Below are 107,107 nucleotides of genomic sequence, written 5' to 3'. Positions count from 1 at the left end.
CTCGGTAGTGGTGAGCGCCCCCACGGGCTCCGGTAAGACCCTGGTGGGTGAGTACGCCATCTACCGAGCTCTGGCCCATGGCCAGAAAGTTTTTTACACCACGCCGCTGAAGGCCCTCTCTAATCAGAAACTGCGCGATTTCCGGGAGCAGTTTGGTGCCGACAAGGTGGGGCTGCTCACCGGTGATATGAGCCTCAACCGGGAGGCCCAGGTGGTGGTGATGACCACCGAGATCTTCCGCAACATGCTCTACGCGGAAGCCGATGCGGGAGACGACCCGCTGGAGGGCGTGGAGGCGGTGGTGCTCGATGAGTGCCACTACATGAACGATTCCCAGCGCGGCACCGTCTGGGAGGAGTCGATCATTCACTGCCCGCTGCCGATTCAGTTGGTGGCCCTTTCGGCAACGGTGGCCAATGCCGGCCAGCTCACCGACTGGATCGAGAGAGTGCATGGGCCAACCCAGCTGGTGCTCAGTGATCACCGGCCGGTGCCGCTGGCCTTCAGCTTTTGCAGTGCCAAGGGACTGCACCCCCTGCTCAACGACGAGGGCACCGGGCTCCATCCCAACTGCAAGGTGTGGCGCGCCCCCAAGGGCAGTAATCGCAAGGGTCCGAAAACACCAAAGCCGCCCCAGCCCGAAGCTCCACCCCTCGGATTTGTGGTGGCCCAGATGGCGGAGCGCGACATGCTGCCGGCCATCTACTTCATCTTCAGTCGCCGCGGTTGCGATAAGGGCGTCAAGGAGCTGGGCAAGGCCGCCCTGGTGACGCCTGCTGAACAGGCGCGCATCAAGGCCCGCCTTGATTTGTTTATGGCAACTACCCCCGAGGCGGTGCGGGAAGGCGGCCACGCCGAGGCCCTGCTGCGGGGCATCGCCGCCCACCATGCCGGCGTGCTGCCGGCCTGGAAGGAGCTGATCGAGGAGCTGTTCCAGCAGGGGCTGATCAAGGTGGTGTTTGCCACCGAAACCCTGGCGGCCGGCATCAACATGCCGGCGCGCACCACGGTGATTTCGGCGCTGAGCAAGCGCACCGAGCGAGGTCACCGCCCTTTGATGGGCAGTGAGTTTTTGCAGATGGCGGGCCGGGCCGGCCGGCGCGGCCTTGATACCCAGGGTTACGTGGTGACCGTGCAGAGCCGCTTTGAAGGCGTGCGGGAGGCGGGCCAGCTCGCTACTGCGCCGGCAGATCCGCTGGTCAGCCAGTTCATGCCCAGCTACGGCATGGTGCTCAACCTGTTGCAGCGCTACGACCTGGCTAAGGCCAAGGAGCTGGTTGAACGCAGTTTCGGCCGCTACCTGGCCACCCTCGATTTAGTCGAGGACGAGGCCCGCATCGGCCAGTTGATGCAGCAGCTCGAAGGCCTGGAGGATGGCTCCGGCGAGGTGCCCTGGGACGACTTCGAGGACTACGAAAAGCAGAGAGCTCACCTGCGCGAAGAGAGGCGCATCCTGCGGATCCTCCAGCAACAGGCCGAGGAAACCGTCGCCCATGAGCTCACCTTGGCGCTGCAATTCGCCAGTGAGGGTACTTTGGTGAGTCTCAAGGCGCCCCAGCTACGCGGCCGGGTAACGCCGGCGGTGATTGTGGAGAAGGTGAAAGGGCCGGGGCAGTTTCCTTTGCTCAAGTGCCTCACCGACGAGAACCTTTGGCTCTTGCTGCCCTGCCACGGGGTGGTGAGTCTCCATGCCGAGCTCAGTTGCCTGCAGGTGAGCCAGGTGGATCCCCCCGAGTTGCGCCAGCTCGGCGAGTTGCGCCACGGCGATCAGGCCAGCGGTGGCCTGGCCCTTGCCGTTGCCCACATGGCCAGTCGCCACGACATGGCCACGCCCCAGTACGACCTGGCGGGGGAGGTGCAGGACCAGGCCCAGCAGGTGCATCAGCTGGAGGAAAGCCTGGAGCTGCATCCGGCCCACCGCTGGGGCGACCGCCGCCAGCTCAAGAAGCACCGCCGCCGCATGGAGGAGTTGCAGCTGGAGATCGAGGAGCGCCAGCAGCTGCTGCACTTCCGCTCTAATCGCCACTGGGATACCTTCCTGGCCCTTATTGAGGTGTTGCGCTTTTTCGGTGCTTTGGCTGGAGCTGATGGCCTGGAGCCGACCGAAGTGGGCCGCACCGTGGCCGCCCTCCGCGGCGACAACGAGCTGTGGCTGGGACTGTCGCTGATGAGCGGCCACCTCGATGAGCTCGATCCGCCCCAGCTGGCGGCGGTGTTTGAAGCCATCTCCACCGAAGTCAACCGGCCCGATCTGTGGTGCGGCTACCCGCCACCACCGGCCGCGGAGGAGGCCCTGCATGATCTGCGCGGCCTGCGCCGCGAGCTGGAGCGTCAGCAGGAGCACGCCAAGGTCAACTTCCCGCTTTGGTGGGAGCCCGAGTTGATGGGCCTGGTGCACGCCTGGGCTAAAGGTGCCAGCTGGAGCGACATGATTGCCAACACCTCCCTCGACGAGGGTGATGTGGTGCGGATCCTGCGCCGCACCGTGGATTTGCTGGCCCAGGTGCCCTACTGCGAGGCGATCAGCGAGCAGCTGCGCAGCAAGGCCCGCGCTGCCCTCAAATCGATCAATCGCTTCCCGGTTTGCGAGATCGAGGATTTGGTGGCTAGTGGCAACGGTCAGTTGGATCCTGCGATCGAGCGCCCCCAGCCTTGAGGTTGGTGGGCCGTAACCCGTGATCAATCCCGCCCGCATTCGCATCATTGCCGTCGGCAAGGTGCGCAAGGGCTGGGTGGGCGAAGGGGTAGAGACTTATCGCAAGCGGCTCCCGGGCCTGGAGATCGTGGAGCTGAGGGACGGCGGCATGGCCCGCGAGGCGGAGGCCATATCCGCTGAGCTGCGCGGCGGCGAGCAGTTGGTGGCCCTGTGCGAGGAGGGCCAGAGCTACGACTCGTTGGCCTTCGCCAAGGCGCTTGAAGGTTCTGGCTCGGAGCGGCTGGCGTTTGTGATCGGTGGGGCCGATGGTCTCGACCCGGCGCTCAAGGGGCGGGCCCACTGGCGCCTGAGCCTCTCACCGATGACCTTCCCCCACGAGCTGGCGCGGCTGCTGCTGTTGGAGCAGCTTTACCGGGCCAGCTCGATTCAGCAGGGCGGGCCGTATCACCGCGCCGGCGCTTGACTGGGGTGGTGCTTACGCCCCGCGATGACCACGATTGATAGCCGCTACGAGGGAGCCCTGCGCTGCCACTCCAGCCACGGTCCTTCGGGCTGCGAGCTCGAGACCGATGCACCCATCGACAACCAGGGCAAGGGGGAGCGTTTCTCGCCCACCGATCTGGTGGCCACGGCCCTGAGCACCTGCATCCTGACGATCCTAGGGATCGTTGCTGAGCGCCACGGCTGGCCGCTGCAGGGGGCCAGCGCTCGGATTGAAAAAACCATGACCCCCGAGGCGCCACGGCGCATTGCCCTGCTGGAGGTGTGGATCAGCTTGCCGGCGGGTCTCAGCGAGGAGCAGCGGGCCGTGCTTCACCGGGCAGGAGAGACCTGCCCGGTGAAGCTGAGCCTGGAGGGTGCTGTGCCAATGCGGCTGCACTGGGCCTGAACTGCCTGCAGCTCAAATCCTTAGCTAAATCCCCAGTCGCTGCCAGATCACGCCCAGGTTGGCCTGGTGCAGATCAGTGCTGAAACACTCAGCCAGGTGCTGAGCGCTGAGCTTGCTGGTCACCTCTGCATCGGCTTCAAGGTTGGCGCGGAAGTTGCCGCCATCTTTGTTCCAGGCGCTGTGGGCGTTGCGCTGCACAATCCGGTAAGCGTCTTCGCGGTTGATGCCGGCTTCCACCAAGGCCAGCAGCACTCGCTGGCTGAACACCACTCCGCCGTAAACGTTCATGTTGCGGGCCATGTTGTCTGGGTAGACCCCTAGGCCCTTCACTACCTCGGTCATCTCCCGCAGCATGAAGTGCAGGGTGGCGGAGCAGTCGGGCAGCATCATCCGCTCCACCGAGCTGTGGCTGATGTCGCGCTCGTGCCAGAGGGCGCAGTTTTCCAGGGCCGCCACCACATAGCTGCGCAGCACTCGGGCCAGGCCACTGATCCGCTCGCTGCGGATCGGGTTGCGCTTGTGGGGCATGGCCGAGCTGCCCTTCTGCCCCTTGGCGAAATTTTCCTCCACCTCGAGCACGTCGGTGCGCTGCAGGTTGCGGATCTCGGTGGAGAAGCGCTCCAGTGCCGCGCCCACTAGGGCAAGGGTCTGCACGTATTCGGCGTGGCGATCGCGGGCGATCACCTGGGTGCTGGCGGTATCTGGCTCCAGGCCAAGCTTGGCGCAGGCGATCGCCTCCACCTGGGGGTCGGTGTTGGCGTAGGTGCCCATGGCGCCGCTGATCTGGCCCACGCTCACGACCCGCTCGAGCCGCTCGAGGCGCTCGCGGTTGCGTTCCACTTCCGCCAGCCAGCCGGCCACCTTGAAGCCGAAGCTGATCGGCTCGCCGTGGATGGCATGGCTGCGGCCGATCATCACCGTGCCCTTGTGCTGGCTGGCTAGAGCCCTAAGTGCATCGGCCAATTGGTCGAGCTCAGCGCGCAGTAGGGCCACCGAAGCTTTCATCTGCAGGGCCAGGCCTGTGTCGAGCACATCTGAACTGGTCATGCCCACGTGGATGTAGCGGCCCGCATCCCCCACGTGCTCATTGACATTGGTGAGGAAGGCGATCACGTCGTGGCGAACCTCGGCCTCGATCTCGAGGATCCGCTCTACCGAAAATCTGGCCTTCGCCTTAATCGTCGTAACCGCCTCAGCAGGCACTCGCCCTAACTCACAATTGGCCTCGGTGGCAGCGATCTCGACATCGAGCCAGCTTTGGAACTTGGCCTGCTCGCTCCATAGGGCGCCCATCTCGGGCAGGGTGTAACGCTCGATCAAGGCCGCGCCTGGCTCACTGCCAGACCAATGTATGGGTGCGCCCCTGCTGACCCCTCAGGCAGCCCTCCTTAGGCAGCGGTAGTCAGGCGTTGGTGCTCCACCTCCCACTGCACCAGGCTTCCCCAGGCCTGCTGCCGCACCCAGCAGCGACCGCCGCGGCATTGGATCAGCTGGAAGGGGGGCAGGTCGGAGGGTTGATTGCGCAGTTTGACGAAGCTGCCGGGGTAGAGCAGTTCCAGCACATTGGCTGCAGCATTCGCGGTCCGGATTGAGGAGGCCATCGGTGCCGGATCAACTTCTGGGCGCCATCCTCTGCCGGGTTTTGGTGCGGAGGCAGAGATGCTTGGAATCTGTTCCGTTTGCGTTGTGGTTTGATCACAAAAGGTGGAGCGCCATGGCTCGCAAGCAACGACTGGATTTGGAGCTCGTGGCCCGCGGCCTGGCGGCTAGTCGTCAGCAGGCCCAACTGTTGATTAGGGCCGGGCGGGTGCGCCACGGCGACAAAGTGCTCGATAAACCAGGCACCGAGGTGTTGCCGGAGGCCGAGCTGCTGGTGCAGCAGCTTCCTCGCTATGTATCAAGGGGTGGCGAAAAGCTAGTCAGGGCCCTTGAGGCTTTCCCCATCGCCGTGCAGGGGCGCGTTTGCCTTGATGGTGGCATCTCCACTGGTGGCTTCAGCGATTGTCTGCTTCAGCACGGGGCCTGCCGGATTTATGGAATTGATGTGGGCTACGGCCAGACGGCCTGGAGCTTGCGCAGTGATCCGCGAGTAGTGCTCAAGGAGCGCACCAACCTGCGTCACCTCACCCCGGATGCTCTTTACGGCCCCGAAGACCCCTGGCCCGATCTAGCGGTGGCCGATGTGTCGTTTATTGCCCTGGCCTTGGTGCTGCCTGCCCTGCTGGCGCTGCTGCAACCCCAAGCACCCGTGGATCTGCTGTTGCTTGTTAAACCCCAGTTTGAGGTGGGGAAGGGCCGGGTGGGCAAGGGCGGTGTGGTGCGTGATCCGGTTGCCCACTGCGATGCCATCGAAGGGGTGATCACCGCGGCCTCTGGCCTGGGCTTGGTGGCTTGCGGCCTGGTGGCATCACCAATCACTGGACCTGCCGGCAACCACGAATACCTGCTCTGGCTGCGGCGCTCCGATTGCGATGGGCAGGTCGGAATGGGGGATGTTGCAGAGGATGTTTTTGAGCCTGTTGAACAGCTTGTTGAATCAGCCCAAAGCGACCCGAAATTCCGCCCTGCGCCAATCAGCCCAGAGCAAATAAAGACCCTGGTAGCCAGCACGCTGACTCCCAGGGAATAAAAATCAAAAGGGGTGCTGGCGCTCAGATGGCGCCGCTGTCCCTATCACCGGTGCGGATTCGAACCACCGAATCAATCGTGCTCACGAAGATCTTGCCGTCGCCGATTTCGCCGGTGCGGGCCGCGTCTTGAACGGCGCTAACCACGGTGTCGACCTTGTCGTCATCGACAACGATCTCAAGTTTGAGCTTCTGGAGGAATTCGACAGTGAATTCAGAGCCGCGATAGCGCTCCACCTGGCCCTTTTGACGGCCAAAACCCCGCACTTCGCTCACGGTCATGCCCACGATCCCCGCATTGACTAGGGCGACCTTGACGTCCTCGAGCTTGAAGGGACGAATGATGGCCTCAATTTTTTTCATAGGAACAGCTCGGGCTAATTAGGAAGTCTCTCAGGAAATCCCTGCCGATGGTAGGGAGTAAAGCCATTACGCCCGAGCTTTGCGGGGGTCGTCGTAGCGATTGCTACCGGCTCGGGCAGCCGTTGGCTGCGGCCATTTTCCTTAAGATTACCCAGTGGCACTGGCCCTCTCCTTTTCCTTGCTCCGATGTCTTCCAGCCCCGCTTCTGCCAGCGAGTCCTCCCTCACCCAGACGCCCATGTATGGCGAGCGCGCCATCGCTGAAGCGGAGCTGATCTGTTTTGATAATCCCAGGCTTGGCCGTGCCTACGAGATTTCCATCGAGCTGCCGGAGTTCACCTGTAAGTGCCCATTTTCCGGGTACCCCGATTTTGCGGTGTTGCGCCTGATCTACCAGCCCGGCCCCCGGGTGGTGGAGCTCAAGGCGATCAAGCTCTACGTCAACAGCTACCGCGACCGCTCCATTTCCCATGAAGAGGTGACCAATCGCATTTTGGATGATCTGGTTGCCGCCACCGATCCCCAGTGGATGCAGCTGGAGGCCGACTTTCACCCCCGCGGCAACGTTCACACCGTGGTGCGCGTTAGCCATGGCACGCGGCTGGCTTGTTAGAGCTGGGCGAGCATCTGGGGCAGCTCGGCAGCGAAGCCGGTGAGATTGCGGTTGCAGAGGCCCGCAACGTGCAGCTGACCCGCTTGGCCGGCCGGCTGCTCAGCGATGGCCCAAAGCTGACGCGTAGCAAGCAAGCTGAGACCACCGCCGGCTAGGGCGATCGCAAATCCTGCATAAACCAGTGGAACCCCCGGATCACGCTTCAGCAGGATGCCACTGGCGGGGAGCACGCTTTCAACCCGTATCGGTAGCCCTTTCACTTCCACAGCTGCGCCGCCTGGGGCTAGGCGGGCTAAGGAGATTCCGTCGGCGCCGTAGATCTCCACAGGCCCTTGTTCGCTGCCCAAGCTGAGCAGCACCGGCTCGCTGCCATCGGGACGGGTGGGCAGCACGATTCCCCAAATCTGTTCGCCTAGTTGAGGAAAGCTCTGTAGCGGTAGCTCCAGTAGGGGGCTTTTGCCCAGTTGCAGGCTGATAGTGGCCAGGGCCCAGTCAGCTTGATAAAGGGTGACCCCCTGGAAGCGCAGGGGATGGTTAACGCTGATCTCAGCCTGCTTCAGCAGGCTGCCGCCGCTGCCATCGCCCTCCAAAATGCGCAACTGGGAGGTGAATTGCTCAGGTCGTCCGGCGGGATCGCGCTGGATTGAAAAGTGGTCGAGGGCGAGGGTGAGTTGGCTGCTGCCCCGGCTGTCCATCAGCTCCAGGCTGCGGCCGGGTGCGAGGTATTGCTCAGCCCGTTGCCCTCCAAGTGCCCCCCAGGCGGCTCCGAGCATCAGCACCACCATCCCGGCGTGCACCAGCAGGGGCCCGACCCGGCCCAGCAGCCCCTTGCGGGCGGCTAGGCGGTCGTCGTGGCGCTGAATTTGCCAGCCCTGGCGCTGCAGCAGTCCGGCCAGCTGATCGAGGCTCGCCTTGGGGGAGTTGGTGCTGAGGGTTTCGGCCACGCTCAGCTTGCTGAGCTGGCGGGGGGTGCTGTAGTCGATCCAGCGCAGGGCTGCCTGCAGGGCGGGCCACTGGCGGCGCCAGCTGCACAGCAGCAGGGCTAGGGCCAGCCAGGCCAGCAGCCCCAGGAACCAGCCACTGGAATACACATGGTCGAGCTGGAGGGCCAGCACCCCATCACCGTTCAGCAGTCCGAGCCAGGGCTGGGGGTCGTAGAGCCGGTGGTAGAGGTCAGCTGGTTCCCGCTGGGGGATGGCCGTGCCGACGCCACTGGTGACGGCAATCACCAGCAGCAGCACGATCGCTACCCGCAGATCGGAAATCCAGCCCACCAGCCGCAGCAAGGCTTTCATCGCCAGTTGGCCAAAAGGGTGAGGGCGCCGGTGGTCACCAGCACCACGCCGCTGATCGGTGGAACCCATTGGCCCAGACGCCTCAGGCTCAGCAAGCCCGGCAGGCTGGCGGCCGCCGTGCCCGCCAGCAGCAGCGGCACCACCTGACCCGCTCCAAAGCTGGTGAGCAGCAACATGCCGACCAGTGGTTTGCCGTTCTGGGCCATCCAGGCCAGCAGCACAGCCAGCACTGGAGTTGTGCATGGGGTTGCGGCCAATCCAAAAGCCAACCCTGCTGCCAAAGGAGCTAGGGGGGCTGGCACCCGGCGACGCCAGACTTCAGGATCGGGTCCGGCGGGCAGGGGCAGCTTCAGCAGGCCCAGCAGATTTAGGCCCATCAGCAGGGCGAGCACAGCCACCACCGTCGGAATCAGCCCGGGGATTTGGCCGTAGATCCGGCCCAGTAGGCCGCTAACCAGGCCCAGGAGCACCAGGGAGGCCACGATGCCGGCCGCAAAGCTGAGACTGCGCTGCCAGGGAGCCTGGCTGGGCTTAACGCCGGGCGTGCCGCCAAAACCAGCCAGATAGGCAAGGGTGACCGGCAAAAGCGACAGGGAGCAGGGCCCCAGGCTCGTGAGCAGGCCGCCAGCAAAGACAACCCCAACGGTGGTGGGGGTGGGGCTGGCCAGGGAGTGCTGCAGCAGCGTCTCGCTGCTGCGGGCCCAATCGGCCAGTTGGGGCCCAAAACTGATCATGGAATCAGCCTATCGGGCAGCTGCGGTGCGCCGGCGCCTGGGGGTAGGGGCAAGACCGCCTGCCTCCAGCGAGCAGCGGATCAGTAGGCCGCATATAAGCAGGCTGGCCATCAAGGAGTTGCCGCCATAGCTGATCAGTGGCAGTGGCAGGCCGGTGGTGGGCATGGCACCGCTGGCTACGGCGATATTGAGGATGGATTGGCCCACCAGCAAGGTGGTGCAGCCAATGGCGATCAGGCGCTGCTGGTTGCTGCGGCAGCTGAGGGCAACCCTCAGGCCCACAAAGCCAAACAGCAGCAAAAACAGCAGCAGTACCAGCGAGCCCACGAAGCCAAATTCCTCAGCAAACACCGCAAAAATAAAATCGGTGCTCTGGATCGGCAGGTATTGCAGCTTCTGGGTTGAAAGGCCAAACCCCTCGCCTAGGAAGCCTCCTGAGCCGATCGCCATCAAGCTCTGCACCAGTTGGTAGCCATCCCCCTGGGCATCCCGCCAGGGATCCAGGAAGGACACCACTCGCAAACGCTGGTATTCGTTGATCATGATGCTGGCGCTGCCAAGCAGCCCTCCCGCTCCGGCTGCGCCAAGCAGCATGGGCAGGGAAAGGCCCCCGGCCAGGGCCATCAGCCAGAGCAGCAGCCCTGATAGGGCGGCGGTGCTGAGGTTTGGTTGCTTGAGGATCAGCAGGATCAGGGCCCCAAATGCCCCTAGCCAGAGTAGTTTCTGGTCGTTGCCGATGCGCTTCCAGTGGGCAAACAGGGCAGCGCCCTGCAACACCACAAAAGGCTTGACCAATTCCGATGGCTGCAGCTGTACCGGTCCAAGCACCAGCCAGCGACTGGCGCCGTTGACAGTGCTGCCCATCACCAGGGTGGCTGCGACCAGAACGATCCCAACCCACAACCCCAGCGGAGCCAGGTGCAGCCAGCGTCGCAGGCTGGTGCGCAGGCCGAGCCAGAGCAGCCCCCAGCTGGCAGCCATCCAAACCAACTGGCGCTTGAGATAAAAGGCGCCGTCACCCATCTCCCTTTCAGCTACCCACCAACTAGCGGAGGTGAGCACCAGTAGTCCGATCACGCTCCAGAGCGCCACCATGCCCAGAAGCAATCTGGCCTCTGCTGGCCATTGGGACCAGGGCAACGGCAGCAGCGCCCCAGCCTTTGGAGATCCGCTGACTGCGTCGCGGTGGGGGGTGTGAGTTGCGGTGCGGGCCAAGGCTGGAATTGGGGAGTGGCAGGGGTAGGGCCATCGTCAACCCATTGAGCCGTGCCCGGGGGGGTGTTGTCGACCCCTGGCAACCAGAGTCAAACAATAAAAAAGCCCGGCATCTGCCGAGCTTGGGGAGAAACGAAAGGTACTGACTATCAGTTGCCCACGTTCTGTTGGCGACGCCCAGCGGCTAGTTCTACTTTGAGGATCTTGCCGCCCTGTTTCATGATCCGCTGCTGCTCAGCGAACCAGCTGTCGTAGGGCACCCATTTGGTGAAATAGGTGTTTTGAAGCTCACGCTGGGAGCGGCTCTTTTCCGGGCAAGGAATGCAAGCCGTGATCTTGAACAGACGCATGGAGATGATCCTCGGGTGTGCCGATGGCAGGGATCAGTTGCCCAGGCCGGAGCAGATGTAGTCGAAATAGACGGCCATTTCACGACCGGCATCAGGACCCACCAGTGCAGCGGTGGTTTCCTTCATGGCCTGGATTGATTGCACGGTGGCACCAATGGGTACACCCAGGGAGTTATAGGTCTCCTTGAGACCATTCAGTACCCGCTCATCGAGGATGGAGGTGTCCCCAGCCAGCATGGCGTAGGTGGCGTAACGAAGGTAGTAGTCCAGATCGCGGATGCAGGCTGCATAGCGACGGGTGGTGTACATGTTGCCGCCCGGACGGGTGACATCCGAATACAGCAGCGACTTGGCTACGGCCTCTCTGATGATCGCCGAACCATTGGCGCTGATGGTGGCAGCGGCGCGGACGCGCAGTTCACCACTGGTGAAGTACTGCTCCAGGCGGCCCATGGCGGAGTCGTCCAGGTACAGGCCCTGAACGTCGGCTTGGTTAATGACGTTTGTGATCGCGTCTTGCATGAATCCAGCTGTGGTGGCGGGGAGTAGTAAAAGAACGCTGCCTCAGGAGAGGGCGCCAATGACGTAGTCGAAGTAGAAGCCGGCTTCTTCAGCGTCAGAGCCGGTGAGTAGACCCATGGCGGCGTTCTTCATTTCCCGCACGGACTCAGCCATGGCATCGAGCGGAGTGCCGAGGGAGCGATACATCTCCTTTGCTCCGATGATGCCAACCTCTTCGATGGGGGTCACATCGCCGGCGATGATCCCGTAGGTCACCAAACGCAGGTAGTAGTCCATGTCGCGGAGACACGAAGCGGTCATCTCCTCGCCGTAGGCGTTGCCGCCGGGGGAAATCACGTCGGGACGCCGCTGGAACAGGGCGCCACCAGCGGTCTTGACGATGCGCTCGCGGCTTTCTCCGAGAACCTGGGCGACGCGGATACGACGTTGACCAGCGCCCACGAAGGACTTGATCTGGTCGAGTTCGCCAGGGCTGAGATAGCGGGCTTCCGCGTCCGCGTTGATGATCGAGTTGGAGACGATGCTCATGCAGTTCTGCCTCGAAACAAGCGGCCGCCTTGACGGAGACCGATATCCGGTGGGTAAGGGAAAGGATCGACTTGCGCCGATCGCCAAATCATTCTGCGGCAAAGCCCCTCGCTGCCCCCCTGGCGGTAACAGTTCTTCATGGCGTTTGCGGTTGAAAAACCCCTTGCAGCGCAATGGCTTTGGGCGCTATTGGTAATAGCGGCTTGGCGCAGCAATTATTCATCATTTTGCTTCGCTAATTGCTCCACTTGTTTCGGATTGCGGCTCAACTTTTGCGACAATTATTGTCTTGATCATAAAAAAGCCCCCGAAGTGTCTCCGGGAGGCTCGAATTCGCTGAAGCAGCGCGCAGGGGTGGCATGGGGTTGAGGCGTTGCTGGACCTAAGGGCCTACTTCCAGCGGCGAGTTGGGGCAGGTGCTTGGCGGATGCTGCCCGGCCCTGCGATGAAGTTGTCTTCGGGCCGAGATGCCGTCATGGTTTCCCCCCCTACGGTCTGAGCTGTCCAGCTCCCCACGACAATCTGCCGGCGCCCTGGCAGGTTGCGATTGGTTACATCTCCGGTAGTGCGTATGGTCTGGTCAACGGGCACATTTGGACGTTTGCCCTGGGTAAATTCATTTGCATATGCAGAGGCGTCGAAGGGGCGGTTGAGGCCGGGCACCTTGCGAGCATTGCGATCAGTAGCGGTGACAAATCGCTCGTAGGGAACTATATCTTCACCGTAGGTTTCGTTGTATTCGACGCTGTTCAGGATCCCATCGACGACGCCGTAGAAGCCGGTGCGAGCAGCGGTATCGAAGTAGGCGTCAATTTCCCATCGCCCGAAGGTTGGGCGACCTAGCAGCCGGCGATGTATAACCTCGATGGCCTTGGTGATGTAAAGGCCGCTCCAATAACGGCGGCGGAAGGCCTTGGAGCGGGCGACCTGGCGGATGAATTCCCGCAGGCTGATATCGCCGTTCTCGAGCTTGATTTCCTCAACCTTATTGCGCTCTCCGGCATAGCCAGCAGTGCCTAAAACTTGCACATAGACCGCATTAATAACGGCCTGGGTGCTGGCTTCAGTGCCACGGATGCTGGGTTGGCCGCCGCGGCGGGGCACGGAGCTGCCGCCGGTAGCAATCTGCTGTAGGCGTACAACCTTGGGCCCCACCCGGCGGGGCTGGGCCTTACGGAACTGGGCGCTGTCCATCTGGCCAGGCTGGGCTAAGCCATTGCCGATCAGGATGCGGCGGCTGTCGTAGCCGTAGGGCGCTGGCCGGGTGGCCACTGAGGCGGTGCCGGAAGGGAAAATCGCGCCGAAGTTGAGGGCCAGGGGATCGTTGCCGCCGCCGTAGACGTGCTGATCGGCGAAGGGTTGGCGATAGGACGCGTAGAGGGTGACGTATTGGGGTGCGCCTTCAAAAGGAGCGCTGAAGCGGAATAGCTTGCGGTTTGATCCCCAGCCGGCACTCTCCTGGGCTTCTTCACCGAGATCCCGCAGATAGGGCACGGTTTCCTCGCCGAACACCCGCGCGTATTCAAGGGTATTGATCAGGGAATCAACTAGGCCATTCAGGCCTTGGACGCTGACGATGTCGAAGTAGCGGGTGAATTCTTCACGGGAGCTGATGCCGCGACCGAGGAAGTGGCGGAAGGCCAGCTCAACCGCCCGGCTATTGGAGAAGCGGCCGAAAAACTGTTGGCGATATTCCTTGCTGTGGCCGAGGGAACGGATGAATTCCCGCATGGAAAGCTGGCCCTGGCGCACCTGGCTGGCTTCAACCGGGCAGGGCGTCTGGCTGTAGGCCTTGGCGATGTCCCGTTCAAAAACCTGGCGGTAGGCAGCCCGAATCACCTCGGCCTTTTGGGCACCACTTAGGCGCGGCCGCATGATGAAGCGCTGCTTGCCGTCTGCGGCTAGGGCATAGGTGGCAGGCAGTTGCAGGCCCTGACTTTCAGGGCTGCCCAGGCGCTGCCGGGTGCTTGGTGTGGCCACCTGCAGTTCGGCGAGCAGCACGTTGAAGTACTGGATCACCAGCTCGCGGGCCTGGGGATTGTCTTTGCAGAGGCCGGCGGCTGCGGCGCGCATTTCCTGCAGGGCCACATTGGTAGCCGCCAGGGAGCAGGCCTTCTCCAATATGTCGCGCAGGCCGCGGGTGTTCACGGCCAGGATGCTGGGGTCTCCTGCCACCAGGGCGTAGCCCACATAGCGGAGGAACCAGCCCATGTCGCGCAGCGACTTGCGCATCCGATCGGTGCCGTAACGGCCCACGGCAATCGGGCTGAAGCCGGTGGGCAGCACAACCCTTACATCAGCGTCGCCCCCTGAGCTTTCGAGCAAGCGAGTGATCAGGTTGCCGCCGGAGTTGCCGGTGCCCTGGGCGAAGGTCTGCACCGAACGCTGGAAGGCGGCCTGGTCAGCGGCCAAGGGGGTGGCGTCGCTGGACCCACCGCTGACGACGCTCAAGGGAGCATCTAGGTAGGAGAGGGGCGTGCCGCCGGAGAAGATCCGGTTGGCCGCCTTGGCCACGATGAAATCAGCGTTTTCTGAGATGCGGCGTGCAGCTTCTAAGCGCTGCTGGCCACTCTGGAAAAACGCCACCAAGGTTTCAAGCTCGCCGCCGTCGGGGAAGCGATCCTGTTGCTCCGCCTGACGGACGCTGGAGAGCGGCAGGGTGTCGTAGCGCTGGGGTGAAACCCTGGTGCTGCCGCTGCTGGCGGTCACGGTCATTGACGAGAGCGAACCGGGCTGGGCCACGTTACGGCGGGCCCTCGGGGCCTTTGCCCAGCCATGAACAAATGTTTGCAGCTTCGCTGGCTTGCTGATGCCAATTGACCCGTTTTGACTCGTTCTAGGGGCCGCTGGACGTGAAAAGCTCAGCCGGTTGCCGCTGATCCGTCCTTGCCTGCCAGTGATGCCGCCACGCCGATGGTGAGCGCCTTTTACGACCGTTTCCCCTACCCGGGAGACCCCCTTCAAGACGGCCCACCCCCTGGATACAACTGGCGCTGGTGCGTCGATAGCGCCTGGGCTGCTGCTACTGGAGCCCTAACGCCGCGCTCCGACCAAGGTGAACGGCCTTGGCGGATTCTCGACGCCGGCTGCGGCACCGGCGTCAGCACCGATTACCTCTGCCACCTCAACCCCGGTTCCTCGGTGCTGGCGGTAGATATCAGCGCCGGAGCGCTTGAGGTGGCACGGGAGCGCACCCGACGTTCAGGGGCTGCAAAAGCGGTGCGGGAGTTGCGTATCGAACAGCGCAGCCTGCTGGATCTGGCGGGGGAGGGACCCTTTGATTACATCAATTCCGTTGGCGTGCTGCACCACCTGCGCGAGCCAGAGGCTGGTTTGCAGTCATTGGCCGGATTGCTGCGGCCAGGCGGGCTACTGCATCTCTTTTTGTATGCGGATGGCGGCCGCTGGGAAATTCACCGCACCCAGCGGGCCTTGGCACGGCTGGCCGTCGGTTCAGGAGCGGAGGGGCTAAGGCTGGGTCGCCAGCTGCTGGCTGAGTTGCCTGAGGGAAACCGACTGCGCCAGCATCACGAGCGGCGCTGGATCGTCGACACGGCAGCCGATGCCAATTTTGCGGATATGTATCTGCACCCCCAAGAGACCAGCTACAACCTCGATCGTCTGCTGGCTTTTGTCGCCTCAGCCGGTTTGGAGTTTGCCGGGTTTTCCAATCCGGAGGTTTGGTCGCCCGCGCGCTTGCTTAGTGGTGAGCTGCTGGAGCGGGCCCAGGGCCTCAGTCAGCTTGAGCAGTGGAGCCTGGTGGAGGAGCTTGATCCTGATATCAGCCATTTCGAATTTTTTCTCAGCCATGGCGCGGTGAGGGCACCCGATTGGAGCGACGACGAAGTTTTGCTGGCAGCGCGGGGTGAAATCAACCGCTGCCTCTGGGGTTGGCCAGCCACTCGCTTGATGGGGCCAGACCTAATGCCCCTTGACGTCAGCGAGGAGGGGCTCGTTTTGATGGCTGCCGTTGAGAGCGCGCCGGCTGTGGCGATCGGCCAGCTGCCTTTGGATTGGCCTGCAGCGCAACGGCTTGCCGTGGCTCGCCAACTGCTGAATCAGAGGGTTTTGCTGCCGGTGCTCTGAAGGGGCGGGGATCAGTACCGTGATAGATTCCGCGCGCCTTTTCAGGGATTTGAGCGCGCTTGTCGGTATCTCTCCCCTGCCCCCTACTTCCCGACTCTGAACCCACCGTTTCAACGGCAGTTCAGGCTGGTGAGGTGGTCGAGCAGCTGGATGATGCCACCGGTGCATCAACCCTGCCAGCGCTAACCGCCGATGTCAGCAATGGCATGGATGGTTATTTCCGGCTCCAACGCCGGCTCTTGCTAGCAACCTTGCTGCTTTCGGCAGTGGCGGTGGCAGGAACAGCCGTTTTGGGCTCCATCCCCACGGCTTCTAGCCTGTTGGTGGGTGCTTTAGCTGGCCTTCTCTACCTGTGGCTGCTCAGCCGCAGTGTCACCAAGCTGGGAGAAAATGCCCGGCGGGTTAGCAAGGTTCAGCTGCTGGTGCCGGTCGTCCTGGTGCTGATCGCAGCCCGGACCCCCCAACTTTCGATCCTGCCGGCTCTTTTGGGCTTTCTGCTCTACAAGCCGGCCGTGATCCTTCAGGCAGTCTTCGACACCTGACCCCGTTTCCGTTCCGTCGCCCTGGCGACCCCGAACTCCCCTTCGCTGGCTCCGATGCCTCTCCTTCTCCCCTTTGCTGAACTGGAGGTTGGTAAACACCTCTACTGGCAACTTGGCAACCTCAAGATTCACGGCCAGGTCTTCCTGAGCTCCTGGGTGGTTATCGGTGCCTTGCTTGCCCTTGTAGTGGTTGGCACCCGCAAGCTTGAGCGTGATCCTCAAGGCACCCAGAACCTGCTGGAGTTCCTGTGGGATTACATACGCGATCTCTCCCGTGAACAGATTGGTGAGAAGGCTTACCGCGATTGGATGCCCTTCATCGGCACCCTTTTTCTGTTCATCTTTGTGAGCAACTGGGGCGGAGCTCTGGTGCCCTGGAAGCTGATCCACCTGCCTAGTGGCGAGCTTGGGGCACCAACGGCTGATATCAACACAACCATTGCTTTGGCTTTGTTGGTATCCCTTGCCTACTTCTATGCCGGCTTGAGCCGTAAGGGGCTGAGGTACTTCGAGTACTACGTGGAGCCGACACCGATCATGCTTCCATTCAAGATCGTTGAAGATTTCACCAAGCCCCTTTCCCTTTCCTTCCGTCTATTTGGCAACATCTTGGCGGATGAATTGGTAGTCGCAGTTCTGGCATTTCTGGTGCCCTTGATTGTGCCCCTGCCTGCAATGTTCCTGGGTCTTTTCACCAGTGCTATTCAGGCTCTGATTTTTGCCACCCTCGCTGCCTACTACATCGGCGAGGCGGTGCACGAAGAGCACCATTAGGAGCTCCTCTCCAGCTGCTCCGCTCCGGCGGTCTGCTAAATCTCCCTCGCGCAGGTCCGGAAGCATCCCGGGCCCATTCTTGAAAGGATGTCCTCAGCGCAGGGTTTTATTCCCGGTCCATAACGCGCCACAACCGCGACCCCAATCCCCCACTCCACCATGGATTCCATCACCTCCGCTGCGTCTGTTCTGGCCGCTGGTCTGGCTGTAGGCCTCGGTGCCATCGGCCCCGGCATCGGTCAGGGCACCGCAGCTGGCGGCGCCGTTGAAGGCATTGCACGTCAGCCTGAAGCCGAAGGCAAGATTCGCGGCACCTTGCTGCTGTCCCTGGCCTTCATGGAAGCGCTCACCATCTACGGCCTTGTGGTCGCCCTGGTGCTGTTGTTTGCCAACCCCTTCGCTGGTTGAGCGTTGTTGCGAGTGGAAGGAGGGCTGGGGCTTGTTGCTCCTGCCCTCCCAGGCTCATAAACCTCAATCCCGACCGATCGTTCCAGCGCCCTCGCCCAAATGACCAGCTGGCTTCTGCTCGCCGAAGCAGGTGTCCCTGAGGGAGGTCTTTTTGACCTCGATGCCACCCTGCCGCTGATGGCGGTTCAGGTTGTTCTCCTCACTTTCATTCTGAATTCGCTGTTCTTCCGCCCCGTAGGACGGGCCGTGGAGGAGCGTGAGAGCTTTATCTCCACTAGCCGCGCCGACGCCAAGCAGAAGCTGGCTCAAGCCGAGCGGCTGGAAGCCGATCTCAAGGAACAGCTCAAGGACGCGCGTCAGCAGTCCCAAAAGCTGATCCTCGAGGCCGAGCAGGAAATGGATCGTCTCTATCGCGATGCCCTTGCCGCGGCTACGGCCGATGCCAATGCTTCCCGGGAGCAGGCCCGCCGTGAGATTGATTCTCAGCGAGACCAGGCGATGGACCGACTTAATAAGGACGCCGACCAGCTCGGTGATCTGATCGTGACCCGCTTGCTGGCTGCCTCATGACTTTCCTGCTCCCCTCCTTGCTAGCAAGTCACGGCGGATTTGGTTTCAACCTCAATCCGTTTGAGACCAACATCATCAACTTGGCGATTGTGATCGCCGGCCTTTGGAAGTTTTTGCCAGGTTTCCTCGGCAGCATCCTGGAGCGCCGTCGTGCAGCCATCCTCAACGATCTGCAAGATGCTGAGCAGCGTCTTCTCGCAGCAACATCTTCGTTAGCTCAAGCCCAGCAGGATTTGTCTGCAGCACAACAAAAGGCTGAGCAGATTCGCGCTGATGGTTTGGCCCGGGCCCAATCTTTGCGCCTGGAGAGCGAAAAGCGCACGATCGATGAAATGGCTCGGCTTAAGCAGGGAGCCATGGCCGACTTGAATGCCGAAGCAGCTCGAGTCACCGACCAGTTGCGCCGAGAAGCCGCCAATCGGGCTATTGCCCAAGCACTTGCCACCCTCCCCGGCAAGCTCAATGCAGATGCCCAGGCCCGACTGATCGATCAGTCCATTTCAACCCTGGGTAAAGCCTGATGCCACTCCTCAACTCGATTGCAACCCCTTACGCCGAGGCGTTGCTGCAGGTAGCTGAATCTCGTAAGGAGACTGATGCTGTTGCCGAACAGGCCAAAGCACTTTTGGCCGTATTGAGTTCTAGCCCCGAGCTCAGGGCTGCTCTGGCGTCGCCAGTGCTTGAACCCGAAGCCAAGAAGGCTGCTTTGGCAAAGCTTTTCGACGATCAGGTCACCCCTGCGGTGCAAAACCTGCTCAAGCTCTTGGCCGACCGCCAACGCCTGCCCATGATGGAGGCTGTTTTGATGCGTTTCCTGGAGCTTTATCGGGAGCTGCGCAACATCACTTTGGCCAAGGTGACATCTGCTGCTGCCCTCAGCGAGGAGCAGCAGGCTGAGCTCAACCGCAAGGTTCAAGCGATTGCAGGCTCTAAATCGGTCGAGTTTGACCTCGTGGTTGACCCCTCCTTGATAGGAGGCTTCATCGTCAGCATGGGCTCCCAAGTCATTGACGCCAGCCTTTCTGGTCAGGTGCGCCGTCTCGGATTGGCGCTGGCCCAGGTGAGCTAGCTCCTCTGTCCGCCCAAGCTTCCGGAACCTTCTTGCTCCGGAAGCCCTCTCCCCGCTTCCCCGTCTTCCACTCCATCAGCCCCCCTGTGGGGACTTCCTCCCATGGTTTCCATCCGCCCCGACGAGATCAGCGCCATCCTCAAGCAGCAGATTGAGGACTACGACAAGTCGGTTTCGGTTAGCAACGTTGGCACCGTGCTGCAGATCGGCGATGGCATCGCCCGCGTGTATGGCCTGCAGCAGGTGATGGCCGGTGAACTGGTGCAGTTCGAGGACGGCACCGAAGGCATCGCTCTCAACCTCGAAGACGACAACGTCGGCGTGGTGTTGATGGGCGAAGGTCGCGGCATTCAGGAGGGCAGCACCGTCAAGGCAACCGGCAAGATCGCCGCCGTGCCCGTTGGCGACGCCATGCTTGGCCGGGTTGTGAATTCGCTGGGCCAGCCCATCGACGGCAAGGGTGATATCGCCACCACCGAAACCCGCCTAATCGAATCGATGGCGCCTGGCATCATCCAGCGCAAGTCGGTGCACGAGCCCATGCAAACGGGCATCACCGCCATCGACGCCATGATTCCGATCGGCCGGGGCCAGCGCGAGCTGATCATTGGCGACCGTCAGACTGGCAAAACAGCTATCGCAATCGATACGATCATCAACCAGAAGGGCGAAGACGTCGTCTGCGTTTATGTGGCCATTGGTCAGAAGGCCGCATCCGTAGCCAACGTGGTTGAAGTGCTGAGGGAGAAGGGAGCCCTCGATTACACCATTGTGGTAGCTGCGAGTGCTTCCGAGGCAGCAGCCCTTCAATACCTGGCTCCCTACACCGGCGCGGCCCTGGCCGAATCGTTCATGTACAAGGGCAAGGCGACCTTGGTTATTTACGACGACCTCACCAAGCAGGCCCAGGCTTATCGCCAGATGTCCCTGCTGCTGCGTCGCCCCCCCGGTCGTGAGGCTTACCCCGGCGACGTCTTCTATTGCCACAGCCGTTTGCTTGAGCGTGCCGCCAAACTCAGCGATGCGATGGGCAAGGGCTCGATGACCGCGCTGCCGATCATCGAAACTCAGGCCGGTGACGTATCCGCCTACATCCCTACCAACGTGATTTCGATCACCGATGGCCAGGTGTTCCTGAGTTCCGATCTGTTCAACTCCGGTCTACGCCCCGCCATCAACGTTGGTATTTCCGTGAGTCGGGTGGGCGGTGCTGCCCAGACCAAGGCGATCAAGAAGATTGCCGGTACCTTGAAGCTCGAGTTGGCTCAGTTCGATGAACTGGCTGCCTTCTCCCAGTTTGCCTCCGACCTCGATGCTGCAACCCAGCAGCAGCTCGGCAGGGGTAAGCGCCTGCGCGAGATTCTCAAGCAGCCCCAGTTCAGCCCCCTAATCCTGGCGGAGCAGGTGGCTGTGGTTTATGCCGGCGTCAAGGGCCTGCTGGATGAGGTGCCTGTGGAGTCCGTGGTTCAGTTCTGCCGCGAGCTGCGCGATTACCTCAAGAGCAACAAGGCCGAGTTCATCTCCAAGGTGCAGACCGAGAAGCAGCTCAGCGACGAAGCTGAAGCCATGCTCAAGGATGCCATCAACGAGGTGAAGTCGACCATGCTCGCCTCCGTTTGAGGAGGGGCATAACTAATGGCAAACCTCAAAGATATCCGCGACCGGATCGGTTCGGTCAAGAACACTCGCAAGATCACTGAGGCCATGCGCCTGGTGGCAGCCGCCAAGGTTCGCCGCGCCCAGGAGCAGGTGCTGCGCAGCCGTCCTTTTGCTGACCGGCTCGCCCGCGTGCTGGAAAATCTTCAGTCACGCATGCGCTTTGAAGATGCCGACGCTCCCTTGCTTGAGCAGCGCGAGGTTGGCACCATCACTCTGCTTGCCGTTACAGGTGATCGGGGATTGTGCGGTGGCTACAACGCCAACATCATCAAACGCACTGAACTGCGCACCGCTGAACTTGTTGGCCAGGGCTACAAGGTCGATCTGGTATTGATTGGTCGTAAGGCGATCACCTACTTCCAGAATCGCGCTAATCAGTACACGATTCGCGCCACCTTTACCGGTCTTGATCAGGTGCCCAAGGCCAGTGAGGCGATGGGTATCGCCAACGAAGTGCTGGCGGAGTTTCTCTCCGGTAGCACCGATCGTATTGAGATCATCTTCACCAAGTTTATCAACCTGGTGAGCTCCAAGCCCGTTATTCAGACCCTGCTACCTCTCGATCCCCAGGGAATTGCTATCCCTGAAGACGAGATCTTCCGCCTCACTACCCGGGACGGCCGCCTGGGGGTTGAAGTGGGTACGGCTGCCAACTTGCAGTCCAAGCTGCCCTCCGACATTGTCTTTGATCAGAGTCCTGATCAGCTGCTCAATGCCCTTCTGCCCCTTTATCTGGAAAACCAGCTTCTGCGTTCTCTGCAGGAAGCCGCAGCTTCGGAGTTGGCCAGTCGGATGACGGCAATGAACAACGCCAGTGATAATGCCAAGGCTCTAGCAAAGAGCCTCACGCTCGACTACAACAAGGCCCGCCAGGCCGCCATTACCCAGGAAATTCTGGAAGTGGTTGGCGGTTCTGCCGGTATGTCCTGAGTCTGGGGGGCTGGTTTGCAGATCGAGCCTCTGTTTCCGGTGGCTCTTGGCAGGGTGCAGCTATCGCCTGATCCCCTGGATACGGCACTGCAACTTCAGGCCCTGCACGAGCTGCGGGGCCATGCCAGCTCCAACCCCGATCCTGGCTGTGCCTGGACAGGTGACCTTAATGGTGTTTGGCAGTTGCAGCGTCAGCCGGCCTTTGCGCCACTGATTGCTGGCTTGACAGGCCATGCAGAAGCTTTTCTGCAGCAATTGGGTTTCGATCTCAGCCGAGTGGCCTTGCACCTGCAGCGCTGCTGGCCAGTGCTCAGCGAGGAGGGGCAGGTGGTAGGTCGCCACCACCACCCCAACGCTCATCTCAGCGCCATTTACTACCTCAATGGAGATGGCAGCGGCCGCAGTGGCTGTCTGCGCCTGTGGCCGCAGCGGCAGGTGAATGAACTGGTGCCTGGGATGGCGGTTGGCCACGAAGGTCCGTTGGCTGCATCACCTTGGAGCGCACCTTGGCTTGATGTGGCTCCCCAGGCAGGCCTGCTGCTGCTGTTTCCCAGCTGTCTGGATCACGCGGTGCTTCCCAACGAGGACCCGGATGATTTGCGCTGCTCCCTCAGCATTGATTTCGCCCTAACAGCCCCCGTGGCTAGGGATGGGTCCTCGCCACCGGAATATCTGGCGCCCCACCCCAGCCAGTGGCAGGAGCTTTGATCGCCGCGGCTGGTGCGGGTGGGCTGGAACAATGGCCTCTAGCTGCCCACTCCGGCACCCTCCTGTGACCGAAACCCAGACCTTCACAATCACCGCCGAGTTTCAAGGCACCCAACACACTTTTTCCTGCCGCAGCGACCAAACCGTGCTGTCTGCAGCCGAGGCCGCTGGGGTCCCCTTGCCCAGTTCTTGCTGTTCAGGGGTCTGCACCACTTGCGCGGCTCTGATCAGTGAGGGCAGCGTGCACCAGCCCGATGCCATGGGGGTCAAGGCGGATCTGCAACTAAAGGGCTATGCCCTGCTCTGCGTTTCCTTCCCCCAATCTGACCTGCGGCTCCAGGCGGGGATGGAGGACGCCCTCTACGAAGCCCAGTTCGGTAAATACCAGAAATGAGTGCGGCGGCGGTTCGCCTGCAGCCCATAACTCTGCAGTTCCGCCGTGCTCCAGGGCCTTTGTTGGCCCAGATCGAGGCCGCTTTGGCTCCGCACGGCCAACCGCTGCGCTGGGCGATCACCGCGGTGGAGCCTGGCCTGGCTGGATCTTGCCCATTGCTGACTCTTGAAGCGGTGGTGCTGGCATGACGACGAGCCGGCCTCTGCCTACCTTGCTGGTGATTCCCACCGGGATTGGATGTGAGCTGGGTGGTTATGCGGGTGATGGCCTGCCTGCCGCCCGCTTGCTGGCGGCCGCCAGTGGCTGCCTGATCACCCATCCCAACGTGATGAATGGGGCCTCGTTGTACTGGAGCGATTCCCGCATCCACTACGTGGAGGGCTCGGCTCTCGACCGCTTCGCTGCCGCTGGGATCGGCCTGCGGTCGGTGCGCCGGCAGCGGCTGGGGCTGTTGCTCGATGCCGGTATCGAGGCGGAGCTGCGCTGGCGTCATCTGCAGGTTGCCGAGGGCTGCCGGGCCAGCCTGGGTTTGGAGATCGGGCCGGTGGTCACCACCGATGCCCCCCTGGAGGTGAGCCTGTGTCTGGGGGGCAGTGGCGCCAGCTGGGGGCAACTAGGCCGCCCCGAGCTGCTGCTGCGCGCTGGCCACATGCTCAAGGCTGCCGGGGCTACGGCTATTGCGGTGGTAACTCGCTTCCCCGAGGACAACTCCAGCGAGGCCCTAGCGGCCTACCGCCAGGGCTCTGGTGTGGATGCTCTGGCCGGTGCCGAGGCGGTGATCAGCCATCTGCTCAGCCGCGAGCTGGGCTTGCCATGCGCCCATGCGCCGGCCCTCAGTCCCCTGCCGCTCGAGCCTGGTCTCGACCCCCGGGCGGCGGGGGAGGAATTGGGCTACACCTTTTTGGCCTGCGTGCTGGTGGGACTGAGCCGGGCGCCCGATCTGGTGCCGCTGGCGCCAGGGGTACCCGGCTCAGGACCCTTGCCCGCAACCGGGGCTGATCTGCTCCGCATCGAAGACGTGGGGGCTGTGGTGGCCCCGGCAGGAGCCCTGGGGGGGGCGGCTGTGCTGGCCTGTGCTGAGCGCGGCATCCCAGTGATCGCAGTGCACAACCCCTGCGTACTCAACGTGTCGGCGGCGGCCCTGGGCTTGGAGGTGCTCCCTGCGGAGAGCTATGCGGCGGCGGCTGGGTTGCTGGTCGCCCTGCGCGAGGGAATCAGCCCCTCTGCTCTGGTGCGCCCTTTGCAGCGGTTGAACACGATCAGCGCAGACAGGCCATCGGGTGCCGGGGAGTCACATCCAGGGCCCGGGCAACGCCGGGATGACACACCGCCCCATGCACCGTGTTGAGACCAGAGAGGAGTTCGGGTCGGTCGGTGACGGCTTCGACCAGGCCCCGCCCCGCCATTACGAGCATGTAGGGGAGGGTGACACTCACCAGCGCTTCGGTGGAGGTGAAGGGCACGGCCCCTGGCATGTTGCCGACGGCATAGTGCTGCACGCCGTGGAGCGTGTGCACCGGATCGGTGTGCGTGGTCTCGCGGCTGGTGGCAATGCAGCCCCCCTGGTCGATCGCCACATCCACCACCACGGAGCCGGGTTGCATTTGCTGCACCAGCGACTCCGCCACCAGGGTGGGGGCCCGGCCACCGGCGGTGAGCACGGCACCAATCAGTAGATCGGCACTGGGCACTAGGCGCTCGATCAGGCTGCTGCTGCTCACCAGGCTCACCAGCCGGCCGCGGCGGTGGGCCTCGAGGCTGCGTAGCCGCTCGGGTGAGCGATCCAGCAGGAATACCTCCGCATCCATGGCGGCGGCGATCCGGGCCGCATTCCAGCCCACACTGCCTGCACCCAGCACCACCACCCGCGCCGGCCGCACCCCGGTGCAGCCCCCCATCAGGATGCCGCGACCGCCGTGGGGGCGCTCCAGCAGATGGGCCCCCACCTGGGCTGCCAGCCGACCGGCGATTTCGCTCATCGGCGCCAGCAGGGGCAGGCTGCCGTCTTCGAGCTGCACGGTTTCGTAGGCCACGGCAGTGGTGCCCGCTTCCAGCAGGGCCCGGCCCACCTCCGGGTAGGCGGCCAGGTGCAGATAGGTGAACAGCACCAGATCGGAGCGCAGAAAGCCGAATTCCTCGGGCTGGGGCTCCTTGACTTTCACCACCAAATGGGCGCCCCAGGCTTCTGCGGCGCTCACCAGCCGGGCCCCGGCGGCGGCGAAGGCGGCATCGCTGAAGCCAGCCCCTAAACCCGCTCCCGCCTGGATGCGCACCTCCATGCCCTGGTTCACCAGATCGGCCACCCCGTCAGGGGTGAGGGCCACGCGCTGTTCATCGCGCTTGATCTCTGCGGGCACGCCGATGCTTGCCATCGGGGCCGTCAGGCTGGCGCCGCTGGAGCTGGGGGGTGCCATGGATGTGCTGCCGTTTGTGGTTCCAGGTTGGCTGCTGCTGGCGATTGGCGCCATGCTTGATTTAGCGGGCGGCGATCGGCATGCGCCAGCCGCTGCCGAAGGCCCGGCCGCCGATCTTGAGCAGGGGCGGTGCCTGGCGCCGCTTGAACTCGGCCCGGCGCAGCAGCTGCATCACCCGTTCGGCCAGCTCCGCTGGGGTGCCGCTGGCGATCAGCTGCTCCGTACTGGCCAAGTCCTCGATGTAGGCCTTCAAGATCGGGTCGAGCACGGCGTAGTCGGGCAGGGAATCGCTATCGAGCTGGTCGGGGCGCAGCTCGGCGCTGGGGGGTTTTTCGCGGATCGTCCGCCCCACCAGCTCGCCGTCGCCTGGCAGCCCCAGCTCACGCCGGCAGGGGCCGGCGGCGGCTGAATCGAGCCAGGCGCAGAGCTCAAACACGCTGCTTTTGTAGAGGTCACCGATTACGGCCAGGCCGCCGTTCATGTCGCCGTAGAGGGTGCAATAACCGACGGCCAGCTCGCTTTTGTTGCCGGTGGAGAGCAGCAGCTGGCCCTGCTGGTTGGCCACAGCCATCAGCAGGGTGCCGCGGATGCGCGACTGAAGGTTTTCGGCGCTCAGACCGCTGGGTGGGCCCGCCAGCACCGGTGTCAGGGTGGTGTCGAAGCTGGCCATCAGCGCTGCGATCTCAGCGGTGCGGCTGCCCAGGCCCAGGCGCCCAGCTAGGGCCTGGGCATCGCGTAGGGAGCCATCCGAGCTCCAGGGGGAGGGCATCATCAGGGCCTGCACCCGCTCACCCCCCAGGGCAGCGGCGGCGATCACGGCCACCAGGGCTGAATCGATGCCACCGCTTAGGCCGAGCAGGGCGCTGCTGAAGCCGCATTTGCGGGCGTAGTCGGCCACGCCCAGCACCAGGGCCCGAAACAACTGCTCGTTTTCAGTAGGCAAAGATGCCACTTGCAAAGACGCTGCTGGCCCCGCGCCGTTGACTTCCCAGCAGCTCACCTGCTCCTTGCAACTGGCCAGCTGGCTCACCACTGCGATGCCGGCAACTACTCCGCTGCCGGCATCTACTCCGCCGCTGGCATCCATCACGAAGCTGGCGCCGTCGAACACCAGCTCGTCGTTGCCGCCCACTTGATTGACGTAGACCACCGGGCAAGCGAGCCGGCTGGCGGCGCGGCGGGCCAGGCTCTGACGCAGGGCCACTTTGGCCTGGCCAAACGGTGATGCCGAGAGGTTGAGCAGCAGGTCGATGCGGCTTGAGAGCAGCTCGGCGACGGGATCGGCACCAGCCAGGCGGTGGCCCTGCAGCTCCTCCTCAACCCAGAGGTCTTCGCAGATCGTTAGCCCTAGGCGCCAGGTTCGGCCGCCCCGCTCAAGCTCCAGCACACTCGGCCCCGTGGCGGCGCAGAAGTAGCGCTGCTCGTCGAAGACGTCGTAGGTGGGTAGCAGCCGCTTACGGGCCACCACGCGCCAGCTGCCGGCCTCCACTAAGGCCACAGCGTTGAACAGGTTGGGCAACGGCGCCGCGCCTGATGGTTCGGCCATGCCCACCAGCACGGCCAGCTGGGGCAGCTCTTGGGCCAGGGACGCAGCCAGCTGGTTGAGCACGGCGCCTTGCTTCGCGATCAGGCTGGGGCGCAGCAGCAGGTCGCGCGGTGGGTAGCCCCAAAGGGACAGCTCGGGGGTGAGCATCAGGTCAGCCCCCTGGGAAGCTGCCTGACGGCTGGCCGCCAGAATCAGCTCACCGTTGCCCGCCAGGTCGCCAACTAGCGGATTTAGTTGGGCCAGGGCGAGGCGCATTAGGGGCGTTTGAGGGGCTGGCTGAGGCTCGGTTTGCCCAACCCGTAGAGATTGTGCTTGAGCAGTAGCGGCAACAGGGCCGCAGGCAGCTGGGCGAGGTCGGGGGTTTGGCGCACCGCCGAGCTGGCGGTGGCGGGAACCTGCAGGGGCAGGATCACCACCCGGCCCCCCAGCTGGGTGAGCGGCTCCAGTTGTTTGGGCTGCAGGGGCCAGCCGGCCCGGGGGGCGATTGCCAGCACGCAGGCCTTCAGCACGGCTTCGGCCTGTTTCCAGCTGGGGATCTGGGCAGCCAGATCACTGCCCACCACAAACACCAGCTCGCTGCCAGGCCACCGGGCCGCTGCCCGCTCCAGGGTGGTGATTGCCCAGGGGCTGCTGAGCTCCTGCCGGTGGCTCAGCCTCGGATCGCCGATTGCTGCCACCAGCTCGCCCAGCAGGGTGGACCGTTGCTCCAGGGGAGCGCCGTGGAGTTTTTGGGGGTTGTCGCTTGCCCAGGTGGCGACTTGGGGATAGAGCTGCACCAGGCCTTCCAGCAGGGCCAGGTGGCCGCGGGTCGGCGGGTCGGCGCTGGTGCCAAACAGGGCTACCGGCCCCTCTGCGGCTTTGTCGACCCCGTTGCTCATGGCAGCAGGGCCTGGAGGTTGGGGGACGGCTCGCTTCGCTCGCCCAGCCACAGGCGCACCTGGGGATCGGTGATAGCCAGGCGCCGCAGCAGGGCGCCGGGTTGGCCGCCCCGCTGGGCGCTCCGCAGTAGTTCGGCGGCGGCGAGCCGGCCCGTGAGCCGGGTGGTGTGCACGGCCAGGGCTGCCTGGGCCAGGGCTACCGGGGCGGCTGGCGCGAGGCTGAGGCCGCCGGTGAGCGGCGCCGCCACCAGCAGCAGTTGGCGTAGGGCTCCTAGGGCTAGCTGGATGCCGAGCTGGGCGGCGCCCAGCAGGGCGTTGTGGCCGGAGAGCCGCCTCAGCAGCTGGCGGGCGCCGGCGCCGTGCATCGGTAGGCCGTAGAGCTGGCAGAGCTGCAGCACCAGGGCGGTATCACAGGCCAGACCGCCGGCCAGATCCAGCAGCACCAGGGGGTTGGCGGCTACGCCTGTGGCCTTGAGGGCGGCGAAGCGGCCGATCAGGCTCTGGGCGGCCTGGCGGCTGGCCCCCAGGCGCCAGCGTTGCAGGGACTGGTGAAAGCGCTCCGCGCTGCCCAGGGCATTAAGGGCGAGCAACAGGCAGCCGTGTTGCTCGAGCAGCTGCAGCAGCGACTGCCGCAGCTGCTCCACCTGCGGAGCTTGAACAACGCTGCGCACCCGGCCATCGGCCAGTAGCTGGGGTTGGCGTGGCGCGGCGGCCACCGGGATCAGCTCCAGGTGCCGGGCCGCTGCCGGCAGCCGCCGCTTGATGCTGGCGATCAGCTCGGCCTGCTCGGCCTCGCTCCAGCAGTCGCAGCGGTTGAGCACCAGCATTACCGGCTTGCCGCTGGCCAGTAGCGGCGCCAGGGCGTCGTGCTCGACGCTGGTGAGGTCGCCATCGAGCACCAACAGCACCAGGTCTGAGCCGAGGGCTACTCGGGCCGCCAGTCGCGCCCTGGCGGCGGCGGCGATCTCATCGATGCCAGGGGTGTCCACCAGCTCCACCCGGCTGAGCCCCGCCATGGGTTGCGCCCAGGACTGGGCCTGCTGGTGGCGCGTACAGCCGTGGGCCACGTCGGTGGCAAAAGCCGCCTCTCCCAGCAAGGCGTTGAGCAGGCTCGACTTGCCCACCCCCACTCGGCCAAACACGGCCACCCGCAGACTGCGCTGCTGCAGGCGACCTAGCTGGCGATCCAGGGCCAGAAGCTGGCCGGCCAGCTGGCTTTGCTCGCGGCCGCTGAGCTGGAGCTGGCGGCGCCACTGGTCGAGCAGGGATTGGCAGCGCTCCGGGATGGCGGGCGCCTGATGGGGGCACGGTTCGGCGCACGGTTCGGGCCTCATGGCCGGATCCCTTCGCCCGCAGGTTGGGGACGGCGCCACCAGCCGGCCAGCACCGCCAGCACCGCTTCAGCGCCAATCACGCCCACGAAGCCGCCGAATTCGTCCACGACGACGCGAACGCCGCTGCTGTTGCGGCGGAAGCCCGTGAGCAACCGGTCGGCCCGGATCATTTCCGGCACGTAATCGACCGGCTCGCTTAGGGAGGCGGCAGTGCGATTGCCTTCGCCTTGGAGCAGGGCTGCCAAAAGTCGCTCCCGGCCGGCCACGCCCAGCACCTCATCCACCTCTTCGCCGAGCACCACCCACCATTCGGCGTTGTTCGCCAGTAAGTCTTCTCGCAACTTCTCCAGGCTGGTCGCCCCATCGAGGGTGGGAGCCGCCACCCGTGGTGTCATCAGATCGCGGGCGGTGAGATCGTTTAGCTGGAACACCTTGGCGATCATGGCCGCCTCATCGGCCTCGATTTGGCCCTTCTGGGAGCCCAGCCGAGCCAGCAGACGAATCTCTTCTTCGTCGGTACTGATCTCGTTTTCGGCGGTGATCGCCGGCAGTAGCCGCTCCAGCAGCAGCACTAGGGGCAACATCAGGCGGGCCACGATCGCCAGGGCAGGGGCGCTGGCCAGGGCCACCGGCAGGGCCAGGCGGCTGCCGAGGGCCTTGGGCAGGATTTCCCCCAGCAGGATCACCAGCACGGTGAGCCCTACGGAAAACAGGGGCAGGGCGACCCCCTCGATGCCCTGGCGTTTGAAGACGATGGCGGCGTAGCCGCCCAGCATCAAGCTGCCAAAAATGTTGAAGCCGTTATTGGCGATCACCAGCACCGACAGGGTGCGGCCCAGGCGCTGGCGCAGCTGCTCCAGGCGCCGCGCCCCGCGCACGGGCTTGCTGCGGGCGGCAAGTTCGTGCACCCGCACGGGGTTCACGGTGAGCAGAGCTGCCTCAACTCCAGAGCACAGGGCCGAACCTGCGATCACCAGCACCACCAGCAGCGCCAGGATGAGCAGGTCGTTCATTCCGCCATTTCGCCGCTCGCCATCTACCTATTAAATCGGCTCCGCCAGCGTCTGTCCCGCTGCCTGCTCCAAACTGGGCTTCTGCAGGGCCCGCAGGCCGCTTTTTCATGATCGATCCGTCGACCTTCGCCCAGCGGCGTCAGCGTTTCTTCGCACAGCTCGGGGAAGCTGCTGCCGTGATTCCGGCGGCAACCCTGGTGACCCATCACGCCGACTGCGAGTGGCCCTTCCGCCAAAACAGCGACTTCTGGTACCTCACTGGTTTTGATGAACCCGAGGCGGTGGCCCTGTTTTTGCCTCACCGGCCCGAGGGTGAGCGCTACGTGCTGTTTGTGCAGCCCCGCGAGGCCAGCGCCGAGGTTTGGAACGGTTTCCGTTGGGGTACTGAAGGCGCCGTGGCCGAGTTTGGCGCCGACCTGGCCCACCCGCGCAGCGAGCTAGAGCAGCGCCTGCCCGACTACCTCAGGGGCGCTGAGGGCATCGCCTTTCGCGTTGGCAAGAACCCGAAGGTGGAGCCGCTGGTGCTGGCGGCTTGGGCCGCTCAGCTCGACCGAGCCCCCCGCAGCGGCCGGGCCGCCCTGGGCCTGGTGGCCCCCTGTCCGCTCCTGCACGAGCTGCGGCTGCGCAAGGGCCCCGAGGAGCTGGAGCGCATGCGCGAGGCGGCGCGGATCTCGGCCGAGGCCCATGAGCTGGCTCGTCAGGTGGTGCGGCCTGGCCTCAATGAGCGGCAGGTGCAGGCCGTGATTGAGCAGCACTTCCTGGAGCAGGGTGCCCGTGGCCCGGCCTACGGCACGATCGTTGCCGGCGGCGATAACGCCTGCGTGTTGCACTACATCGCCAACAACGCCCCGCTGAACGACGGCGATCTCCTGTTGATCGATGCCGGTTGCTCCTTAGCCGACTACTACAACGGCGACATCACCCGCAGCTTTCCGATCAACGGACGCTTCAGTGGTGAGCAGCGCGCCCTATACGAGCTGGTGCTGGCGGCCCAGGAGGCGGCGGTGGATTCGGTGGCCCCGGGCTTCAGCGCTGAAGGGGTGCACGAGACCGCCCTGCGGGTGCTGGTGGCGGGCCTGCTGGACCTAGGGCTACTGGCGGGATCCCTCGATGGGGTGATCGAGCAGGGGGCCTACCGCCACCTCTACATGCACCGCACCGGCCACTGGCTTGGCCTTGATGTACACGATGTGGGGGCCTATCGCCTCGGTGAGCACCACGTGGAGCTGGAGCCGGGCATGGTGCTCACCGTGGAGCCGGGCCTCTACGTGAGCGATCGGCTGCCGGTGCCAGATGGCCAGCCGGAGATCGAAGCTCGCTGGAAGGGCATCGGCATTCGCATCGAAGACGATGTGGCGGTAACGGCCCATGGCCATGAAAATCTCACCGCCGCCGCCCTGAAGTCTCCGGCGGCGCTGGAGCGCTGAGGTTTAGGGCAGGGCATCAGCCCAGCTGCGGCAGGAGCGATTCCAGCAGGTTGGCCGTGCTGGGAATCACCACATCGGCGCCGGCCTCCCGCAGGCGCGCCTCGTAGGTGGCTCGCGCTTCGGGCTGCCTGTGCAGATGGGGTGGCGCTACCGCAAAGCTCAAGAAGCGCTGAGCTGGGCACTGGGCAGGGCACTGGGCGCGGGCGCGCTGCACGGTGAGCACATCGGCCACCGTGTCGCCCAGGTAAATCACCGGCGCTGCGCCAGCCCCCAGGCTCTCGCCAGCCAACTGGCTGGCTAGCTGCAGCAGGCCGGTGGGATCGGGCTTGTCTGGCGCATCGCCCATGGCGATCAAGGGCGGATTGGCGAGCCCCAGGCGGGTTTGCAGCACGTAACGGCAGGAGGGGGGCTCGGCGCCACTCACGAAGCCGTAGGCCAGGCCTGCAGCCTCCAGAGCGGCAAAAAAGGCTTGCTGCACCAGTAGGGGCTCGTCGCGGATGAAGCCCCGCCAATGGCCCGGATCGCCGGCGGGATCGCCGCCGAAATAGAAGCCTTCGAACACCGCCACCAGCTCCTCAAACGCCGGGAGCGGGGTATGGCCGGTGCGGCGCAGCAGCTCCATCGAGGCCTGCCAGTCGTTGTTCCAGCTTCCTTCGCTTTTAAGGCCGTCGATGGCGGCGGGCTCGGGACGCTGGCCATGGAAGTGGTGCACCGTTTCGACGATTGCCCGGCGGTAGCTGGCGCTCACATCGCGGATTACGCCATCGATGTCGAACAGCACGACGGCCCGGGGCGGAGAGGCGAACATGGGCATCAAGATTGGCTTTCAGGAACGGGCATCGCTTTCAAACTGGACGCTGGCTGCAGTGGTGGCCTCACTGCCGAATAGTTCAGTTGCCAGTGCCGGGCTGATCGTGAAGGTGTTCAGCCCTTCAGCGGCCAGGTGGCTGAGTTCGCTGGGCTGGCGCAAGCTGGCCACCAGCAGCCGCACGCTGGAGCCGAGCCCCGCAAGGCATCGCTGCATGGTGACCACTTCGGCTAGCCCATTACGCCCCTGATCCTGGATGCGGCCCAGGTAGGGGGCGATGTATGCGACTCCCAGGGCCGCGGCGATCAGCACCTGGTGGGGCTCGTAGCAGGCGGTGAAGGTGACGGCAATGCCGGCGCCAACCAGCTCCCGGGCAACCGCTGCTCCCTGCTTGGTCACCGGCAGCTTCACGGCGATGCGGCCGGGGGCCAGGGCCGCTAGTTCCTGGCCGCAGCGCAGCATGTCTGCCGTGGTGGCGCCCCATGCCTGCAGGTGGAGTTCGGCGATGCCATGGGCCAGGGCCGTGCGGCTGAGGGCTGCCAGGCTGTCGAGGGTGCAGGGCTGGGCAGCCCGGCGCAGCAGGGTGGGGTTGGTGGTTACGCCGTGAAATAGGCCGCTGGCCAGCCACTGCTGCCAGGCTTTGGGATCGGCCGAATCGAGGAACAGGCGCAGGGCCATAGCCGCAGGCGGGGGCCGAGGGCGGCCAGGCGGCTGGTAGGTTAGTTCTTTGCTCTGTTGCCTTGAGCACTGACCCCATGACAGCCTTCGAGAGCGCTCCTGACGCAGCAGTAACCGAATTGGCCGAAGTGGCCGCGGCTGCCGAAGACACCACCACCCAGGGGCGTCCGGTGATGCGTGGCGGCAGTGCGGCTCTGGCGACCGCCATCATTGATGAGGATGGCGTTCCCTCTGGCTATACCCCCAAGGCTGATGAAGGTCGTTTCCTGCTCAAGATCCTGTGGCTGCCTGACAACGTCGCCCTAGCGGTGGATCAGATTGTTGGCGGTGGTCCGAGCCCTCTTACTTCTTACTTCTTCTGGCCCCGGGAAGATGCCTGGGAAACCCTCAAGACCGAGCTCGAAGGCAAGAGCTGGATCACAGATAACGAGCGCGTTGAGGTGCTCAACAAGGCTACCGAGGTGATTAACTACTGGCAGGAAGAAGGAAAAGGCAAGAGCCTTGACGATGCCAAGCTTAAGTTCCCCGATGTTACTTTCTGCGGTACCGCCTGATCGTAGCTGAATTCTGAAGCTTAGTTTTTTGCCCGGATAAAAATTATATCCACAAGCACTCCGGGAGGAGTGCTTTTTTGTGCATCTTTATTATGCATTGTTTTTTGCTTATTGATGACATAGTCATAAAAAATCCGGAAGCCAACCCTGGGTAGGGGTTGAAATCCGGAATGAAATTCTTTGAAAACTTAGATTCTTTGGCAATCTAGATGCCTTGAAAATTAAACCGCCTTGCTGGCTTGAAAGCGGGCGCGAGATGCAGCCAGTGCTTGCTGGGCTTTGAGCTTGTCTGGGCTAGCTGGCTTGCCCTCAAATGCAGCTGCTGCCGATTGGGCAGCCTCAAAGGCAGCCTCTGCGGATGCAGCATTAATTGAGCTGCCCAGCTCAGCAGCATTCACCAAAACGGTGACCTCATCGGCCTCCACTTCAGCGAAACCACCCATCAGGGCGATCGTTGACCAAGCGCCGCCGGAGCGCAGACGCATTACACCTGTATCCAGGGCTGCCAGCATGGTGACGTGGCCAGGCAGGATGCCTACCTGCCCAGTGGTACTTGGCAGGATTACCTCTTCGGCGGTTCCATCAAAGACGCTCTGATCAGGGGCCAGAACGCGGAGGGTGAGACTCATGGGTAGGGGTCCTCAGGGAAAAGAGGGGATCAACCCTTGGCTTCAGCAAGAATCTTGGCAGCCTTGGCCCTCACCTGGTCGATGTTGCCCACCAGGTAGAAGGCAGCTTCAGGTAGGTCGTCTAGCTCGCCGGCCAGAATCATGTTGAAGCCCTTGATCGTGTCATCCAGCTTGACGTACTCACCCTTTTGACCGGTGAAGATCTCGGCCACGAAGAAGGGCTGGGAGAGAAACTTCTCGATCTTGCGGGCCCGGTCAACCGTGCGGCGGTCGTCCTCGGAGAGTTCGTCGAGACCAAGAATCGCAATGATGTCTTGGAGCTCTTTGTAGCGCTGCAGGGTGCTCTGCACAGAGCGGGCGGTGCGGTAGTGCTCATCACCCACCACGGCTGGCTGAAGCATGGTGCTGGTGGAATCCAGAGGATCCACGGCCGGGTAGATGCCTTTGGAAGCCAGGCCCCGGCTCAGCACCGTGGTGGCGTCTAGGTGGGCAAAGGTGGTGGCAGGTGCCGGGTCGGTGAGGTCGTCTGCAGGTACGTAGACAGCCTGGATCGAAGTGATCGAGCCTTCCAGGGTGGAGGTGATGCGCTCTTGCAGCATGCCCACGTCGGTGCCGAGGGTGGGCTGATAGCCCACAGCAGAGGGCATGCGGCCCAGCAGTGCCGATACTTCTGAGCCGGCCTGCACGAAACGGAAGATGTTGTCGACGAACAGCAAGACGTCTTGCTTGTTGGTGTCGCGGAAGTGCTCAGCCATGGTGAGTGCTGAGAGACCCACGCGCATGCGGGCACCAGGAGGCTCGTTCATCTGGCCGTAGCAGAGCGCCACCTTCGACTTTGAAAGGTCGTCGGGGTTGATCACACCCGATTCCTTGAATTCCTCGTAGAGGTCGTTGCCTTCCCGGGTGCGCTCGCCAACGCCAGCGAACACGGAAACGCCGCCGTGCTCCTTGGCGATGTTGTTGATTAGCTCTTGGATCAGCACGGTCTTGCCTACGCCGGCGCCGCCGAACAGGCCAACCTTGCCCCCTTGGCGGTAAGGAGCCAGCAGGTCGATCACCTTGATGCCGGTCTCAAAAACCTTGGGCTTGGTCTCCAGCTCAGTGAGGCTGGGGGCGGCGCGGTGGATCGAAGCGGTCACGCTGGTGGTTACGGGACCCTGCTCATCCACCGGCTCGCCGAGCACGTTGAAGATGCGGCCGAGGGTGGCCTCGCCCACGGGTACGCAAATTGGGGCGCCCGTATCAATAGCTTCCATGCCACGGACCAAGCCGTCGGTGGTGCTCATGGCCACAGCACGGACTCGGTGATCGCCCAGCAACTGTTGGACTTCAGCGGTAAGAGCGACTAGCTGACCGGCCGAATTTTTGGCTTCAATCCGAAGCGCGTTGTAAATCTTGGGCAGCTTGCCGGCCGGGAATTCAACGTCTAAAACCGGGCCAATCACCTGCCGGACGGTGCCTTTGGTGCCGGTGGCGGTAGCAGCTGCCATAGGTAAGGAAATCTTGGGGAAGCGCAGGGGGAATCAGCCCGCCTGAAGCGGCGCAACCTTACCACCGCGACAGGCGGTGGACCCTGTTCAGCATCTGTTCACCCTGGTGGTTCGGTCACCCGCACGGTTTGGGCCTGGGCACTGGAACTTGATTGGGCATAAGTTGGCACTCGTTGAGCTCGAGTGCTAAATCGCCCCTCAGGCCCACTCAAGTTCACTGTTCTGTGGCGTCTCAGGCGTCATGTCATTGCTCTCGCAATCCATCCATGGCTGCTGTTTCTCTCAGCGTCTCCACGGTTAAGCCCCTAGGAGATCGCATTTTTATCAAGGTTTCCGAATCGGAGGAGAAGACCGCCGGCGGCATCCTTCTGCCTGACACCGCCAAGGAAAAGCCCCAGGTGGGCGAGGTGGTGCAGATCGGCCCCGGCAAGCGCAACGACGACGGCAGCCGCCAGGCTCCTGAGGTCAGTGTTGGCGACAAGGTGCTCTACAGCAAGTACGCCGGTACCGACATCAAGCTCGGCAGCGACGAGTTTGTGCTGCTATCCGAGAAGGACATCCTCGCCATCGTCAACTGACGACTGGCCGATTACTGAATCCGACCTAACCCCATAAGGACATCGCCTTCCATGGCTAAGCGCATTATTTACAACGAGAACGCTCGCAGAGCTCTCGAAAGAGGTATCGACATTCTGGCTGAGGCCGTTGCTGTCACCCTTGGACCCAAGGGCCGCAACGTGGTGCTGGAGAAAAAGTTTGGTGCTCCCCAGATCATCAACGACGGCGTCACCATCGCCAAGGAAATTGAGCTCGAAGACCACATCGAGAACACCGGTGTTGCCCTGATCCGTCAGGCCGCCTCCAAAACCAACGATGCTGCCGGCGACGGCACCACCACCGCCACGGTTTTGGCCCATGCCATGGTCAAGGCAGGCCTGCGCAACGTGGCTGCGGGCGCCAATGCGATCACCCTCAAAAAGGGCATCGATAAGGCTTCCGATTTCCTCGTAGGCAAGATCAAGGAGCACGCCAAGCCGATCTCCGATTCCAGCGCCATCGCCCAAGTGGGCACCATCTCCGCCGGCAACGACGAAGAGGTAGGTCGCATGATCGCGGATGCGATGGACAAGGTCGGCAAGGAAGGTGTGATCTCCCTGGAAGAAGGGAAATCGATGACCACCGAGCTGGAGGTCACCGAAGGCATGCGCTTCGACAAGGGCTACATCTCGCCCTATTTCGCCACCGACACCGAGCGCATGGAAGCGGTGCTCGAAGAGCCCTACATCCTGCTCACCGATAAGAAGATTGGTCTGGTGCAGGACCTGGTGCCCGTGCTTGAGCAGATCGCCCGTACCGGCAAGCCCCTGCTGATCATTGCCGAGGACATCGAGAAGGAAGCCCTAGCCACCCTCGTTGTGAACCGCCTGCGCGGCGTGCTCAACGTGGCGGCAGTCAAGGCACCTGGTTTCGGTGATCGCCGCAAGGCCATGCTCGAGGACATCGCCGTTCTCACCAACGGTCAGCTGATCACCGAGGACGCCGGTCTCAAGCTTGAGAACGCCAAGTTGGAGATGCTGGGCACCGCCCGCCGCATCACCATCAACAAGGACACCACCACCATCGTGGCCGAAGGCAACGAGGTGGCAGTGAAGGCCCGCTGCGAGCAGATCCGCAAGCAGATGGACGAAACCGACTCCTCCTACGACAAGGAGAAGCTGCAGGAGCGTCTTGCCAAGCTGAGCGGCGGTGTGGCCGTAGTCAAGGTGGGTGCCGCCACCGAGACCGAGATGAAGGACAAGAAGCTGCGCCTGGAAGACGCCATCAACGCCACCAAGGCGGCTGTTGAAGAAGGCATCGTTCCTGGTGGTGGTACCACCTTGGCCCACCTGGCCCCCGCCCTCGAGGAGTGGGCTGCGGCCAACCTCTCTGGCGAGGAGCTGATCGGCGCCCACATCGTGGCCTCCGCTCTGACCGCGCCCTTGATGCGCATCGCTCAAAACGCTGGCGTCAATGGCGCTGTCGTGGCTGAGAACGTGCGCAATAAGCCCTTCAACGAGGGCTATAACGCCGCCACCGGCGAGTACGTCGACATGCTGGCTGCCGGTATCGTCGACCCCGCCAAGGTGACCCGCTCCGGTCTGCAAAATGCCGCCTCCATCGCCGGCATGGTGCTGACCACCGAGTGCATCGTGGCCGACATGCCAGACAAGAAAGATGCAGCTCCCGCCGGTGGCGGCATGGGCGGCGGCGACTTCGACTATTGACAGCGAGATGGGTGCCTTCAAGGCCCCACTCCTTCATCGTCAGCGAGGGCAGAAGGGTTTTCCTTCTGCCCTTTTTTTGTTCGTTTCCGTTCAGCCAAGCGGGCCCATCCATCCCGGCTGTATCGGTTGCCACCTTTAAAGGCTCTTTTGGTAGCGGTTGCTACTGGCTGCTGATCCGTTGGTCTTCAGGGTGACGCCTGGTTTTGGGTTAGCTGTGCCGCTTCTGTTTGCAACCGATCTGGCCCTTCGCACTGCCAACAATGGTTTTGTGCTGGTGAGTGCCGCCCTGGTGCTGATGATGACACCAGCCCTGGCCATCTTTTATGCGGGCTTTGTTCGCAGCCGCAACGTGCTTAACACCATGGTGATGAGCTTCACCGCCATGGCCCTGGTGAGTGTGCTCTGGGTGTTGTTCGGCTACAGCCTGGCCTTCTCTCCCGGCAGCGGTCCCCTAGCTCCGTTCATCGGCGGGTTGCAGTGGGCGGGGCTCAGCAATTGGTCGGCTCCCTATGGGGATGGGCAACTCAGTCACGGTGCCGTTGCCCTGTTCCAGGTCACTTTTGCGATCATCACTCCGGCGCTGATTTCAGGTGCGGTGGTGGAGCGGATGCATTTCCGCGCCTGGATGGTGTTTCTGCTGCTCTGGAGCACCTTCATCTACCTACCCCTGGCCCACATGGTGTGGGGTCCAGGTGGGTTCCTGGGCAGCTCCGGCCTCGGTGCCATCGACTTCGCCGGTGGCCTGGTGGTGGAACTGGCCTCGGGCGTGGCCGCCGCCGTTGCTGCCCTGGTGGTAGGCCGGCGTCGCAGTGGGGGCGTGGGCTATGCCGCCGCACCCCACAACGTGCCCTTCATCCTGTTTGGGGCGGGCCTGCTCTGGTTCGGCTGGTTTGGCTTCAATGGTGGTAGCGGCCTGGTGGCCGGCAATTTGGCCTCCCTTGCCTGCCTCACCACCAATACCGCTGCCGCTGCAGCTGCCCTGGGCTGGATGCTGCTGGAAACATGGCAGCGCGGCAAGCCCACTGCCGTGGGTGTGGCTACCGGCGCCGTGGCCGGCCTAGTGGCGATCACCCCAGCGGCTGGCTATGTGAGCCCTCTGGCGGCCGTGTTGATCGGCTTTGCGGCAGCACTGGTTTGCAGCTATGCCATGCAACTCAAGAACCGCTGGCGTCTCGATGACAGCCTCGATGTGCTGCCGGTGCATGGCGTGGCCGGGTTGCTCGGCACTCTGCTAACTGGAGTGTTCACGTTGAAAAGTCTCAATCCCGCTGGCGCCGATGGACTGCTAGTCGGCCAGCCAGGTCAGCTCTGGATTCAGCTCAAGGCCGCAGGATTCACAATCCTTTTTGTTGGAGTAGGCACGTATGTGATTCTTATACTGATTCGCCTGGTGATGCCCCTGCGTGTTAACGATATTCAGGAACAGCAGGGCCTCGATATCAATGCCCACGGCGAAGAGGCCTACAACGGCGAATACACCGGTTAACCGGGGATGAAATTGAGGGCAGCGCCGTTATTGCAGTAGCGCTTGCCACTGGGCTTAGGGCCGTCGTCAAACACGTGGCCCTGATGGCCGCCGCAGCGCCGGCAGTGGTATTCGGTGCGGGGCACGATCAACTTGAAGTCCACCTTGGTGGCGATCCCGTTGGGCAGTGGTTGCCAGAAGCTGGGCCAGCCGGTGCCGCTCTCGTATTTGGCCTTGGAGCTAAAGAGGGGCAGGGCGCAGCCAGCACAAACGAAAGTGCCTGGGCGTTTTTCGCTATTCAGGGGGCTGGAGAAGGGCCTTTCGGTGCCTTCCTGGCGCAGCACGTTGTAAGCGGCCGGGTTGAGACGTTTCTTCCAGCTGGCTTCGCTGAGCTGCCAGGCGGGATCCTGGGCCTTGGAAGCTGCTTCGGCGCGGGAGACGCCAGTGAAGAAGGCGCCCAGGCTTGATCCCAGGGCTACCAGCAGATTGCGTCGCGGCATTGGCGTCACAGACCTAACCGAGCCAGCCGGCGCTGAGCACAACGGCCAGGCCAAGAAAAATTGCTAGCAAGGTCCAGCTGATGCGGTTGAGGGTGGCTTCGGCGCTACGGGCACTAGTGAACATCGAACCGCCGCTAGCGGCCAGCCCGCCCATGCCATCGCCCTTGGGGCTATGTAGCAGCACGCTGATGATCAGCAGAACGCCACTGCCAATCCACACCCATGACAAAACTGAAGTGACCATGGGCCTCTTTGGATAGGGGCAGGTTAAACGCCCAGGGTCTGGGTGATGGGACTGGATGCGGCTGCGGTGCCAGTTGCCAGGATCAGTGATTCACCGCTCATGGTTGCGGGCTTGGGCAGGTGCAAGATCTCCAGCAGGGTCGGGGCGATGTCGGCTAAGCCGCCATGGTCACGCAGCGACACATTGGTGCCGTGGCCGGGCAGCTTGCGTTTCTCGCCCTCCACCAAAATCACGGGCACGGGGTTTGTGGTGTGAGCCGTCCAGGGGCGACCATCTGGGCCCTCCATCACTTCGGCATTGCCGTGGTCTGCGGTGATCAGCAGCGTGCCTCCCATGCGGTTGGTGGCCTCCATCAGCTTGCCTACGCAGGTGTCGACAGTGGTGATTGCTTCAGTGGTGGCTTTCATTTTGCCGGTGTGCCCCACCATGTCCGGATTGGCGTAATTGATTACTACCAACGAGTAAATGCCCTTTTTGATTGCGGCAATACAACTTTCAGTGAGCTCGCCGGCGGACATTTCCGGGGAAAGGTCGTAGGTAGCCACCCGGGGGGAGGGGACTAGGTGGCGATCTTCTCCAGGGAAAGCCTGCTCAATGCCCCCATTCATGAAATAGGTGACGTGAGGATATTTTTCGGTTTCAGCTGTGCGGAACTGGCGCAGCCCCGAGTTCGACACCACTTGGCCCAGTAAGCCATCGAGAGATTCGGGCGGAAAAGCCACCGCTACGGGCAAGCCCCTTTCGTATTGGGTGAAGGTGACCACATCCAGTTGGGCTTGGAGCTGCCGGGAGAAGTCGTCAAATTCCGGCAAAACCAGGGCGCGGATCAACTGGCGCACCCGGTCGGGCCGGAAGTTGAAACACACCAAAGCGTCTCCACTCTTGATCAATCCCTCCGCCAATCGCAACGGTTCGAGGAATTCGTCGCCGATCTCTAGGGCGTAGGAGGCGTGGATGGCGTTGACCGCGCTGAGCTCGGATATATCGCTTGGTTCGGTTAAGAGTCGATAGGCCTTTTCGGTGCGGTCCCAGCGGTTATCGCGATCCATGGCCCAGTAGCGGCCGCAGAGAGTGGCGATCCGCCCCACGCCGGCCCGACTGATCTGCTCTTGAACCTGGGTGACGAATCGGGGGGCACTGCTCGGGTCCGTGTCCCGGCCATCGGTGATCACGTGGATGCAGACATCCTTGAGACCGCGGCGCGCGGCCCATTGCAACAAACCCCCTAGGTGGGTGATGTGACTGTGAACGCCCCCATCGGAGCACAGGCCGATCAGGTGCAGGCAGCCGCCCTTGAGAAGTAGGCGGTCGGCTAAGGAATTGAGCGCAGGGTTGGCGGCCAGGCTGCCGTCCTTGACAGCTTGGCTGATCCGCACCAGCTCCTGGCGAATGATTCGACCGGAGCCGATTGTGAGATGGCCCACCTCAGAATTGCCCATCTGATGATCTGGCAGGCCGACAGCGGCGCCGCTGGCCTCAATCAGGGTGTGGGGATAGGCGTGCCAGAGGGCATCCATCACCGGGGTGCTGGCAGCACGTATGGCGTTGTGATCGGCTTCGTGGCTGTAACCCCAGCCATCCAAAATGGCGAGTACGACCGGGGCCACAGAGGATGAAGCCCTAGAGGCCGATGCTGGGCCTGGCACCAGGGTGGATTGCTGCTGGGAGGGAATAGTCGTCACCCGTCTCGCCTAGCGACGTTGAACCAACGCCTTCCAAAACCAACTTACAGTGCAAATGTGCTGCAATCCCAGCTGCTCCCCTCGGGGTCAGCCTTTGGTCACACAGCAAACCAGCCCTGGCCGACTTGCCGGATTCCCTAATGCATCGGCTCGAACTGCTATCGGCCTTGGATTTGGGCCGCACCCTTGATCGGCTTGCCTCCCAGGTGTTGGAAGGCGTCGCCGACAGCCGCTCCCTGGTGCTCCTCGGCATACCCACCCGTGGAGTGGCGTTGGCTGAGGTTTTGGCCTCCCGCTTGGCAGTCTTAGCCGGCCATCCGATCGACCAAGGCAGTGTCGATCCCACCTTTCATCGAGATGACCTGGAGCGAGTCGGCACCCGTCTGGGCCAGCCCACCGATTTGCCCGCGGCTCTGGATGGGCGCCAGGTGGTGTTGGTGGATGACGTGATCTTTACGGGGCGCACTGTGCGGGCGGCCCTTGAAGCCTTGCAAGCCTGGGGGCGGCCCAAGCGGGTCAGCTTGCTGGCCATGGTGGATCGCGGTCACCGGGAGTTGCCGATCCAGCCTGATTTCTGTGGAAAGCTAGTGCCCACCAGTCGCCAAGAATCAATCCAGCTCTGCCTGCAGGAGATCGATGGCGAGGAGGGGGTGTTCCTGCTGCGGCCGGAGCTCTAGCGAGAGTCAGGCAAGCGATAAGGCGGGAGCCAGCTCATCTGAGCGGAAATGGGCCCGAAATTTGCCGAAGGCAACCACCACCGGCAAGGTTGGGCTGATCACCCGGCCCTTCCACTCGTTGAGCACGGTGACCACCTCACCCTGTTGGCCTTTGAGATCGAAGGCGACCCCGCGGTGCTGGGGGTGGTGGTAGACGACCACGCTTTGGGAGACCTGAACCTGATCACCTGGCTGCATGGCTCCAGAGCTTCATCGCGCGGCCAATCCTGTCACGCGCCAATCACCGCTTGCTGGATCGGCTCTGACAGGCCGTCTCCGGCCCGGCCTCAACCACCTGTCCACCTAAGGACCGACAGGCCTCCTGGAACGCGGACCACTCGTCCATACCCTGGGAGATCCGTTGGCGCACCTGGGCATCGAGTTGGGCGGCGGGCACGGTGTGGGGCAGCTGGCCATGGGCGTCGTGTTCGCGCTCTTGCACTGACAAGCCTTCGATGCCCTTCTGTACCTTGGCTTGTAGGCCGCGGCTCTGGGTTTTCCACCAGGGATGGTCAATGCGGGTGAGGGCCTCGAGGGCCTCCCACCAGCGCTTTTGCTCTGTGAGGCCCTTGGCCCGCTCCAGCTGCAGCCGGTTGCGAGTCCAGTTTTCACTGAGTTTGTCGCCCAGGCTGTCGCCGTCAGCGCGGTGGTCATCGCCCATCACAGCGAGGATCTTCAGGGCTGCAGGTAGGTCGCCCTCCTGGAAGCGGGTCATGGCGCGCTGCTGCAGGTTTTGCTGCCACACCACCAGTCGCTTGCGGTCTGCTTCGCTGCCGGCAAGGGAGTTCACCAGTTGCAATTGCAACTGCAGAGCCTCGCCCCAGCGCTCCTGCTGCCAGATCTGGGCCGCTTTGCGGCGCCGGCAGCTGCCTTGTTCGGCAGGGGCCTGCCCCCCCAGCCAACGCAGGGCTTCGAGCTGTTCGCTGTAGCGCAGGCAGGCTTCTAAGTCGCCGCTCCTTGCTGCCTGCTCCAACCGTTGCGGCAGCTGCTGCTCCCACCAGTAGGTCGCCCCAATGCCGCAGGCCACAAGACCCAGGGTGAGACCCAGCCAGAAACGGGGCAGCCTGTGGCGGCGTAGGGCCAAGGCAAATACGGAAATATGAAACTTAGTTTTATGGACGCTGCGGCCAAGGTGCCGTCAGCGGAGGGCAGCGCTTGCGGCGTCCACTTGAGTTTGCCGCTAACTCTCAGCGCACCGGGCCCAGAAGTTGGGGGGCGCTGAGGCGACCACTGCGTAGGTCCGTGACCTCCAGCACCAGCTGGCCCTGGTCGTTGACAGAAAATGACAATCGCAGACAGTCCTCGCCAGGCTGTCCCGGCACGTCCAGGGCAAGGTCTGGGGGTTGCTCGCTCCAGGGCATCACTCGGGCTTGCCCCGCTGGTCGCGGACGCAGCACCGGTAGCCCGGCCTCAAACACCACCTCGCTGCGTCTTTCGTTGTCTGGTTCCCCCAGCACCAGCTCCAGGCTTCGCTGGTTGGGGCTGCTGCAGGCCAGCACGATTTCCAGCGGCCGCTCACTCGGCCAGGTTTGTCCCGCCACAAACAGCGGTTGCCAGTGATGGCGGCTGGAGCGCTGATCCCAGCAGCGCAGGCAAATTCCGTGGCGCAAAACATCCCGCACTCGCACCCCCGGGGTGAGGGCCAGGGCCCCCAGGGCTACGGCTTCCACCGGCCGGCTTTCCTGCAGGGGAATGCCGCCGCAGCGCTCCTGCAGCCATTGGCGGATCAGGGGCATGCGGCTGCTGCCACCAACCGGCAGCAGGGCGGTGATCTGGTTTGGGGCCAGTCCATCGCGGCGGGCTCCCGCCAACACGACCTCCAGCAGATCATCGAGTTGGGCCAGCAAGCCCCGCTCCACCAACAAGGCGTTTAAGCGGCTGCGACTCAGCCGCAGAGGTTGGGGAGGCAGGCCCGCTGGACTCCAAAACACCAGGGCCTCTTCGGCGCTGCTGAGCTGGCATTTGAGCGATTCAGCTGCCTCCAGCAGGGCCCCATCAAGGGTGGCTCCGGGGCAAAGGTGGGCTGCGATCCAGCGATCTATATCCCGGCCTCCCAGGGCTACCCCCGCCTTGCCGATCACCCGGGCACAGCGCAGGGCCTGGCGACTTGAACTCAGATCCCGGCCGGCGAAGCGCAGCAGCTGGGCCATGGGCGCCGGGCGACCCTCGCCACCCTCTAGGGCCACCAGGGACAGGTCGATGGTGCCGCCTCCCAGGTCCACCACCAGCACCGTGCTGCCGGCAGGTAATCCCGCACCGATGGCTGCGGCGGTGGGCTCGTCCACCAGGGCCAGCTCAGGCACCTCTAGCTCGCGGCATACCTCCTGCAGCCACTGGCGGTAGCGGGGGTAGCTGTCAATAGGAGCGGTCAGCACCAGCCGCTCGGGTGCAAGCCCTGGCGGCAGGGCGGCCCAGAGCTGCCTCAGCAGCAAGGCTCCCGCCTGTTCTGGCCGCAGTGGTAAGGCTGGGGGTGGTTGGGGCGCCGGGCAGGGGAGCGCGCCGATTTGTCGTTTGAAGTCCCGATGCAACTGGGGGCCATCGCTGTGGGCCAGGCCCGCCTCCAATACCTGGCGACCGATCAGGGGCCGTGGCATGGCTGGATCGCTGAGCCATAGCAGCGTTGGCACCGCAACCGGCTCGCTGGTGCTGTAAGGCGGCAGGGCCAGCAGCTTGGCCGCGGTGTCTGGCCCCTGGTAGGCCACCACCGTGGTGCTGCTGCCTAGATCAATCGCCAGCGTGCCCCGCATTACACCCTTCTAAACGGGGAATTGCCCCTGTTGACCTAGGTTGAGGAGATTGCAAGGGTGCCCATGCAGAGCGGTATTGACGTCAACCACAAGGAACTGGCCCAGCGGGCCGAGAGCCTGATCCGCCACACCAGCAACCGTTACCTCACCACGGTGAAGATTGCTTTTCGGGCTAAGCAGCGTCGTTTCGATGATTTCGATGGCCTGCTTGACGATTCGATGATCAAACCCGTGCAGCGGGCCATCATCGAAATGAGCGATGAGCAGGACCAGCCCGATTTGCTGCCCGGCTGATTCGGCGGATGCGTGTTCAAGAAGGTGAGGGGTGGAGGTGGCTGGAGGATTCAGCCCGCCACCCCTTTTCTTTTTTGATTGGTGGCCAGGGCTGGGCCTCTGAGCTCACAGCGGAGGAGGCCCGGGGGCTGGGTCAGGCTCTGGTGCAGTTGGTGCAAGAGCACCATGATCTGGCCAGTCAGTTGATGGCTGAAGAGTCGATCAGCATTGAGCTCGAGCGCGGCCCTTTGTGGATTGCCTTGGAAGGCGACCGCAACGCCTGGTCGCTGCGCTTTGTGCTCACGCCTGGCGCTGATTGCCGTGCCGTTGAGGGCAGCTGGCTACCCGGGCCTAGCGCGGCTTTGGTGGCGGCCCTGGCTCAGGGGGCTGGCGGCTAGCTGGGGCATGTGGGCAAGCCAGCACGGTTGCAGCTGAGACCCAGCGGCAGTTGAAGCTGTTCAGCACTGCTGATCATTGCCGTTTTCCCGCCCAGCCCCCAGATCACTCTTGGTTTTGCTCAGTTTTTCCCCAGGTCAGTTGTTCAGATGGGGCTTGCCCACTAGGGCCTGGGGAGAAGCTCGCTGCCAGAGCCTTTCCCCTTGACAGCGCTGGCCCCAGCCTCACCGCTTGGCCCAAAGGCGAGGGGGCCATGGCAAATGCTCTGGCAGAGCTCGGTTCTTAGCCTGGGAGGCTGGCCAGGGCAGCTTCGCCAGGCCATTTGACGGGCCCGGCCTGATGTGGAGAACTGGTGCCACACAAGGCCGTTGTCTCCCATGGATCTGCAGACTCCCGTCCGAGCTCAAGCTCCCGTGGAGGGGGAAGGCTTAACGGTGAGCTTTCGTGCAGAGGTGCCTGAGGCCTTACTCGCCTCGATGCGTGGCTTTATCGAGCAGCACCCCAATTGGGATCAATACCGGTTGTTTCAAGCTGCCCTGGCTGGTTTCCTGGTGCAGAACGGCCTTGGCGACCGGGAAGTCACCCGCTGCTACCTGGCAAATCTCTTTCCCGCCCAGGCGAGCTTCAGGCAGCAGTGAGCTGGCCCCGGTCCTCCTGGCCGAAGAGTTGCTGGTAGGCGGCCGTGAGGGTGCAGGCCGCCACTGGCAACGCCACCACCAGCCCGATGAGCAGCACCAGGAAGCCGGCCAGCACCATGGCCAGCAGCACCAGGGTTAGGCCGAGGGCTTGGAGCCAGTGGGGATCGGTGGCGGCCCGACCGCTGCGAAAGGCTGCCAGGGGGGTAAGCCCTCCGATTAGGGCCAGCGGCAGGCTCAGAATTTGATCGGCGCTCAAATAAATAACGGCTGCCAAACCCGCCACCAGCGGCAGGGGGGCTAACAGAGGTTGAATCATCGTGAGCAGCCAGGAGCTCGCCTGGGCCAGGCGCACTATCAGTGCCAGCACCACCAGGATCAGCACCACGGTTCCAAAGCAGCGCAACATCGCTCTGCCATCGACCCGGATCAGTGCTCCCAGCCTGGGTCGCCCCTGATTGAGAGCTAGTTGGGCCCCCCGCATCAACCCCACCACCAGCCAAAGCCCGGTAAGGGCATAGATGATCCAGGCAGCCGTCGCCAGGGTTATGGCGACGGGGTCGGGCTTGCCCAGCAGCGACAGCACCAGGCTGCTCTCGTAGCGATAAAGAAGCTGGGCAGCCAAATTGGCGCCGCCGCTCAGCAGGGTGAACCCCATCAGCACCCAGGGGCAGTGGCTGAAGGCAGCCCAGCCCCGCTCGACGGCGCTGCGGATGGCTAGGGGGGGCTTGGGGCTGATCCGGGCCAGCTGACTCATGGCGACTCAAGCAGCTCCAGCAGTCGCTTGGCACTGCTGGGCTCAACCGGCAGGATCGAAAGACGGTTGCCCCGCTTCACCACCCCCAGCTGCTCTGGGCTGAAGTTTTCCCGTAAGGCATCCAGGCTGAGCAGCTGCTGGAAGTGGCGTAAGTAGCGCAGCCTGCAACAGTCCCAGCGGGGCTTTTGCAGGCTTGCGGCGGGATCGAAATATTTGGAGTTGGGATCAAATTGGCTGGGGTCGACAATCTGGGTTTCAACCACCTCCATCAAGCCCACGATGCCCGGTGGTTTGGTATTGGAGTGGTAGAAAAAAGCCCGATCGCCAATTTGCATGCTCCGCATAAAGTTGCGGGCCTGGTAGTTGCGAATGCCGTCCCATAGGGTGCTGCCCTCCCGCTGCAAATGATCAATCCCGTAGACATCGGGCTCGCTTTTCATCAACCAATAGGCCATGGCCAGTTGCGTTCGCCTGGTGCGCGAATGTTAGGAGCTAGATAGCTGAACGCCCTTACAGCGACATCACCAGCTGGCGGAAATGATCACCCCGGGCCTCAAAATCGTTGTATTGGTCAAAGCTGGCGCAGGCAGGGGAAAGCAGCACAGCTAGGCAGCGATGGCTGCGGGCTAATTGGTCGGCCAGGGGTACGGCTTCAGTCAGGCTGACGCAGCAGTGCACAACTCCGCTGAAGCCTGCCTGGCTAAGTAGTTGATCAAACTCTGCCTGGGCAGCTCCGTAGAGCACCACCGCTGCGGCTTTCTGTTGCAAGGCTGCCAGCCAGCTATTGGGATTTCCCTGCTTTGATTCACCACCGGCCAGCACTACTAGCGGACCATCCAGGGCATGTAGCGCCACCTCGGCGGCGTCGTAGTTGGTGGCCTTGCTGTCGTTGTAGAAGCTGATGCCTTGCTGCTCGCGGATGCGCTCGAGCCGGTGGGGCACGCCGGTAAAGGAGCGGAAGGCTTGCTCCATCTGGGCGCCGCTCAAGCCGGCTTCGAGCCCGGCCGCAGCGGCCAGCAGCATGTTTTGGCGGTTGTGGGCGCCGGGCATGGCTAGGCAATCCGCAGCCATTAAAAGTTTGCCGGGGCCGGTCTCGCCGGGCTGGGGGGCTTGCCATACCTGGCCATCTTCGATCCAGAGACTGGGCTGGATCGTGGGTGGGAGGTCCTCCCGGCTGCCGGCGGTGACCCAGATTGCCCGCTGCAAGCCCGTGGCATGGGCGCGAAGGTCGGCGTCATCGGCATTGAGTATGGGCGCCGTGGAACGCTCCAACAGGCTGTGCTTGATGGCCCTGTAGGCCTCGATAGTGCCGTGGCGCTCGAGATGGTCTGGGGTCAAGGTGGTCCAAATTCCGACCCGTGGTGCAACTTGCGGGGCCGATTCGATCTGATAGCTGCTGAGCTCCATCACCAGCCAGTTGGGTTGGGGATCGCCGCGCTCCAGTCGCTCGAGCACCAGCTCTGCCCCGGAGAAGCCTACGTTGCCACCCATGGGGGCATCGAGCCCAGCGTGCTGAAGCAGGTGACTTACCAGGTGGGTAACGGTGGTTTTGCCATTTGTGCCGGTGATGCCGATCCAGGGCACGTCGCCACTGGCTTGGAAAGCCAGCTCCATTTCGCCTTTGGTGCTTACTCCTGACTTGCGCAGCTCCACCAGGGTGGGATGGTCCCAGCGGATTCCTGGACTTACCACCACGGTTGCGGTAGTAGGGCCAAGGGCGGCAAAGGCGTCGCCGTGGAGGGGCACGCCAAGCTGCACATCAATGCCTGCCTGGCGCAACTCGCCCGCTTTGGTTTCAAGTGCTGGGCTGGATTGGCTCTCAATCACCAGCACCGCATGGCCGAGATGGTTAAGCAGCCGAGCAGCACCAATCCCTGAGCGCGCAAGACCAACAACAACGGTCAGTTCCCTTGTTGCATCCAGCATCTCGAAACTTAGGGCTAATACTGAACTTTAAAATGGGCGATACTGGATTCGAACCAGTGACTCCTACCGTGTCAAGGTAGTGCTCTACCTCTGAGCTAATCGCCCCAGAAGCTTTGTCAGGTTACAGGTAGGCCTGATTCAGGTAATCCCTCAGCAGCGCACCAGCTCGATTCGCCAGCGCTCCCGCTTGGTTGCTGTGACCGTCTCAAGCTGCAGTTCGCCCCGGCCCTCAAGCTGCACCCGGTCTCCCTCCGTCAGCGCCCTGCTGGGACTGCTGACTGGCTGCCAGTTGAGTCTCACCCTGCCTTGGCGGATCAGCTCGGCCATGCGGTTGCGAGATAACCCGAATCCGGCAGAGGCCACCGCATCGAGGCGCAGGGAGGCTTCCACGGTTTGAAAGCGGCGGGGCAGGCGCGGCGCCGGAAGTTGCAACTCATGCAGGGGGCGGGCTTCCAGGGCCACCTCCACCGTGCGCACCACAGCGGTGCGGCCATCAAGGGCAGCAGCTTGAGCAGCCGTAAGAATTGCCTGGGCACCCCGGTCGCCTCGCAGCCAGAGATCGCCCAGCTCTCCCTCCGCAGCGCCGAGGGCTAGCAGGCCAGAGCGGAAGTCTTGTCGCTCAGCCGGGTCGAATAGGAAATTGCCGCCCAGCTCCAGGCCCATCAGGCCGGCGGCAACTTCATCGGCATCAATGGCTGCGTCGTAGCGCTGCAAAAGCAGACGCTGGCGTTCAGCTCCTGGGTAGCCCCCCCGGCTGGCCAGCTCCAGCTCGGCCAGCCCTGCCAGGTGCTCTTGGGCCTGCTCAAGCAACGCCCCATCAAGAAAGGGGGTCCACACCGGCTCCCAGGTGCGCAGGGCCTGGTCAGCGGCAGCGATCACGGCTTCAAGGTCCCTAGCCATCGCCCAGTCGCACCACCGCCAGGGGTTTGGCCTGCTGCAGGGAAATCCAGGGCATATCGACGCCGTTAGCTGTTTCGGCCAGCAGCAGCCAGTTGCCTTCTTCCACCCGGTTGCGCAGGCTGCGGATGCGGTCGTCCTCTTCGGAGCGCACGCTCGCGGCGGCTGCAAAGCTGCCCATCCAGCCCGAACCCATGCCGAGCAGGGCGCCGATCAGGTGCTGGCTCCAGGCACCCGCAAAGGCGAAGGTGTCGAGGTCGGTGATGTAGGTGAAGGTGAGGCCAGCCAAAAAGCCAAAGGGAATTAGCCAGCGCGCCATGCCCTGCTGGCGGGCCCGCCGTGCCACCGCAGGGTTTAGCCGGGCCACCTCGGCCATGGCCTGCTCTCCCTCGCCGATGGCCTCCAACTGCAGCAGCGGAGGCTGCAGCTCGGCCAGTCGATCCCGGAGCTGATGCAACCTTTTGCGGTCGTTCAGAACTACCACCACACTTGTGCCCACGCTGCGCCCTGCTCAGTGTTGTTGGGGCGATTCTCGCCGCTCACTACACTGCACGGCCGGCTCTCCGCTTCGCACCGCCGGGCATGACAAAGGTTCTCGTTTCGGATCCCATCGACCAGGCGGGGATCGACATCCTGTCCCAGGTGGCTCAGGTTGATGTGCGCACTGGCCTGCCCCCCGAGGAGCTCAAGGCGATCATCGGCGACTACGACGCCCTGATGATTCGCTCAGGCACCACGGTGACTGCCGAAATTATCGAAGCGGCCGACAAGCTGCGGATCATTGGCCGAGCCGGCGTCGGCGTCGACAACGTCGATGTGCCGGCGGCCACCAAGCGCGGTGTGCTTGTGGTGAACTCGCCGGAGGGCAACACCATCGCCGCCGCTGAGCAGGCCTTAGCCCTGATGCTGGCCCTGTCGCGCCACGTGCCCCATGCCCATGCCAGCACCATGGCCGGCGGCTGGGATCGCAAAAAATACGTGGGCAACGAGCTCTACAAGAAAAAGCTGGGCGTGGTGGGTCTCGGCAAGATCGGCTCCCACGTGGCCCGGGTGGCCAAGGCGATGGGCATGGACGTGATGGCCTACGACCCCTACGTATCTGCCGAGCGGGCCCAGCAAATGCAGGTCCGACTGCTGCCCCTGCCCGCCCTGTTTGCCGAAGCTGACTTCGTCAGCCTGCACCTGCCCCGCACCCCAGACACCGAGAACCTGGTGAACGCGGAGCTGCTCAAGACAATGAAATCGACGGCGCGGATCGTTAACTGCGCCCGCGGCGGCATCATTGACGAAGCGGCCCTCGCGGAGGCGGTTGAGAACGGCACCATCGGCGGCGCTGCCCTTGATGTGTACGCCAAAGAGCCCCTAGAGGCAGGTTCGCCCTTGCGGCAGGTGAAGGAGCGCCTAATCCTCACGCCCCATTTGGGTGCCTCCACCGAAGAGGCCCAGGAAAACGTCGCGATCGATGTGGCCGAGCAGATCCGCGACGTACTGCTTGGCCTGCCTGCTCGCAGCGCTGTGAATATCCCAGGCCTCAATGCCGAGGTGATGGAGCAGCTCAAGCCCCACCTGCAATTGGCCGAAACCCTGGGTCAGCTGCTGAGCCAGCTGGCTGGTGGCCCGATCAGTGAGCTCGAGGTGAGACTCCAGGGCGACTTCGCCGCCCACCCGGCCCAGCCCCTAGTGGTGGCGGCCCTCAAGGGTCTGCTTTCCACCGCCCTGGGCGACAGCATCAACTACGTGAACGCCAGCCTGGAGGCCAAGGAGCGTGGCATCCACGTGCTCGAAGTCAAGGATGACGCCAGTCGCGATTTCGCCGGTGGTTCGCTGCAGCTCAGCTGCCGCAATTCCCAGGCCAGCCACAGCGTTACTGGAGCTGTGTTCGCCGAAGGCGAGCTGCGCATCACCACCATCGATGAATTCCCGGTGAACGTGGCTCCAAGCCGCCACATGCTGTTCACTCGCCACCGGGACATGCCGGGGATCATCGGCCAGTTGGGCTCCCTGTTGGGCGAGCACAACGTCAACATCGCCTCTATGCAGGTGGGCCGCCGCATCGTGCGTGGTGACGCCGTGATGGTGCTCAGCCTCGATGACCCCATCCCCCCCAGCCTGCTGGTCTCGGTGCACGCCATCAATGGCATTCAGGAAGCCCACCCGGTAACCCTTTGATGGCTGCTGCCCCGGGCTGGTGGCGACTGGAGCTGGCCTCCCTGCCGGAGCTGGAGGAATCCCTGCTCTGGAAGCTCGCTGACCTGGGCATAGCTCGGGTTGCGGTTCAGCACCGCCCCGAAACCCCCAGCCAGCGGCAGCTGATTGCCTGGTTGCCTGCAATCGATTGGCCTGAGCTGGAGCGGCAACAGCTGGCTCTGGCTCTGGCGCCCCTGGCCGAGCCCTTCGGCTTGGCCCTGCCCCCGCTGCGGTGGAGTCAGCAGGCCGATGAAGACTGGAGCCTCAGCTGGAAGCAGCACTGGCAGGCCGATCCTGTGGGCAAGGGGCTGCTGATCCTGCCTGCGTGGCTGCCCTGTCCGCCCGAGCATGCCGAGAGGCGGCTAATTGCCATGGATCCGGGCAGTGCCTTCGGCACCGGCAGCCATCCCACCACCAGGCTGTGCCTGGAGGCCTTGGAGCTGCTGGCCGCCATGACGCAAGAGGGGCTGGCTGGCCTGCGGGTGGCCGACCTCGGCTGCGGTAGCGGCGTGCTGGGCCTGGCTGCCCTGCGGCTGGGCGCGGCCTCGGTGGCGGCTGTCGATACCGATTCGCTGGCGGTGCGAGCCACCACCGACAATGCCGCCCTCAACGGGCTCACGCCTCAAGTGCGGGTGCAACTGGGCTCGGTAGAAGCCCTGGCTGAGCTGCTCGAGGGCCAGCCGGCCGATCTTTTGCTGTGCAACATCCTCGCTCCGGTGATTCAGGCCCTTTGTCCAGCCTTCAACACCGTGCTGGCTGCCAACGGCGTGGGTCTGCTCAGTGGCCTGCTCGTTGACCAGGCTCCGGCGTTGCAGCTGGCCCTGCGGGACGAGGGCTGGCAGGCCGAACTCACGGCGGAACAAAGCCAGTGGGGCCTGATGACGATCCGGCGTGTCGCATAAGGCACGCTGATCTGTGCCTTCAATTTGATTGGCCTTCCAGCGTTCTGGCCGCCAAATCGACAGTTAGGGCGTCCGGCGGATGTATGAAGGGCGAGTCCTACAGGCCCGGCTTCCGGGTGCCTGTGAGCCCCAATCTTTTTCATGGCTTCCTACAAGGTCACCCTCATCAGCGAGAGCGAAGGCCTCAACAAGACCATCGAGGTTCCTGATGACCAGTACATCCTCGACGCTGCTGAAGAGCAGGGCGTTGATCTGCCCTACTCCTGCCGCGCTGGCGCTTGCTCCACCTGTGCAGGCAAGCTGACCTCCGGCACCGTCGATCAAAGCGACCAGAGCTTCCTCGACGACGACCAGATCGAAGCTGGTTTTGTGCTCACCTGCGTGGCCTACCCCACCAGCGACTGCACCATCAAGACCCACGCCGAAGAAGAGCTCTATTGAGCCCCAGATCAGCCTGCGCAGGCTCGGCAAATCCCGGACCTGCGCTTGAGCAATCTGAACTTCTCTGCCACCCTTAGGGGTGGCTTTTTGCTGTCATCCCCGAGCCGCAGTTCTGTGTCAGCCCAGGCACCCCCCTCCCGGGGCAACGTCGCAGCCCTGCTGGAGCCAGGGAGCGAGCACACCAGCCCCGGCGGCCACTACAGCTATCGGGTGCTGGGCCCCTGCTGCCGCCTGTTTGATCGCGAGGAGTTGCCCTGGCCCTGCTGTCGGTTGGCCTGGCATAGCAAGGAGCCAAGCTGGCGGCGCATCGGCCGGCGCTTTGTGCCGGATCTGGCCTCCCGCCGCTGCCCGTCCTATGCCGTTGAACTGCTGCAGCCCGGCGCCCGCCCCACCCGCACGGTGATCACCCTGTTCCCGATGCGGCTTGAATCCCAGTTGCAGGAGTGGTGGTACAGCAAGCAGCCCACCTCCCTAGACCTGGCCAACTGCAAGCCACCGCCTTTTACGGCCAATAAAAAAGCCGGTGCTATTGCACCGGCTGAACAGGGGGATTGAGGCTAGAAGTTGATCTGAGAATTAGAAGTAGATCTTGCCGCCGCCCCACTGGATGCCCTGAACCTTGGGGGCCACCAGGATGTAGCCAGCCATCAGGCGCAGGTCGTCGTCGTCGAGGTCGCGCATTTTCACGAAGATGTCGCTGCTGCGCATGCTGGGGTGCACGTCAGCAATGCTGTATTCCCCGTCGTAGGAGGTGGGGTCCTTCATGTAGTCCACCAGGGCCTCAACGCTGTCCCGCGACGGCGTCGCCAGGGCCAGAGTTTCAGGGTCGAGGCCCACGTTCTGATTGGTTTTGGTGATGCCACCGGCGTGGCACTCGCCGCAGCTGCTGTTAAACACCTTGCGACCGGCCTTGATCTCCTGCTCGCTGAAGGTCACCAGGGTGCCGTCTGGCGTGGCGGGCACGGTGAGCTGCTCTGTGGTCCAGGCGGCTGCCAGAGCCGGGCTGCCGAAGCCCATGAACAGCAGCAGGGCCAGCATGGTTCGAGCAAGAACGCGAACCGCCTTGCGGAGGGCAGCCGAGGGGAAGGAGGAGGCCATTGGAAAAAGCCGGCGGGTAGGCGGTAAAGACCGCATCGGAGACCTTGTATCACGGGGAAAGGGCCCTCCGCAGCCGATTAACGCGAACTGTTGCAGGGCTAGGCCGTGGCTGGTTCGGATGGGGTGATGTCGATGCTGAGGAAATCCTTGGCCACCAGGGTGTTGGGGAAGATGGATTGGGCTTCCGCTACCAGGTCGTCGGGGGTCATAGGATTGCCTGGCATGTAGCGAGGGCTCAGGTGGGTGAGCACCAGTTGCTTGACGCCGGCCTCCAGGGCGGTTTGGGCTGCCATCGTGCTGGTGGAGTGCTGGCGCTGGTAGGCAAGCTCCGCTTCGGCGTGGGAAAAGGTGGATTCGTGGATCAGTAGGTCAGCGCCGCGGGCCAGCTCCACCGCCGCTTCGCAGAACACGGTGTCGGTGCAATAAACAACGCTGGCCCCTGGGCGATCGGGGCCGCAAAGGCTGGAGCCATTGATGATCCGGCCGTCTTCAAGGCTGATGTCGCGCCCAGCCTTGAGCTCGGCGTAGATCGGCCCTGGCGGGATGCCGAGGGCCTTGGCTCGCTCCACGTCGAAGCGGCCAGCCCGCGGCTTCTGATCGACCCGGTAGGCGTAGGCAGGCACCCGGTGGGTCAGCGGAGTGCAGCGCACCGTGAGGTCGTCGTCATCGAGGAGCAGGGCACCGCTCTCGGCAGCGGATCGCACCCGGTGGGTGCGAAGGGGGTAGCTGATCCGGGTGGAGGAGGTGCGCAGCACCCCTTCGAGGTAGTCGCGCAGGGGATCGGGGCCGTAGAGGTCGATGCCTGTGCAGGTGCCCGCCAGGCCGAGGCTGGCCAGCAGGCCGGGCAGGCCAAATACATGGTCGCCGTGCATGTGGGTGACGAAAATCCGCCGCAGCTGGCTCACCCGCAGGTCGCTGCGCAGAAACTGGTGCTGGGTGCCCTCGCCGCAGTCGAACAACCACAGCTCGCTGCGCTGGGGCAGACGCAGCGCCACCGCCGAGACATTGCGGCCCCGGGTGGGCACACCGGAGCTGGTGCCTAAAAAGGTGACCTGCACGGTCGTGCTGCCTCTGGCGCATGTTGCCACGCCGGGCACAATGGGCCACCTGAGTCGGGAGAAGCAGCACCCGTGCCTGTAGCGCGCTTTTCCCTGGTGTCTTTGCTGGCAAGCGCCCTGGTGCTGACCGGTGCTGCTCCGGGAAAGCTGCGGGCCCAGCAGGCCAACCCGCAGGTGCGGGTGCTGTTGCTCGAAACGGCCAAGCTCACGCTGGCGGCCCCTCAGCAGCCCTTGGTGTTGCGGGCCGGTAGCCAGCGCTGGTCGCTGGCGCCGCTGGAGCCGGTGGTGTTGCAGCTGGCTGCCGGCAGCCTTGTGCTGGAACGCCCCGCCGGCGTGGAGCGACTGCCTGCAGTTAGAGAGCTCTGGCTGGAGCCGGCAGCCCAGTCCGCTGGAGCCCCGCTGAATTTGCAGTTCAGCCCCCAGGAAGGCGCCGATTTTCAGCTACAGCAGCGGGGCTATCGCGGCCGACTGCAGGTGCTTGTGGGTAGCTCATCCCTACAGGCCGTGAACCATGTGGCCCTTGAGGCCTACCTGCCCAGCGTGGTGGCCAGCGAGATGCCGGCGAGCTGGCCCCAGGCAGCCCTGCGCGCTCAGGCGGTGGCCGCCCGCACCTATGCCCTGCGTCAGCGCAAGCCAGCTGCCGCCTTTGACGTGAGCGCCACGGTTTCGAGCCAGGTTTATAAGGGTGTTGAGGCGGAAACCCCCTCAACCCGTCAGGCGGTTAGTAGCACCCGCGGCCAGGTGTTGATGTTTGGTCCCAGCTTGGCCAACGCTGTTTTTCACAGCAGCGCCGGTGGCAGCACCGAAAACAGCGGTGATCTCTGGAGCCAGCAGCTTCCGTACTTGGTGAGCGTGCCCGATTTTGATCAGCACAGCCCGGTGCACGCCTGGCAGTTGCGCCTGGAGCCCGAGCAGCTGCAGAAGGCGTTTGGCGAGATCGGCGGTGCCCAGCGCATCGATGTGCTCGCCACCACCGGCTCTGGTCGGGTGCGCCAGGCGCGGGTGACTGGCCCTGCCGGCACCCTGGTGCTCACCGGCGCCCAGCTGCGCAGCCGACTGGGGCTCAAGAGCACCATGGTGCGCTTTGAGGTGCTGGCCCCACAGCTGGCGGCCCTGCCGGTCTTGCCGCCGCTGATGCCGCGGGCTGCCGACCAGAGTGGGCTATCCGAGCCTGCCATCACCCCGGATCAGGTGCCCGTGCAACTGCCGCCGCCTTCGCTGCTGGCGATCGGCCGGGGCTTCGGCCATGGTGTGGGTATGAGCCAGTGGGGCGCCCACGGCATGGCCAACCGGGGCCAGAGCTACGAGCAGATCCTGCATCACTACTACCGCGGAACGGAGTTGCGCCCCTACGTCAGCCCCTGAAGTTGGAGTTGCGCTGCTTCGTTGATGGGCCGGCCGTGGCTGCTGCGGTGGCTTCCCGCCTGCTGGAAGAGCGCCTGCAGCGGCCCCGGCTTCCCCTGGGACTGGCCACTGGACGCACCATGGAGCCTGTCTACGCGGCCTTAGCCCAGCAGCTTGAGCAGCTCAGTGGGGCGCAACAGCAGGCGATCTGCCAGGGCTGGCTGAGCTTCAACCTGGATGAATATGTGGGCTTGGTGGCCACCGATACCCGTTCCTTTACGGCCTTCATGGCTGCCCGACTGCAGCGCCCCCTGGGTTTGCAGCCTGAGCAGGTGCTGCTGCCCGATGGCCTGGCAAGCGATCCCCAGGCTGAGGCCAGGCGCTACGGGGCCGCCCTCGCGGTTGCCGGTGGCGTGGGGCTGCAGCTGCTCGGCCTGGGCTTAAACGGCCATGTGGGCTTCAACGAGCCACCCTGCGGAGCTCAAGCCCCCTGCCGCTGCCTGACCCTCAGCGCCGCCACCCGTACCCAGAACGCTGGTGCCTTTGGCGGCGATCCCGAGGCGGTGCCGGCCCAGGCGATCACGCTGGGACTGGCGGAGATCCTGGCGGCAGAGCGGATCCTGCTGGTGGTCACCGGGGCCAGTAAAGCTGCCATTTTGAAACGGGCTTTGCAGGAGCCCCCCTGCCCTGAGGTGCCAGCCAGCTGGCTGCAGCACCACCCCCGGCTGGAGGTGGTGGCGGATCGGGCGGCCCTAGGGACGTTCCTGCAGGGCAGGTAGCTGCCATTGCCCTGAAAGGGCCGACGGTCCTGGCCCATAGAGACGGCCCACGAAGAAGAAGGGCCCAGCAGGAGCCGGCAGCCAGTTGGAGACCTTGGCTGGGCCTGGGTTTTCATGCTGGAGATAGATCTCCAGGGAGCCATCTGCCCCCAGCTTCAGGCCCTCAGTGCGATCCCCGATCGAATAGCGGTTGATCGGATTGGCCACCAGCAATCTCTGGGGGAGTGAATACATCGTGATCGACCAGAACTCACTCACCGGCGGTAGCTGGCCGGCGGGGAAGCGCAGCACCCACTGGCGGCGGCCATCGAGCACCTTGCCGTCGGGGCCTTTCTGCTGGGTGGCGTAGAAGGCCTCGGAACTGCTGTTGCCGTAGATACCCAGCATCGCCCCCATGGCCCGGTAGGTGAGGTAATCGCTCCCGAGTTCCTCGCGGGTGCCGAAGAAGCCCTTGGAACTGCTTTGGGCCAGGGCCTTGGTGCGCAGGTTGGCGGCGGCGGCGGCCACCCCGGCCTCGATGGCGCTGCGGGTGGCGGGAGTCAGTTGTTTGGGGTCAAAGGGCCGCCCTGGGCCGATGCCGATGCGGGCGAAGCGATTCATCATCCCCTGCTCCGACGGCACGGTGGGCATGAACGGCAGCAGGGCGTTGAGATAGCCGATGAAGCCGATTCCCTCGGCCTTTGCCGGATCCCAGGCGGGCCAGTTCACCGGCGGAGCGGGCTTGGGCGGCTTGGTCCCTTCGAAGCTCGAAAGGGGGATCAACTGGTATTTCGCCTGCAGCGCCTGAAGCGCTGGGATGTCCCCGGGCCCGTTGAGCTGGGTGCGGGTGAGGGTGCCGACGAAATCGGTTTCGGCGCGGAACACCTTGGTGATCCCCTTGGGCACGCTGCCTTGCCAGCGGGGGCCGGCGAACAAATAAGTGCCGGCGCCGCGCCCCGTGGCCCGCACACCGGTGTACGCGAAGTTATGGGTGTAAAGGTCGAACCACTGGTTGACGTAATAGCGGGGTGCCGGCACCGCCGGCAGCTTCAGCACAATCGGTTCAGCCCTTAGATCCAGCCAGGCCCAGGAATAGGGCGTGTCGTTGTTGGGGGTGACGATGTCCGTGTCGGCCGGGGTGGCGGAGCGGCTGTAGTGGCGGAAGCGGTTGAAGCCGCCCACGTAGCCAGGGAAGGTCTTGTTCTGGGTCTGGTTCCAGAGGGTCTGGTAGCCCTGCAGGGGGGCATAGGCGTAGAGCCAGGCCTCCGCGGCGATGGCCTTTGCTTCGGCGGGGGTGGGGGCTGGCGCCACAGAGGCGGCTAGGGCTGGTCCCGGCGCGGCGCTGGTCACTGCCATCAGGGCGAGGATCAGCCCCAGGCTTCTGGGCGGACGCTGGTTGCTGGTCTTCATGGCTGGATCGTCGTGATGTCGTTAAGTTGCCAGGTTTTGGCGAAATAGGGCTCGGTGGGGCCGTAGAGGCGGAAGTAGGCGAACCAGCCCTTACCTGGGGTGGTCTGGATCCAGTTCTTGGCACCAGCAGGCCGGATGGGCCCGAAATCCACATCCACCGAGCCGTCGGCGTTGCTCACCAGATCGCTCTTGCGGGAGCTGAGGTCGGCGGCGCCCTGGGGGGTGATCAGCGGGCCGCGGCTGAGGTTGTCGTAGAGGGTGATCGACCAGAACTGCTTCACGGGCGCGTTGGCCGGCACGCGCATGCGGTAGGTGCGGCCACCGTCGAGCCACTGGCCCCGGGAATCCTTGGAGGTCTCCAGGTACACCTGCCCGAAGCCGAGCACCCGGCCCTGCATGCCCACCGACATGCCGATCGCCTCGTAGAACCAGGAGCTGCGCTCGTCGAACTGCACGCGCCGTTTGTCGGGCGATTCCTGATCGAGATCGAACAGGACGGCGTACTCCCAGTGCTTGCCCGGGTACACCGTGGCGCCGGGGGTGCGCTTGTCGTAGGCGATGGTGCGGGCCATCAGGTCGCCCAACTGGGCCGCCTCGCCGAGGATCCGCGCCTGCCGGGCATCGGGCTTGAAGGGCTGGCCAGGGCTGATCCCCAGGGGCGTCAGCATGCCGAACATCATCCGGTCGCGCGGTGCTACCGGCTCGTTGGCGTAGAGATCACTCAGCAGCCGCCAGTAGGAGAGATCGGCTGGCTGGGCCGACTGCCAGGGACGACCGCCCACCTCCTCGTAGCGGGACACCGGCGGATTGGATCGCTGGTTCCAGCCGTAGAGGCGGTGCTGGCGCACGGTGGCCTCGGCCACAGCCTTGTCGGGCGCCAGACCGCGGGTGCCGAACCAGACCTGGTTGCTGGAGGCCCGGAAGATGCGGTAGCCGGGGGCCTCCACCTCCGCCGCGCCGGGGGGAAGGATCAGATACTTGCCGCCGGCACCCTTGTCGGGGCCCGTCTGACCCATGTCGGTGATCGGCTGCTGCCAGATGTCGAGCACGCCGCCGGCGGTGAGACCCGCCGGCACCTCCACCACCAGCGGACCCTGCCTGGCCAGATCCCAGAAGCTGAAGGCATAGAGGGTGGTGATGTTGGGCGTGAGCATCCCCGCCTTGTCCTGCAGCGTGCGATAAAGCAGCACGTCGCCGTTGCGCACGCCCATGGTCTTGGCCTGGGCGTCGTAGAGGGCCTTGAAGCCCACCGCCGGCAGGGCCCACAGGTAGCCCTGGGTGGCGCGCTGCAGGTCGAGGGTGTCGTACAGCTTGCGGGCGGTGGCGGCCGTGGGGTAACCGTTCTCCAGCTGCAGGGGGCCCAAAGCCGGAGTGTCCACGCTGGTTTTGGCTGAGGCGGTGGGTGCGGCCTGGGCCAGGGACGGGCTGCTCAGGGGGGCCAGTAGGGCCAGGATTCCCAGGGCTAGCGCTGCGGGGCGGACAGGGGGCATTAAGCGGGGGGCTAGGGGTCGCGTAATAATTATTAGTGGGGAACCTCGCCGCTGTCTGCCGCCGAATCACACAAAGTCGTGTGGCGGCTGAACGATGAGCCAGTCACGATTGGGTGAGGATTTTTCATCGACGTTGTCTATGACAACCCATCCAGCTCCGCCCGCTTCCGGTGTTCGAAAGATTCCGGTTCGGACTGCTCACGGCACGTTTGAGGTTTGGACACGTCGCAGTGGTGCGAGTCCGAGCATCAAGTTGTTGCTGCTCCATGGCGGGCCTGGCTGCACCCACGAGTATTTCGAGGTGTTTGATAGTTTTCTGCCCCAGGCGGGAGTCGAGCTCTATTTCTACGATCAGTTGGGTTCGCATCACAGCAGCCAGCCTGATCACGCTGATCTCTGGGAGATCGAGCGATTTGTCGATGAGGTGGAGCAGGTGCGCCAAGCCCTGGCTCTCGATGGCAGCAATTTTTTCTTGCTCGGTCACTCCTGGGGCGGGATTCTGGCGATTGAGTATGCGCTGCGCCACCAGCAATATCTGAAGGGATTGGTAATCTCCAACATGGTTTGGAGTGTGCCCGAGTATAATCGTTATGCTGAAGAGAATTTTCTACGTCAACTGCCGGCGGGCGTTCTGGCTGAGCTCCAGGCCATCGAAGCTGCCGAAGATTACGACAACCCACGCTACATGGAGTTGTTGATTCCGCACCACTACGAGCACCATGTGTTGCGCCGGCCCTATTCGCAATGGCCCGATTCGGTTCTGCGTGCATTTGAGCACCTCAATCCGAAGGTTTACATCCCCATGCAGGGCCCCAGTGAGCTGGGCGCGCGTGGCAAGTTGGCCCAGTGGGATCGCAGGGCTGACCTATCACGGATTCAGGTTCCCACTCTCACCATTGGTGCCGCCCACGACACCATGGATCCCCAGCAGATGGCGGCTATGGCCAAGGCTCTACCGCTGGGTTCCCATCTCCACTGCCCAAATGGAAGCCATATGGCAATGGTTGATGACCAAGAGGTTTACATCCAGGGTCTGATCGATTTTCTGCGGCGGGTTGATGCCCAAACGATTCGAGAAGATCCTTAAGTGGGTTAGCCACTCCCCAGCGCCACTGCCTAGCGCAGCTGCTCTCAGCCCATCACCGCCGCCAGCAGCCCCTCGTCGGCCTCCAGGTTGCTGGTAACGCTGCGCCCATCTTCCAGGTCCTCGAGGGCATCAAGCATGCGCAGGCAGGCGCGCAGAGTTTCGGCGTCGCTTAGGGGGCAGGCGGTCTGGGGAATCCAGCGGTGTTCCCAGCCCACAACTGTCCATTCTTGGTGCCGCAGGCCGTCCTGCAGGGCCTCTAGGTCGCCGAAGGTGCCGAACACCTCCAGGCCCCCTTCCTCGAGGGGGGTGTAGCCGAGGGCGGCGGGTCCGCCCTGCTCCTCCAGGGCCAGCAACCCCTCCAGCAGAGTTTCTTCATCGATGGCTTGGCCATCCCCGGCGGCGAGCTGCACCACCGAGCGCTGCTCAAACAGGTAGCCCACACAGCCGGTCTCGCCCAGGTTGCCGCCATGCTTGCCGAAGGCCAGGCGCACCTCGGCGGCAGTGCGGTTGCGGTTGTCGGTGAAGGCCTCCACCAGCACCGCCACGCCGCCGGGGCCGTAGCCCTCGTAGCGCACCGCCTCGAAGGTTTCGCCAGCGCCACCGCCTTGCCCTGAACCCTTGGCGATGGCTCGCTCGATGTTGGCGTTGGGAACGCCTGCGGCTTTGGCCTTCTCGATGGCGGTGCGCAGCTGGAAGTTGCCGGCGGGGTCGGCCCCGCTTCGGGCCGCCACCATGATCTCCCTGCCAAGCCGGGTGAACACGGCGCCGCGTTTGGAATCCACCACGGCCTTGCTGCGTTTTATCTGGGCCCACTTGCTGTGGCCGGCCATCGGGGTGCGGGGGGAGAGGAGCGAGGGGCTAGCCGAGTGCGTTGAACACCAGCTTGGGCTGCAAGAGGCCGCCTTCACCGGTGCGAGCCATGCCGGCCAGGTTGCCATCCGGCCCCAGCACCGCCACCGGCTCTCCCGCCTCCAGCGAAAGCCCATGGTCAAGGGCGCGGCCGCAGCGCCAGCCATCAAGTTCTGCATCGAGCAGCTGCCGTTGGGGTAGGTGCCCCAGGGCTGCCAGCGGATTCAGCAGGGCGGGCAATGGCGCCTGATCGAGGGCTTCCAATGGCACGGCCTGTTCGAGGCCAAAGCCAAGAGCCTCGGTGCGGCGCAGCCGCGCCAGGGCACCACCGCAGCCCAGCGTCTCGCCTAGGTCGCGGGCTAGGGAGCGGATGTAGGTGCCGGCCGAGCAGCGCACCAGCAGCTCCAGGCTGGCGGTTGCGGCATCCCAGCCCAGCAGCTCCAGCCGCTGGATCGTCACCGGTCGGGCGGCCAGGTTTAGCTGCTCTCCCAGACGCACCCGGGCGTAGGCCCGCTGCCCCTCCACGTGCACGGCAGACACCTGGGGCGGCACCTGGTCGATCCTGCCCCGAAAGCTCGCCAAGGCTGCCTCCAGATCCGCTGCCTCTAAAGCGGGCACCGCATAGCGGGCCAGCACCTCTCCCTCCAGATCGTCGCTGACGGTGCTCACTCCCAGTTGCACCACGCCCCGATAGGTCTTGTCGCCCTCCAGGTAGGGCAGTAGCCGGGTGGCGGGGCCCAGGGCGATTGGCAGCACCCCGGTGACGGCTGGATCCAGGGTGCCGCCATGGCCCACGCGTTTGAGCTTGTAGGCGCGCCGCACCCGGGCGACACAGGCGTGGGAGGTGAGTCCCGCCGCCTTATCGAGCACCAGAAAGCCGCAGGGCTGGTCAGCCATGGATCGGAGCGTCACCCTTGCAGCGTCCCATGTTCAGCTCCAATGACCCTGCAGCAGCGCCGCGACCTGGCGTTTCTGGTGCTGGCTGGGATCTTCCTGGGCACCATGGGCATGCTCAACATTCTTGGCCTCACCCGCTTTCTGCAGTTGGGCACGATTGGCTCCTGGCCGATCGTGGTGGCGGTGGGGGCCCTGCCCTATCCGATCACCTTTCTCTGCACCGACCTGATCAGTGAGCTTTGGGGCGAGCAGAAGGCCTCCCAGCTGGTGTGGGTGGGTCTGCTGCTAAACGGCTGGATTGTGCTGATCCTTTGGCTTGGCGGCATCCTGCCGGGGCTGGCAGGCGCGCCCGATGCCACCTTTTTTGAGGTGCGCCGGCTCGCCTTCGGCGCGGTTGGCGCCTCGATGGTGGCTTACCTGGCGGCCCAGTTCACCGACGTGCGCCTTTTCCATTTCTGGAAGCGCTTCAGTGGGGGCAAGGCCCTATGGCTGCGCAACAACGGCTCCACCCTGGTCAGCCAGCTGGTGGATACCAGCGCCGTGGTGCTGATCAGTCACTACGCCAGCCATGTGCTGCCGTTGCGCCCCGGCGAGCCGGTGGTTCCCCAGCTGGCCTCCTTCATCGCCAGTGGCTACCTGTTCAAACTTGTGGCAGCCCTGGCTGACACCCTGCCCTTCTATGTCCTGGTGGCCTGGCTGCGGCGCTGGTTAAAGGTGCCGGGAGAAGGGGCTGAACTAGTGGAAGAGGCCCGTATCGGGGCTGGCTCCTAGGTTGACGCTCATCTAAAGGGCACGGCAAGGCATGGGCGAGGCAGGGGAGCTGGAGTTGGGGGTGGAGCGGTTCTTGGCTGATGGCTTCGCCCTGCGCTCCCAGTTGGCCAGCTTCCTCGAAATTTCTCCCGAGGAGCTGGAGCGCCGCCTGCCCAGCAGCACCGACGACCTGGCCGCCCTGCACCCCGGTGCCTTTGATCCAGACCAGGCGGGTCGCTTTTATGAAGACACTGTTGGCACCGGCCATCTGCTGGAGTTGGCGGCCTGGCACCTAGGCAGCGCCGATTACATCGCTGACACCCTGCGGCTGCAGCAGCGCTTTGCCCGCGGTCAGGTGCTCGACTTCGGCGGCGGCATCGGCAGCCATGCTCTGGCCGCGGCGGCTCTTCCCGAGGTGGAGCGGGTGTGGTTTGTGGATCTCAATCCCCACAATCGCGCCTTTGTGCAGGCTCGCGCTGCCGAGCTGGGCTTGGGCGCCAAGTTGAGCTGCTACCGGGATATGGCTGATCCAGCCCTGCCCGGGCGCTTCGACACGATTGTTTGCCTGGATGTGCTGGAGCATCTGAGCGATCCTGCCGCCCAGCTGGCCCTGTTTGCCGAGCGCCTCGCCCCAGCCGGCATCGCCCTACTCAACTGGTATTTCTTCAAGGGATTTCAGGGCGAGTACCCCTTTCACTTCGATGCCCCAGAGCTGGTGGAGGCTTTTTTCCGCACGCTGCAGAGCCGCTTTCTCGAGGTGTTTCACCCCTACCTGATCACGACCCGGGCCTACCGATTGGCCTGAAGGGCAGGTAGCCCGGGGCATAAAAAAGCCGGCGGATCTCCGCCGGCAGTAAGGAATCGCTTTAAGGGCCTGGGGCCGAATCAGGCGATGGCAACGTTGATCCGCTTGCGGTTGCGTAGGCCGCGCTTGATGCTCTCGAAGTTAACTACGCCATCCACCAGGGCGAACAGGGTGTCGTCGGAGCCGCGGCCAACATTGACCCCGGGCAGCACGGAGGTGCCGCGTTGGCGAATCAGGATGGAGCCGGCGCAAACGGTTTCACCGCCGTAGCGCTTGACGCCGAGGCGCTTGGAGTTGGAGTCGCGGCCGTTGCGGGTGGAGCCTGTGCCTTTCTTGTGGGCCATGGATCGGGGGTATCAGCGAGTGGAAGTGGAAATTGGAGAGGGAGCCGTAAAAAAAGCTCAGGCCAGAGCCTTGCCACCTACGGAAATCGATTCGACCATCACTCGGGTCAACTCCTGACGGTGACCGTTCTTGCGCCTGGTCTTTTTCTTAGGGCGCATTTTGTAAATGATGATCTTGGGGCCGCGGCGATGGGCCATCACCTTGAGCTCAACGCTGGCTCCTTTGACGTAAGGCTGGCCGAGAGTGGTGGTCTTGCCGTCGTTGACCAGCAACACGTTGTCGATGGTCAAGGTGCCGTCGACATCGATGCCAAGGCGGTCGAGGTCGTAGTAGCGGTTCGGCTGCAGCCAGAATTGTTGGCCCGATGCCTCAACGATGGCGTAGGCGCCACTGGTGGGGGCGTCTTGGGGAGCGGCCGGTTCGGCGCTGCTCTTGGCTGCGGATTCGGTGGAAGGGCTCATGGCGGCAGGAGCGTGGCCAGGCTGACGCAGCACTTTTGAAGCCAAGGTCTTCAACAAACCTGAGCTAAAAATGGCTTAGCGTCATTCGGCCTGGCGCACAATCGAAAAACAAACGATAATTCTCTCGTCTGGCCCTTCCTTTCGTCAACATTCAGGGGCCTTTCCCGCGGGTTGCCCCGCTGCCAAAGCGGTCCATGCCCGAATCGGCCCTCACCATCGCTGCTCTGATCCGAGATCCCAGCCTGCAGCAAGCCTGCTCCCGCTGGCTGGTCGGGGGGCGTTGCCGCATGGTCTGGGTGGATCCCTCCACCAACCCCCTAGTGGAGATAGAGCAGCGACGGGAGGAATTCGACGCCGTGCTGCTGGAGCAGGGGGGGCTCAGTCCAGAGGACTGCCGCGCCTTTGGGGATCTGGGACTGCTGATGCCGGCGGTGGTGATCGGGGGCGTGGGAGGGAAGATTGAACTCCATGAAGCGGAGGTGCACCTGCCCCCCGATCAGCTTGAGCAGCTCAGCTACAGCCTGGATGCGGCTGTCTCCCGCTATTTGCGTGAAGGCCTGGCCGGCTCCGAGAGCTCCCCTGCTGGCCAGAGCACCGAACCCCCCGATCGCTGGAAGCTGGCCAACCGGTTGAAGGGCCGCGTCGGCTTTGTGGGGGTTTTTTACAAGCGTGATCCAGCCCGCTTTCTACGTAACCTGAGCGAGCGGGAGCGCGAAGATCTGATCCATTCCCTAGAGCGCACCTATCGAGACCTGCTACTCAGTTATTTCCGGGATCCGGCGGCGGCAAACCAGGCCTTGGAAAGTTTCGTCAATACGGCTTTTTTCAGTGATTTACCCATTACTAAAACTGTTGAGATTCACATGAATCTCATTGATGGCTTCTCCAAGCAGCTCAAGCTGGAAGGGCACAAGAACGATTTCCTCCAGGATTATCGGCTGGCCCTGCTCGATGTGATGGCCCATCTCTGCGAGATGTACCGCCGCTCCATTCCACCCGATGCGCCTTTGACTGGTTTGCCCGTCAAGGCGTCCGGCCAGCCCAGGACGGCTTGAACCAGGAGGTTTCTTAACCATGACTCCACGCAAGACCTACATCCTCAAGCTCTACGTGGCGGGCAATACGCCCAACTCGATGCGTGCCTTGAAAACACTGCGGAATATTCTGGAAACGGAATTCCGGGGCGTATATGCCCTCAAGGTGATTGATGTCTTGAAAAATCCTCAGCTGGCTGAGGAGGACAAGATTCTCGCAACCCCCACCTTGGCCAAGATCCTGCCGCCACCTGTGCGCCGCATCATCGGCGATCTCTCCGATCGGGAGCGGGTGCTGATCGGGCTTGATTTGCTCTACGAAGAGCTCAGTGAGGAGGTTTTGGAAGAGGAACTATGCGACGCCGATGGCATGGCAAATCCGTCGGTTTCGGTTCCTACAGATCCTCTCCCTTCTCTTGAGCCGCTGCCCTGAGTAGTTTTTATTCAGAACTCTTCCCTCGATGCAGGAACCAAGCCCCACTAGCAACCCCCTGATGCAGGTGCAGAAGCTCCCGACTGGGATCGAGGGCTTCGACGACGTGTGCCATGGCGGTTTGCCCATCGGTCGCTCCACCCTGATCAGTGGTACCTCAGGCACCGGCAAGACGGTATTTTCTCTTAACTTCCTATATAACGGCATTCGTCAGTATAACGAACCAGGAATCTTTGTAACCTTTGAAGAGTCGCCCCTAGATATTCTGCGTAATGCGGCAAGTTTCGGCTGGGATCTGCAAGAGATGGTAGAGCAAGACAAGCTCTTTATTCTTGACGCCTCGCCGGATCCGGAAGGTCAGGATGTGGCGGGTAGCTTTGATCTTTCCGGTTTGATTGAGCGGATTAATTATGCAATTCGCAAGTACAAAGCCCGGAGGGTGGCTATTGATTCAATTACGGCTGTATTTCAGCAATACGACGCGGTTTCTGTGGTGCGTCGGGAGATATTCCGCCTTATTGCCAGGTTAAAGGAAATTGGTGTCACCACTCTGATGACTACCGAAAGGATCGATGAATACGGTCCGATTGCTCGCTACGGGGTTGAAGAATTTGTTTCCGACAACGTTGTGATTCTCCGCAACGTGCTGGAGGGGGAGCGGCGGCGCCGCACCGCGGAGATTCTCAAGCTGCGCGGCACCACCCATATGAAGGGTGAGTTCCCTTTCACGATGGGTAGCCACGGCATCAGCGTTTTCCCGCTGGGAGCCATGCGCCTCACCCAGCGATCCTCAAATGTGCGGCTCAGCTCCGGCGTTCCCAGGCTCGACGAGATGTGCGGCGGAGGCTTCTTTAAGGATTCGATCATCTTGGCCACCGGTGCCACGGGTACGGGTAAAACCCTGCTGGTATCCAAATTTGTCGAGGATGCTTGTCGCTCTAAGGAGAGAGCAATTCTGTTCGCTTACGAGGAGTCCCGTGCCCAGCTGCTTCGCAATGCCACCAGTTGGGGTATCGATTTTGAGCAGATGGAGCAGGACGGCCTCCTTAAGATCATTTGCGCCTATCCCGAGTCCACGGGTTTGGAAGATCACCTCCAAATCATCAAAACCGAAATAGGCGAATTCAAGCCATCGCGTATGGCGATCGATTCCCTAAGTGCCCTAGCCAGGGGCGTGAGCCACAACGCCTTTCGGCAGTTTGTGATTGGCGTTACTGGTTATGCCAAGCAGGAGGAGATTGCCGGCTTCTTTACGAACACCTCCGAGGAGTTCATGGGTAGCCATTCGATCACCGACTCCCATATCTCCACAATCACCGACACGATCCTGCTGCTCCAATACGTGGAGATCCGCGGTGAGATGGCCCGTGCCTTGAATGTGTTCAAAATGCGCGGCTCCTGGCACGACAAGGGCATCCGTGAATTCGTGATCACCAGCAATGGCCCTGAGATCAAGGATTCCTTTTCCAACTTCGAGCGCATCATCTCCGGGGTGCCCCACCGGATCACTACCGACGAGCGCAGCGAGCTCTCCCGTATCGCCCGCAGCGTCGCCGCCGACGAGATTTAAATCTCGGCCTGGTCGTAGCGGCGTCGCTCGGCCAGTAACCGCAGTTCGTCCGTGTCGGAATTCTCTAGGGGTAGGTCAAACCAGAAGGTGCTGCCCACCCCTAGGGCGCTGGCCATGCGCACCTGGGTGCCGTGTTTTTCGAGGTTGCCACGCACAATCGATAGGCCCAGGCCCGTGCCAGCTTCGGTGTGCACCGCGTTTTCAACTCGATAGAAGCGATCAAAAATGCACTCCTGGTCTGCATCCGAGATGCCGCAGCCGCTGTCGGAGATTTCGATTCGAATCCGGGGTAGGGGCGAGGTGAGATCGCAGCTGGGGCTGTCGCTGCTGGGTTCGTTGCCCGGAGTTAGCACGCAGAGATCGGGCCAGGGGTAGGCCCGTAATTGCAGCCGCCCACCCTTGGGGGTGAACTTGAGGGCATTGCCCACCAGGTTGTCGAACACCTGCAGTAGCAGGTCCCAGTTGCCCAGGATGCGGGGCAGCTGGGGATCGGCTTCAAAGGCCAGGGAGACGCCCTTTTCATCCGCATTGAGGCGGTAGGTGCGCAGTATCTGCTCGATGGCTGGGGCCAGCTCCAGCGGTTCTAGGTTCCACTCCCGCTCCGACTCCAGCCGGGATAGGTCGAGTACGTCGTTGACAAGCCTGGTGAGCCGGTCGGCTTCGGCGTTGGCGATCCCTAGAAATTCGCGCTTTTCCTCTTCGCTGAGCTGGTCGCCTAGGTCGTGGAGGGTTTCCACGTAGCTCTTGATGTTGCACAGCGGCGTGCGCAGCTCGTGGGAGACATTGCTGATGAAGCGGCTCTGGGCGGCATTGAGCTCCACCTCGCGGGTTAGGTCTTGGATGGTCATGGCGATGCCCTTGAGGCTTTCGCCGCTGGCGTCACTCACCGACTGCAAAACGATGCGCAGGGTGCGGATCGGTTCGCCAAAACTGCAACGCACATCGGCGCTGTCTCGGTCGCGGCAGGTCACGCTGTCGAGGGCTGGCTGCACCTCCATCGCCAGCCTTTCCGGCAGCTCGGCAATCAGGTCGTTGCCCTCGAGGTTGCGGCCCTCCCAGCGGAACAGCCGACGGGAGGTGGGGTTGGCCAGCACAATTGCGCCCTCGGCATCCAGCAGCACCGCCCCATCGGCCATCTTGGCGATCAGGGACTGCTGCTTCACCTGGGCGGCGGTGAGCTCCTCGATGTTTGCAGCCTTGTAGTCCTCCAGCTGGGAGGCCATGGTGTTGAAGCCGTCGAGCAGCTCCCCTAATTCCCCTCCAACCGGTAGGGCCAGCCGGGTTTCGAAGTTGCCGCCAGCGATCGAGCGCACCCCCTGCAGCAGCTCTTTCACAGGGCGCGTGATGGTGAGGGCATTGAAAACTGCTCCCAAAATCACCAGCACCCAGATTGAGATGAACACAGCCACTGTCACCTCCCGGGTGAGGGCGGCACTGGTGAGCAGGGTTTCGTTTGGATTGATACCCAGGGCCAGCACGCCGAGATAGCGGCCGTCACTCACCATCGGCACAAACACATCGGTCACCTGGCCTTCTGGGCTTAGGTGCTGGCGGATCAGGGGCGTGTCAGGCCGTTTCTGTAGGTCTGCGGGCAATTCGAGTCGGCGGCTGAGCAGCAGCTCGCTGCTGCCAGAGCTGGCACCGATCGGAATGCCTAGGTAGATCACCCCTTCTGGATCGGCGAAAAAGATGTAGCGAAGACTGCGGCTGGAGCGCCAGAAACGATCTGCTACTGCCGCCAGCTCCCGGTCGTTGCCCTCAGCCACCAGGGGCGTGATGTTGGCCGATAGCAGCAGGCCAAGGTCTCGGGCGTAGCGGGTATCGCTCAGCTGGGCATCTCTCTGGATGCCGTTGAGGGCCAAAAAGGTGATGCCCGTCATCAGCAGGCTCACCACCAGGGTGGCCACAGCCAGCAGCTTGGTCTGCAGGCTGAATTCCGCCCACCAGCGGCCCATGGCCTGGCGCCAGCTCATCGGCTGCGCACCTGATGGCCGATGTCGCGGCGGAAGCTCATGCCCTCAAAGTGCACTTGGGCTAGCCCGGTGTAGGCCCGCTCGAAGGCGGTATCAAAGTCTTCGGCCTGGGCCACCACCGCCAGCACCCGGCCGCCGCTGGTTAGGCAGCGGCCATGGTCATCACGGCGGGTGCCCGCATGGAACAGCTGCAACTGGTCGGAGGGCTGCAGGGCGCTTGCGATGGGGTCGCCGCGGCGCAGCTCACCTGGGTAGCCCTCCGCAGCGGCGATAACGCAGGCACTGCAGCCGGGATGGATGGTGAGGGCTGGTGCTTGGTCGAGGTTGCCGTTGGCGCAGGCCAACAGAATTTGGGCTAGCTCTGGCCCCAGCAAGGGCATCAGGGTTTCGCACTCCGGATCGCCGAAGCGGCAATTGAATTCGATCACGCTCGCTCCGGCTGCGGTGAGCATCAAGCCGGCGTAGATCACGCCGCGGTAGTCGATGCCTCGAGCTCTCAGGGCGGCCACGGTGGGCTCAAGCACCCGCTGGCGCACTTCTTCTAGGCCGGCCGCATCCAACAGGGGAGCCGGGGCGTAGGCGCCCATGCCGCCGGTGTTGGCGCCGGTGTCGCCCTCGCCGATGCGCTTGTGATCCTGGGCAGTGGGCAGGAGCACCATGCGCTGGCCATCGCAGAGGGCGAATACGGACACTTCGGGACCAACGGTGCGCTCCTCCAGCACCAGGGAGACGCTTGTCAATTCGGCGCCAGCATCCTCTGTCCCTGCGCTGAAGCGGCCGGCAAAAATTTCCTCGATGGCGGCGCGTGCTTCCTCAACGCTTTCGGCCACCGTGACGCCTTTGCCGGCGGCCAGGCCATCTGCCTTCACCACCAGGGGGCGCCCCTGGGCCGTCAAAATTTGCAGAGCTTGGTCGCGGCTGTTTGCAGCCCAGTAGCCGGCGGTTGGAATGCCGGCCTCCTGCATCAGCGCCTTAGCCCACTGCTTACTTGCCTCCAGCTGCGCCCCATCGGCCCCCGGGCCGAAGCAAGGGAATCCCGCGGCGCGCAAGCTGTCGGCCAGGCCAGCAGCCAGGGGGGCTTCTGGACCCACCACCACCAGTTCAATTGCCAGGTCGCGGCAGGCGGCCATTAGCGCATCGTGGTCGGATTCGGCGATGGCCAGTTGCTGGCAGCCCGGTAGGTCGCAGCTGCCCCCATTGCCAGGGGTAATCCAGACCGCCTCAACCCCTGGCGAGCGGGCCAGGGCCCAGCCCAGCGCGTTCTCGCGGCCACCCGCGCCGATCACCAGGATCCGCGCGGGTGTTGGACAGGAGGCAGGGGGCATGGGCCGGACGCGAGGTGGGGACTGAGCGAAAGCTCTTCTAAGTTGAAACGTGGTGCGGGGGGCTGCCAGGCCCTGTTTCTAGACATGCCGGCAATACCAGCGCCATTCTTGCCCCGGGCCCGGCTGTTCCCAATTTTTGGGGCTGCGCTGGTGGGTCTTATGGCCGCCGCGCCTGCCGCAGAAGCGCAAGCCAAGACCAGGGCCGCCAGCGCGGATCCAGCCCTGATTGCCCTGCTGCGCGATGGAGATCTCAATGCCCTCGACGCCGCCTGCGTCAGTGCCGTGCGGCGCAGCGATGGGCCGCTGTTGCGCCAGTTGCAACAGCGGCTGCTCACGATCCACCCAGCGCCCCAGCCTCTTGTGGTGGTGCTGACTAATGCCCACAGCCTGTTGAGCTGCCAGGCACCTGACGGGGCCCTGCAGGTGCTGGCGCGGGTGGGGCCGGCACCGGGCGCTGAGCGGACCCAGTGGCTGGTGCTGCAGTGGCGCGCTGCCCAGGCGGGACTGCACCACCAGCTGGCGGCCGATGCCCTCGAGCGGCTTGCGGCTGGAAACCTTGGGCAGCTGGCGTTGCTGGAGTTGCCGGCGGGTCAGCGTCAGGACGGCACCCCGATCAATTGCCCAGCCCTGGATCTGTTGGCGGGCCATCTGGAAAGCCTGGGTCAACGGCAACGGGCCGCTGAGGTGTTGGTCAGCAGCGCCCAGCCCGGTGCGGCGACGGCGGCCCGGCTGGCTAAGGCGGTGGCGCTTTCCGGAGCACTCCCAGCTCTTGAGCAGGATCGGATCCTGGAGCTTGCCCTCGAGCAGGCGGCGTCCTCAGGCAGCTGGGGGCTGGTAGCTGAGATCCTCGATCAGCAGCTGGCCCTGGCCGGTAGTACGCCGGAGCAGGTCGCCCGGGCAACGGAGCGGCGCCTGCGCCTTAGTTCCCGTATCGACGATGCCTACGGTGAGTGGATGTTGCAGCGGCGGGATCCTGCTGCCCTGTCCCGGCAGGGTGATCTGGAGCGTCAACTTCGCACCCCCCGCGCCCCTGGTGGCCATGCCGCCGCAGCGCAGTCCCCCGATCCCCAGCCATGACGGCCTACAACCTTGGTTCCCTGCTTTACGAAGGCAAGGCCAAACGGGTATTCGCCACAGATCAGCCCGACTTGGTAGCGGTCGAATACAAAGACGATGCCACCGCGTTCAATGCCCTCAAAAAGGCCCAACTGGCAGGGAAGGGAGAGTTGAACTGCCGAATTTCGGCTTTGCTTTTTGAACATCTCGCCGCACGGGGCATCCCCACCCACTACCTCGGGGTCGATGGCAGCCGCTGGATGCTGGCCCGTCCAGTGCGGGTGATCCCGATCGAAGTGGTGATCCGCAATGTGGCTGCGGGCTCGCTTTGCAAGCAGATGCCCATCGCGCCAGGAACGCCGCTGGAGCCACCCTTGCTTGATCTCTATTACAAAGACGATGGCTTCGGAGATCCGCTGCTCACCGAAGCCCGCCTTGAGCATTTGGGCTTGGTTACTCCTGAGCAGCGCCGCCAGTTGGAAGAGCTGGCCCGTCAGGTGAACCGGGAATTGCTGGCCCTGTTTGATTCAGTCGGCCTGCAGCTGGTCGATTTCAAGATCGAATTGGGGCATACGGCCAGTGGTGAATTGGTGGTTGCTGACGAGATCAGCCCTGATACATGCCGTCTTTGGGATAGGGAGGTAATGGATTCTCAGGACCGGATTTTGGACAAGGATCGATTCCGACAGGATTTAGGCGGCGTTGTCGAGGCCTACGGGGAGGTCCTCAAACGGGTCCAAGGGGCCTGTCCTCCACCCAGGGTCTACCGGTAAGGTCAGCCCAATTTGCGGCCTGTCCGCTCCGCTACCCCTTCCCCATGGCTGGTTTGCTGAGTTTGAAGGATGTTTGGCCCCTGATGGGCGCCGCCCTCCTCTCGGCGACCCCGGCCCTGGCCCAACCCGCATCACAGCAGGTGGACAATCCTTCAGCGGAGCCTGCCACCCAGGCGCCAGCTACCCAGGCGCCTGCCACCCAGGCGCCAGCTACCCAGGCGCCTGCCAGCCAGGCGCCTGAGCCCGCCCAGCCGATCCCCCAGACACCATTCCCGACTCAGGCCGCTCCGGTAGCCGAGCCTGCTGCCAAAGCTGAACCCAAGGTTTTGATCGCGGAGGTGGCGATCGAAGGCCTTCAAGACCACCCCGAACGGGAACGGCTGGAGCTGGCTGCCTATGCCGCGATGGCGGCCACCCCAGGCTCGCGGGTGACCCGCAACGAGCTCCAGACCGACCTTTCAGCGATCTACGCCAGCGGCTGGTTTTCCGATGTGCGTATCCAGCCCGTAGATGGTCCGCTGGGCGTGCGGCTGGTGGTGGTGGTGGTGGCCAACCCGGTGTTGCAGCAGGTCAAGCTCGATCCAGCCGACCTGAAGTTGCCGGAGCAGGTGGTTAAGGACACCTTCGCCGCTGACTACGGCAAAACCCTCAACCTCAACACCCTGCAGACCCGCATGCAGGAGTTGCAGCGCTGGTACGCAGATCAGGGCTACTCCCTGGCGCGGATCACCGGCCCTAGTCGGGTGAGTCCTGAGGGGGTCGTGGAGCTGCTGGTGCGCCAGGGCACCGTTGAGGGGGTTGAGGTGCAGTTCCTCAACAAGGAAGGCTCCGCTACCAACGACAAAGGCGAGCCAATTCGGGGCAAGACCAAGCCCTGGGTCGTGACCCGCGAGGTGTCCCTGCGCCCTGGACAGGTGTTCAACCGGCGCGAGCTGGAGGAGGACATCAAGCGCATCTATGGCACGGGCCTTTTCAGTGATGTGAAAGTGACTCTCAAGCCGGTGCCGGCCGAGCCTGGCAAGGTGGTGATTGTGCTTGGCATTGTTGAGCAGTCAAGCGGTTCTTTGTCAGGCGGCCTGGGTTACAGCCAGAGCCAGGGCGTGTTTGGTCAGATCCAGTTGCAGGACAGCAACCTGTTTGGCCGCGCTTGGGACCTCGGCACCAACATCTCCTATGGCCAGTATGGCGGCCTTGGCGATATCACCTTCACAGATCCTTGGATCAAGGACAACAAATACCGAACTTCCTTCCGGGCTCGCTTCTTCTTCAGTCGGGAAGTGCCCCAGTTGTTCCAGAACGAGAACAATTCCTTCACTTATGAGTTGCAGAATTTTAATGGATCCGACTTTGACGTAGTCACTGACAGGCTAGGGCCCGATCCTGCGATCCCCGGGAATGAAAGAGTAAGAACAAACTTTGACACTGTCGCGATCCAGCGGATTGGAGCAAATGTGCAATTTGTGCGACCCCTCAATGGTGGTAATCCTTATAAGAAGGCTCCTTGGAGCCTGATTCTTTCTTTTGGTGGGCAGGAAGTTACGCCGATGGATTTTTCTGGCAGTAAATACTCCTACGGTGTAGTAGGGGCTGCTACGTCTCCTGATTCAGTCCCTGCCAACCAAATTATTTGCCTAGCCTTTAATTGTGCTTCTGAAAACCAGCTGGTGAGTTTTCGGGTCGGGGCTACTTACAGCACTCTTAATGACCCACGTAATCCCACTAAGGGGAACTTTCTGAGTATCGGCACGGAGCAATTTATTTCGGTAGGCGAGAATTCACCTACCTTCAATCGCGTTCGCGGCAGTTTCACCCACTACATACCTGTGGAGTGGTTGAAGATCTTCAAGGGCTGCCGGCCTAAGCCCGGTGAGACCAAAGACTGCAAGCAGGCACTGGCTTTCCAGGTTTCGGCTGGATCCTTGGTGGGCAGTGATATTCCGCCCTATGAGGCTTTCTGTCTGGGTGGCGGCAACTCCGTACGCGGTTATTACGATTGCGATTTGGGAGTTGGTAAAAGTTTTGCTGAAGCCACGATTGAATATCGCTTTCCCATTTTTAGCATCATTAGTGGTGAAATCTTTTTTGATGCTGGCACCACCTTCGGGAGCCAGGCAGACATCCCTGGTAACCCTGGTGGTCTGCTTGGTAAGAAAGGTGAGGGTTATTCGCCTGGAGTTGGTTTAATCGTGACAACGCCAGTGGGGCCCCTGCGCCTTGAAGTTGCCACCCAGGATTTCTCCAGTGATTGGCGCTTCAACTTGGGTGTGGGCTGGAAGTTCTAGTGGCGCAATGGCCAAGTGACTATTCCGGTGCCTGGACTCTGAGCCAGTCGGTGCAACGGGAGGGTGTGGGCTTGCACAGCGGCCAGCAGGCCCAAGTGCGCTTACAGCCATCACGGCGCCCGGGCTACTGGGTGGGATGGCTGGATGCACCGGAGCTCCCCTTGATTCGTTTGGCGCCGGATTACGTAAGCGAAACTCAGCTTTGTACGGCTTTGCGGCTAGACCAACGCCGTTTAGCCACGGTTGAGCATCTGCTGGCTGCCCTGGCTGGCACTGGTGTTACCCAAGCTGAAATCCTCGTGAGCGGCGAGGAGATCCCCTTACTGGATGGATCGGCCCTGCCCTGGGTGGAGGCGCTAGATGAGGCGGGGCTGGAAGCTCTGCCCTATGCATCGGCGCCTCTGGAGCTTGAGTTGCCGCTCACTGTTAGCAGTGGCGTCAGTTTTGCCACGGCCCTGCCCCACTCCTGCTTGCGGGTAGGTGCGGCAATTGAATTCGCCGATGCGGCCATTGGCCGCCAGCTGTTTTCACTTGATTTGTCACCGAGCACTTTTGTTGAGCAGATCGCACCGGCACGCACCTTTGGATTGCGCTCTCAGGTGGACCAGCTGCTGGCAGCTGGCCTGATCCGGGGCGGCTGCCTTGAAAACGCCCTTGTTTGTGACGGCGACAGCTGGTTAAATCCGCCGCTGCGGTTTGTGGAGGAACCGGTGCGCCATAAAATCCTGGACTTGTTGGGAGACTTGGCGCTGATCGGATTGCCTCGAGCCCAGGTTTTCGCTTACCGCGGCTCCCACGGGCTCCACACCTCTTTGGCTGCGGCCTTGGCCGGCCTGGCCAAATCTTCTACCTCCAGTTCTTTCGCCAGTTGATGCCCTTGTCTGACGCCAGCCCACCGCTTTCTGATCCCGCCGCGCCGGCGTCCTTGGATCCCACAGCTGCGGTGATACTCACCAGCGAGCAGATTCAGGGACTGCTGCCCCACCGCTATCCCTTCGCCCTGGTGGATCGGGTGATTGAGCATGAGCCGGGTAAACGCGCTGTGGCGATCAAGAACGTCACCCTCAATGAACCTCAGTTTCAGGGCCATTTCCCCGGTCGCCCCCTGATGCCGGGAGTGTTGATCGTTGAGGCCATGGCCCAGGTGGGCGGGTTGATCGTTACCCAGATGCCCGATCTGCCCAAGGGCTTATTTGTGTTTGCTGGCATCGATGGGGTGCGGTTTCGTCGTCCGGTGGTCCCTGGCGACCAGCTGGTAATCACCTGTGAGTTGCTGAGCCTCAAGCGCCGCCGTTTCGGCAAGGTCAAGGCAGAAGCCAGCGTGGATGGTCTGCTGGTTTGCTCCGGGGAACTGATGTTCTCGCTGGTGGACTGATGGCAACGACCATCCATCCCACGGCTGTTGTCGATCCCAAAGCTCAGCTGGCTGACGGTGTTGAAGTTGGGCCCTACGCCGTGATCGGCCCCCAGGTGGAGCTTGGTGCCGGCTGCCGCATCGGACCCCATGTGGTTCTCGATGGTCGGGTGCGCATGGGCCGCGATAACCGCATATTTCCCGGGGCCTGCATCGGCCTCGAACCTCAGGATTTGAAATACACGGGGGATCCCACCGAGGTGGTGCTTGGCGACGAGAACACCATCAGGGAGTGCGTCACTATCAACCGGGCCACCACTGGCCACCAGCAAACGCGGCTTGGTAGCGGCAATTTGCTGATGGCCTATTGCCACCTGGGCCACAATTGCGACTTAGGCGACCGGATCGTGATCGCCAATGGGGTGGCCGTGGCCGGCCATGTGGTTATCGGCGATCGGGCTGTGATCGGCGGTGTACTTGGTATTCATCAGTTTGTGCACATAGGAACCCTGGCCATGGTGGGGGGTATGAGCCGTATCGAGCGAGATGTACCGCCGTTCACCATGGTGGAGGGCCATCCCTCCCGTGTCAGAGCCCTCAACAAGATCGGCCTGCGGCGCAGCGGCCTATTCGATCAGGATGGCGGCCAACAATTCGAGCAGCTCAAACAGGCCTGGACCCTGCTTTATCGCAGTGGCATCACCCTGGCTGAAGCCCTAAGCCAGTTGCGCTCCCAGCCCCTAGGAGGTGCTGCAGACCAGCTGTGCAGTTTCCTAGAGGCCTCCATTGGCCCCTCCCGCCGCGGGCCGATCCCGGGGACGCGCTGATGCTGCGGTTGCTGGTGAGCACCGGTGAGGTGTCTGGGGATTTGCAGGGATCGCTGTTGGTAAAGGCTTTGCACGAGGAGGCCCGGCGACGCCAGCTCGATCTTGAGATCGTGGCCCTTGGAGGCGAGCGCATGGAGCGCGCCGGTGCGGCACTGCTGGCTAACACCACCCGGATGGGTGCCATCGGCTTGCTGGAGGCGATTCCCTTTGTGTTGCCGACCCTGAGGTTGCAGCGGCGCTTGAAGCATTGGTTTCGCCGCGACCCTCCCGATGGCGTGGTGCTGATCGACTACATGGGCCCCAACGTGAGCTTGGGGCTGCGGCTCAAGCGCAGATTTCCCAAGGTGCCCGTCACCTACTACATAGCCCCGCAAGAGTGGGCATTCAAATTCGGCAACGGCGGCCGCTCCAATCTGATCAGCTTCACAAATCAGATTCTGGCGATTTTTCAGGAGGAGGCCCGCTTCTATCGCTGTCGAGGCGCCAATGTCACCTATGTGGGCCATCCTCTGCTGGACACCATCGCTGAAGTGCCAAGCCAGCAGGAGGCCCGCCGTCAGCTTGGGCTGCGCGGTGATGCGCCAGTGCTGCTGCTGATGCCGGCATCGCGGCGCCAAGAGATCCGTTACATGCTGCCGTACATCGTGGCGGCGGCTGCCGAGCTGCAGCGCCAGCTGCCCGAGTTGCAGGTGGTGGTGCCGGCGGGATTGCCAGGTTTCGAGGCCCATCTGGCGCGGCAACTTGGCCAGGCAGGGGTGCGGGCGGAGATCATTGCTGCCGCTGATTCAGACCAGCTCAAGGCCTGCCTCTGCGCTGCTGCCGATTTGGCCCTGGCCAAATCGGGCACGGTGAATCTGGAGCTGGCCCTGCGGGGTGTGCCCCAAGTGGTGGTGTATCGGGTCAGCCGGGCGACAGCCTTTGTGGCCCGTCACATCCTGCGGTTCAGCGTGCCCCACATTTCCCCGGTAAACCTGGTGCTAGGAGAGCGGCTGGTGCCGGAGCTGCTGCAGGAGGACCTCACGGCTGCGGCAATCGTGCGCGAGGCCCTACCCCTGCTTGAGCTTGATGCCAGCTCTGGGGCACGCCAAACCATGCTGGATGGATACCGGCGGCTGCGATTGGAACTTGGGGAGCCGGGCGTCACCCAGCGGGCAGCATCCGCCATCTTTGACCAGGTACTGGAAGCTCGATGAATACCCGCCCCCCCTCGCTTGGTGCCCGCCCCCTGGCCTGGCTGCTGAGCCTGTTGTTCCTGCTTTGCGTAGCCGTAGCCCCAGCCCCTGCCATGGCTGCCAATGCGCCTCAGGAAGCGGTGCTTGCGGGCGGTTGCTTCTGGTGTTTGGAACACGACCTTGAAAAGCTCCCAGGGGTGTTGGACGCTCAGAGTGGTTACAGCGGTGGCGCCGGAGCTAACCCCACCTACGGCCAGGTATCGGCTGGGGGCAGCGGCCACCAGGAGGTGGTGCGGGTGCGGTTCGATCCCGCTCGGATCAGCTATGGAGCCCTGCTGCGCTCCTACTGGCGCAACATTGATCCCTTAGATGGTGGCGGCCAGTTTTGCGATCGCGGCAGCTCCTATCGCCCGGTGATTTTCACCAGTGGCTCCGATCAACAAAACCAGGCCCAGGCAAGCCTGCGCTCGGCCGCCGCCGAGCTGGGCCGTCCGGTCGCAGCCCTGAAGGTGCAGATCAAGCCGCTGAATCGCTTCTGGCCTGCGGAGGCCTATCACCAGAACTACGCGGAGCTCAACAGCGTCAAATACAACTACTACCGCTGGGCTTGCGGCCGGGATCGGCGGCTTGATTCGGTGTGGGGCAAGCGCGCTCGCAGTGGAGCGGCCTGGGCTTCTGGCAGCAAGTCCTGACTAGCGCTCCCTGCCGTGGGAGCGTGCCCAGCTGGGTATCGCGGCAATTCCTAGGAAAATCTAAAGAAGCAGGGCTCCTGGTGGTCTCGTAATTGCTGTTATGGAGCGGCTTTCCGCCCTTTCTGGTCAAGCTAGGAGTGCCTAACATTCTGTCAATTACGTGAGCAGTCCTGTATGTATCTGCTGACCATCCGAGACGGTTTGAATACCCGCCATGTTGGGCCCTATCTAAGTCCGAAGCAGGCTGCTGACGACCTTGATCGCCTCTTGCCCCTCTGCGGTGAGAGGGCCCGCTGGCTGATTCATGCCCTGGAGTCGCCCGCGGAGTTGATGGCCAGCCTGGGTGCTGGAGCCGCACGCACGGCAGTTGTGGCTGTCTGAGTCTTAATTGCGTCCGGGATAGCCGCGCAGTAGGCCGCTCTCGATCATCAGCCCCACGCCGGCATTGATCAAGATCAGGCCAAACGTGCCATACCAAAACCAGGGCCCGGGGCTGGCCAGGGTTTCTAATTTGCCTGCGGCGGCAAGCACCTGGATCCCTTTGCGGATCACCGCCTCGCCAAATAGGCAGAGCCCGGCGGGCAGGAGCAGCACGCCGAGTTGGGCCTTCACATACCAGCGGATCTTCTGAACGGCCACGGAGAGCTCAAAGGCGTCAGGGCTCCAAACTTAGGCCGATGCTTCAAGAGGTGCCCCCGAACACACCCAATTCACCAGGGTGCGCACGCCGAAGCCGGTGGCGCCGGCGGGATCCTGGCCGCGGCCCTTGTCACTCCAGACGGTGCCGGCAATATCCAGGTGGGCCCAGGCCAGATTGGGGGTGACGAAGTCCTGCAGAAACAGGGCGGCGGTGATCGAGCCCCCGGGCCGGGGGCCGGTGTTCTTGAGGTCGGCAAACTGGCTTTTGAGCCCGGCCTTGTAGGAGGCCCTCAGGGGCATGCGCCAGAGGGGTTCATCGCTGGCTTCGCTGGCACCCAGCAGGGCATCGGCCAGGCCGTCGTTGTTGGACCAGAGGCCCGCCATCTCCTCCCCTAGGGCGATCACGCAAGCTCCGGTGAGGGTGGCCAGGTCGACCACCGCATCCGGTTCGAGCTTGCACGCGTACACCAGGGCATCGGCCAGGGTGAGGCGCCCTTCGGCATCGGTGTTGTTGATTTCGATCGTTTTGCCATTGGAGGCGGTGACGATCGCGCCGGGGTGGATGGCCCCGCCACTAATCATGTTTTCGCAGGCCGCCACGATCATGTGCACCTCCACGCCGGCGGGCTTGAGCTCGGCGATGGCACGCATGGCTCCCAGCACCGCCGCGCTACCGCCCATGTCGTACTTCATCATCTCGATCTGGGAGCCGGCGGTCTTGAGGTTGTAGCCGCCGGAATCGAAGGTGAGGCCCTTGCCCACCAGCACCAGGCGCCGCTTAGCCACACCCTCGGGGCGGTAGGTGAGGTGGATGAACTTGGGGGCCAGGTCTGAGCCCTGGGCCACCGCCAGGTAGGAGCCCATACCCAGGGCCTCGCAGTCGCTGCGCTCCAGCACCGTCAGCTCCAGGCCAAAGTCGCGGGAGATGGCAGCGGCGGTGTCGGCCAGGTGCTGGGGCGTGGCCACGTTGGGCGGAGCGGCCACTAGCTCCCGGGCCAGCTCGACGCCGGCGCAGCTAGCTGCCACTGCCGCCAGGGCGGGAGCGGCGCTTGCTGCCACCCCGATCAGGCTGATCGTCTCCGGCAGGCTCCGGGGCTCGGGCTCCCCCTTGAAGCGCTGGTCGCTGAACAGGGCCAGGCGGCTGGCCTCCGCCATGGCCTGGGCCGCAGCACCTGCTGCCAAGGCCTCGATCGGCATGGCCAGGGCGAGATGGCTTGCTCCAGCGGCGGCAGCGGCTTGGCTGGCGGCGGCACAGGCCCGGCGCAGGCCGGCGAGGTTGAAGTCGGCCGGAGCCCCCAGACCCACCAGGATCAGGGTCTGGGGGCTGGCATCTAGGCGATCGAGGCTGAGACATTCCCCGGGCTTGGCTTTGAAGCGTCGCTGCTCCAGGCGACTCGTCAGCGACTGACCCAGGGCGGCGCTGAGCTGCTCAAGCTGGGGGTGGTCGGGGCGATCTTCGGCAGCGGCGAACAGGCCGACGGCCAGGCAGTCACCATCGAAATCGCCCAGGGCCGCAGGTAGGACGTCGGGGATGCAGCGAAAGTCCATGGAACGGCCGAGGTTGGGCGCGATCGTAGCCAGCGCGGCCAGCCCAACTCACCTAGGCAGGATCGGCTTGAAACGGCGTGGCCCAGCGGCTGCGGGTTTCCTTGTTGAAGGGCGGCAGCCAGCGCTGAATCAGGGCCTGCTCTAAGGCGCGGCGCGGGCGGATGGCGGAGGGCACATCTAACCAAAAGCGGATGCTGGTTTGGCAGCCCAGGCCCACTTTCAGCAGGGCTTCGCTGTAGGCGGCGAGGTAGGCCTTGCAGTCGTGTTCGCCTTTCCAGCGCCGATCTGCCTGGCCGGTTTCACCCACATAGAGCAGCAGGGGCTGGCCTAGATCGGCGGGCCGATCTGTCACCAGATAGAGGGCTGCACCCTGTTGGGGTGCGGCGGGCCAGCGCCAGAAGGAAAGGGCCTGGGGAGTGAGCTGCAGGGGGTTGAAGGCCTTGGCAATCTCTTCAGGTGTTCCGGGGCTACCGGCAAACAGCGAGACCTGTATGGCACCACCAGCTTGGTTGCTCCACAGGGGCTGCTGGTGGGCGGCGAGGCGGGTCTGCCAGTCCAGCAGCTGCGAGGCTTGCAGGGGCAGATCAGGGGTATCGGCGCGGCCAGCGCTCCCAAACTGGCTGGCCGTAAACAACTCGCCTTGACGCGCCATCGCTTCAGGCCCCGTTGCTGGTTTGGCCTAGGCGGGTATTGCCCTTGCCGCCTGGGGGCAGTGCTGGCCCGGCAGGGCCTTGCTTGAAGCTCACCTTGCCAATCCAGCTTTCCACCAGGTCGGCGGGAAATTGCAGCCGCTGTTGCAGGTCTGCCAGATCGCGAAAGGGGCTGCGACTTCGTTCCCGCAGCAGTCGGCTGAGCCTGGGCGGATCGAGCCCCAGCCCTGCTATCTCCTGGCTGGAAGCCTGGTTGAGATCCACCCGGGTGGCGGATTGCAAAGGCGCTGCTGGCTCGCCGTACCAGCGAAATTCCAGCAAAGGCAGCCAGCGGCGCACCAGCGCATCGGAGAGATCCAGCACCCGTTGCAGGTCGTCGGCGCCGCTGAGCTGGATGCCGCCCGCCTGCAGCCGCAGCAGCAGGTCCACCTGATCGGCAGCGATGCCCGGCAGCCGCAACCAGTCGGCCGCGGTGGCGCGATTCACATCAAGCCGCCAGCCCAGGGCAGCGGCCCGGCCTACGGCCTCAGCATCTTCAAGCCTGAGGGAAGGGTTGTGTTGCAGCTTCAGGGCCAGCAGCTCCTGCTCCACCAGCTCTTGCTCAACCAGCTCCCTCTGGACCAGCTCCCGTTCCCGCTCCGCCGCTGCATCGGCAGGTGCAGCAGGGATCTGTGCTGGTGGGATCTGGCCAGTGGCCCTCAGCAGCTGACGCGCCAGGGGATCCAACCAGTGCCGCTTGGCCATGGCGGAATGCCACCGCATCAAAAACGCTTCAAACCTAGCGGGGGCCTCACTCTTGAGGCCAATCGATTAAGCCCCAGCGCAGGCCGAGCACGGCCGCGTGGGTGCGGTCGCGGGCCTGGAGTTTGCGGCAGAGGGATCGCAGGTGAGTTTTGGCCGTGTCGGCGCTGATAAACAGCCGCTCGCCGATCTCGATGTTGGTGTCGCCTTCGGCCACCAGGCTGAGCACCTGGAGTTCGCGCCCAGTCAGCGGTTCTAGGGGCCCCCCCTCGCCTGGTCCGCGGCGAAACAGCTCCGTCAGACTGCGGTCTACGTAGACCCCGCCGCCGCTGATCGCATGCAGGGCGGCCATGGCACTGCCCAGCCCAATGCGGGACTCCACCAGCAAGCCGTCGCAGCCGGCCTCGATCGCTGCTTGGATCTCGCTCTGGCGGTGCTCCTGGGTGATCAGCAACAAGGTGTGCAGGCCGGGCCAGCGTTGCTTGATTTGCAGCAGTAAGGAGATTCCAGACCCCTGCTCCAGGGTGTCGCTGAGAAACACCATCGAGGGCCGGTGCCGCTCCACCAGCTCCAGGCCGGCGGCCTCACAGGTGGCGGCACCCACCAGGTGCTCCTGGCCGATCAGGCCGCCCACAAAGAAGCTGAGCAGGGCCCGGTTGCCGAGGCAGGCCACCAGGCGGGCATCCCGCAGCAGGTTGTTAATCTGGTTGGTGTTGCGGCGGATCTGCTCAAGCTTGGGCGTGAAGTCCATCGGCGCTGAAGGCTGGGCTGGGGGCCTGCATTGGCGCCATCCTGGCCAGCTCCGCTCGATCCGCCAGGGGCAATACGCCTATCCGCACTCCCCAGGGGTGCCAGGCCTCACCAGAATCTGCAGACGCTGCGCTGCCAGGGTTATGGCGTTCTTTGAATCCGAAATCGTTCAGGACGAAGCCAAGCGGCTGTTTGGCGATTACCAGCAGCTGATGCAGCTGGGTAGTGAGTACGGCAAGTTTGATCGTGAGGGCAAGAAGCTCTACATCGAAAAGATGGAGGACATGATGGAGCGCTACCGGGTGTTCATGAAGCGCTTCGAGCTCTCCGAAGACTTCCAGGCAAAGCTCACCGTGGAGCAGCTACGCACCCAGCTGGGCCAGTTCGGCATGACACCCGAAACGATGTTCCAGCAGATGCACCAGACCCTGGAGCGCATGAAGTCTGAGCTGGAGGCCACGGCATAGCGGCTGCCTACGATCTCGCCACAGAGCAAGGCGGGTCGCAGTTCGAATGACAACAGCGCAGCCTCCAGAAGAGCAGCCGCCAGCAGACCAGCCTCCAGCAGAGCAGCCACCTACCGGGCTGCCTCCTCTGCCGGCCTGGCTTGAGCGGGGAATGGCGGATCTGTTCCCCGCCGGCAGCGGTGCCGGTGCCTGCAGCGACCCAGACCAGCAGCTAGCCGCTCGCCTGGAAGAGGCCGAGCGGGCCGGGCGGCCCTTGCGCATCAAGCTCGGCATCGACCCCACCGGCTCCGATATCCACCTGGGGCACTCGCTGCTATTCCGCAAGCTGCGGGCCTTCCAGGATGCTGGCCACATCGCCGTGCTGATCATCGGCGATTTCACCGCCCGCATCGGCGATCCCACCGGTAAGAGCGCCACCCGGGTGCAACTCAGCGCTGCTGCGGTGGAGGCCAATGCTGCCACCTACCTGCAGCAGCTGGGTCAGGGCCAGGACCCCGAGCGCGCCCTGCTTGATTTCGAGACTCCTGGCCGGCTGGAGGTGCGCCGCAACAGCGAGTGGCTCACCGGGCTTGACCTGCCCCAGGTGATTGAGCTGCTGGGCATCAGCACCGTGGGCCAGATGCTGGCCAAGGAGGACTTTTCCAATCGCTACGGCTCGGGCGCCCCCATCTCCCTGCACGAGTTTCTTTATCCGCTGCTGCAGGGCTACGACTCGGTGCAGGTGCAGGCGGATCTGGAGCTGGGCGGCACTGATCAAAAGTTCAACGTGGCCATGGGCCGCGACCTGCAGCGTCACTTCGGTCAGCGCCCCCAATTCGGCATGCTGCTGCCAATCCTGCCGGGCCTCGATGGCGTGCAGAAGATGAGCAAAAGCCTGGGCAACACCGTGGGCCTCGCCGAAGACCCACTTTCGATGTACTCGAAGCTTGAAAAGGTTCCCGATGCGGTGGTCGACGACTACCTAACCCTGCTGACTGATCTGGATATGGCGGATCTGCCGCAGAACCCCAGGGAGCGTCAGAAACTGATGGCTCTGGAGATCACCCAGGCGCGCCATGGCGGGCCGGCGGCGGCGGCGGCCCAGGTGGATGCAGCCAAGCTTGTAGCCGGTGCCGCGGGTAGCGGTGCCGCCGCCGCCGAGGTGCCGGAGGCCTCGCTGGCGGCGGTGAATTTCCCCGCCAAGGCCTTCTACCTACTCAGTGCTGTGGGCCTCTGCGCTAGCAGCAGCGAAGCCCGCCGCCAGATCCAGGGCGGCGGCGTCAAGCTCGATGGCGAAAAGCTCGCCGATCCAAACCAGGAGTTTGCCGGCCCGGAGGTCCTCGCCGGCAAGGTGCTGCAGCTGGGCAAGAAGACCTTTAGGAGGCTGGTGGCGGGCTGAGCGCTACCACCGGCAGCGCCTACCTGCTGCCCTCCTACCTGGTGCCCAGTAGATCGTCCCAGCTCGGGCCCTGGGCTGCAGCTGCATCACCGGAGCTGACGCAGGGAATGGTGATGCCCGCATCGCCCCAGAGGTGCCAGGCAGGTAGGGGGCAGCAGGCGCCCGGCTCAAGGCTGAGGGTCACCGGCATGGGAGTGGAATCGGAGAAGGCCATGGCCACGGCTCGCACTGCCCAAGCCTGGGCGCTGGCATAGGGCCCTCGATGCAGCGCTGATGCCATCGCCATGTCGTCTGGAAGACGCCCTCCCTAACCTGCAAGCAAGCTGCCAGCGGCCCTTGCTTGAGCCCAGTGATCAAATCATCGTGGCCCTCGATGGCATGGCGCCAGAGCAGGCCATGGCCTTTGCGTCTGCCGTGCCTGCGCTGCGCTGGGTGAAGGTGGGTCTGGAGCTGTTCGTGGCTGGCGGGCCGGCTGTGGTCCAGCAGCTGCGCGACCAGGGCAAGCGGGTGTTCCTCGATCTCAAGTTCCACGACATCCCGGCCACCATGGCCGGCGCCTGCCGCAGCGCCGCCCGCCTCGGTGCCGAGCTGATCACGGTGCATGCCAGCGCTGGCAGCGTGGCCCTGGGCGCGGCCCAGGCGGCGGCGCTGGAGTCGGCTGCGGCGGTAGGCCTGTCTGCCCCCACCCTGCTGGCGGTGACGGTGCTTACCAGCTGGGAGCAGGCCCGTTTTGCATCCGAGCTGGCCATTGAGGAACCGTTGTCCACCTACGTGCCACGGCTGGCCCAGCTGGCGGCTGCTGCTGGCATCGGCGGCTGCGTCTGCTCCCCGCTGGAGGTGGCCGCCCTGCGGGCTGCCCACCAGGAGCCCTTTGCCCTGGTGACCCCCGGCATCCGCCCGGCTGGAGCGGCCCTGGGGGATCAGCAGCGGGTGCTGACGCCCGCCCAAGCCGTCGCCGCCGGTGCCAGCCAGCTGGTGATCGGCCGGCCGATCACGGCGGCGCCAGATCCGGTTGCGGCGTTTGCTGCCTGCTGTAGAGAGCTCTTAGGCCACCACGCTTAGGCAACCAGTGAGCGCTGGGGTATGAGCTGGGCGTAGAGCTTCTCGAGGGCGTCGATGTTGCCTTCAAGGGTGTAGCGTTCCAGGGCCCGCTCCCTGGCCCTGCGGCCCAGCTCGGCGGTAAGCACCGGCTGATCGCGCAGCACCGGGATCAAGGTGCGCAGCTGGGTGGTGACGCCCTGGGTACTGATCACGATGCCGGCGCCCCCCTCCAGTACCTCGCCGTCGGCGCCGGCGTCGGTGGCGATGCAGGCGGTGCCGCTTGCCATGGCCTCCAGTAGGGCCAGGCTCAGGCCCTCCACCAGGGAGGGAAGCAGGAAAACCTCGGCTAGCTGCTGGAAGGCCACGCGTCGCTCCAGGCTGGGCTCATAGCCCCACCACACCAGATCTGGTTCATCTCCAGGGGCCTGCAGCGCACTGCGCAGGGGGCCATCGCCCACTATCACCAGCACGCAGCCGGCGGGTCGCACTAGCCGCCAGGCCTTGATCAGGGCCTCGACGTTTTTCTCAGTGGCCACCCGGCCCATGTACAGGAAGACGCGCCGGCCCGCAAAGCGCTGGCGCAGCTCCTGCAGGTCTGGGCTGGCAGCGGCGGCCAGCGATGCCGGCTGCCACATGGCGGTGTCGACGCCGTTGGGGATCACGGCCAGCCGCTCGGCCCGCACCCCCAGGCGCAGCAGCATCTCCGCCTGCAGCTCCGAAAACACGATCACCCGATCAAATTTGGCCAGGGTGGGTCCATAGAGCTGGTAAGTGAGCTGCTGGGTGCCGGCGGTGAGGTTGCGCAAGCTGGCATCGAAGGCCGGATGAAAGGTGGCCACCACCGGCAGCCCCAGCTGCTGGCAGAGATCGGGTAGGCGGAAATCGAGGGGGGACAGGGTGAGGCTGGCGTGTACCAGGTCGGGCTTGAGTCGCTCCAGGGATTCGCGCAATTCCCGCTGGGCCCCCAGCGATGGAATCGTGTACACCTGAGACTTCACCAGGTAGGGCAGGGCCACTTCCGGGCCGCCGCCATTGCTGTCGCCCTGGTTGTCAGCGTCCGGCAGGGCATCGCTGGAGCGAGCCAGGCTGCCGGGGGGTGTGTCGAAGTGGATAAAGCTGATGCCATGGCCGCGGCTGCGCAGCGCGTGGGTCGTGCTCAGTCCGTAGGTGACGTTGCCGCAGAACGGTGTTTTCTTGCCCAGCCAGGCAATGTGGGCCACCAGGGCTCGCGCGTCCGGAGGCCCACGCTACCAGCGCTTCCAGGGACGCTCCAATAAGGCCGCCACCAAGGCAATGGCTGCCAGGCCCCAGAGCACAGGCAGCAGGCCGTATCTGCTCACCACCGCCCCAGCCAGCACCAAAGGCAGGCTCAGGGCCACGTTGATCAGGTTGTTTTGCAGGCCAAACACCTTGCCGCGCAACTCTTCCGGTGTTTCTTCCTGGATTGTGGTTTGGGCGGGAATCGCTAGCAGGGCTGAGCCCACCCCCAGCACGCCGCAGAGCAGCAAGGTGAACACCAAATTGCCGCGCAACTGACCCAGCAGCACCAGGCTCCAGCCGATCGTGCCCAGGCCTGTGGCAGCCAGGTGGCGGCGGTTGAGCCCCTGGCCCAGCTGGGCCACGGCCAGGGCCCCAATGGCCAGGCCCAGGCCGCTCATCGCCAGCAGGGTTCCAAACTGGGTGGGGCCAAGCCCGGGGATAGCCGCCGCCAGGCTGATCGCCAGCACGTAAAGGGCGGCAAGCAGGCTGTAGAGCAACACCAGCTGCACCATGGCGCTGAACACCCGCGGCCGCTCCCGCAGCACCTGAAGCCCCTCGCCGATCTCTTGCCAAACGGTTGTGCGGCTCGGTGCCCGAGGCGGCTCCTGCCAGCGGATTCGGCTGATGGCTACTGCCGCCAGGCCATAGCAAAGCGGCAGCAGCAAAAATTCACCGCCGCTGATGCCGATTCGTTGCAGGCCCAGGTCTAGGAGCCGCAGGATCGGATCACCCAGGGCAAAGCCCACGATCGTGGCGGCCATGCTGGTGGCCTGATAGAGCGAGTTTGCTGCCAGCAACTGGTCGCTTGGCACCAGCTGGGGTAGGGCTGCTTGTTCGGCCGGCGCAAAAAACTGGGTGAGCACCGACTCGAAAAAGGTCATCAGCACCAGACCCCAGTAACCCCAGCTCAGCCCCAGCCACTCGGGGCCCTCCACCAGGCATAGGGGAGCTAGCAAGACCAGCAACGCCCGCAGGCCGTTGGAGGCCACCATCACGCCCCGCTTGGGCCAGCGGTCGGCCCAGACCCCGGCGACAGTGCCCAGCAGCATGGCTGGAATCGTGTTGGCCACGTAGATCCCCGTGGCCAGCAGGGTGATCATCTGGGCCCGGGTCTCGGGCAGGTCCAGCCGGATTGCCGAGGCGGCTTCCGCCAGGGCTGGGTTGGCCTCAGGCGTTCCCTTCACCCAGGTCTGGGCGATCAGGAACACCATCAGCACGATGTAAAACTTGTCTGCCAGCTGGGAAAAGATCTGGCCAAGCCAGAGCCAGCGGAAATCGGGCAGCGCCAGAACGCCCTGCAATCCGGTGGCGTTGGAACTGCCGCTCAAACTGGCTCGTATTGCTGCTGACTCGTCATGATGGCGCAGTCCCGGCTGCTAAGCCGGTGCGCAGCAGCCGAAAGGCCCGGGGTTTGCGGCTGAGATGCTCCTGGCACCAGTGCTCCACCAGCTCCAGCAGGTGCAGCCACACCGGCAGGGGGCCCATTAGTTCGCCATCGCGCCGGCGGGGCAGGTTGGGCCGCAGCAGCCGTTGCAGCAGGGCCAGTTCGGATGCATTGAGCACCACCCGTGCCCCCGGCACGCCACCGATCACCAACCCTTCGCTCGGCACCAGGCTGCAGCGCCAATCCCAATCGCCCACGGGTGGATCCAGGGTCTCGCCACTGCGGCTGCAGCAGCCCAGGGGTAGGGCGTAGCCGCCAAGGGCCAGCAGGTGGACGCTGCCCTGCACTGCGATTGCCAGGGCTTCTAGGTCGCAGCCCCGCTCCCGCACCAAGGCGTCGAGGCGGCCCAGCTGCATCAGTAGGTCTCCCAAGATGCCGGCTGAGGGTGCGTCGCTTGGCACCAGGGCCAAACAGAGCTCCATCAGGGCCTGGGCGGCGGCGAGGGCCTCAAGCTGCTGGGCCAGGCCGCTGTAGCTGCGCAGCACCTTCAGTTGCCGCACCCGTCTCAGGCCGCTGCGACCGCCCACCTGCAGGCGTAGATGGCTCAGGGGCACGGCGGCGGCCAGGCTGCTGCGGGGTCTGCGCGCCCCCGGTACGGCCAGCCGCACCACCCCCTCCTCGTCGCTGAGCAGGGTGAGCAGCCTGTCGTTTTCGCCCAGGGGCCGGCAGCTCAGCGCCAACCCTTCGAGGCTTTGCTCCGGCACTGTTGCTTCAGCCCCGCATCGCCTGGGCCAGGGCCACGCCGCGGCTGGTGCCGAGCCGGGTGGCGCCAGCCTCCACCAGGGCGAGGGCCTGCTCCAGGTTGGCGATGCCACCGGAGGCCTTGATTGCTGCCCGACCGCGGGCCAGCTGGCGCAGCTGTTCGATGTGGTCCACCGTTACCGCTGGTCCGAAGCCGCTGCCGCTTTTAAGGAAGCGGGCGCCGGCATCGATGCTGATCTCCACCAGCAGGGCCAGGGAGTCGGGATCGAGCCTGCCCACCTCCAGGATCACCTTCACCGGCAGGCCCAGCTCGCAGATGGCGGCGAGTTCGTCGTGGATAGGCGTGCTCTGCCGGTCCGCCAGGGCGCCGAAATCGGGCACCACGTCCAGTTCGTCGGCGCCGGCCTCAGCTGCGGCCACCGCTTCGGCCAGCTTCACCGCCGCCGGCACGGCGCCGAAGGGGAAGCCCACCACGGCGATCAAGTGGGGGCTGGCGCCCTTGCCCTCAAGGGGCAGCTGCTCCCTGGCGCTGGCCACCCAGCGGGAGGCCACGCACACCCCGGCAAAGCCGAAATGGCGGGCTTCCTCGCAGCACTGGCGCACGGCGCTGCTGCCGTGGTGCGGATCCAGCAGGGCGTGGTCGATCAGGGGGGCTAGGTCGGGCCGGTCGGCGCTCACGCGTCTTTGGCCTGGATTACCCCGAAGCCGCCATGGTTGCGGTGATAAACCACCTGGATCTGGCCACTTTCGGCGTCGCGGAAGACGTAGAAGTCGTGGTCGATCAGCTCCAGCTGGTGCAGGGCATCGTCGATGCTCATCGAGGGCATGTCGTAGTACTTGCGCCGTACGCCCCTGCTGGGCAGTTCGGGCTCCTTGCCGTCCACCAAGCTGCTACCAGGTGCCGGCAGATTGGCGGCGGCGCCGGCCTCCTCATCGCGGGCGGAGCGATGCACCGGCCCCTGGGCCTGCTCCTGGATGCGGTCCTTGTAGCGGAGCAGCTGGCGGCTGAGCTTGCTGGCCACCAGGTCGATGCTGGCGTAGAGGTTGTCGCTGCGCTCCTGGGCGCGGATCACGGTGCCATTGGCAAACATCGTGACTTCAACCGTTTGCTGCGGCACCCGGGGATTGCGGGCCACCGACAGGTGCACATCGGCCTCTTTAACAAGGCCCTCAAAGTGGTGAATGGCGCGGGTCAGCTTGGTTTCGGTGTACTCCCGAATGGCGGGAGTGACGTCAAGATTGCGGCCATGGATCAGCAGTTTCATCAGATGGCAACCGCCTCCGGTCTTCTGGTGCACCAACGCTAAGAACGGCTTGTGATATCCCCCAACCTCGATGCAATCCTTTTTGAAGCGACGGTCCCGGTGCCGTTTGAACGGGCCTGGGCGGTCCAGCGCCAGCTGCAGCAGCGGCTGCTGGACTATCCCGAGGGCCCTGACACCGTGGTCCTGCTTGAGCATGAGCCCTGCTACACCCTGGGCCGCGGCGCATCGGAGGCCTTTCTGCGCTTCGATCCCGCCGCACCGCCCCTGCCCCTGCACCGCATTGACCGTGGCGGCGAGGTGACCCACCACGCCCCGGGCCAGCTGGTGCTCTACCCGGTGCTCAATTTGCAGCGCCACGGCGCTGACCTGCATCTGTATCTGCGCCAACTTGAGCAGGTGGTGATCGATGTGATGGCGGGTCTGGAACTGCAGGGCGAGCGGATCGATGGGCTCACCGGGGTGTGGCTGGAGGGCCGCAAGCTGGCGGCGATCGGTGTGGGGGCCAGGCGCTGGATCAGCCAGCACGGCCTGGCCCTGAATGTGGATTGCGACCTGGCTGGCTTTGCGGCAGTGGTGCCCTGTGGACTCCGTGATCGGCCCGTGGGGCGTCTGGTGGATTGGCGGCCGCAGCTCAACGCCCAGCAGCTGCGCCAGCCCCTGCTGGATGCTTTTGCCAGCCGTTTCGGCCTGGTGCTGCGGCCATCCAATCCCCAGGATGGGGTGTTCAAGCTGTGACTGCTGAGCCGCGGTGGATCTGGACCACCAGAGCCCCGAACTGGTGGTGCGCCGCTGGCGGCAGGAGCAATAAACAGGACCCTTCCTGGCGCCGTTAGGTCGCGGACGCCAGTCCAAAGGGTGTTAACACTGCTGGCAAGCCCTACCGCTTCCACCGCCGTGGCCCGCGCCGCCTCCCCCTCTGAAATCCATTGGAGCGGCAGTCGCCGCGATCGCCAGGCCCTGGCCCAGCGCGCCGACTGGAGCGGCCTCACCGGGTTGGAGCAGCTCTGGCCAGTGCTCGCGGCGCGCCACGGCGAGGCCCTGGCCCTGGAGGCTCCCCATGCGGCCACGCCCGAGCAGCTCAGCTACCGCCAGCTGCAGCAGCGCATTGAGCAGGCTGCGGCGGCCTTTGCCGGCTTGGGTGTGGGCGCTGGTGATGTGGTGGCCCTATTTGCTGAAAACGGTCCCCGCTGGCTGCAGGCCGACCAGGGACTGATGCGGGCCGGAGCTGCAAATGCGGTGAGAGGCAGCGCCGCTCCTGTGGAGGAGCTGGCGTACATCCTTGAAGATTCCGGCGCTTGCGGCCTGGTGGTGGAGTCGGCCGCCCTGCTTGCAAAGCTGAATATCTCCACTGAAACAAGGTCGCGCTTGCGCTTTGTGGTGCTGTTGGAGGGGGAACGGGATGCGGGGGCGGCGCCAGGGCCCTGTTTCAGTTGGGGCGAACTGCTCGAGCGCGGGGCGGCGGCGTTGGCCTGCGGCACGCCGGCCCCGCCACCACCGGCTGATGGGGCCCGCCTCGCCACGATTTTGTACACCTCTGGCACCACGGGGCAGCCCAAGGGTGTGCCCCTGAGCCACTCAAACTTGCTGCACCAGCTGCGCCACCTGGGGGTGGCCGTGGCACCCCAGCCCGGCGACCGGGTGGTGAGCGTGCTGCCGATCTGGCACTCCTACGAGCGCAGCGCTGAGTATTTCCTGCTGGCCTGCGGCTGCCGCCAGACCTACACAACCCTCAAGCAGCTGCGCGCCGATCTGCAGCGGGTAAAACCCCACTATTTGATAAGTGTGCCGAGGCTGTGGGAGGCCCTGCTCTCTGGCTTTGACGACGCCCTGGCGGCCATGCCGGCCTCGCGCCAGCGGCTGCTGGGCGCGGCCCTGGCCAATAGCCGCGCTTTTGGCCGCTGTCGCCGCCAGGCCCTCGATCTCACCCTTGCGCCGGAGGACTGGCCGGCCCGGCTCGGCGCCGCGGGGTTGGCCTTGCTGCGCTGGCCCCTGCACCGGCTGGCGGCGTCGTTCCTCTGGCCGAAGCTGCGCCAGCAGCTGGTGGGCGGCCGGCTGCGCACGGCGATCAGCGGTGGCGGTGCTCTGGCCATGCACGTGGATGGCTTCTTCGAGGCCATCGGCATCGAGCTGCTGGTGGGCTACGGCCTCACCGAAACCAGTCCCGTGCTCACCTGCCGGCGCCGTTGGGCCAACCGCCGCGGCAGCGCCGGCCAGCCCCTGGCGGGCACCAGCCTGCGGATCGTTGATCCCGAATCCGGCGAGCTGCTGGCCCTGGGGCAGCGGGGCCGGGTGCTGGCCCGGGGACCTCAGGTGATGGCGGGCTACTGGGGCAAGCCGGAGGCCAGCGCGGCTGTGCTTGATAGCGAAGGCTGGTTTGACACCGGCGATCTGGGCCACTTGCTGCCCGACGGCTCCCTGGTGCTCACCGGCCGGGCTAAGGACACGATCGTGCTCAGCAGCGGCGAAAACATCGAGCCCGGCCCCCTCGAGGAGGCCCTGGTGGCCAGCCCCTTGATCGAGCAGGTGCTGGTGGTGGGCCAGGACCGCAAGCAGCTCGGCGCCCTGGTGGTGCCCAAGGAGGCGGCGGAGTCAAACGATCTGGCCCTGTTGCGGGCTCTGACGCGGGAGTGCAACCGGCTGCTGGCCGCCCGCCCCGGCTCCCGCCCCGACGAACGCCTTAGCGGTGTGGCCTTGGTGGAGCCATTCACGCTCGATAACGGTCTGCTCACCCAGACCCTCAAGCAGCGCCGCGACCGGATTACGGCCCGCGACGCTGCGGCGATTGAGTCGATCTACGCACCCCGCTGAGGCTTGTGGGTGCGGTGCGGCGAACCGGCGGTTGACCCCGGTGCGCCCTGCTGACAGCCTGAGCGCTGATTTACATCCCCCATGGCTGACGGCTCCCTCACGATCAAACGCACCATCACCGTGCGTGCCGTGGTTACCCCCCGTTGGAAGGAGGACGCCGAGCGAGAGCTAAGCAATGCCATCGCCAATGTCGACGCCCAGTTGTCCCAGCTAGAGCAGGAGGGTCAGCAACTGGTAGACGAGATCCGCCGCCAGAGCGCCAACCCCCTCGACCCCCGGGTGCAGGAGCAGGTGGCTTCAGTGCAGCAGCAGGTGGCGGCAAAGCGCGCCGAGCTGGAGGAGCAGAAGCGCCAGATGCTGGAGCAGCAGCGCCAGGTGCGTGAACTGGAAATGGAGCAAATCGTGGAGCAAGGCCAGATCGAGAGCGTCTGCGATGTGCAGGTGGGCGACAACCTGGTTGAAAAGTTGCAGGCGGCTGTGCTGGTGCGCGATGGCGTGATCGAGGCCATCGAGGCCGGCTGATCCCCCTGGCGGGAGCCGCGTAAAATCAGCCGATTACACGGCAGACCTCCGTTGGCCACCCACGAAATCTTCATGCCGGCCCTCTCCTCCACCATGACGGAGGGCAAGATCGTGGAGTGGCTGAAGCAGCCAGGCGACAAGGTTGAGCGCGGGGAGTCCGTGCTGGTCGTCGAGTCGGATAAGGCCGACATGGACGTGGAGTCTTTCAACGAGGGCTACCTGGCGGCTGTGTTGATGCCTGCCGGCGGTACGGCGCCGGTGGGCGAAACAATTGGCCTGATCGTCGAAACCGAGGCTGAGATTGCCGAGGTGGCAGCCAAGGCCCCAGCGGAACCTGCTGTCGCCCCTGCCCCAGCTGCTGCACCTGCACCCTCCGCACCCGTAACCCCACCTCCTGCGCCTGCAACAGCCCCTGCCCCTGCAACAGCTGTGGCGGCTCCGGTGGTGGCTCCCGCGTCGACGGCCAGCGGCCGAGTGGTGGCCTCGCCGCGGGCCAAGAAGCTTGCCTCCCAATTGGGTGTCGATTTGGTTGCCCTGCGCGGCAGCGGTCCCCACGGCCGCATCCAGGCGGAAGACGTGATGGCTGCCACTGGTCAGCCGATCACGGTGCCGCGGGTTGCTGAGGGATCAGGCCCCGCCTACGCACCTGCCGCTTCCAATGGTGCAGCCGCGCCTGCCCCAGCTCCCGCCGGCGATGCCTTCGGCCGGCCCGGTGAGAGCGTGAACTTCAACACGCTGCAAAACGCGGTCAACCGCAACATGTTCGCCAGCTTGGCGGTGCCCTGTTTCCGGGTGGGATACACAATCACCACCACCAAGCTCGATGCTTTCTACAAGCAGGTGAAGCCCAAGGGCCTCACGATGACTGCCCTGCTGGCCAAGGCCGTGGGCGTGGTGCTGGCGCGCCATCCCCAGGTAAATGCAGCCACCAGCGCCGATGGCACTGCCATGGCTTTTCCCGCCTCAGTGAATGTGGCCGTGGCCGTAGCCATGGAAGACGGCGGCCTGATCACACCGGTGCTGGCCAACGCCGATAAGACCGATATCTATGCCATGGCCCGCAACTGGGCCGACCTGGTGGCGCGGGCCCGCAGCAAGCAGCTCCAGCCTGAGGAATACAGCACTGGCACCTTCACCCTCTCCAACCTGGGCATGTTTGGTGTGGATCGCTTCGACGCAATCCTGCCCCCAGGCACCGGCGCCATCCTGGCGGTGGCCGCCTCCCGGCCCGCAGTGGTCGCTGGCAAGGACGGTTCGATTCGGGTGGCCAATCAAATGCAGGTGAATCTCACCTGCGACCACCGCACTATTTATGGCGCCCAGGCGGCTGCCTTCCTCAAGGATCTGGCTCATCTGATCGAGACCAACCCAGAAAGCCTGGCGTTCTGAAGCCCCTATCGAGATGAAGCAGCCTGTGGCCCAACCATTGCTCCGCAGGCTGTTAGGCAAGCCTCTGCCTCGCGCGGATGCCTCCGCTCAGCGTCTGCCCAGTGTGCAGGCTCTGCCGATTCTTTCCTCAGATGCTCTCTCCTCGGTGGCCTACGCAACCGAGGCTGCGCTTGGGGTTCTTGTGTTGGCCGGCAGCCAGGCCCTGGGCCTGTCGCTGCCGATCACCGCAGCGATCGTTGTTTTGATCGCCATTGTGGTGTTCTCCTATCGCCAGACGATCGAGGCCTATCCCCAGGGGGGTGGCTCCTATGTGGTGGCCCGCGAAAACCTGGGCACCGGTCCTTCGCTGGTGGCGGCAGCAGCTCTTTTGGTGGATTACACCCTCACCGCGGCAGTGAGTCTGATGGCAGGTACTCAAGCCCTCTCCTCGCTTTTGCCAGCCCTGCTCCCCTACGAGGTGCCCTTGGCGCTGCTGCTGCTCCTGGCTGTCGGATGGGCCAATCTGCGGGGCCTGCGCGAAGCCGGCCAAGCGTTCACCGTTCCCACCTACGCCTTTGTGGTGATGGTGGCGCTGCTGGCGGTGTTCGGCCTCCACAACCTGGTGTTTGCCCATGGCTTTACGCCCGATGCGCCACCGGTGATCCGGGCGGTGGAGCCCCTGGGACTGTTTTTGCTGCTTCGTGCCTTCAGCTCTGGCTGCTCTGCGATGACTGGAATTGAAGCCATCGCCAATGGAGTTTCGGTGTTTCGTGAACCGGCGGCTCGCCGGGCCCAGGCCACCTTGTTGGTAATGGGGGTAATGCTGGCCGCCATGTTCCTGGTCGTCAGCGGACTTGCATTCCTCTACGGAGTGGCTCCTGATCCGGAGCGCACGGTGCTGGCCCAAATCGGCATGAGGGTGTTTGGCGCCGGCAGTCCAATGTTCTGGGCATTGCAGATCACCACTCTGCTGATCCTTGCCCTGGCGGCCAACACCGCCTTTGCGGGGTTCCCCCGATTGGCGGCGATGCTGGCCCATGACCGCTTCCTGCCCCGTCAGATGGGCTGGATTGGCGACAGGCTTGTATTTCAGAACGGTATCGCCGTGTTGCTGGTGACCACCGCTCTGATCATCCTCGTGTGCCGGGGTGACACCAGCGTGGCTGTGAACCTCTACGCCTTGGGCGTGTTCCTGGCCTTCACCCTTTCCCAGGCGGGGATGGTGGTGCGCTGGTGGCGGCTACGGGGCGCTGGCTGGCTGGGTCGATTGACGATGAATGCCTTGGGAGCACTTACGACCTTGGTGGTGCTGCTGGTGATCGTGGTGGGAAAATTTGCCGAGGGGGCTTGGATAGTGGTGATTGCTATCCCGCTTCTGGTGTGGCTACTGGCTCGCATTCGGGGCCGCTATCACAGGGTTTATGCGGCTATTTCCCTGCCAGCCGATGCACAGGGCACAGTGCGCTTGCCTGATCGACGCGACCCCGTGGGCAACTGCAGCATCGTCTGGATTCCTTCCCTGTCACGTCCATCACTTGACGCCCTGCGCTACGCCGCCAAGGTGTCGGATCAGGTGATTGGGGTGTGGGTTCGCTCCGAGGAGGACGACCCTGCAATGATCCGCCGCGACTGGCAGCGGCTAGTAGGCGAGTCGCCCGGAATCCAATTGCATATCTTGGCAAGCCCCTTCTCCTCGCTGGTTGATCCTTTTGTGGCATTCGTGGCGTCTGAGGAGCAGCTTCACCCAGACGTCACCCACACGATTGTGATGCCGATGGCGATACCTCGTTACAGCTTTGATTCGCTACTTCTCAATCAACGCGGCATCAATATGCACAGAGCCCTAGATGCCAGCGGCAATCGCGTTTTTACCCTCGTGCGCTACTACCTTCCGGCATGAGCGATTCCGCCGATCTACGGCTTTCCAGTTACGACTTTCATCTGCCAGAGGAACGCATCGCCCAACGGCCCGTGGAGCCGCGGCACGCCGCGCGGCTGCTGGCGGTGGAGGCCGCAGGCGTAGGCCCTGCGCCCCATGCTCGCCATCTGAGCGTCTGGGACCTGCAGCAGGAGCTGAGGCAAGGTGACCTGCTGGTGGTGAACAACACAAGGGTGTTGAGGGCTCGGCTGGAGGCGCGCCGGCCCAGTGGCGGCTCCGTGGAACTGCTGGTGCTGGAGCCTTGGCATGGCGGGCTGGGCCAGTGGCTCTGCCTGGCTAAACCCGCCAAGAAGCTCAAGCCTGGTGATTGGATCGAGGTGGTGGCCGAAGGCCAGACGCCGCTGCCTTTGCAGGTGCTTGGCAGTGACCCCGATACGGGCGGGCGGATTGTGCAGTTTCCGCTGGAGTGCGCCGATGCGGCGGCATTGGAGCCGCTGCTGGTGCAGTACGGCGCTATCCCCCTGCCGCCCTATATCCACGAGCACGACGAAAGCGACAACGAGCGCTATCAGACCCGCTACGCCGCCAAGCCTGGGGCTGTTGCTGCGCCAACGGCGGGGCTGCACCTCAGCGATGAACTGCTGGCGGCGATTCGCGCTCGGGGCGTGGAGCTGGCCACCACCACCCTGCACGTGGGCCTAGGCACCTTTCGCCCCGTGGAAACGGAAGATCTAAGCCAACTCCAGCTGCACAGTGAGTGGGTGGAGGTGACCCCAGAGCTGGTGGCGGCGGTGGCCGCCTGCCGCGCCCGTGGCGGCCGCGTGATAGCCATCGGCACCACCTCGGTGCGCAGCCTCGAGGCAGTGGCCCAGCTGCATGGCGGCGAGCTGCGGCCCCACACGGGGCCGGTGAATCTGGTGATCCAGCCGGGCTACAGGTTTGCCGTGGTGCAGGGGCTGCTAACCAACTTCCACCTGCCCAAGAGCTCCTTGCTGCTACTGGTGAGTGCCCTGCTAGGCCGCGAGCGCCTTTTGGCTCTTTATGCCGAGGCGATCGAGCGCCAGTACCGCTTCTTCTCCTATGGCGATGCCATGTGGATTGCGCCGGAAGTGGTGCTCAGCTCGGCAAGGCCATAAAAAAAGCCCCCGGGTTCTCCGGGGGCTTGGCCTCAATGACGTTTGAACGCCTGGAGGGGTTCGACTCAGGCGGCAGCCAGGTTCGCAGCTACGAAGTCCCAGTTCACCAGCTTCTCGAGGTAGGTGGTCATGTAGTCGGGACGGCGGTTCTGGTAGTCGAGGTAGTAGGCGTGCTCCCACACATCCATGGTGAGCAGGGCCTTCTGGCCGTGGGCTAGGGGCAGGTCGGCATTGGCGGTCTTGGTGACTTTCAGGGTGCCGCCATCGAGCACCAGCCAGGCCCAGCCGCTGCCGAACTGGGTGGCACCGGCGGTTTTGAACTGCTCGACGAAGGCCTCGTAGCTGCCGAAATCAGCATTGATCTTGTCGGCCAGGGCGCCGGTGGGCTGGCCACCACCACCGGGCTTCATGCACTGCCAATAAAAGCTGTGGTTCCACACCTGAGCTGCGTTGTTGAAAACGCCAGCCTTGCCAGCATCACCAGCCACTGCGGTGATGGTGTCTTCCAGGCTCTTGTCCTCCAGGTCGGTGCCAGCCACCAGGTTGTTGAGGTTGGTCACGTAGGCAGCGTGGTGCTTGCCGTGGTGAAACTCCAGGGTGGAGCGGGAGATGTTGGGCTCGAGCGCATCGAGGCCGTAGGGCAGCGCGGGCAGCGTGTGAGCCATGGAGAGGAAAAAGAAGAAGGGGTGGGCAGGAGGGGCGGCGCGCCAGCATCCAGCCAGAGCGCCCATCCTAACGATCCCAGCCCGCAGCTCAGCCGCCGATGCGCAACAGCTCCACCTCGAAAGTGAGGGTGGCGTTGGGGGGGATAACGCCGCCGGCGCCACGATCGCCGTAGGCCAGATCGGGTGGAATCACCAGCTTGCGCTTACCGCCCACCTTCATGCCAGCCACACCCTCATCCCAGCCCTGGATCACCCGGCCGCCGCCAAGGGGAAAGGAGAAGGGACCGCGGCCGTAGCTGCTGTCGAATTCCGTGCCGTTGGCCAGGGTGCCCCGGTAGTTCACGGCCACGGTCTGGCCGGCGATGGCTTCGGCGCCGTTGCCGACTACCAGGTCGGTGATGCGCAGGCCGCTGGGGGTGGTGCGCTCTTTGGGAGCGTTGAGTTCACCGCCGAGGCCGCTGGCCTGGGCGATCTCAGCGCCGTTGGTTTGATCGTTTTCGCTGGCCATCACAAAAAGGGTGGGGTTGGGGTCGTCGGGGTCGAGCTCGAAGCTGCTGCTCACGGCTGGCCGCGCTTGGGCTGAAAACAGGGAGGCCATGGCTTGGCCACCGGCGCTGGCCGCATCAACTCTGGCCGCGTCAACCACGGTGGGATTGACCAGCTGGCTCACCAGAGCCAGCAGCAGACATGCCACGCAGACAGCGGAGCTGATCAGGATGTCGCGCATGGGACTCCAAGTAGTGGACTGATTCTGACGGGCAGACGGATAGCCAGGGCTGATCAGTCGGGAATTTCGATCTCGCCAGGCATTTCATTGCCTGGGCGCTGACGCAGGCTGCGTTCAAGCCGGTCGAGTCGGCCCCGCAGCTCATCAAGTTCGCGCTGACGGGCCAGTCCTAGGTCTTGCAGGAGCTGGTCTTTATTGCGCTCCAGCTGGCGCTCGGCCTGCTGCTCTAGCTCGGGGGTTTCGCCCCGCAGGGCTTTGAGTACGTCGTCGACGAGGGCTGGAGCCTGGCTGGGATCGAGCTTGCCGCTGCGCACCCAGGCCTGGGTCACGCTGCGCAGCCGCTCTGACACCAGGGAGGTGGTGCCGAGGCCGCGCAGCAGCAGTTGTTGGAGGGGGTTGTTCGGATCCATGGCGGCTTGATTCCCCAGACACCCTGGCGCTTCCTACTCTTGCTTGCCATGGGCAATGACCGGCTGGGGAGGTGGTGGCTGGCGCTGGCCTCGGGTCTGCTGGCCGGGCTGGCGCTGCCGCCTCTGGGCATGCCTCCCCTGCTTTGGCTGGCCCTGGTGCCCCTGTGGGCCCTGGCTGGCTCAGCCCTCGGCGCTTGGGGTGGGGCCCTGTGGGGCGCTGCCGCCGTGCTGGTGAGTCACCGCTGGTTACTGGGTCTCCATCCCCTCGATTGGATCGGCGTACCAGGCCCCTTGAGCCTGCCCCTGGCCCTGTTGTTGCTATTGCTGTGTGCCCTGGCGGGAGCACTGCTGGTGGTCCTCTGGGTGCTGCTGGCGCGGCGCCTGGACCCGCGCCGCTTCAGCAGCGCCCTGCTGTTAGCCGCTGGCTGGGGGCTGGTTGAGGTGCTGCTGGCCAAAGGGCCCCTTTTTTGGCTGGGGCTGGGGGCTGCTGCCCTACCCGGCGATCGCCCCTTGGCGGGCTTGGCTGCCCTTGGTGGTGGTGGCCTTCTGGCGGCGGTGCAGTTGCTGCTGGGTTGGTGCCTCTGGCGCTGCTGCACCGCCCCCCAGCGCCGCCGCTGGCTTGTGGTTACAGCCGCTGCCGTGCTGCTCAGCCACGGCGCCGGTGCTGCTGCCCTGGCGGCCATGCCCCTGCGGGGGGAGGGCGGCAGCGAGCGAGTGCTGGTGCTGCAGCCGGCGATTCCCACCCGCCGCAAGTTTCAGTGGGACCAGCAGCAGCGGCTGCAGCAGCGCCTGGCGTCCGCGCTGGCGGAGGCGGCCCAGCGCTCGGTGGATGTGGTGGTCCTGCCGGAGGGGGCCCTCGGTCTTGAGCCCCAGCTGGCGCAGCCGGTGCCGGTGGAGCTGATCAGCGGCGGCTTCCGCTGGCAGGAGGTGGCGGGGGAGCCTGAGCAGCGCAGCGCCCTGTTGCGCCTGGCGCCAGGGGAAAGCCGGGCCAGTAGCTGGCTCGATAAGCATCGGCTGGTGCCCCTAGGGGAATGGGTGCCCCTGGCAAACCTGGCTCGCTGGAGCGGCCTTTCGGCCGTGGGGGGCCTGCAGCCAGGGGCGCCGTCGCGGTTGTTACTCCGGCCAGCTGGCGCCATCGGTGGGGCAATTTGCTACGAGCTATCCGATGGGGCCTCCCTGGCTGCCGCCGCCCGCGATGGAGCCGGCTGGCTGCTGGCCAGCGCCAACCTCGATCCCTATCCGCTGCTGCTCCAGCAGCAGTTTCAGGCCCTGGCCCAGCTGCGGGCCATCGAAACGGGCCGCTGGCTGGTGAGTGCCGCCAACACAGGGCCCAGCCTGCTGGTGAATAGCCGGGGCCTGCCCGTGGCCTCGCTGCCTTCCGGGCGGGCAGCCACCGGTGTGTTCACCGTGCCCCGCCTGCAGGCCCCCAGCCCCTACGACCGCTGGGGAGAGCTTCCCTTGCTACTGGTGCTGGTGGGGGCGGTGCTGCGGCGCGCCAAGCATTGACTAAGTGGTCCTTTTCAAACGAGCCGTGTTTTTAGGGACAAGGTGCAACGTCTGACAGCTCACAGGAGCGCTGCTCATTGGTTTTTTGGCATTGCCGCCCTATCTCGCCGCCCTATCTCGCAGACGTATCTCGCAGACGGTGGCTCAAAAGCATCCCAATGGTGTGGCCAAGGGCGACCAAAGCAACGCCACCGGCGAGGCTCGCCAGCAGCAACAGCGCGCTTTCCCCTGGTTTGCCGGCCTGCAGGGCCCTTGTCAGGTCCAACATCCAGGTGCAGAAGGTGGTGAGGGACCCGCAGAAGCCGATGCCTGCCCACAGCATCAGCCTTTTGCGCTGGCTGGCTTGGGCCAAAACCACCCCGAGCAGTAGGCAGCCCAGCATGTTGGCGACCACATCGGCATCCAGCTGCCAGCGCAGTAGGGCGCCGGGGATGGCGCCCCCGGCCACTAGGGCCAGGTCGCGCAAATCGCCCTTCAGGCTGCGGCTTGGCAGGGTGCTCATGGCTGAGCGCCCAGGCTGAGGCCCGCCAGCATCGCCAGCAGCCCTCCTGCTACCGATCCTCCTGCGAGCACGGCAGCCTCGCGCCAATGCCGCTTGCCCAGCTCGCTCCAGAGCTCGGCGCTGAAGCTGGAGAAGGTGCTGAAACTACCCAGGAAGCCAGTGCCCAATAGAAGCAATGCTCTGCGGGAAGCTTCGCCGCAGCTCTGCTCTAGGCCCACAATCAGCCCTAGGGCAAAGCAGGCGATCACATTGACCCCAAAGGTGCCCCAGTGCCGGCTGGGCAGCACGGGCTCCAGGTGATCCACCACCCGGAAGCGGAGCCAGGCGCCGGGAACGGCGCCGATCGCCACCAGGAGGGCATCGGCCTCTGATGCTCCTGCGGCCATTGCTGTCCAACAACGCCTTGCCAGTCTGCCCCCGGCAAGGGAGCTCAGGGTCTGGTTGCGGTGGGATCGGGTTCTTGGCGGCGGAATAGTCCGTCGAGGTAATGGCGAGCCACGGCCCGGTCTGGGCAGCCGTGCTGGAAGAGAAAGCCGGCCAGAGCTGCCTGCATCAGGCGGTATTGATCCCACTGCGGGTGAACCCGGACAAACTCCCGCATGGCGTCGTACAGCTCCTCAGGGAACTGGTTTTCGACCGAAACAAAGGCGGGGGCGTGGTCTGGGATCTGCAGCATGGCGGCTTCGGCCTGGGTCCCCCCATCACCCCACGCCAGGCGCGCATCCGTCAAAGGCTGACCCGGGAGGCGAGTCCGGCAAGACGCACGGCCGCCAGCACCGGCCCATGGGCGCTTTCGGGGTTTGGGAGCAGCGGCTTCAGGCTCGGAAGTGTTGCTTGGAGACGCGTCAAGGGGAGGGCCGTTTTCCCCATCCAGAATCAAAAGGATCAGGACGAGCGGCCGATATTGAGCCGCCGTTCTGTGGAAAAACCTACGCAAAGCTGGGGATAAGGGCGCTTGGCTGGGGAAAAGCCCACTGCTCAGCAGTGGTGATCAATCCCGGGCTGGCCTGCAGGAACCCCTATGGCTGGCCCCGATCGAGCGCAACCATGGCTTCAAGATCTGTTACGGTCACTTCAAGTTTCGTAACTAACGAAAATTTATGGGTGAATCCACAACTCGCTTCGGTTTTGTCGCTTTCGCTGAAACCTGGAATGGTCGTCTCGCCATGCTCGGTTTCGTGATCGGACTTGGCACCGAGCTCCTCACCGGCCAAGGAATCCTGGGCCAACTTGGTTTGGGCTGAATCCATTCGGGCTGGGTGCATCAGCCCTCTGAGCTTTTCCCCGGACAGTAAATACTGCCCGGGTTTTTTGTCTGCAGAATCTGCTGGTTGCCTAGCTGGCAATCTGCTTGGCGGCAATCACCGCCAAGAAAGGATCGCCTTTGTGGCCAAGCCAGCCGAGAGCTCCTGGAGCTGCTGTCTCTTCCGCTACCAGTTCCGGCCTGCCCCAACCTTGAGCCATCAATACTTGGGCCACGTAGGCCAGGTGATCACGGTCGCCGCCGTCGGTCCAGATCTGGGGCGCTTTTTGAAAGAACATCCGGTTGCTGAACGCCACGATCACTTCACCCCTGGGCCGGACCACCCGCAGCAGCTCCGCAGCTACAGCTTCCGGTTGTTGAAGGTATTGCCAGCCGGCCACGATCAGAGCCACATCAACGCTTTCGTTGGCTAGCGGTAGCTGCTGATCAACGTTGAGGTTTTGCACCCAATGGCGATCAAGGCGCGGATTGGCTTTGAGCTCTTCGGCATTGAGGCCATGGCCGATCACCTCCTGATAGGTGATGTCCTCTGGCAGATGGCTCACCCAGCTGCTCATCAGATCCAGCACGGTTGCGCAAGGGGGGATGCGCTCGCGATATAGGGAGGTCAGCCGGGCGCGGAAGCTGGCATCAAGGTGCTGTACGAAGCGGGGCTCGGCGTAAAAAAGAGCGTCGTCTGAACGATCGAGCTTGTAACGGTCGGCTTCGTTAAGCACCGGTACGGGCGCAATCATGGTCAGGAGTGGGGTGTTTGGAGCAGAATTGGATCATGGCGGAGCTGCAAAGCGGCTGCGACTTATCAGATCTGGCTCCTTGGCGCTAGAGTCTGCAAATCTCCTTAACAATTGGATCGTCGCCGCATGTTCACGCTTGAGAAGGCAACCCAGATCTTTCCCGATACAGCTTCAGCTGACGTCGTGCCTGCGATCACGGCCCGCTTTCGCTTGCTGAGCGCCGAGGACCAACTGGCTCTGATCTGGTATGCCTACCTCGAAATGGGCAACACGATCACCGTTGCCGCCCCTGGCGCAGCGCGGATGCAGTTTGCCGAGCCTGTGCTCAACCAGATCAAGGCGATGAGCTTCGCTGAGCAAAGCCAGGTGATGTGCGAGCTTGCCAATCGCGCCGATACCCAAATCGGCCGCACTTACGCCTGCTGGTCGGTGAACATCAAGCTGGGCTTCTGGTACCAGCTGGGAGAATGGATGGCCGCCGGTTTTGTTGCTCCGATCCCCGATGGCTATCAGCTGTCGCCTAACGCTTCTGCGGTGCTCAGCTCAGTTAAAGCTGTCGATCAGGGTCAGCAGATCACCCTGCTGCGCAACTTTGTGGTGGATATGGGCTACGACCCCGCCAAAGGCGAGGGACAGCGGGTCATGGAGCCCATTGCCGCTCCCACTCCCCAAGAGCAGCGCAAGCGGGTGTTCATCGAGGGCGTTATCAACCCAACGGTGAACAGCTATATGGACCTGCTGAACGCCAACGACTTCGACAACCTGATCGAGCTGTTTCTGACGGATGGTGCCCTACAGGCCCCTTTCCAGAAGCCAATCGTGGGACGTGACGCGATTCTTCGCTTCTTCCGTGAAGACTGCCAGAACTTGCAGCTTCTTCCTGAGCGCGGTTTCGCTGAACCCACTGAAGGCAACTTCACCCAAATCAAGGTGACTGGCAAGGTCCAGACCCCCTGGTTTGGAGCCGGCGTTGGTATGAACGTTGCTTGGCGTTTCCTGCTCAACCCTGACGGCAAGATCTACTTCGTGGCCATCGATCTGTTGGCTTCCCCTGCAGATTTGCTGAAATTCGGCCGTTGAACGCAGCCAGCCGCAAGGGGCTTCTGCTTGCAGCACTGATAACG

General features: G+C 63.9%; 119 protein-coding genes and 1 tRNA gene (1 of these 120 cut by a window edge). 60 read left to right on the top strand and 60 right to left on the bottom strand.

All coding sequences use genetic code 11. The annotated features are described in order from the left end of the window. The 3 genes in view from C7K55_RS05190 to C7K55_RS05180 are tightly spaced (at most 24 nt apart) and all read left to right on the top strand, a layout consistent with a single transcriptional unit that may run on beyond the window. Positions 1-2,656 carry the 3' portion of a DEAD/DEAH box helicase gene (locus C7K55_RS05190; RefSeq protein ID WP_106502351.1) on the top strand. 101 nt of this gene lie to the left of the window's left edge, so the window shows 2,656 of its 2,757 coding nt (coding positions 102-2,757); the start codon falls outside the window, past its left edge; its stop codon occupies positions 2,654-2,656. A 22-nt stretch (positions 2,657-2,678) separates the two neighbouring features. Next, positions 2,679-3,119, top strand: a complete 441-nt coding sequence (locus tag C7K55_RS05185; RefSeq protein ID WP_106502397.1) for a 23S rRNA (pseudouridine(1915)-N(3))-methyltransferase RlmH — start codon at positions 2,679-2,681, stop codon at positions 3,117-3,119. 24 nt (positions 3,120-3,143) lie between these two features. After that, on the top strand, positions 3,144-3,545 hold the full coding sequence (locus C7K55_RS05180; protein ID WP_106502350.1) for an OsmC family protein: 402 nt from the start codon (positions 3,144-3,146) through the stop codon (positions 3,543-3,545). Positions 3,546-3,569: 24 nt separating this feature from the next. Here the strand turns inward: C7K55_RS05180 and purB are convergent, their stop codons facing one another. After that, a complete protein-coding gene (gene purB / locus C7K55_RS05175; protein WP_106502349.1) occupies positions 3,570-4,865 on the bottom strand; it encodes an adenylosuccinate lyase in 1,296 nt (431 codons plus the stop codon). 68 nt (positions 4,866-4,933) lie between these two features. Beyond that, positions 4,934-5,146, bottom strand: coding sequence for a hypothetical protein (locus tag C7K55_RS05170; protein ID WP_106502348.1), 213 nt, complete (start codon positions 5,144-5,146; stop codon positions 4,934-4,936). Positions 5,147-5,259: 113 nt separating this feature from the next. Here C7K55_RS05170 and C7K55_RS05165 point away from each other — a divergent pair, with 113 nt between their 5' ends. Then, positions 5,260-6,174, top strand: a complete 915-nt coding sequence (locus tag C7K55_RS05165) for a TlyA family RNA methyltransferase (RefSeq protein WP_106502347.1) — start codon at positions 5,260-5,262, stop codon at positions 6,172-6,174. 22 nt (positions 6,175-6,196) lie between these two features. On the opposite strand, the gene C7K55_RS05160 is transcribed toward C7K55_RS05165, so the two are convergent. Next, positions 6,197-6,535: a P-II family nitrogen regulator gene (locus C7K55_RS05160; RefSeq protein WP_106502346.1), complete on the bottom strand. Its 339-nt coding sequence runs from the start codon at positions 6,533-6,535 to the stop codon at positions 6,197-6,199. A gap of 186 nt (positions 6,536-6,721) precedes the next feature. On the opposite strand from C7K55_RS05160, the gene queF reads away from it, so the two are divergent. Then, positions 6,722-7,147 (top strand): preQ(1) synthase, encoded by a 426-nt coding sequence (gene queF / locus C7K55_RS05155; protein ID WP_106502345.1) that lies wholly within the window; start codon positions 6,722-6,724, stop codon positions 7,145-7,147. Here queF and C7K55_RS05150 read toward each other — a convergent pair. The 7 genes from C7K55_RS05150 to C7K55_RS05120 all read right to left on the bottom strand — a co-directional run bounded on the left by C7K55_RS05150 (position 7,144) and on the right by C7K55_RS05120 (position 14,506). Continuing rightward, on the bottom strand, positions 7,144-8,442 hold the full coding sequence (locus C7K55_RS05150) for a cytochrome c biogenesis ResB family protein (protein WP_106502344.1): 1,299 nt from the start codon (positions 8,440-8,442) through the stop codon (positions 7,144-7,146). The genes queF and C7K55_RS05150 overlap by 4 nt on opposite strands. Beyond that, entirely contained in the window at positions 8,439-9,176 is a 738-nt protein-coding gene (locus tag C7K55_RS05145; protein ID WP_106502343.1) for a cytochrome c biogenesis protein CcdA, read from the bottom strand. The genes C7K55_RS05150 and C7K55_RS05145 overlap by 4 nt, the downstream gene beginning before the upstream one ends. Before the next feature lie 9 nt (positions 9,177-9,185). Beyond that, positions 9,186-10,325, bottom strand: a complete 1,140-nt coding sequence (locus C7K55_RS05140) for an FtsW/RodA/SpoVE family cell cycle protein (protein WP_241518194.1) — start codon at positions 10,323-10,325, stop codon at positions 9,186-9,188. Between the two features lie 215 nt (positions 10,326-10,540). After that, a complete protein-coding gene (locus tag C7K55_RS05135) occupies positions 10,541-10,741 on the bottom strand; it encodes a phycobilisome linker polypeptide (protein ID WP_106502342.1) in 201 nt (66 codons plus the stop codon). Positions 10,742-10,774: 33 nt separating this feature from the next. After that, positions 10,775-11,263 (bottom strand): allophycocyanin subunit beta, encoded by a 489-nt coding sequence (gene apcB, locus C7K55_RS05130; protein WP_106502341.1) that lies wholly within the window; start codon positions 11,261-11,263, stop codon positions 10,775-10,777. Positions 11,264-11,305: 42 nt separating this feature from the next. Then, entirely contained in the window at positions 11,306-11,791 is a 486-nt protein-coding gene (locus C7K55_RS05125) for a globin family protein (RefSeq protein WP_106502340.1), read from the bottom strand. Between the two features lie 390 nt (positions 11,792-12,181). Beyond that, entirely contained in the window at positions 12,182-14,506 is a 2,325-nt protein-coding gene (locus C7K55_RS05120; RefSeq protein ID WP_241518193.1) for a phycobilisome rod-core linker polypeptide, read from the bottom strand. Positions 14,507-14,704: 198 nt separating this feature from the next. On the opposite strand from C7K55_RS05120, the gene C7K55_RS05115 reads away from it, so the two are divergent. From C7K55_RS05115 to C7K55_RS05060, 13 genes are all read left to right on the top strand, one after another. Then, entirely contained in the window at positions 14,705-15,877 is a 1,173-nt protein-coding gene (locus tag C7K55_RS05115; protein WP_106502339.1) for a methyltransferase, read from the top strand. Between the two features lie 59 nt (positions 15,878-15,936). After that, the gene (locus tag C7K55_RS05110; protein WP_241518185.1) at positions 15,937-16,419 is read left to right on the top strand and encodes an ATP synthase subunit I; all 483 of its coding nucleotides are present in this window, start codon (positions 15,937-15,939) and stop codon (positions 16,417-16,419) included. 54 nt (positions 16,420-16,473) lie between these two features. Beyond that, positions 16,474-17,193 carry a F0F1 ATP synthase subunit A gene (gene atpB / locus C7K55_RS05105; protein WP_106502338.1) on the top strand — a complete coding sequence of 240 codons (720 nt, stop codon included), beginning with the start codon at positions 16,474-16,476 and terminating at the stop codon, positions 17,191-17,193. Positions 17,194-17,352: 159 nt separating this feature from the next. Continuing rightward, positions 17,353-17,601, top strand: coding sequence for an ATP synthase F0 subunit C (atpE, locus tag C7K55_RS05100; protein WP_106502337.1), 249 nt, complete (start codon positions 17,353-17,355; stop codon positions 17,599-17,601). A gap of 99 nt (positions 17,602-17,700) precedes the next feature. Then, a complete protein-coding gene (locus C7K55_RS05095; protein ID WP_106502336.1) occupies positions 17,701-18,171 on the top strand; it encodes a F0F1 ATP synthase subunit B' in 471 nt (156 codons plus the stop codon). Next, positions 18,168-18,692, top strand: a complete 525-nt coding sequence (locus C7K55_RS05090) for a F0F1 ATP synthase subunit B (protein WP_106502335.1) — start codon at positions 18,168-18,170, stop codon at positions 18,690-18,692. The genes C7K55_RS05095 and C7K55_RS05090 overlap by 4 nt, the downstream gene beginning before the upstream one ends. Beyond that, entirely contained in the window at positions 18,692-19,240 is a 549-nt protein-coding gene (atpH, locus tag C7K55_RS05085) for an ATP synthase F1 subunit delta (RefSeq protein WP_106502334.1), read from the top strand. Before C7K55_RS05090 ends, atpH begins: the two co-directional genes overlap by 1 nt. Before the next feature lie 102 nt (positions 19,241-19,342). Beyond that, positions 19,343-20,860, top strand: a complete 1,518-nt coding sequence (atpA, locus tag C7K55_RS05080) for a F0F1 ATP synthase subunit alpha (RefSeq protein ID WP_106502333.1) — start codon at positions 19,343-19,345, stop codon at positions 20,858-20,860. Between the two features lie 15 nt (positions 20,861-20,875). Then, the gene (locus tag C7K55_RS05075; RefSeq protein WP_106502332.1) at positions 20,876-21,829 is read left to right on the top strand and encodes a F0F1 ATP synthase subunit gamma; all 954 of its coding nucleotides are present in this window, start codon (positions 20,876-20,878) and stop codon (positions 21,827-21,829) included. A gap of 15 nt (positions 21,830-21,844) precedes the next feature. Beyond that, the gene (locus tag C7K55_RS05070; protein WP_106502331.1) at positions 21,845-22,537 is read left to right on the top strand and encodes a TIGR02466 family protein; all 693 of its coding nucleotides are present in this window, start codon (positions 21,845-21,847) and stop codon (positions 22,535-22,537) included. Positions 22,538-22,568: 31 nt separating this feature from the next. Beyond that, on the top strand, positions 22,569-22,931 hold the full coding sequence (locus C7K55_RS05065) for a 2Fe-2S iron-sulfur cluster-binding protein (protein ID WP_106502330.1): 363 nt from the start codon (positions 22,569-22,571) through the stop codon (positions 22,929-22,931). Continuing rightward, positions 22,928-23,119, top strand: coding sequence for a hypothetical protein (locus C7K55_RS13695; RefSeq protein WP_127431985.1), 192 nt, complete (start codon positions 22,928-22,930; stop codon positions 23,117-23,119). Before C7K55_RS05065 ends, C7K55_RS13695 begins: the two co-directional genes overlap by 4 nt. Further along, on the top strand, positions 23,116-24,279 hold the full coding sequence (locus C7K55_RS05060; RefSeq protein WP_106502329.1) for a DUF3326 domain-containing protein: 1,164 nt from the start codon (positions 23,116-23,118) through the stop codon (positions 24,277-24,279). Before C7K55_RS13695 ends, C7K55_RS05060 begins: the two co-directional genes overlap by 4 nt. Here the strand turns inward: C7K55_RS05060 and ald are convergent. The 5 genes from ald to C7K55_RS05035 all read right to left on the bottom strand — a co-directional run bounded on the left by ald (position 24,191) and on the right by C7K55_RS05035 (position 30,116). Then, complete coding sequence (gene ald / locus C7K55_RS05055; RefSeq protein ID WP_106502394.1) at positions 24,191-25,303, bottom strand: alanine dehydrogenase; 1,113 nt, start codon at positions 25,301-25,303, stop codon at positions 24,191-24,193. The two genes, C7K55_RS05060 and ald, sit on opposite strands and share 89 nt — an antisense overlap. Before the next feature lie 103 nt (positions 25,304-25,406). Then, positions 25,407-27,146: an NAD+ synthase gene (locus C7K55_RS05050; RefSeq protein WP_106502328.1), complete on the bottom strand. Its 1,740-nt coding sequence runs from the start codon at positions 27,144-27,146 to the stop codon at positions 25,407-25,409. Then, positions 27,146-27,769 carry a nicotinate-nucleotide adenylyltransferase gene (locus C7K55_RS05045; RefSeq protein WP_106502327.1) on the bottom strand — a complete coding sequence of 208 codons (624 nt, stop codon included), beginning with the start codon at positions 27,767-27,769 and terminating at the stop codon, positions 27,146-27,148. Before C7K55_RS05045 ends, C7K55_RS05050 begins: the two co-directional genes overlap by 1 nt. Further along, positions 27,766-29,103 carry a GTP-binding protein gene (locus C7K55_RS05040; RefSeq protein ID WP_106502326.1) on the bottom strand — a complete coding sequence of 446 codons (1,338 nt, stop codon included), beginning with the start codon at positions 29,101-29,103 and terminating at the stop codon, positions 27,766-27,768. Before C7K55_RS05040 ends, C7K55_RS05045 begins: the two co-directional genes overlap by 4 nt. Then, entirely contained in the window at positions 29,100-30,116 is a 1,017-nt protein-coding gene (locus C7K55_RS05035) for a CNNM domain-containing protein (RefSeq protein WP_106502325.1), read from the bottom strand. Before C7K55_RS05035 ends, C7K55_RS05040 begins: the two co-directional genes overlap by 4 nt. Before the next feature lie 107 nt (positions 30,117-30,223). Between C7K55_RS05035 and C7K55_RS05030 the strand changes: the two genes are divergently transcribed. Beyond that, on the top strand, positions 30,224-31,543 hold the full coding sequence (locus tag C7K55_RS05030) for an aminopeptidase P N-terminal domain-containing protein (protein WP_106502324.1): 1,320 nt from the start codon (positions 30,224-30,226) through the stop codon (positions 31,541-31,543). A 16-nt stretch (positions 31,544-31,559) separates the two neighbouring features. Here the strand turns inward: C7K55_RS05030 and C7K55_RS05025 are convergent, their stop codons facing one another. Next, positions 31,560-32,351, bottom strand: coding sequence for a TIGR01548 family HAD-type hydrolase (locus C7K55_RS05025; RefSeq protein WP_106502323.1), 792 nt, complete (start codon positions 32,349-32,351; stop codon positions 31,560-31,562). A gap of 18 nt (positions 32,352-32,369) precedes the next feature. After that, complete coding sequence (locus C7K55_RS05020) at positions 32,370-33,029, bottom strand: transaldolase family protein (RefSeq protein ID WP_106502322.1); 660 nt, start codon at positions 33,027-33,029, stop codon at positions 32,370-32,372. Between the two features lie 77 nt (positions 33,030-33,106). On the opposite strand from C7K55_RS05020, the gene C7K55_RS05015 reads away from it, so the two are divergent. Next, the gene (locus C7K55_RS05015; protein WP_396094819.1) at positions 33,107-33,583 is read left to right on the top strand and encodes a 30S ribosomal protein PSRP-3; all 477 of its coding nucleotides are present in this window, start codon (positions 33,107-33,109) and stop codon (positions 33,581-33,583) included. Positions 33,584-33,804: 221 nt separating this feature from the next. On the opposite strand, the gene atpC is transcribed toward C7K55_RS05015, so the two are convergent. Continuing rightward, positions 33,805-34,212 (bottom strand): ATP synthase F1 subunit epsilon, encoded by a 408-nt coding sequence (atpC, locus tag C7K55_RS05010; RefSeq protein ID WP_106502320.1) that lies wholly within the window; start codon positions 34,210-34,212, stop codon positions 33,805-33,807. 29 nt (positions 34,213-34,241) lie between these two features. Then, a complete protein-coding gene (gene atpD / locus C7K55_RS05005) occupies positions 34,242-35,702 on the bottom strand; it encodes a F0F1 ATP synthase subunit beta (RefSeq protein ID WP_106502319.1) in 1,461 nt (486 codons plus the stop codon). A gap of 266 nt (positions 35,703-35,968) precedes the next feature. Between atpD and groES the strand changes: the two genes are divergently transcribed. From groES to C7K55_RS04990, 3 genes are all read left to right on the top strand, one after another. Continuing rightward, positions 35,969-36,280 (top strand): co-chaperone GroES, encoded by a 312-nt coding sequence (gene groES, locus C7K55_RS05000; protein ID WP_094561335.1) that lies wholly within the window; start codon positions 35,969-35,971, stop codon positions 36,278-36,280. A 51-nt stretch (positions 36,281-36,331) separates the two neighbouring features. Then, complete coding sequence (groL, locus tag C7K55_RS04995; RefSeq protein ID WP_106502318.1) at positions 36,332-37,966, top strand: chaperonin GroEL; 1,635 nt, start codon at positions 36,332-36,334, stop codon at positions 37,964-37,966. Between the two features lie 214 nt (positions 37,967-38,180). Next, positions 38,181-39,452 carry an ammonium transporter gene (locus tag C7K55_RS04990; protein WP_241518183.1) on the top strand — a complete coding sequence of 424 codons (1,272 nt, stop codon included), beginning with the start codon at positions 38,181-38,183 and terminating at the stop codon, positions 39,450-39,452. On the opposite strand, the gene msrB is transcribed toward C7K55_RS04990, so the two are convergent. The 3 genes from msrB to gpmI are packed head-to-tail and all read right to left on the bottom strand — an operon-like array spanning position 39,449 to position 41,782. Beyond that, positions 39,449-39,931 (bottom strand): peptide-methionine (R)-S-oxide reductase MsrB, encoded by a 483-nt coding sequence (gene msrB, locus C7K55_RS04985; protein WP_106502317.1) that lies wholly within the window; start codon positions 39,929-39,931, stop codon positions 39,449-39,451. The two genes, C7K55_RS04990 and msrB, sit on opposite strands and share 4 nt — an antisense overlap. 13 nt (positions 39,932-39,944) lie before the next feature. After that, the gene (gene secG / locus C7K55_RS04980; protein WP_106502316.1) at positions 39,945-40,175 is read right to left on the bottom strand and encodes a preprotein translocase subunit SecG; all 231 of its coding nucleotides are present in this window, start codon (positions 40,173-40,175) and stop codon (positions 39,945-39,947) included. Positions 40,176-40,198: 23 nt separating this feature from the next. Beyond that, a complete protein-coding gene (gene gpmI / locus C7K55_RS04975) occupies positions 40,199-41,782 on the bottom strand; it encodes a 2,3-bisphosphoglycerate-independent phosphoglycerate mutase (RefSeq protein WP_193486156.1) in 1,584 nt (527 codons plus the stop codon). 215 nt (positions 41,783-41,997) lie between these two features. On the opposite strand from gpmI, the gene pyrR reads away from it, so the two are divergent. Continuing rightward, positions 41,998-42,534 carry a bifunctional pyr operon transcriptional regulator/uracil phosphoribosyltransferase PyrR gene (gene pyrR, locus C7K55_RS04970; RefSeq protein ID WP_106502315.1) on the top strand — a complete coding sequence of 179 codons (537 nt, stop codon included), beginning with the start codon at positions 41,998-42,000 and terminating at the stop codon, positions 42,532-42,534. A gap of 6 nt (positions 42,535-42,540) precedes the next feature. On the opposite strand, the gene C7K55_RS04965 is transcribed toward pyrR, so the two are convergent. From C7K55_RS04965 to C7K55_RS04955, 3 genes are all read right to left on the bottom strand, one after another. After that, positions 42,541-42,771 (bottom strand): ferredoxin-thioredoxin reductase variable chain, encoded by a 231-nt coding sequence (locus tag C7K55_RS04965; protein WP_106502314.1) that lies wholly within the window; start codon positions 42,769-42,771, stop codon positions 42,541-42,543. A gap of 43 nt (positions 42,772-42,814) precedes the next feature. After that, positions 42,815-43,657, bottom strand: coding sequence for a hypothetical protein (locus C7K55_RS04960; RefSeq protein ID WP_106502313.1), 843 nt, complete (start codon positions 43,655-43,657; stop codon positions 42,815-42,817). 103 nt (positions 43,658-43,760) lie between these two features. Beyond that, positions 43,761-45,320, bottom strand: coding sequence for an Hsp70 family protein (locus C7K55_RS04955; protein ID WP_106502312.1), 1,560 nt, complete (start codon positions 45,318-45,320; stop codon positions 43,761-43,763). Positions 45,321-45,383: 63 nt separating this feature from the next. Between C7K55_RS04955 and C7K55_RS04950 the strand changes: the two genes are divergently transcribed. From C7K55_RS04950 to C7K55_RS04935, 3 genes are all read left to right on the top strand, one after another. Continuing rightward, positions 45,384-45,614 carry a DNA-directed RNA polymerase subunit omega gene (locus C7K55_RS04950; protein ID WP_106502311.1) on the top strand — a complete coding sequence of 77 codons (231 nt, stop codon included), beginning with the start codon at positions 45,384-45,386 and terminating at the stop codon, positions 45,612-45,614. A gap of 8 nt (positions 45,615-45,622) precedes the next feature. After that, complete coding sequence (locus C7K55_RS04945) at positions 45,623-45,991, top strand: DUF1818 family protein (protein WP_106502310.1); 369 nt, start codon at positions 45,623-45,625, stop codon at positions 45,989-45,991. Positions 45,992-46,423: 432 nt separating this feature from the next. Continuing rightward, entirely contained in the window at positions 46,424-46,627 is a 204-nt protein-coding gene (locus tag C7K55_RS04935) for a DUF2811 domain-containing protein (protein WP_479415236.1), read from the top strand. Here the strand turns inward: C7K55_RS04935 and C7K55_RS04930 are convergent. The 6 genes from C7K55_RS04930 to C7K55_RS04905 form a co-directional block, all read right to left on the bottom strand. Next, the gene (locus C7K55_RS04930) at positions 46,614-47,381 is read right to left on the bottom strand and encodes a hypothetical protein (RefSeq protein WP_106502307.1); all 768 of its coding nucleotides are present in this window, start codon (positions 47,379-47,381) and stop codon (positions 46,614-46,616) included. The two genes, C7K55_RS04935 and C7K55_RS04930, sit on opposite strands and share 14 nt — an antisense overlap. Further along, positions 47,378-47,836, bottom strand: a complete 459-nt coding sequence (locus C7K55_RS04925; protein WP_106502306.1) for an EVE domain-containing protein — start codon at positions 47,834-47,836, stop codon at positions 47,378-47,380. Before C7K55_RS04925 ends, C7K55_RS04930 begins: the two co-directional genes overlap by 4 nt. 55 nt (positions 47,837-47,891) lie before the next feature. After that, positions 47,892-49,307, bottom strand: coding sequence for a UDP-N-acetylmuramoyl-L-alanine--D-glutamate ligase (murD, locus tag C7K55_RS04920; RefSeq protein WP_106502305.1), 1,416 nt, complete (start codon positions 49,305-49,307; stop codon positions 47,892-47,894). 33 nt (positions 49,308-49,340) lie between these two features. Next, positions 49,341-49,412 (bottom strand) — tRNA-Val (locus tag C7K55_RS04915). A gap of 45 nt (positions 49,413-49,457) precedes the next feature. Continuing rightward, positions 49,458-50,207: a photosystem II electron transport protein, Sll1252 family gene (locus tag C7K55_RS04910; RefSeq protein WP_106502304.1), complete on the bottom strand. Its 750-nt coding sequence runs from the start codon at positions 50,205-50,207 to the stop codon at positions 49,458-49,460. Then, positions 50,200-50,703, bottom strand: coding sequence for a hypothetical protein (locus C7K55_RS04905; RefSeq protein ID WP_106502303.1), 504 nt, complete (start codon positions 50,701-50,703; stop codon positions 50,200-50,202). The genes C7K55_RS04910 and C7K55_RS04905 overlap by 8 nt, the downstream gene beginning before the upstream one ends. Before the next feature lie 83 nt (positions 50,704-50,786). On the opposite strand from C7K55_RS04905, the gene serA reads away from it, so the two are divergent. The 4 genes from serA to C7K55_RS04885 all read left to right on the top strand — a co-directional run bounded on the left by serA (position 50,787) and on the right by C7K55_RS04885 (position 54,289). Beyond that, entirely contained in the window at positions 50,787-52,373 is a 1,587-nt protein-coding gene (serA, locus tag C7K55_RS04900) for a phosphoglycerate dehydrogenase (protein ID WP_106502302.1), read from the top strand. Next, positions 52,373-53,293: a 50S ribosomal protein L11 methyltransferase gene (gene prmA, locus C7K55_RS04895; protein ID WP_106502301.1), complete on the top strand. Its 921-nt coding sequence runs from the start codon at positions 52,373-52,375 to the stop codon at positions 53,291-53,293. The genes serA and prmA overlap by 1 nt, the downstream gene beginning before the upstream one ends. 141 nt (positions 53,294-53,434) lie before the next feature. Then, positions 53,435-53,734, top strand: a complete 300-nt coding sequence (locus C7K55_RS04890) for a ferredoxin (protein WP_106502300.1) — start codon at positions 53,435-53,437, stop codon at positions 53,732-53,734. A gap of 87 nt (positions 53,735-53,821) precedes the next feature. Beyond that, positions 53,822-54,289 (top strand): hypothetical protein, encoded by a 468-nt coding sequence (locus C7K55_RS04885; protein ID WP_420912801.1) that lies wholly within the window; start codon positions 53,822-53,824, stop codon positions 54,287-54,289. Between the two features lie 21 nt (positions 54,290-54,310). On the opposite strand, the gene psbV is transcribed toward C7K55_RS04885, so the two are convergent. Together psbV and rnz are read right to left on the bottom strand one after the other, a co-directional pair. Beyond that, positions 54,311-54,832 carry a photosystem II cytochrome c-550 gene (gene psbV, locus C7K55_RS04880; protein ID WP_106502299.1) on the bottom strand — a complete coding sequence of 174 codons (522 nt, stop codon included), beginning with the start codon at positions 54,830-54,832 and terminating at the stop codon, positions 54,311-54,313. Positions 54,833-54,930: 98 nt separating this feature from the next. Next, positions 54,931-55,890 carry a ribonuclease Z gene (rnz, locus tag C7K55_RS04875; RefSeq protein WP_106502298.1) on the bottom strand — a complete coding sequence of 320 codons (960 nt, stop codon included), beginning with the start codon at positions 55,888-55,890 and terminating at the stop codon, positions 54,931-54,933. Positions 55,891-55,962: 72 nt separating this feature from the next. Between rnz and C7K55_RS04870 the strand changes: the two genes are divergently transcribed. Continuing rightward, a complete protein-coding gene (locus C7K55_RS04870; protein ID WP_241518181.1) occupies positions 55,963-57,255 on the top strand; it encodes a SpoIID/LytB domain-containing protein in 1,293 nt (430 codons plus the stop codon). A gap of 2 nt (positions 57,256-57,257) precedes the next feature. Then, positions 57,258-58,013, top strand: a complete 756-nt coding sequence (locus C7K55_RS04865; protein WP_261351235.1) for a glucosamine-6-phosphate deaminase — start codon at positions 57,258-57,260, stop codon at positions 58,011-58,013. Here C7K55_RS04865 and C7K55_RS04860 read toward each other — a convergent pair. Together C7K55_RS04860 and C7K55_RS04855 are read right to left on the bottom strand one after the other, a co-directional pair. Further along, a complete protein-coding gene (locus tag C7K55_RS04860) occupies positions 57,987-59,402 on the bottom strand; it encodes a DUF1254 domain-containing protein (protein ID WP_206603478.1) in 1,416 nt (471 codons plus the stop codon). The two genes, C7K55_RS04865 and C7K55_RS04860, sit on opposite strands and share 27 nt — an antisense overlap. Beyond that, positions 59,399-60,892: a DUF1254 domain-containing protein gene (locus C7K55_RS04855; RefSeq protein ID WP_106502297.1), complete on the bottom strand. Its 1,494-nt coding sequence runs from the start codon at positions 60,890-60,892 to the stop codon at positions 59,399-59,401. Before C7K55_RS04855 ends, C7K55_RS04860 begins: the two co-directional genes overlap by 4 nt. A gap of 94 nt (positions 60,893-60,986) precedes the next feature. On the opposite strand from C7K55_RS04855, the gene C7K55_RS04850 reads away from it, so the two are divergent. After that, positions 60,987-61,979 carry a proline iminopeptidase-family hydrolase gene (locus tag C7K55_RS04850; RefSeq protein ID WP_106502296.1) on the top strand — a complete coding sequence of 331 codons (993 nt, stop codon included), beginning with the start codon at positions 60,987-60,989 and terminating at the stop codon, positions 61,977-61,979. Between the two features lie 44 nt (positions 61,980-62,023). Here the strand turns inward: C7K55_RS04850 and C7K55_RS04845 are convergent, their stop codons facing one another. Then, positions 62,024-62,809 carry a YebC/PmpR family DNA-binding transcriptional regulator gene (locus C7K55_RS04845; RefSeq protein ID WP_106502295.1) on the bottom strand — a complete coding sequence of 262 codons (786 nt, stop codon included), beginning with the start codon at positions 62,807-62,809 and terminating at the stop codon, positions 62,024-62,026. 28 nt (positions 62,810-62,837) lie between these two features. Then, the gene (gene truB, locus C7K55_RS04840) at positions 62,838-63,725 is read right to left on the bottom strand and encodes a tRNA pseudouridine(55) synthase TruB (RefSeq protein WP_106502294.1); all 888 of its coding nucleotides are present in this window, start codon (positions 63,723-63,725) and stop codon (positions 62,838-62,840) included. Positions 63,726-63,767: 42 nt separating this feature from the next. On the opposite strand from truB, the gene C7K55_RS04835 reads away from it, so the two are divergent. Beyond that, on the top strand, positions 63,768-64,496 hold the full coding sequence (locus C7K55_RS04835) for a queuosine precursor transporter (protein ID WP_106502293.1): 729 nt from the start codon (positions 63,768-63,770) through the stop codon (positions 64,494-64,496). 31 nt (positions 64,497-64,527) lie between these two features. Beyond that, on the top strand, positions 64,528-65,280 hold the full coding sequence (locus C7K55_RS04830; RefSeq protein ID WP_106502292.1) for a class I SAM-dependent methyltransferase: 753 nt from the start codon (positions 64,528-64,530) through the stop codon (positions 65,278-65,280). A gap of 80 nt (positions 65,281-65,360) precedes the next feature. Here the strand turns inward: C7K55_RS04830 and rpmA are convergent, their stop codons facing one another. After that, the gene (gene rpmA, locus C7K55_RS04825; protein ID WP_106502291.1) at positions 65,361-65,624 is read right to left on the bottom strand and encodes a 50S ribosomal protein L27; all 264 of its coding nucleotides are present in this window, start codon (positions 65,622-65,624) and stop codon (positions 65,361-65,363) included. Between the two features lie 57 nt (positions 65,625-65,681). Continuing rightward, on the bottom strand, positions 65,682-66,086 hold the full coding sequence (gene rplU, locus C7K55_RS04820) for a 50S ribosomal protein L21 (protein ID WP_106502290.1): 405 nt from the start codon (positions 66,084-66,086) through the stop codon (positions 65,682-65,684). Between the two features lie 194 nt (positions 66,087-66,280). Between rplU and C7K55_RS04815 the strand changes: the two genes are divergently transcribed. From C7K55_RS04815 to kaiC, 3 genes are read left to right on the top strand one after another with little or no spacing between them, the layout of a single operon-like run. Continuing rightward, a complete protein-coding gene (locus C7K55_RS04815; RefSeq protein WP_106502289.1) occupies positions 66,281-67,141 on the top strand; it encodes a circadian clock protein KaiA in 861 nt (286 codons plus the stop codon). Positions 67,142-67,160: 19 nt separating this feature from the next. After that, positions 67,161-67,553 carry a circadian clock protein KaiB gene (gene kaiB, locus C7K55_RS04810; RefSeq protein ID WP_241518179.1) on the top strand — a complete coding sequence of 131 codons (393 nt, stop codon included), beginning with the start codon at positions 67,161-67,163 and terminating at the stop codon, positions 67,551-67,553. A 28-nt stretch (positions 67,554-67,581) separates the two neighbouring features. Continuing rightward, entirely contained in the window at positions 67,582-69,123 is a 1,542-nt protein-coding gene (gene kaiC / locus C7K55_RS04805; protein ID WP_106502288.1) for a circadian clock protein KaiC, read from the top strand. On the opposite strand, the gene nblS is transcribed toward kaiC, so the two are convergent. Next, positions 69,120-71,096, bottom strand: a complete 1,977-nt coding sequence (gene nblS, locus C7K55_RS04800; RefSeq protein ID WP_106502287.1) for a two-component system sensor histidine kinase NblS — start codon at positions 71,094-71,096, stop codon at positions 69,120-69,122. The genes kaiC and nblS overlap by 4 nt on opposite strands. Then, positions 71,093-72,421, bottom strand: a complete 1,329-nt coding sequence (gene purD, locus C7K55_RS04795) for a phosphoribosylamine--glycine ligase (RefSeq protein WP_106502286.1) — start codon at positions 72,419-72,421, stop codon at positions 71,093-71,095. The genes nblS and purD overlap by 4 nt, the downstream gene beginning before the upstream one ends. A gap of 42 nt (positions 72,422-72,463) precedes the next feature. On the opposite strand from purD, the gene C7K55_RS04790 reads away from it, so the two are divergent. From C7K55_RS04790 to C7K55_RS04750, 9 genes are all read left to right on the top strand, one after another. Beyond that, positions 72,464-73,498 (top strand): hypothetical protein, encoded by a 1,035-nt coding sequence (locus tag C7K55_RS04790; RefSeq protein WP_206603476.1) that lies wholly within the window; start codon positions 72,464-72,466, stop codon positions 73,496-73,498. Next, positions 73,495-74,250: a phosphoribosylaminoimidazolesuccinocarboxamide synthase gene (gene purC / locus C7K55_RS04785; RefSeq protein WP_106502284.1), complete on the top strand. Its 756-nt coding sequence runs from the start codon at positions 73,495-73,497 to the stop codon at positions 74,248-74,250. Before C7K55_RS04790 ends, purC begins: the two co-directional genes overlap by 4 nt. A gap of 83 nt (positions 74,251-74,333) precedes the next feature. Beyond that, on the top strand, positions 74,334-76,532 hold the full coding sequence (locus C7K55_RS04780) for a BamA/TamA family outer membrane protein (protein WP_241518178.1): 2,199 nt from the start codon (positions 74,334-74,336) through the stop codon (positions 76,530-76,532). Continuing rightward, positions 76,532-77,404 carry a UDP-3-O-acyl-N-acetylglucosamine deacetylase gene (gene lpxC / locus C7K55_RS04775; RefSeq protein WP_106502282.1) on the top strand — a complete coding sequence of 291 codons (873 nt, stop codon included), beginning with the start codon at positions 76,532-76,534 and terminating at the stop codon, positions 77,402-77,404. Before C7K55_RS04780 ends, lpxC begins: the two co-directional genes overlap by 1 nt. A gap of 74 nt (positions 77,405-77,478) precedes the next feature. After that, entirely contained in the window at positions 77,479-77,907 is a 429-nt protein-coding gene (gene fabZ, locus C7K55_RS04770) for a 3-hydroxyacyl-ACP dehydratase FabZ (RefSeq protein WP_106502387.1), read from the top strand. Then, positions 77,907-78,713 (top strand): acyl-ACP--UDP-N-acetylglucosamine O-acyltransferase, encoded by an 807-nt coding sequence (gene lpxA / locus C7K55_RS04765; protein ID WP_106502281.1) that lies wholly within the window; start codon positions 77,907-77,909, stop codon positions 78,711-78,713. Before fabZ ends, lpxA begins: the two co-directional genes overlap by 1 nt. Next, positions 78,713-79,906 carry a lipid-A-disaccharide synthase gene (gene lpxB, locus C7K55_RS04760; protein WP_106502280.1) on the top strand — a complete coding sequence of 398 codons (1,194 nt, stop codon included), beginning with the start codon at positions 78,713-78,715 and terminating at the stop codon, positions 79,904-79,906. Before lpxA ends, lpxB begins: the two co-directional genes overlap by 1 nt. Further along, positions 79,903-80,577, top strand: coding sequence for a peptide-methionine (S)-S-oxide reductase MsrA (gene msrA, locus C7K55_RS04755; RefSeq protein WP_106502279.1), 675 nt, complete (start codon positions 79,903-79,905; stop codon positions 80,575-80,577). Before lpxB ends, msrA begins: the two co-directional genes overlap by 4 nt. Before the next feature lie 174 nt (positions 80,578-80,751). Beyond that, positions 80,752-80,958 (top strand): hypothetical protein, encoded by a 207-nt coding sequence (locus C7K55_RS04750; RefSeq protein WP_106502278.1) that lies wholly within the window; start codon positions 80,752-80,754, stop codon positions 80,956-80,958. A gap of 3 nt (positions 80,959-80,961) precedes the next feature. Here C7K55_RS04750 and C7K55_RS04745 read toward each other — a convergent pair whose 3' ends face one another. The 5 genes from C7K55_RS04745 to C7K55_RS04725 are packed head-to-tail and all read right to left on the bottom strand — an operon-like array spanning position 80,962 to position 84,906. Continuing rightward, positions 80,962-81,216 (bottom strand): hypothetical protein, encoded by a 255-nt coding sequence (locus tag C7K55_RS04745; protein WP_106502277.1) that lies wholly within the window; start codon positions 81,214-81,216, stop codon positions 80,962-80,964. A 30-nt stretch (positions 81,217-81,246) separates the two neighbouring features. Continuing rightward, positions 81,247-82,764, bottom strand: a complete 1,518-nt coding sequence (locus tag C7K55_RS04740) for a leucyl aminopeptidase (protein ID WP_106502276.1) — start codon at positions 82,762-82,764, stop codon at positions 81,247-81,249. Between the two features lie 52 nt (positions 82,765-82,816). Beyond that, complete coding sequence (locus C7K55_RS04735; protein WP_106502275.1) at positions 82,817-83,416, bottom strand: hypothetical protein; 600 nt, start codon at positions 83,414-83,416, stop codon at positions 82,817-82,819. Positions 83,417-83,420: 4 nt separating this feature from the next. Then, positions 83,421-84,158 carry a ComEA family DNA-binding protein gene (locus C7K55_RS04730; RefSeq protein WP_106502274.1) on the bottom strand — a complete coding sequence of 246 codons (738 nt, stop codon included), beginning with the start codon at positions 84,156-84,158 and terminating at the stop codon, positions 83,421-83,423. A gap of 46 nt (positions 84,159-84,204) precedes the next feature. Beyond that, on the bottom strand, positions 84,205-84,906 hold the full coding sequence (locus C7K55_RS04725; protein WP_106502273.1) for a LuxR C-terminal-related transcriptional regulator: 702 nt from the start codon (positions 84,904-84,906) through the stop codon (positions 84,205-84,207). A gap of 142 nt (positions 84,907-85,048) precedes the next feature. Here C7K55_RS04725 and C7K55_RS04720 point away from each other — a divergent pair, with 142 nt between their 5' ends. After that, positions 85,049-85,372, top strand: a complete 324-nt coding sequence (locus C7K55_RS04720; protein ID WP_106502272.1) for a DUF1825 family protein — start codon at positions 85,049-85,051, stop codon at positions 85,370-85,372. Between the two features lie 151 nt (positions 85,373-85,523). Next, a complete protein-coding gene (tyrS, locus tag C7K55_RS04715) occupies positions 85,524-86,750 on the top strand; it encodes a tyrosine--tRNA ligase (protein WP_241518192.1) in 1,227 nt (408 codons plus the stop codon). A gap of 34 nt (positions 86,751-86,784) precedes the next feature. Here the strand turns inward: tyrS and C7K55_RS04710 are convergent, their stop codons facing one another. Next, positions 86,785-87,030: a hypothetical protein gene (locus C7K55_RS04710; protein WP_127431984.1), complete on the bottom strand. Its 246-nt coding sequence runs from the start codon at positions 87,028-87,030 to the stop codon at positions 86,785-86,787. A 56-nt stretch (positions 87,031-87,086) separates the two neighbouring features. On the opposite strand from C7K55_RS04710, the gene pyrF reads away from it, so the two are divergent. Then, complete coding sequence (pyrF, locus tag C7K55_RS04705) at positions 87,087-87,812, top strand: orotidine-5'-phosphate decarboxylase (protein WP_254969524.1); 726 nt, start codon at positions 87,087-87,089, stop codon at positions 87,810-87,812. Here pyrF and C7K55_RS04700 read toward each other — a convergent pair. From C7K55_RS04700 to hpf, 5 genes are read right to left on the bottom strand one after another with little or no spacing between them, the layout of a single operon-like run. After that, complete coding sequence (locus C7K55_RS04700; protein WP_106502268.1) at positions 87,809-89,011, bottom strand: glycosyltransferase family 4 protein; 1,203 nt, start codon at positions 89,009-89,011, stop codon at positions 87,809-87,811. The genes pyrF and C7K55_RS04700 overlap by 4 nt on opposite strands. Positions 89,012-89,038: 27 nt before the next feature. Next, a complete protein-coding gene (locus tag C7K55_RS04695) occupies positions 89,039-90,379 on the bottom strand; it encodes an MFS transporter (RefSeq protein WP_193486152.1) in 1,341 nt (446 codons plus the stop codon). Between the two features lie 25 nt (positions 90,380-90,404). Further along, positions 90,405-91,199 carry a DNA repair protein RecO gene (gene recO, locus C7K55_RS04690; RefSeq protein WP_106502266.1) on the bottom strand — a complete coding sequence of 265 codons (795 nt, stop codon included), beginning with the start codon at positions 91,197-91,199 and terminating at the stop codon, positions 90,405-90,407. 7 nt (positions 91,200-91,206) lie between these two features. Continuing rightward, on the bottom strand, positions 91,207-91,875 hold the full coding sequence (gene deoC, locus C7K55_RS04685; protein WP_106502265.1) for a deoxyribose-phosphate aldolase: 669 nt from the start codon (positions 91,873-91,875) through the stop codon (positions 91,207-91,209). After that, on the bottom strand, positions 91,872-92,462 hold the full coding sequence (gene hpf, locus C7K55_RS04680) for a ribosome hibernation-promoting factor, HPF/YfiA family (RefSeq protein ID WP_106502264.1): 591 nt from the start codon (positions 92,460-92,462) through the stop codon (positions 91,872-91,874). The genes deoC and hpf overlap by 4 nt, the downstream gene beginning before the upstream one ends. A gap of 54 nt (positions 92,463-92,516) precedes the next feature. Here hpf and lipB point away from each other — a divergent pair, with 54 nt between their 5' ends. The 6 genes from lipB to queA all read left to right on the top strand — a co-directional run bounded on the left by lipB (position 92,517) and on the right by queA (position 100,175). After that, complete coding sequence (gene lipB / locus C7K55_RS04675) at positions 92,517-93,197, top strand: lipoyl(octanoyl) transferase LipB (RefSeq protein WP_106502386.1); 681 nt, start codon at positions 92,517-92,519, stop codon at positions 93,195-93,197. Positions 93,198-93,356: 159 nt separating this feature from the next. Next, positions 93,357-95,270 (top strand): AMP-binding protein, encoded by a 1,914-nt coding sequence (locus C7K55_RS04670; RefSeq protein WP_193486149.1) that lies wholly within the window; start codon positions 93,357-93,359, stop codon positions 95,268-95,270. Positions 95,271-95,351: 81 nt separating this feature from the next. Continuing rightward, entirely contained in the window at positions 95,352-95,792 is a 441-nt protein-coding gene (locus C7K55_RS04665) for a YlqD family protein (RefSeq protein WP_106502263.1), read from the top strand. Positions 95,793-95,843: 51 nt separating this feature from the next. Further along, entirely contained in the window at positions 95,844-97,181 is a 1,338-nt protein-coding gene (locus tag C7K55_RS04660) for a dihydrolipoamide acetyltransferase family protein (RefSeq protein WP_106502262.1), read from the top strand. Between the two features lie 13 nt (positions 97,182-97,194). Further along, complete coding sequence (locus tag C7K55_RS04655; RefSeq protein ID WP_106502261.1) at positions 97,195-99,060, top strand: APC family permease; 1,866 nt, start codon at positions 97,195-97,197, stop codon at positions 99,058-99,060. Then, complete coding sequence (gene queA, locus C7K55_RS04650) at positions 99,057-100,175, top strand: tRNA preQ1(34) S-adenosylmethionine ribosyltransferase-isomerase QueA (RefSeq protein WP_106502260.1); 1,119 nt, start codon at positions 99,057-99,059, stop codon at positions 100,173-100,175. Before C7K55_RS04655 ends, queA begins: the two co-directional genes overlap by 4 nt. A 65-nt stretch (positions 100,176-100,240) precedes the next feature. Here the strand turns inward: queA and C7K55_RS04645 are convergent, their stop codons facing one another. The 3 genes from C7K55_RS04645 to C7K55_RS04635 all read right to left on the bottom strand — a co-directional run bounded on the left by C7K55_RS04645 (position 100,241) and on the right by C7K55_RS04635 (position 101,977). Next, positions 100,241-100,840, bottom strand: coding sequence for a superoxide dismutase (locus tag C7K55_RS04645; protein WP_106502384.1), 600 nt, complete (start codon positions 100,838-100,840; stop codon positions 100,241-100,243). Positions 100,841-100,928: 88 nt separating this feature from the next. After that, positions 100,929-101,567 carry an FKBP-type peptidyl-prolyl cis-trans isomerase gene (locus C7K55_RS04640; protein WP_106502259.1) on the bottom strand — a complete coding sequence of 213 codons (639 nt, stop codon included), beginning with the start codon at positions 101,565-101,567 and terminating at the stop codon, positions 100,929-100,931. A 53-nt stretch (positions 101,568-101,620) separates the two neighbouring features. After that, positions 101,621-101,977: a phasin family protein gene (locus C7K55_RS04635; protein ID WP_106502258.1), complete on the bottom strand. Its 357-nt coding sequence runs from the start codon at positions 101,975-101,977 to the stop codon at positions 101,621-101,623. A 48-nt stretch (positions 101,978-102,025) separates the two neighbouring features. Here C7K55_RS04635 and lnt point away from each other — a divergent pair, with 48 nt between their 5' ends. Next, entirely contained in the window at positions 102,026-103,483 is a 1,458-nt protein-coding gene (lnt, locus tag C7K55_RS04630) for an apolipoprotein N-acyltransferase (protein WP_106502257.1), read from the top strand. Between the two features lie 112 nt (positions 103,484-103,595). Here the strand turns inward: lnt and C7K55_RS04625 are convergent, their stop codons facing one another. From C7K55_RS04625 to C7K55_RS14125, 4 genes are read right to left on the bottom strand one after another with little or no spacing between them, the layout of a single operon-like run. Next, positions 103,596-103,985 carry a FluC/FEX family fluoride channel gene (locus C7K55_RS04625; protein ID WP_106502256.1) on the bottom strand — a complete coding sequence of 130 codons (390 nt, stop codon included), beginning with the start codon at positions 103,983-103,985 and terminating at the stop codon, positions 103,596-103,598. Further along, a complete protein-coding gene (locus C7K55_RS04620) occupies positions 103,982-104,371 on the bottom strand; it encodes a fluoride efflux transporter FluC (RefSeq protein WP_106502255.1) in 390 nt (129 codons plus the stop codon). Before C7K55_RS04620 ends, C7K55_RS04625 begins: the two co-directional genes overlap by 4 nt. Before the next feature lie 44 nt (positions 104,372-104,415). Further along, complete coding sequence (locus tag C7K55_RS04615; protein ID WP_315856772.1) at positions 104,416-104,715, bottom strand: DUF2811 domain-containing protein; 300 nt, start codon at positions 104,713-104,715, stop codon at positions 104,416-104,418. Continuing rightward, positions 104,712-104,834, bottom strand: a complete 123-nt coding sequence (locus C7K55_RS14125; protein WP_254969525.1) for a hypothetical protein — start codon at positions 104,832-104,834, stop codon at positions 104,712-104,714. The genes C7K55_RS04615 and C7K55_RS14125 overlap by 4 nt, the downstream gene beginning before the upstream one ends. A 251-nt stretch (positions 104,835-105,085) precedes the next feature. Between C7K55_RS14125 and C7K55_RS04610 the strand changes: the two genes are divergently transcribed. Continuing rightward, positions 105,086-105,229, top strand: a complete 144-nt coding sequence (locus C7K55_RS04610; protein ID WP_106502254.1) for a chlorophyll a/b-binding protein — start codon at positions 105,086-105,088, stop codon at positions 105,227-105,229. 91 nt (positions 105,230-105,320) lie between these two features. Here C7K55_RS04610 and C7K55_RS04605 read toward each other — a convergent pair whose 3' ends face one another. Beyond that, positions 105,321-105,983, bottom strand: coding sequence for a class I SAM-dependent methyltransferase (locus C7K55_RS04605; protein WP_106502253.1), 663 nt, complete (start codon positions 105,981-105,983; stop codon positions 105,321-105,323). Positions 105,984-106,109: 126 nt separating this feature from the next. Here C7K55_RS04605 and C7K55_RS04600 point away from each other — a divergent pair, with 126 nt between their 5' ends. Then, complete coding sequence (locus tag C7K55_RS04600) at positions 106,110-107,063, top strand: orange carotenoid-binding protein (protein WP_106502252.1); 954 nt, start codon at positions 106,110-106,112, stop codon at positions 107,061-107,063. Positions 107,064-107,107 lie beyond the last annotated feature (44 nt).

The sequence above is a fragment of the Cyanobium usitatum str. Tous genome (genome assembly GCF_003011885.1).
Lineage (GTDB): Bacteria > Cyanobacteriota > Cyanobacteriia > PCC-6307 > Cyanobiaceae > Cyanobium_A > Cyanobium_A usitatum.
Note: the sequence above shows the minus strand (reverse complement) of the source record. Positions and strands in the feature narration are given on the sequence as shown.

Bases quoted from the DNA above. Each gene is read 5' to 3' on its own strand.
- murD (WP_106502305.1), bottom strand. From the start codon at position 49,307: ATGCTGGATGCAACAAGGGAACTGACCGTTGTTGTTGGTCTTGCGCGC.
- queA (WP_106502260.1), top strand. From the start codon at position 99,057: ATGAGCGATTCCGCCGATCTACGGCTTTCCAGTTACGACTTTCATCTG.
- C7K55_RS04710 (WP_127431984.1), bottom strand. From the start codon at position 87,030: ATGGCATCAGCGCTGCATCGAGGGCCCTATGCCAGCGCCCAGGCTTGG.
- C7K55_RS04780 (WP_241518178.1), top strand. From the start codon at position 74,334: ATGGGCGCCGCCCTCCTCTCGGCGACCCCGGCCCTGGCCCAACCCGCA.
- prmA (WP_106502301.1), top strand. From the start codon at position 52,373: ATGGCTGCTGCCCCGGGCTGGTGGCGACTGGAGCTGGCCTCCCTGCCG.
- C7K55_RS04925 (WP_106502306.1), bottom strand. From the start codon at position 47,836: ATGGCCTATTGGTTGATGAAAAGCGAGCCCGATGTCTACGGGATTGAT.
- C7K55_RS05020 (WP_106502322.1), bottom strand. From the start codon at position 33,029: ATGGCCCTGCGCCTGTTCCTCGATTCGGCCGATCCCAAAGCCTGGCAG.
- atpB (WP_106502338.1), top strand. From the start codon at position 16,474: ATGCCTCTCCTTCTCCCCTTTGCTGAACTGGAGGTTGGTAAACACCTC.
- C7K55_RS04945 (WP_106502310.1), top strand. From the start codon at position 45,623: ATGCGTGTTCAAGAAGGTGAGGGGTGGAGGTGGCTGGAGGATTCAGCC.
- C7K55_RS05095 (WP_106502336.1), top strand. From the start codon at position 17,701: ATGACCAGCTGGCTTCTGCTCGCCGAAGCAGGTGTCCCTGAGGGAGGT.
- truB (WP_106502294.1), bottom strand. From the start codon at position 63,725: ATGGCTGACCAGCCCTGCGGCTTTCTGGTGCTCGATAAGGCGGCGGGA.
- groES (WP_094561335.1), top strand. From the start codon at position 35,969: ATGGCTGCTGTTTCTCTCAGCGTCTCCACGGTTAAGCCCCTAGGAGAT.
- msrA (WP_106502279.1), top strand. From the start codon at position 79,903: ATGAATACCCGCCCCCCCTCGCTTGGTGCCCGCCCCCTGGCCTGGCTG.
- C7K55_RS05160 (WP_106502346.1), bottom strand. From the start codon at position 6,535: ATGAAAAAAATTGAGGCCATCATTCGTCCCTTCAAGCTCGAGGACGTC.
- lpxB (WP_106502280.1), top strand. From the start codon at position 78,713: ATGCTGCGGTTGCTGGTGAGCACCGGTGAGGTGTCTGGGGATTTGCAG.
- C7K55_RS04730 (WP_106502274.1), bottom strand. From the start codon at position 84,158: ATGGCCAAGCGGCACTGGTTGGATCCCCTGGCGCGTCAGCTGCTGAGG.
- C7K55_RS04635 (WP_106502258.1), bottom strand. From the start codon at position 101,977: ATGGATCCGAACAACCCCCTCCAACAACTGCTGCTGCGCGGCCTCGGC.
- C7K55_RS04625 (WP_106502256.1), bottom strand. From the start codon at position 103,985: ATGAGCACCCTGCCAAGCCGCAGCCTGAAGGGCGATTTGCGCGACCTG.
- C7K55_RS04740 (WP_106502276.1), bottom strand. From the start codon at position 82,764: ATGGACTTTCGCTGCATCCCCGACGTCCTACCTGCGGCCCTGGGCGAT.
- C7K55_RS05035 (WP_106502325.1), bottom strand. From the start codon at position 30,116: ATGAACGACCTGCTCATCCTGGCGCTGCTGGTGGTGCTGGTGATCGCA.
- C7K55_RS04665 (WP_106502263.1), top strand. From the start codon at position 95,352: ATGGCTGACGGCTCCCTCACGATCAAACGCACCATCACCGTGCGTGCC.
- nblS (WP_106502287.1), bottom strand. From the start codon at position 71,096: ATGAGCTGGCGCCAGGCCATGGGCCGCTGGTGGGCGGAATTCAGCCTG.
- C7K55_RS04720 (WP_106502272.1), top strand. From the start codon at position 85,049: ATGGCGTTCTTTGAATCCGAAATCGTTCAGGACGAAGCCAAGCGGCTG.
- C7K55_RS05040 (WP_106502326.1), bottom strand. From the start codon at position 29,103: ATGAGGCCCGAACCGTGCGCCGAACCGTGCCCCCATCAGGCGCCCGCC.
- C7K55_RS04835 (WP_106502293.1), top strand. From the start codon at position 63,768: ATGACCCTGCAGCAGCGCCGCGACCTGGCGTTTCTGGTGCTGGCTGGG.
- kaiC (WP_106502288.1), top strand. From the start codon at position 67,582: ATGCAGGAACCAAGCCCCACTAGCAACCCCCTGATGCAGGTGCAGAAG.
- atpC (WP_106502320.1), bottom strand. From the start codon at position 34,212: ATGAGTCTCACCCTCCGCGTTCTGGCCCCTGATCAGAGCGTCTTTGAT.
- purC (WP_106502284.1), top strand. From the start codon at position 73,495: ATGACGGCCTACAACCTTGGTTCCCTGCTTTACGAAGGCAAGGCCAAA.
- lpxA (WP_106502281.1), top strand. From the start codon at position 77,907: ATGGCAACGACCATCCATCCCACGGCTGTTGTCGATCCCAAAGCTCAG.
- C7K55_RS04965 (WP_106502314.1), bottom strand. From the start codon at position 42,771: ATGCAGCCAGGTGATCAGGTTCAGGTCTCCCAAAGCGTGGTCGTCTAC.
- atpE (WP_106502337.1), top strand. From the start codon at position 17,353: ATGGATTCCATCACCTCCGCTGCGTCTGTTCTGGCCGCTGGTCTGGCT.
- C7K55_RS05065 (WP_106502330.1), top strand. From the start codon at position 22,569: ATGGCCTCTAGCTGCCCACTCCGGCACCCTCCTGTGACCGAAACCCAG.
- C7K55_RS05115 (WP_106502339.1), top strand. From the start codon at position 14,705: ATGGTGAGCGCCTTTTACGACCGTTTCCCCTACCCGGGAGACCCCCTT.
- secG (WP_106502316.1), bottom strand. From the start codon at position 40,175: ATGGTCACTTCAGTTTTGTCATGGGTGTGGATTGGCAGTGGCGTTCTG.
- C7K55_RS04605 (WP_106502253.1), bottom strand. From the start codon at position 105,983: ATGATTGCGCCCGTACCGGTGCTTAACGAAGCCGACCGTTACAAGCTC.
- C7K55_RS05120 (WP_241518193.1), bottom strand. From the start codon at position 14,506: ATGACCGTGACCGCCAGCAGCGGCAGCACCAGGGTTTCACCCCAGCGC.
- C7K55_RS05180 (WP_106502350.1), top strand. From the start codon at position 3,144: ATGACCACGATTGATAGCCGCTACGAGGGAGCCCTGCGCTGCCACTCC.
- C7K55_RS04930 (WP_106502307.1), bottom strand. From the start codon at position 47,381: ATGAGTCAGCTGGCCCGGATCAGCCCCAAGCCCCCCCTAGCCATCCGC.
- psbV (WP_106502299.1), bottom strand. From the start codon at position 54,832: ATGGCCTCCTCCTTCCCCTCGGCTGCCCTCCGCAAGGCGGTTCGCGTT.
- serA (WP_106502302.1), top strand. From the start codon at position 50,787: ATGACAAAGGTTCTCGTTTCGGATCCCATCGACCAGGCGGGGATCGAC.
- ald (WP_106502394.1), bottom strand. From the start codon at position 25,303: ATGGCAAGCATCGGCGTGCCCGCAGAGATCAAGCGCGATGAACAGCGC.
- C7K55_RS04610 (WP_106502254.1), top strand. From the start codon at position 105,086: ATGGGTGAATCCACAACTCGCTTCGGTTTTGTCGCTTTCGCTGAAACC.
- C7K55_RS04655 (WP_106502261.1), top strand. From the start codon at position 97,195: ATGAAGCAGCCTGTGGCCCAACCATTGCTCCGCAGGCTGTTAGGCAAG.
- C7K55_RS04845 (WP_106502295.1), bottom strand. From the start codon at position 62,809: ATGGCCGGCCACAGCAAGTGGGCCCAGATAAAACGCAGCAAGGCCGTG.
- C7K55_RS04815 (WP_106502289.1), top strand. From the start codon at position 66,281: ATGCCCGAATCGGCCCTCACCATCGCTGCTCTGATCCGAGATCCCAGC.
- atpA (WP_106502333.1), top strand. From the start codon at position 19,343: ATGGTTTCCATCCGCCCCGACGAGATCAGCGCCATCCTCAAGCAGCAG.
- C7K55_RS04750 (WP_106502278.1), top strand. From the start codon at position 80,752: ATGTATCTGCTGACCATCCGAGACGGTTTGAATACCCGCCATGTTGGG.
- C7K55_RS05125 (WP_106502340.1), bottom strand. From the start codon at position 11,791: ATGAGCATCGTCTCCAACTCGATCATCAACGCGGACGCGGAAGCCCGC.
- lnt (WP_106502257.1), top strand. From the start codon at position 102,026: ATGGGCAATGACCGGCTGGGGAGGTGGTGGCTGGCGCTGGCCTCGGGT.
- C7K55_RS04620 (WP_106502255.1), bottom strand. From the start codon at position 104,371: ATGGCCGCAGGAGCATCAGAGGCCGATGCCCTCCTGGTGGCGATCGGC.
- C7K55_RS05150 (WP_106502344.1), bottom strand. From the start codon at position 8,442: ATGAAAGCCTTGCTGCGGCTGGTGGGCTGGATTTCCGATCTGCGGGTA.
- kaiB (WP_241518179.1), top strand. From the start codon at position 67,161: ATGACTCCACGCAAGACCTACATCCTCAAGCTCTACGTGGCGGGCAAT.
- C7K55_RS04600 (WP_106502252.1), top strand. From the start codon at position 106,110: ATGTTCACGCTTGAGAAGGCAACCCAGATCTTTCCCGATACAGCTTCA.
- C7K55_RS05030 (WP_106502324.1), top strand. From the start codon at position 30,224: ATGATCGATCCGTCGACCTTCGCCCAGCGGCGTCAGCGTTTCTTCGCA.
- C7K55_RS05015 (WP_396094819.1), top strand. From the start codon at position 33,107: ATGACAGCCTTCGAGAGCGCTCCTGACGCAGCAGTAACCGAATTGGCC.
- rpmA (WP_106502291.1), bottom strand. From the start codon at position 65,624: ATGGCCCACAAGAAAGGCACAGGCTCCACCCGCAACGGCCGCGACTCC.
- C7K55_RS04890 (WP_106502300.1), top strand. From the start codon at position 53,435: ATGGCTTCCTACAAGGTCACCCTCATCAGCGAGAGCGAAGGCCTCAAC.
- C7K55_RS05075 (WP_106502332.1), top strand. From the start codon at position 20,876: ATGGCAAACCTCAAAGATATCCGCGACCGGATCGGTTCGGTCAAGAAC.
- C7K55_RS04950 (WP_106502311.1), top strand. From the start codon at position 45,384: ATGCAGAGCGGTATTGACGTCAACCACAAGGAACTGGCCCAGCGGGCC.
- C7K55_RS04725 (WP_106502273.1), bottom strand. From the start codon at position 84,906: ATGGACTTCACGCCCAAGCTTGAGCAGATCCGCCGCAACACCAACCAG.
- C7K55_RS04910 (WP_106502304.1), bottom strand. From the start codon at position 50,207: ATGGCTAGGGACCTTGAAGCCGTGATCGCTGCCGCTGACCAGGCCCTG.
- hpf (WP_106502264.1), bottom strand. From the start codon at position 92,462: ATGAAACTGCTGATCCATGGCCGCAATCTTGACGTCACTCCCGCCATT.
- tyrS (WP_241518192.1), top strand. From the start codon at position 85,524: ATGGCGGATCTGTTCCCCGCCGGCAGCGGTGCCGGTGCCTGCAGCGAC.
- C7K55_RS04850 (WP_106502296.1), top strand. From the start codon at position 60,987: ATGAGCCAGTCACGATTGGGTGAGGATTTTTCATCGACGTTGTCTATG.
- C7K55_RS04645 (WP_106502384.1), bottom strand. From the start codon at position 100,840: ATGGCTCACACGCTGCCCGCGCTGCCCTACGGCCTCGATGCGCTCGAG.
- C7K55_RS05025 (WP_106502323.1), bottom strand. From the start codon at position 32,351: ATGTTCGCCTCTCCGCCCCGGGCCGTCGTGCTGTTCGACATCGATGGC.
- C7K55_RS05060 (WP_106502329.1), top strand. From the start codon at position 23,116: ATGACGACGAGCCGGCCTCTGCCTACCTTGCTGGTGATTCCCACCGGG.
- C7K55_RS04860 (WP_206603478.1), bottom strand. From the start codon at position 59,402: ATGAAGACCAGCAACCAGCGTCCGCCCAGAAGCCTGGGGCTGATCCTC.
- atpD (WP_106502319.1), bottom strand. From the start codon at position 35,702: ATGGCAGCTGCTACCGCCACCGGCACCAAAGGCACCGTCCGGCAGGTG.
- purD (WP_106502286.1), bottom strand. From the start codon at position 72,421: ATGCCCCCTGCCTCCTGTCCAACACCCGCGCGGATCCTGGTGATCGGC.
- C7K55_RS13695 (WP_127431985.1), top strand. From the start codon at position 22,928: ATGAGTGCGGCGGCGGTTCGCCTGCAGCCCATAACTCTGCAGTTCCGC.
- C7K55_RS05165 (WP_106502347.1), top strand. From the start codon at position 5,260: ATGGCTCGCAAGCAACGACTGGATTTGGAGCTCGTGGCCCGCGGCCTG.
- C7K55_RS05145 (WP_106502343.1), bottom strand. From the start codon at position 9,176: ATGATCAGTTTTGGGCCCCAACTGGCCGATTGGGCCCGCAGCAGCGAG.
- C7K55_RS05090 (WP_106502335.1), top strand. From the start codon at position 18,168: ATGACTTTCCTGCTCCCCTCCTTGCTAGCAAGTCACGGCGGATTTGGT.
- C7K55_RS04855 (WP_106502297.1), bottom strand. From the start codon at position 60,892: ATGCCCCCTGTCCGCCCCGCAGCGCTAGCCCTGGGAATCCTGGCCCTA.
- atpH (WP_106502334.1), top strand. From the start codon at position 18,692: ATGCCACTCCTCAACTCGATTGCAACCCCTTACGCCGAGGCGTTGCTG.
- C7K55_RS05170 (WP_106502348.1), bottom strand. From the start codon at position 5,146: ATGGCCTCCTCAATCCGGACCGCGAATGCTGCAGCCAATGTGCTGGAA.
- msrB (WP_106502317.1), bottom strand. From the start codon at position 39,931: ATGCCGCGACGCAATCTGCTGGTAGCCCTGGGATCAAGCCTGGGCGCC.
- C7K55_RS05050 (WP_106502328.1), bottom strand. From the start codon at position 27,146: ATGCGCCTCGCCCTGGCCCAACTAAATCCGCTAGTTGGCGACCTGGCG.
- groL (WP_106502318.1), top strand. From the start codon at position 36,332: ATGGCTAAGCGCATTATTTACAACGAGAACGCTCGCAGAGCTCTCGAA.
- pyrR (WP_106502315.1), top strand. From the start codon at position 41,998: ATGCATCGGCTCGAACTGCTATCGGCCTTGGATTTGGGCCGCACCCTT.
- C7K55_RS04830 (WP_106502292.1), top strand. From the start codon at position 64,528: ATGGGCGAGGCAGGGGAGCTGGAGTTGGGGGTGGAGCGGTTCTTGGCT.
- C7K55_RS04735 (WP_106502275.1), bottom strand. From the start codon at position 83,416: ATGGCGCGTCAAGGCGAGTTGTTTACGGCCAGCCAGTTTGGGAGCGCT.
- C7K55_RS04640 (WP_106502259.1), bottom strand. From the start codon at position 101,567: ATGCGCGACATCCTGATCAGCTCCGCTGTCTGCGTGGCATGTCTGCTG.
- rplU (WP_106502290.1), bottom strand. From the start codon at position 66,086: ATGAGCCCTTCCACCGAATCCGCAGCCAAGAGCAGCGCCGAACCGGCC.
- apcB (WP_106502341.1), bottom strand. From the start codon at position 11,263: ATGCAAGACGCGATCACAAACGTCATTAACCAAGCCGACGTTCAGGGC.
- queF (WP_106502345.1), top strand. From the start codon at position 6,722: ATGTCTTCCAGCCCCGCTTCTGCCAGCGAGTCCTCCCTCACCCAGACG.
- C7K55_RS05135 (WP_106502342.1), bottom strand. From the start codon at position 10,741: ATGCGTCTGTTCAAGATCACGGCTTGCATTCCTTGCCCGGAAAAGAGC.
- C7K55_RS04955 (WP_106502312.1), bottom strand. From the start codon at position 45,320: ATGCGGGGCACGCTGGCGATTGATCTAGGCAGCAGCACCACGGTGGTG.
- C7K55_RS05045 (WP_106502327.1), bottom strand. From the start codon at position 27,769: ATGAGCAACGGGGTCGACAAAGCCGCAGAGGGGCCGGTAGCCCTGTTT.